Here is an 86,217-nt window from a genome sequence, read left to right on the forward strand (position 1 = left end):
TTGATCAAATCAGTAGTATTGGTACTAATTAATACTATACTTTTTGTAATTCTTGTTTGAAATTAATAATTAGTCTTATTGAATAATATAATATCCATAAAATCAAACCAATGAAGATAATATCCCCCAGCAAAAGAAGCATATTGACAGGGGACGTTAAGTTTAACAAACTAAACAACAGAAAAATAATACTGAACCCTAATTTACTCCAAAATTTTATCATGATTTGTTTTTTGGTCATGAGAAACACCTTCTTAATATAATTTATAGGCGATAAAAGCTAAAATAATGTAAAGACAATCTCAATAAAAGTAGCTAAAGACAGCGGTCCACAAATAGATAAATCAGCATGGGCTAACAACGCATGGGTCAGTAGGGGGACAAATAACAATGAAAAATAAAATTGTTGTTTCTTATAAAAATTACGATCAAAGGCAAGTTTTTTAAACATTGTTCACACCACCAATTAACAATAATTATTCTTTCAATATCTATAGCATAGTGCATTTTGTTGATGAAAGGTGCGAAGTTTTTTTAACGTTAATATTTGACCTTTTAACGTTAAGACTAGTTCTAGTTATTCGTTAATGACTAGAGAGCTGGAACTATAATAGTTTTGCACAATTTAAATATTCATATTTAAAATCATGATTCCGGTGGCTACTAAGTTCATTAACATGTGTAAGCCAATATTGTAACGAAGATCTCGGCAATTTACATAAGTCATAGCTAGTACAATTCCAATACTGGAATATAATAAAAATGCAGCGTCAAGTACTGGTTCATGGGCAAAACCGAACAACACTCCGGATATTACAGCGTAAAGAATAACATTTTTGCCATTTTTAAAATTAGGGAAAAAGTATTTAGCCAAAAAGCCTCGAAAAATTAACTCTTCATATAGTGGCGCAAGAATAACAGTTGATAGGGAAAATAAGGGGATATTAGCCTGAATTAATTTATCTAGTTCCTTTTGATTGGTAGGTTCTGGAATAAAATTAGTTAAATATTGAATTAAAGATATAATAATGACTGCAATAATTAAAACTTTTATTGTAGAAAACCTTGGCAAATTAAATTTTAAGTCTTGCTGGCTACGATATTTATTGATAAGCCACCATAAATATTTGCCCGATAAGAGACAACCAATAATAGCGAAGATAATAGTTGCCCAAATTTTAATTTGATGGGGAAAGTATAAACCAATAAATATTATTGATACAAAGCATTGATAGCCTATAAAATAACCAATCAAGTTTAAAATTTTACGTAGATTACTCATTATGAAATTCCTCCGAAAGTTGGTAAAAAGATGCCTAAAAAATTATTACAAACATGTATTTTCATTGCAATTATTAATGGTTAATGTGGTTTAAGCCGACAATAATTCCAATTAAAAACCCAATACAAAGTGCTACTGTCCAAATTATCCAGACACCGTATTTTTTCAAGTGGTTTTTAGTTGGTTCCATAACTCACGGTCTTCGGGTGTATAAAAATCTGATTTTTTCATGGTTTTACCCTCTTTTTATAATTAGACTTAGACAAACAAAAAATAAGATGCTGGCACTAAGATAAAAAATAACTTCTAAGAAATTAGAGACTGAATCAAGGTGTAAAAATTTCAATGCTAAAATGAGTGCCCAGAATAGTATTGACAAAATTTTGCCACCCCCTTAGCGATCTTGATTTTGATTATAACAAGTATTTTTAGCAAAAGAGCTGTTAAAATTTTAACGTTAATATTTGACTGATAAACGTTAATAAAGATTGAGCTTATCTGATAATTATTTGTTAAATAAAGCCTTGTTGACAATCAATCTGGGGGGGTATAATTACATTAACATTTTTTAATATATATAATTTTGTTGGAGGTGGTTGTATGAAAAAGTGGTTTGCTATTTTTATAATTATGATTAATATTATTGGCTTTGGATATGTAATTTCTCCATCTTATGGTACTAACAAAGTAGGGGATGCATTTTATTTAATAGTAATTGTTATTAATGTAGTATGGGCTTTTTCATCACTGCACTCCCTAAAAAAACAATCCTGATAAAGTCGTTTAGATAATAAAAATCCATTCAGATTGCAACCTGGATGGATTTTTTAAATCTTTTTAAATTTGCTTAATGTTTATCATCTAAACCAATATTATAATCGTCATCTTTCATAGCCGAAACTTTACCCAATAAATAGCCATTACCAACTTGAGAGAAGAAGTCATGGTTATTGGTGCCGGTTGAAAGGCCATTCATGACAATAGGATTGACATTTTCGGCATTACCGTCAGCGAATAAAGGATTCTGGCCTAAATTCATGAGGGCTTTATTGGCATTATAACGTAAGAAGTTATTAACATCGTCAGTCCAGCCAATTTCATCATATAGCTGGGAAGTATACTTTTCCTCATTATCATAAAGACTATATAACAGATCATACATCCAATCTTGTAATTTTTGTTGTTCATCTTTGGTCAGTTCATTAAAGCCTAACTGGAATTTATAGCCAATATAAGTTCCGTGAACGGACTCATCACGAATAATCAGTTTAATAATTTCGGCAACGTTAGTTAACTTATTATTTCCCAGGTAATATAGAGGTGTATAAAAGCCAGAATAGAATAAGAAAGTTTCTAAGAAAACAGAAGCAACTTTCTTTTCTAAAGGTTGGCCATTTTGATAGATTTCATTGATGACTTCGGCTTTATGCTGCAGATATTTATTATGATTGGTCCAATCGAAGATTTCTTCAATTTCTTCGGTGGTATTCAAGGTGCTAAAGATGGAAGAATAGCTTTTGGCATGAACAGATTCCATGAATTGAATGTTATTAAAAACGGCCATTTCTTCTTGAGTACGGGTATCCTGACGCAATTGATCAATTCCATCTTGGGATTGTAAGGTATCTAACAAGGTTAACCCACCAAAAACGTGTCCTACTAGCGTATGTTCAACGTCTGATAATGTCCGCCAATCGTCACGATCATTGGATAAGGGGATACGGGTATCTAACCAAAATTGTTCGGTTAATTTTTCCCAAGTGGCTTTGTCAATTTGATCTTCAATTTCATTCCAATTAATTGCTTTGTAATATGTTTCAACCATTTTGTACTCCTTTATATTGTACAACTCTCACATTCATTGACGCCAATTTCGCCACTATCATCAGTAAAGGTGCGTACATAATATAATGACTTGATACCCTTATAATAGGCATAATTGCGTAGAATCGTCAAATCACGAGTGGTTTGTTTACCTTCCTCGTCGGGAGTTTTCCATTCATATAAGCCTGCTGGAATAGAAGAACGGACAAATAAGGTCAAGCTCATTCCTTGATCGACATGGCGCTGTGCTGCCGCATAGGTATTAATTACTTGGCGCATATCAGTATCATAAGCTGATTTATAATAAGGAATAGTTTCATTGCTTAAATGAGGAGCTGGGTAATAGAGTTTACCATTTTTCTTTTCTTGGCGTTCTTCAACTAGCCAAGTAATTGGTTGCAAGCTGGCACTAGTATCATCAATATAAGAAATTGAGCCTGTCGGAGCGACGGCAAGACGATAAGCATTATATAAGCCATCTTTTTGAACTTTTTCTTGTAATTTTTGCCAATCCTCAGGTCCAGGAATAAAGATATCTTTAAATAATTGTTGAACCTGCGGGTTTTGCGGGCGAAAGTCATGATGCCGATACTGAAAGAAATAACTGCCATCTGCATATTTAGATTTGTCAAAATTGGCAAAAGTTGTCTGACGTTCACGGGCTAATTGATTACTTTCTACCAGAGTCCAATAATTGAGAAGCATGAAGTAAACACTAGTAAATTCCAAAGCTGCCTCACAGCCATATTCAATTTGGTTCATGGCTAAGTAAGTATGCAGCCCCATTGCTCCTAATCCAATAGCATGGCTTAGTTGATTACCTTTTTTAATTGTTGGTACAGCCTCAATGTTAGAGTGGTCCGAAACATAGGTCAAAGCCCGTGTCATTGCCCGTACCGAGCGGCCAAAGTCGGGACTGTGCATGAGATTAGCAATATTGGTGGAACCTAAATTACAGCTTACATCAGTACCCATAGTGACATATTCTTGCCGATCATTGATTTCGGATGGCAGTTGCACTTGCTGAATTTCGGAGCACAGATTACTCATAATGATTTTGCCAGCAATCGGGTTGGCTCGATTAGCGGTGTCAATATTTAGAATATAAGGATAGCCTGACTCTTGTTGCAATTTACTGATTTCTAATTCTAGATCGCGCGCTTTAATCTTATATTTGGTGATTTGAGGATTGGCTACCATTTGTTCGTATTCCTTAGTGATATCCACATAAGAAAATGGCATCTTGTAAATGCGTTCAACATCATAAGGACTGAATAGATACATATCAGCATTATTTTTAACTAATTCATAAAACTTATCGGGAACAATAACTCCCAAGGAAAGAGTTTTGACGCGGATTTTTTCATCGGCATTTTCTTTTTTGGCAGAAAGAAAATCTATAATGTCAGGATGAAAGACATTCAGATATACTGCACCCGCACCTTGGCGCTGGCCTAGTTGATTACTATAACTAAAACTATCTTCTAGTAATTTCATGACGGGTAAAACACCACTGGAAGCGCCTTTAATGCCCTTAATAGGAGAACCAGCTTCTCGTAAATTGGAAAGGGTTAAACCTACACCGCCACCAATTCGAGATAACTGTAAAGCACTGTTGATGGCTCTGCCGATGGAATTCATGTCATCAGTGATTTGGATTAAAAAGCAGGAAACAAATTCTCCGCGCCGTTTTTTACCGGCATTTAAAAATGAGGGTGTCGCCGGCTGATAACGTTGGTGGATCATTTCGTCAGCAAGTTGTTGAGCTAAATCTTGATCGCCGCCTGCGAAGTAAAGTGCATTAAATAAGACCCGTAATTCATAATTTTCTAAATAATAGCTGCCATCACTAGTCTTCATGGCATATTGATTATAGAATTTATAAGCAGCCATAAAGGATTTAAAACGAAAATTTTGCGCTTTTAAATAGTCATAAAGTTTTTGGATAAAGGGAAAAGGATACTGTTCTAAGAAATCGGCTTCTAAATAGTCAGTTTCGATCAAGTGATGTAAGTGGTCTTGCAGATTAGCAGCGATTTTAGTATTTGGCTGTACATTTTCCTTAAAAAAAGCTGCCAAAGCAGCTTGATCACGGTCTAAAGGAATACGTCCATCGACGGGAATATTTAATTCGTTATTTAATTTAAAGTATGTGACTTTGGATATGTCGAGATTGTTTAGACTCAAGTTCTTCCACTACTTTCTGGAAATTTTTAACATCATTGGCAGTACCATTAAATTCAAAATCAAAAATTACTGGTACTTGCAAACCTTGGGCGATATCTTTGGCGGTATGAATATATAGTTCGTTAAAATTACGATTGCCGCCACCAGCTACACCTACTAGGTTATGAGCATTAGATTTGTAACTCAAAAAATCAATCACTGCATCCATCATATCATCATCATAGGCGGGAACTACTAAGACATAAGGAGCGCCCATTTCATAATCAGGATCCGCGTCATTAATTTCATAAGCTTGAAGACCAGTCTTTTCGATAAAACGCCGAGTTTGTCCGGTGATTGAATAAAAAGCAATTTTCATTTTAATGGACCAGCTTCTTTAGTGCATCAGGACGAAAGCCAACAATTGGATTATTGTCAGCTGCCATCACTACAGGCACACTTTGAAATCCTTGCTGCTTGAGATATTGGAGATATTGTGGTTGTGTATTAATGTTATGTTCTTCAAAGTTAACGTCATGTTCATTTAAAAATCTCTTTGTCATTTTGCATTGGATACAGCCATTTTTAGTAAAAACGGTAATTGATTGTTTCATAATTAATGCCCCCTTGTTAAACTGTAGTTAATTATAGCTGGTCAAATTGATAAATACAATATATTGTGCCAAGTAAAAAAGCGAGCACACTATCATGTGGTTGCTGGAACCTTGCGAGGAGCGGGTTTGAGGAATATAAATTTTTATTGGGGAATTTTCGTGGCTAAGCACCCCCTAAATGAGCTATAATTAAAGCACTAGGGAAGTTATTTTAAGATTTGGAGAGTATGGATTAATGCATTTAAATTGGAATATTCTGGGTTTGGCAGTTTGGTTGCTGATTATTGTGGCGATTGTACTAGTTATTATTAATGTTCGAAGCCGGCATTTAAAAATGATTGTAGTTCAAAAAAAACATCGTTCTTTATCAAACAGCTTGTTAGATGTGTTAGAGATAGGAGCAATCTTGTTGGCTATCGGCGGGATGTTTTATTTAACATTCTTTAATAAAGTCAGCATTAAAGATACCAACCGGATTTATCTTTCCTATGAGGTTAAACCCTTGGTAATGCAAACTAAAGCGGCCCAGGGGTTTTATGTGCAGGCTAAACAAGCTCAAAGCAAAAATGTCATTCAATATTATACTTATTGGGTGAACGGAGCTAAGATTAAAGTTCCAGGTAATAATGCCTCAATCTCTGACGGTCATCAGCCCATCAGTTTAAATGCCAAAAATTATCCTTGGCCAAACGCAGAAAAATATGATAAAAAATATCAATATGCTTATGTAATGACTATGGTGGCGCGTTATAAGAATAATGCTATTAATGGTTTATGTTTACATGCTGGCGCAGTGGCCACTGATTATTATTTAATTAGAGTTCCTTCTAGTACCTTTGTAGATATTAGTAAATAACCAGATGAAATAAGTCAGGGGTTAGGATAAAATTTATCCTAACCCCTGTTTTTAATTATTATAATTAAAATTTTATTTAGCTTTTTTTAATGATTGGGCATTAACAACGATTTTATTGTTTAATTCGGCAACATTGTCAGCATCTTTAGGATCATAACTATCAATTGTTAAAAGTGCAGAATTGCTGTATATTTTTTCGACGGTACCAGTAAAGGGATGTTCCATATCTTCTTGGACTTTACCTTGTAGTTTATCGCCGACATTAATTGCAGAAATCTTCATGAATTTAGCCCTCCTTTAAATAAACTTCTATTATAATAGAATATAATTATTAATTTGACAATTACTTAGGAGCTTTTTTATGAAAAAAATTATCGTTTTAACTGGAGCCAGTGGCGTCGGCAAGACGACTGTTAGTCATTATTTACAACAGCATTACGGAATTACTCCGATTATTACGCATACAACACGTCCTAAGCGTCTTGGGGAACAGGATGGGGTAGATTATTATTTTGAAACGCCAGCTAGTTTTGCCAATAACGAGTATTTAGAGCAAGTTAATTATGCACATTATCGTTATGGATCTTCAGTCGTTGGACTTTTACGTGCATGGCAACAGAGCGATTGGGTGAGCATTGTTTTGGATGGGGCAGGGGCATTAAGCTATCAGCAACATTATCCTCAAAATACAGTGATAATCTTTTTGACGGTAGATTCAAAAGAGCTTTATGAACGGCTGCAGCGTCGCAATGACGACAGTCAAGCCTTAAAAAAACGCCTTACTAGCCCAGAATTTCAGCGTGATTTACATCTACCCTCAACTTTAAAAGCCACTGCTCACGTTATTGACAATAGCAATTGGCTACAGACTCAAAAGCAATTAGATCTACTAATTAAACAGCTGAAAACCGCTGAACATCGAACTCAAAAGCGGCGTTGACATATTTGGACAAGTATTTGTAATGCTTTATTTGTTTGTTTGTAACATTTCTGCAATATAAGTAGTGTATTGTTCTCATTGTTGAGTTGTTCAAAAGAGATTGAACAGCATTAAAATTTAAAAATAATTCAATTTAAAACAATCGTTACTACTGATATTGGAGGAAAATATTTTTTATGATTTCTAAAAAACAAATTGCCAGTTTAGTTGCAGCTAGTGTTATCGGTCTTTCATCCGTGGCTGTAGTTGATTATGTAAATGATGTTAATAACAATACACCGATAGTACAAGCCGCAACTGTTGGACAATCTGTAGTGGTTAATTCTAATGGTCAAGAAATTGGTTTACGTGTAAGTCCTTCTGATAATGCCGCTTTAACTGGTCAAAATGTTGCTGATAAAACTAGCTGGGCGGTTGTTGGCACGGCTACTGATGCTCAAGGTCAAGTTTGGTATAATTTAGCTGCTAACGCTTGGATTAAGAGTAGTAATATCTTAGGCGCTAATGATACTAGTGCACAAGCTCAAAAATTGATCGATACCGCTAAGGCTCAATTAGGCAAGCCTTATGCTTGGGGTGCAAAGGGTCCTAGTGCATTTGATTGCTCTGGCTTAATGCATTATGTTTATCAACAAGCTTTAGGTAAAGAAATTGGTGGCTATACAGTTGCTCAAGAAGCTGCTGGCGATAGCGTTGATATTAAAGATTTAAAACCAGGTGATTTAGTATTTTGGGGTTCTCATGGTGCAACTTATCATGTAGCTTTATATGCGGGCAATAACCAATATATCGATGCTCCGCAACCTGGACAAAATGTCAGTGTTCATACTATCTCTAGTTACTTCATGCCATCATTTGGAACACGGGTATTAAAATAATTAAAGATTAATAATTGTAACAGCACTGGATAAGTCAGGTAGCTGTTTTTTTTATTGTTAAATATTAAAATATCATGTAAAAATAATTAATGTTTTCCTTGCTTTTTTTAAAATATGATGTATTATATATTTATTGGGTTAATGATTCGGTTAAAATTTTCTGTTCTTATATGAATGATTATTTTCTAGCTCGACTTTAATGCAAAATTATATTGCGCACGGCGCAGGAGGTTTCATTCATATGGAACAAGGTACAGTTAAATGGTTTAATAGTGACAAAGGTTATGGTTTTATTACTCGCGATAATGGTGACGATCTTTTCGTTCATTTCTCTGCTATTCAAAGTGATGGCTACAAGAGTTTAGACGATGGCCAACATGTTACTTTCGATGTTGAAGAAAGTGATCGTGGACCACAAGCAGTTAATGTTGTTGCTGCTTAATTATTGAGTTATATTTAATGCTTAACATGATTAAGCGAATAGAATTATTCAATTATAATAAACTAACAAATCGAAGCAATTATGCTTCGATTTTTTTGTGGTTTTTTTAATGCACGTGTTTACAGTACTGAGTTTTTTATGCTATTATATCCAAGTTTAATTAAAAAGCTTGGAGATAGTTATGAAAAAATTACAGACTTTACCAATTCAAATTTTTGTTTTAGTGACTACGGGTTTTATTTTAGGTTGTAGTGAATTTGTAATTGTCGGTATTTTAAATGATATTGCACAAAATTTACATACATCAGTGGCTTCAGTAGGCTATTTGGTCACTATTTTCGCTTTAGTCTATGCTGTTAGCACACCGATTATTGCTACCATGATTGGCCAATACAATTTATATTATTCTATGGCTGCTTTGATGATTGTTTTTATTGGGGGTAATGTGTTAAGTGCTGTGGCCGTCAATTTCTCCTGGTTGGCTTTGTCGCGGGTTATCACCGCTTTGGTTTCGGGAGTAATTGTTTCTTTAGCCATGACTTTTGCTAATTATATTAGTAGCGTGGATAAGCGCCCACGAGTCATTGCCGGAATTTATTCTGGTTTTAGTATTGCTTCGGTTTTGGGAGTACCTATTGGGACTTGGATTAGTATACATTGGCGTTGGCAGGCTGCTTTCATGATAATTGCGGTCGTGAGTGTTTTGACTTTGGGGTTAATGTTATTGGCACTGCCTAATAATATTGTGCCTCCGCACAGCAAAATGAAGCAGCAGCTGCAAATTTTCACAGATCGGCGTATTTTAATTGGGATGTTATTGCCGTTATTTAACTTGGCTAGTATCTATCCTTTATACACGTATTTGCGGCCAATCTTATCTGGCCCTTTGAAATTTAGTGCGAACGCAATTACGATTATTTTATTTCTTTATGGAATTACCTCAATTATTAGCAATCAAGTGAGTGGATGGCTGGCTGAGCGGGATGGCTTAACATATATGCCCAAGATTTATGGAGCCTTATTAGTAGTGCTTTTATTATTGCCTGTGCTATTAAAATGGCGCTGGTTGAGTTTAGGTATAATTTTATTAATTGGGATTGCGATGTACCTAGTTAGTTCACCAATTGCAATTTTTTATTTGGATATTGCTAGTCAAGATTATCCGCAGTCCATCTTATTAGCTTCTTCTATTAACTCAATTTTTTCTAATTTTGGTATTGCAGTTGGCTCAGCTACGGGGAGTTTTTTAGTCGGTCATGTTGGATTATTAAGTGTCGGCCCGAGTGGGGCTTTATATGCAGTGATTGCGATTATAATAGTTATTTTGATAAATAACTTTAATAAGGCTACTAGATAATAATATAAAAAAACCACGACATAATTTGCCGTGGTTTTTTATAAATAATTGTATTTCAATGCCGATTTTATAGATTAAATTATTTAATTTCTTTTAAGCCTAAACGCCGGCGGCCGGTATTGAACCAAGGACTAACTGTGAAGGCCAAGATATCGTTGACTACATAGACACTAGAATTAATTGCCATACCTAAGCTAGCGTCCCCTTGTTTAAAGGTGATTGCCCACAAGATTAATTGTGCAATTCCAGAAGTTAGCCACCAGAAGTATTGATTGTTGTACCGCAAGAAGCAGACAATACCACCCGTTAAACTAATAGCAAAGGCCATCCCATCATAAATTGGACGCGGATCATTAGTTAAATGCCCAATCAGATAAGCACTTAGTGCCCACACAATTAAAGTGAAAACAATAGATATTAGCCATTCTTTAGCAGAGAATTTTTTGAGATGATTCTTAGTGTCGTCATTCCAAGTTCTAACACTGATGAGAATAGGAATATCTAAGGTCAAGACATAAGCCAATTGCTCAAACATCGATAAGTAATTCTTAGCTTCAAAGCCGACATAGATAAAACAAGCCGCGCTTAATAATCCCAGCCAGCCATTTACCGCTTTTGTGGCGTTAATGGCTAAGACACATAATACTCCTAAGGTTGTTCCAATAAAGGTGATAATTGCTACAGGTGTAATTGGATTATCAACTAAAGTCATAATCTGACAACCAAGTGAAAACCAGAACAAATAATAATTTTGTTGCGGCCAGCCTTTAAGTTGGTTGAACAACCATTTAAAATAATTCTCCTGTGTACCTTGCAAGATAAGTCCTCCTCATGTTTTTGTTTCTGACAATCTATTCTACTAGAAAATTTATAAAAAAAAAGTCTTTAAAATACTAGATATATGTGTTATGGGAATAATTACCACAATATATAGCAACTAATCCTCATTAACACTGAATGCCTTAAAGTGTAGTATGATAGTTAGATGTAAAAAGTGGAGGTGACAAGTTTGTGCGGTCGTTTTATGTTTGAGCCTCAAGCCAGCCCAGAAATACAGCGAATTTATGATTTGGCTTGCCAAAGTGGTGCCAAACCGGCCACAGGAGAAGTATTTCCAACAGATTTAACTGCCGTAGTTGTGAGTCAACAGCAAAATATTATTGTGACAACTATGCCGTGGGGGTTTCCTGGCTTTCAAACTAATCAGAATATTATTAATGCTCGTGCAGAAACTTTAGAACAAAAGCGTCTTTTTGCACGTCCTTTTCAAACTCAACGTGCTGTATATCCAACTACTGGATTTTTTGAATGGAATCAAGTTAAAGAAAAATATTGGTTTAATTATACGCCAACGCCGCAGCCTTTATATATTGCGGGTTTTTATGATTATTTTTCTCAGAAGAGACACGGAATTATTATTACTACTAAACCCAATGCTGCGGTTGCGCCTATTCATCAGCGTATGCCATTGCTATTATCTAAAAAGCAAATTTCTCCTTGGCTTAAAGATATCAAGTTTGCGCGTCAGTTATTAACACAAGAACAACCGCCACTAACTGCTACTTTAAAATCAAAACAAAATCAGGAGGGTTAATCATGGAAAATTCAACCTTGAATTTATTATTAAAAAGACGCACTATTCGCGCTTTTAAACCACAAACTTTAACAGCGGAACAATTACAAACCTTAATGGAAGTTGCCCGTCAAACCGCAACTTCAACTTTTTTACAGCAGTGTTCCATAATCCATATCACTGATCCGCAAATTCGTGCACAAATTCGCGCCGTCAGCAATCAAGCTTATGTGGGCGCTAATGGAGATTTATTCGTTTTTGTAATCGATTTGTACCGCAATCAGCAGATTCGTCAGCAAAAAGGTGTTGGTGATGGACGTTTACATGCTACGGATGTTTTTTTGCAGGCCATGGAAGATACAGTTTTGGCTGCGCAAAATGTTACCACTGCGGCTGAAAGTATGGGCTTAGGGTGTGTTTTCTTAGGTAGTATCCAAAATGATGTCCAAAAATTGATTGACGTGCTGCAGCTGCCGCAATTAACTTTCCCATTATTAGGTCTTCAAGTCGGCATTCCTGATCAACAGCCGCAATTAAAACCACGTTTGCCACTACAATTTAGAACTTTTGAAAATCATTATGATTACCATTATCAATTAGCTGATTTAGCTGATTATGATGAAGTAATTCATCAATACTATGATTTAAGAGATACTAATCAGCGCGTAGATACTTTCACTCACCAAATTACCACCAAGTTAAATACTAGTCTGGCTAAGCGAGATCAAATCCTGAATATTTTGCATCAGCAGGGATTATGTCTAGAATAATCTTAGTTTAAGCCGAATTGAAAATTTAAGTAAGTAACGGTACAATCAGGGTAATGATAAATGAGGAGGAAGAAGATCAATGCATTGGTTATGGGTTTTGATTGTTGGTGCTCTTATTGGGGCAATTGCCGGTGCCTTAACTAAAAGAGGTATGGGCTGGGTTGGAAATATTGTTTCGGGCTTGGTAGGTTCAACAATTGGACAAGCCCTTTTAGGTCATTGGGGACCACATCTAGCAGGGATGGCCTTAATTCCTTCAATTATCGGAGCTGTGATTGTTATTATGGTAGCGGGTTATTTTGCTCAACGGGCACAATAATAAGCTTGGTAAGCATAAAAATTAGTTTTCCACACTACCAATTCTGTAATTAGAGACTGAGCCTAAAACTTAGTCTCTTATTTTTAATTGTCCAAACAGATACGCAAAACGGTGTCTGATAATGAAGGAGAAAAATTATGGCAAAAAGAAAAGCAAGTAACAAAACAAGTAGTTCTTATTGGGTGTGGTTAATATTATTGGTAGCTTTATCCTTACTTGGTGGCGGAAAAATTGGAGGAGTAAACCGGCTGCTGCATAATCCTTCCCAAATATCTCCTAGTTCTTTATTACAAAATAATCAAGTTAAGCTTAATAGCAGCGATAATCAAGAGTTAATCAAACTACAGTTTGACCCGCATAAATATCCCCAAAATTATGCCATTATCAACAATAATCAACCAGAATTTTCCTCAGCAGCTAAAAAACGCCTGCAGATTATGCGTTCTGGCAATAATTTACAGGTGTATCTAAAGCAAAGCGAAGATCAACAAGATACTTTATATAATAATTTAGATTCATTAGGACGTACGCAAGCGGTAACTAGCTTTGTGCGTTATCGTGATGTTTTGAAGCATTCCGGCCGGGTCATGAAGCGGCCGCCATTTCCAGCAACTACGAGAATTTCTGGTGAATATGTTGATGGTACTTATGATGCCGATCAACAGCAATGGTATGGTCATCAATCTAATAATCGCATTGTAAACTTAAATAATTATCGGGGTTATTTGTATAATAAGAGTCACTTACTAGCGTGGTCACTAGGCGGTACGATGATGACTAATAATGTTGTCTTGGGCACAAGAGCACAAAATGTTGGGACTAATAGTCAAAGTAACCCCGGCGGAATGGCCTATTCCGAGACGCGTGTCCGCAACTTTTTAAAAACTCATCAGCAAGAAGTGATTTTTTATCAAGCAATACCGGTTTATTATGGTAATGAATTAGTGCCGCGGGGCGTTCACGTTTTAGCCCAAGCTGTTCATAATCCTCAAGCTTTACAAATTAATGTGTGGACCTTCAATACGCAAGCTGGAGTGAAGATTAATTATCAAACTGGGCAAGCTGCTCTTAATTAAGTAAATCACGTTGCAGATGATCGCGCAATGCCTGACGAATTGGTTCTAATTTGTCTGCATAATTGGGGGCAAAATTTTGGGGATGTTGGTCGTTGACAAAGCGGCCAGCATTTTTCATTCCCCAAAAATTAGCAGTATCATCGTCAAAGACTTTAAAGGCCTGCATGTATCGATCCCATAGGCTGTCATTTTGACCAAGGCCATCGCCAATATAACCTTGACCGCCTCCTAGATAACCGCAGTTCATAATAGTATAGAGGTATTTTCCTTGTAGCAATCCTTTTGGCCCTTCACTGGTAATCTTATAAGCAAAACCACTCGCAAAGACTTTTTCCATATAGCCTTTCACAATAGCTATTGGAGTGTCATGCCAATTAGGATAAGCAAAAATCAAAATATCAGCTTGCTGAACGTAATTTTGTTCAACAGCTAAGTGTTTAGGAATAGTGCCTAGACCATCTTTGATGTAATAAAACTCTTCTTTTCTTAAAACCGGGTCAAAGCCTATATCGTATAGGTCACGGAGGGTAACAACACAGTTATTTTCTTCAAGATATTTCATAGCCGTGTAAATCAAGTCATAAGTCAAACTATATTTGCGTGGTTCACCGGCTACGATTAAGACTTTAGTTTTATCGCCACTATTATTAAATCCTCGGGGCTTATAACGTTGTTGCAAATTTTTAGGAATAATGGTTGCAGAAGTTGGAATCTTGCGCTGTAAAATTTTGGCTGTTAAAGTGTTCATAATTATCACCTCTAATAATATAGTATAGAGCTTTTATTAACTTACTGATGAAATATTATTGAAAATTGTTTAAATCATCTTTATTCTACCTTAAATTATTTTTTAAACTAGATTGGAAGTTAATTATAAAAATAAATTAAATAAAAAAGGGCTAAAACCAAATTTGGTTTTAGCCCTTTTTTATTTAATCATTAGATGTTAACTTGTGAACATAATTTTTAGCTAACATTATTGTTCAACTATAGTATCATTTAGGCTTCAGCAACTGCTAGAGCTTGTTCACGATAATGGTCAATTTCATCTTCTGTACTATAAACAAAATGTCCCGGAACAATTTCATGTAAAGTGCGTGGTTGAGTACCTGATTGTTCAATAGAAGCATCGTAAGGTATTCGTTGACGCTTGCGTTCTAATTCCGGATCAGGTAAGGGAACGGCTGATAAGAGACTCTTAGTGTAAGGATGTAGAGGATGATTGTATACTTCCTCGGCTGTTCCTAATTCCATTAAGCGTCCTTGATGCATAACGGCAATACGATCACTAATATATTTGACCATTGATAAGTCATGCGCAATAAAAAGATAGGTAAGATTGTTTTTACGCTGAATGTCTTTCATCAGGTTGACAACTTGAGCCTGAATTGAAACATCCAAAGCGGAAATAGGTTCATCAGCAATAATAAATTTAGGATCAACTGCTAATGCCCGGGCTATTCCAATCCGTTGCCGCTGGCCGCCGGAAAACTCATGCGGATAACGGGTAGCATGATCGGGATTCAGTCCCACGATTTGTAATAATTCTTCCACGCGCGCATCACGTTCCTGGTCATTTTGGACAAGGCGATGGACATCTAATCCTTCAGCAATAATATCTTTAACCTTCATACGCGGATCCAAAGAAGCATAGGGATCTTGAAAGATCATCTGCATTTCACGCCGAAATTCCAGCATTTGCTTGCTATGATTTTTAATTTTACTAATATCTTGCCCATTAAAAAGAATTTTACCGCTAGTAGGATTATAAAGGCGGATAATACTGCGGCCGGTGGTGCTTTTGCCAGAGCCGGATTCACCCACTAGTCCAAAGGTTTCACCTTCATAAATATCAAAGCTGATATCATCAACGGCCTTCACTTCGTTAGGTTTGCCCGGGCTAAAATATTGCTTTAGGTGTTGAACTTGAACAATTTTTTTATTTTCTGTCATCTTAATTCAAACTCCCTCCAGCGAGATTTTCAATTTGACCTGCCTTCATTAAACGGTCGTATTCCTCAGAACGTTTCTTAATAGCAGCTGGAGGTTCAACCTTGGGCGCATCTGGGTGCAGCAGCCAAGTAGCTGCATAATGAGTAGGACTAACCTTGAAAAATGGTGGCTGAGCTTCGGTATCAATTTTCATTGCGTAAGGATTACGTGGGGCAAACGCATCTCCCTTAGGTGGATCTAAAAGATCCGGCGGGGTACCAGGAATTGAGGCTAATTTGCCGCTGCCAATGTCTAGGGTAGGCATTGAACTTAAGAGTCCCCATGTGTACGGATGTTGTGGCTTGTAAAAGATGTCATCGACAGTCCCATATTCGATAATTTTACCAGCATACATAACTGCCACACGATCAGCAATTCCTGCCACTACTCCTAAATCATGAGTGATGAAAATAATCGAAGTTTCTAGCTTTTCTTGCAATTCCCGCATTAAATCAATGATTTGGGCTTGCACTGTAACATCTAGGGCAGTTGTAGGTTCGTCAGCAATCAAGATTTCAGGGTAATTAACAATCGCAATGGCAATCACAATCCGTTGGCGTTGGCCTCCAGAAAATTGATGAGGGTAGTCTTTCATCCGCGCAGCGGCGTTAGGAATACCTACTAACTCTAAAACTTCTTGTGCGCGTTTAAGAGCTTTTTCTTTGGAAATTTTACCATGAACTAATAAGGGTTCTGCTACTTGCTTACCAATAGTCATTGTTGGATCCAGTGAAGTCATAGGATCTTGGAAAATCATCGCAATATCATTCCCGCGATGGTCATCCATTTGTTTTTCACTTTCTTTAAGCAGATCTTGACCCTTATACTTAATTTCACCGCTAACGACTTGAGCGTTAGGTGCTAACAGACCCATAATACTACGGGTAGTAACGGATTTGCCGGAGCCGGATTCACCTACAATTGCGAGAGTTTCACCCTTTTTGAGGTTAAAACTAACGTCGCGGATTGCTTGGACGGTGCCCGCATAAGTTTGAAAATTAATTTTGAGATTTTTTACTTCAAGAATTTCATGTGCCATTAGATTAACCTCCTATTCAGATTTTGGATCAAACGCATCACGTAAGCCATCAGCAAACAAGTTAAAGGCAATCATCAAAATACATAATACCAAAGCCGGATACCACATTTGGTAAGGTAAGAAACGAAAGGCCTTTTGACCATCGGAAAGTAAAGTTCCTAAAGAAGCATTTGGAGCTGGAATACCAATACCGATAAAACTTAAGAAAGCTTCAAAAAAGATGGCACTTGGAATAGAAAACATAGTTTGAATAATGATTGTTGACGAGAGGTTAGGAATAAGGTGTTTGCGCGCAATCCGCATGGGTGATTCTCCAATGGTAATAGAAGCAAGAATATATTCTTGTTCTTTCAATTGCAGCGTTTGAGCTCGGATTAGTCGCGCCATGGTGACCCAACTACTAAAGGCAATGGCTAAAATAATAGAAGTTAATCCAGGCTTTAAAACTAGCAATAACAAGATGGCAACAATTAAGTTAGGCACGGAAGAAATGATTTCGATGATTCGTTGCAGAATTAAGTCAACCGTTCCGCCTTTCCAACCTGAAATAATTCCGTACGGTAAACCAATAATTAGGTCAACCAAAGTAGCAATAAAGGCAATGATTAGTGATAAACGAGTACCATAAAGAATTCGGGAAAATAAATCTCTTCCTAAATAATCAGTTCCTAAAACATAGGTGCGATTTTTGGGAACATTATTAGTTTCATAAGGATTAGTAACAATACCAGCGCTATTTTTAATGCGTCCCCGAAATCCAGGAATGTTAGTGTTAGCAATTCTAGGCGGTAAGTTAGCATAATCGGGATTTTGAGCATTGGGATCATGGGGTGATAAAACTGGTGCTGCAAAAGCCACAATCATAATAATTATTAAGACAAAGAAAGAAACTACTGCTACTTTATCTTTTCGTAAACGACGCACGGCATCTTGGAAGAATGTTAATGAAGGCGCGCTAATCTTTTCTTGATTTTCTGATTGATCGCTGGTGATTTTTTTAAAACTATCAGCAGTAATTTTAATATCAGCCATAATTAGTTACCCTCCTTATTTGTGAGCCGAATCCGCGGATCAATAATACTATATAAGATATCAGTAATCAGCAACATAACCATGAACATAACCGAATAGAAAATTGTCAGTCCCATAATTGTAGGGTAGTCATTAGTCATGATGGACTTAACAAATTGTTCCCCAATTCCTGGGATTGAGAAGATGTTTTCTACAACCAGCGATCCTGTCAAGATGTTAGCAGTTAAAGGTCCGATGATTGTAATAACAGGGATTAAAGAGTTACGCAAGGTGTGCTTGACCACTGTTTGCCAGCGTGTATTACCTTTGGCTTTAGATAATTCAATATAGTCACTGTTTAAGACATCAACCATTTCTGTCCGCATAAACCGGGCAATTTGGGCTAAAGGCGATACAGCAAGGGCAATAGAAGGTAAGATACTTGATTGCCAGCCATTCCACAGAGCAATTGGGAAAAGGTGCCATTTAAAGGCTAGATAAAATTGTAACAAAACACCTAAAACAAAACTTGGTACCGAGATACCTAAAATAGAAACGAAAGTTGCTAGACTATCAATCCAAGTATTCTTATTGATGGCAGCAATAGCGCCCAACAAAATACCCAAAATGGAACCAATAATCATAGCCTGAGCACCAATTAGCATAGAAGGCTGTAAGCGCGTCATAATTAATGAGGAAACAGGCTGATTGTTAAATTGGAAGGAAGTTCCAAAATCGCCATGAAGCAGATTTACCATATAAATCAAATATTGCTGCCAGATGGGTTTATTCAAACCATACTGTTGATTCATGATTTTTAATTGTGCGGCCGAAAGTTTATCCTGATTGGTAAAGGGAGTTCCGGGCATCATTTTCATCATGAAAAACGTCACACTGGCAACGATGAACAAGGTCAAAATCATATAAAAAATACGTTTAATTATATATTTGGTCATTGTAGCCACTCCTTTATAAACAAAATAAAAGCGAAGCTCATTATATGTGTAAACTTCGCCTTTATTACTTGCTTTAATTAATCTTTAACACGAAGTGAAACCATGTTATAGCTTCCAGAAGGTCCATAATCTAAATCTTTTACCCGTGAATGTGTCATCCAGGCTTCACCGTTTTGATAAAGTGGAATTACACCTTGTTGTTCATTAGCAATATTTTGCGCTGCAACCATATCTTTCCAACGAGCAGCAGGATTGTTAGCATCTTCAGTCATACTCTTATTAACTAATGAATCATATTCAGGGTTATTCCACTTACCCTTGTTATTGCTTGCATTAGAAGTGAAGAGAGTTAAGAAATTAATTGGGTCTGGAAAATCGGCATTCCATCCAGTAACAACTAAGTCGAAGTCACCATTATCAGAGCGAGAAAGACGACTCTTGAAAGGCACATTATTTAATGTAACTTTCATACCGGGTAATTTTTCTAATTGATTTTGAAGATATTCATTTTGTTGTTTAGCAATATCAGTATCATCCCCTAAGAGGACAAAGTTGAATTTCTTACCTGTGTTACCAGTTTCAGCTAAGCCTTCTTTCCAAAGTTTCTTAGCCTTGGCTAAATCATAGGTTGCATTGGCTTTACCAGTTTTAGCTGTTTCAGAAGTAAAGTCTTTACTCTTATTCTGCGGATCAAAGGACATATTAGAAGGTGTAAAAGAATGAGCAGGAGTGGTTCCATTGCCGAGAACTTTTTTAGTCAATTGCTCACGATTAATTGCAAGAGATAGTGCCTGACGCACTTTTTGATTTTTGAAGATTGTATCTTTTTGTTGGTTCATTTGGATATAAAATGTAGAATTCTGTTTTTGAATTCCATAGCCTTTAGAGCCCTTCATTTGCTTAGAAGTATCACCAGTAATTAAAGCACGATCTAGTTTATTAGCTTGATAGAGATTTAAGGAAGTAGAAGCATCTTTTATAACTTGATATTGAATTTTTTTAACTTTAACGTCCTTAGCATTCCAATAGTCATTATTCTTAATTTCAGTCCAACTATTGTTAGCACTACTCCATTTAACTAATTTATAAGGCCCATTGAAGACTAAAGTCTTAGAATTAGTACCATACTTCTTACCCCATTTATTAACTGTTTTTGGATTTTGTGGGTAAAAAGTTGCAGAAGCCATCAACTGGCTAAAGTACGGCATTGGCTTTTCAAGGGTAACTTGGAATGTGTGCTTATCTAAAGCCTTAACTCCCAAAGAGTCAACTGGTTTTTTGCCGGCAGTGATATCTTTGGCATTGGCAATACCTTCATAGATATAAGCATATTGAGATTTTGTCTTCGGATTAACGGTTCTTTTCCAGGCATAGACAAAGTCTTGTGCTGTAACTGGATCACCATTACTCCACTTAGCATCTTTTCTTAATGGAAAGGTATAAGTTAGCCCATTATTAGTAGGTTGCACGACTTTGGTGGCAAGGGCAGGCTTGATATCTTTACCTTTATAGCGATAAAGGCCTTCCATTGTGTTGGTTAAATTTTGCGTGCCAATGATATCAGTGTTCAGTGATGAATCCATTGTTGCAATAACATCTTTTTCAGAAATTCGCACTGTATCTTTTGGTGCTTGGGCTTTTGATGACGAAGACCCACAACCTACAAGTGCACTAGCACTCAGTAAGACGGTAGCTCCAGCGACTAAGAGCTTATTTAATTTCATTTGAACCTCTCCTCATCTTTAAAAGATTGCTTATAGTTTACAATTTTCAGCATTAAAAGTAAATAGAAAAATTAAAAAAAATTAATGCTCATCCCTAGATTTATTAACTTAATTAATTTGATATGCAGCTAAATATGAATAATCAGTGGGACTAACTAGTAAATGGTAGATGGTTCCGTCGTTGTTGTATGACTGACTTTGGATTGTTAGTTGATTGACGTACTGATTTAATTGTGAATTATTAAAAGGAACCAGTACTTTTATCGTTTGATATTTATCAAATAGCTTTTGACAAATTAATTGAATTAAAGTTTTCAAAGAGCTGGGCTGCAAGGCAGAATAATAGATGTTATTACCAGCTACTTCTACTCCATGATAATTAGGGGTTAAATCAGATTTGTTATAGGCATAAAGCATAGGCTTATTAGTAATACCAATTTCTAATAAAGTTTGCTGTGTAGTCTGCATCATTTGTTGGCGCTGACTATCAGAAGCATCAATAACTTGCACTAATAAATCAGCATTTTTAGCTTCTGCTAAGGTTGATTTAAAAGCTTCAATTAAGTTGTGGGGTAACTTGCTGACAAAACCAACCGTATCGGATAATAAAAAGCTTGGCTGTTGTGGCAGCGTTATTTTACGGATGGAAGTGTCCAACGTGGCAAAGAGTTGATCTTTGACAAAGACTTTTTTGCTGTCATGATCAGTAATTAAATCCAAAATACCATTCAAAGTAGTTGACTTACCGGCATTGGTATAGCCGACCAGTGCCACTTTTGGTAACCGCGAGTTTTGGCGGCGTGTGCTTTGTGTAGTTAAAGTTTTTTCCACGTGTTGGAGTTCTTGCTTTAATTTGGTAATACGTTGACGTATGGTGCGCCGATTTAATTCTAATTGGCTTTCACCAGCACCTCGGTTAGCTAAGCCGCCTTGGCCACGCTGCTGGTCGAGGGGATTACCGGAAGGATGGATTCGTGGCAATTGGTACTGTAATTGGGCGATTGCGACTTGTAGTTGGGCTTGGCGGCTATGCGCTCTTTGAGCAAACACTTGTAAAATTAGTTCGGTACGATCTAAGAAATGCAATTGGGTAGCTTTTTCTAAATTGCGAACTTGAGCGGGAGTTAGTTCATCATTCACAATTATTAAAGTTACATTATGATATTGGGCAAGTTGCTTAATCTCTTGTACTTTTCCGGAGCCAAAATAAGTTTTACCGTTGATTTGATCGATATTTTGCCGGACTTGAGCAGCTACTTCTTGGTTGTTAGCATTGACCAATTGTGCTAATTCATTCATTGAATAGTCAAAATCTTCTTGTAAATGACTGACGCCTGCAATAATAACTTGATTGTTTTCTTCCAAAAGTTTTACTCCTTAAAAATTCTATTTCTATTAGCAATATGCAATTAATTAACAAAAAAAGCAACCATTTACGGTTGCTGTTAATTCTATAATTTTGGATGTTCTCGTTGATATTTGGCAATCATTGGTAATATGGCCCCAATGACTAACATAACTAGCGGTTCAATAATATTTAAAGCTAGAACATGATAAAAAGTGGTTGTACCTGGCTTCTCATCTACTGGCCAAATGCCCAAAGTAGCAAACAAGAAAGTGATGGCAAAACACCAAGCACCAACTGCCACAGCCAACTTATTATTTTTAATGTATACAAAGTCAGTGGGATAATCATCATTGTGTAGTCTAACAAGTATAAATGAGGAGAATAAAAAGCAGGTAGTATATGGTGACACAATACCGTTAAGATTTAACAATTGATTAAAGATAGAATTCATATTGGGAAGAGTGGCACTAGCTACCATAATAAAGGTACAAATAGCAGTGGTAAGCCAATACCCATTAATGGGTAACCCCCGATCGTCTAGTTTAGTTAAACCAGCTGGCAAGTACTTTTTGGCAGTATCAGACAGAAACATCCGAGTTCCTCCATCTAATAAGACTGCAAGTTGAGCCATCATATAAATGGCCTGTGTGATCGCAAAGGCATATAAGAAAAATTGTCCACAGCCAAATTCAGCGCCCATTTTTTGAAAGGCATAATAAGAGCCGTTCATTTTTAAATCATTAGGTAGATGGTGCGCATTAAAGAAAATTCCCAGCGCAAAAGATCCTAGCACGGTTAAAAAGCCCGTCATAATTGCCAACATCCACATTGCCTTAGGAAAATCATGCTTGGCATCTTTCATTTCGGTGACATAAGGTGCAGCAAATTCAGACCCATTCATCGCAAAAATAATTAAGGCAAAGGAGCCTAAATATTTCATATCGACATGCGGTATGAATGACTGTACATTAAAAGGCTGGGTATGTGGAGCTCCGCCTTTTCCTAGATAAACGACGGTCATGACAACATACAAAATTGTCATAATAAACATGGCGCCTCCGCCAACTACACTAAAAATTTGTAAGGCATTCTTTAAGCGGTGTTCTACAAAAATAAATGCAGTAAAGATAACAGCAGTCAGCAGAGCGAACATGGCGTTACTCATTTTATCTGAAAGTGAGTTATTACCATAAATCATCCACCCAAAAGAAATTACCATTGAGTTGGCCACATCGACAATATAAGGTAAACCAGATACCCAATAAGTCCAAGCACAAATATATCCCCATAAGTCACCACTAGTGTGGCGCACCCAAGAGGTCATGCCGCCACCGTCATTACTAAAGACGGAGCCTAAATGCCCTACAATCATTTCGTAAGGCACTACAAAAACAAAGAGCATCAAAATCCAGGTTGTTACAACTGCTAAGCCTTGATTTTGAAAGTTATAAATAATGTCATCAAAGCCAATGACTGTCACAAAATCCATTAAGGCAACTACGGGCCAGCTAATAAATTTTTTGCGATCTGGATTTAGTTCATCCATACGACAATCCTCCCCAAATTTGGAAATAACAAAACGTTAAATATTATACGCCAAGCTGGGTCGTAAAAAAATATCCAAAATAAAAAATTTGCTACAATAAATCATTGTTATGAATATATCCAAAAACAAGTTAATAATGGACATAAGTATGTCCGTATCAGTAAATTGAATTATTGGCCGCAAACTAAATATGCGGTCAATACCGGCCTTGGCGATATCTCTTCTGATCCTAATTATTGGATGAATAAAGGCTATTATCAATATTTCCCTGGTTTGAAAAAGATTACTTTTTAATTAAAATTTTGTAATATGAATTAAGGAGTGTAAAATAAAAAACAATAAAATTAAGGAGTTTGGGTTTTAATGAAAAACAAGACAGTCTTTCTTTTTTTATTGTTTAGTTTGTTAACTTTAACAGGTTGCGGTAAAAGCTTGGCACAACAGTCAGTTTTGGAAAATGCTCGCCAGAGTAATACTATTACTTGGGGCGTTAAGGGAGATGTTAAGCTTTTTGGGTTAATTGATGTGAAAGATGGACAACAAAAGGGTTTTGATGTGGATATGGCGCGCCATTTGACGAAACATATTTTAGGTGCAAAGGGACAAGCAAAGTTTTTGACGGTAACTTCTCAATCGCGGACGCCATTGTTAAAGAATGGTAATGTTGATGCAATGATTGCAACTATGAATATTACACCGGAACGTAAAAAGGTAGTTGATTTTTCTAAATCTTATTTTGACGCGGGACAGTCATTATTAGTCCCTAAGAATTCCAAGATTAAGGATGCTCATCATTTAAATGGTCATACTGTTATTGGGGTTGTAGGAGCCAGTTCTGCTCAAAATATTAAAAAAATATCACCAAAGGCTCGCGTCTTAGAATTGCAAGATTATGCCCAAGCTATGAATGCCTTGAAATCTGGCCAAGGTGAAGCTCTAACAACTGATAATAGTATTTTGTACGGCTTGGCTGTCCAAAACCCCGGTTATCGTGTGCTGTCTGGGACTTTTACGTATGAGCCCTATGGTATAGCGGTAAATAAGAATCAAAAGGATTTTGTACGTGCCCTTAATAAGGCATTACGAGAAATGGAACATAATGGAGAATATAACCAATTAATTAAAAAATGGTTTAAAAATGTTCCTGGATTTAATTATCGGGCTTTATATAGGTATTAAGCGGATTCTGAGGTGTACGTTGTATCTAAAGAGATTAAAGATAATCTCTTTTTTTAATAATTTATAGGCTAAATTTATTAAAAAAATTGCCTAATATTAATATTTAAGTATAAAATGTAAATTAACTAAACCTAAGGGGCGATGAATATGTCAATGATTGAATTCCATGATGTCCAAAAATACTATGGACATTTTCATGCTTTGACAGATATTAATTTGGAAATTGATAAGGGTGAGACTGTAGTTTTGATTGGTCCCTCAGGATCAGGTAAAAGTACTTTAGTAAGAACAGTTAACGGTTTGGAACGTATTCAAAGTGGCCAATTGATTGTGAATAATCACGACTTGTCTTCACCTAAAACAAATTTTGATATTTTGCGGCGGGATGTTGGCATGGTATTTCAACATTTTAATTTATACGCTAATAAATCAGTATTAGAAAATATTATGTTGGCTCCGCGGATTGTTTTAAAAATGTCTGAAGACGCAAATCGTGAGCAAGCCTTGAAACTCTTAGACATGGTAGGATTAAAAGATAAAGCCAATAATATGCCTTCACAAATTTCCGGGGGACAAAAACAGCGGGTAGCCATTGCACGTTCTTTAGCGATGAAACCGCGCCTACTGTTATTCGACGAACCTACTTCAGCGCTAGATCCGGAAATGATTGACGATGTTTTGCAGGTTATTAAGCGAGTTACTTCGGCAAGTGATATGACTTCTTTGATTGTTACTCATGAGATGGGCTTTGCAAAAGAAGTTGCCAATCGAGTTATTTTTATGGATGCAGGCCAAATTGTTGAAGATGATCAAAAAGAAGCCTTCTTTAAACAGCCAAAGACAGAACGTGCTCAACAATTCTTGAGTAAGATTATTACTCATTAGGGGGAATAGTTATGAAAAGAAAGTTGGGACTTTTCTCCTTACTGTTAAGTGTCTTAATTTTGGTTGGATGTACTAAAAGCCTCTCACAACAGTCAGTTTTAGAAAATGCGCACCAGACTAATACAATTACTTGGGGTGTAAAAGGTGATGTGAGTTTATTTGGGTTGATTGATGTTCGTGATGGCCAGCAAAAAGGCTTTGACGTGGATATGGCACGCCATTTGACAAAACATATTTTAGGCCCTAAGGGAAAAGCTACCTTTGTTACAGTTACTTCCCAATCGCGGACACCACTACTTAAAAATGGAAATGTTGATGCTGTAGTGGCCACTATGACTATTACACCAGAAAGACAAAAGGTATTAGATTTTTCAAAATCATATTTTGATGCTGGTCAGTCGCTTTTGGTGCCCAATAATTCTTCGATTAAAGATGCTTATCATTTAAATGGACATACTGTCATTGGAGTAGTTGGTGCGAATTCCGTTCAAAATATTAAAAAGGCTTCTCCAAAAGCGAAAGTGATTGAATTGCAGGATTACGCGCAAGCAATGAATGCCTTAAAATCCGGCCAAGGGGAAGCTTTAACAACTGATAATGGGATTTTGTATGGATTAGCAGTGCAAAATCCTGGCTATAAGGTAGTTGGGGGAACGTTTACCAAAGAGCCTTATGGAATTGCAGTTAATAAAAATCAAAAAGACTTTATTGAAGCTGTTAATAAAGCCATTGATCAGATGCAGCAAAATGGTGAATATAATCAGCTGATTAAAAAATGGTTTGGAAATGTGCCGGGATTTAACTATAAGGAGTTGTATCGCAAATGATTAATATTATTACTCATTATGGGCACCAGTTGTTAATTGGATTAGGCTGGACTGTGTTGTCGAGCGTCTTAGCGTTGTTTTTTAGTTTAATAATTGGTTCCTTATTTGCTATTATGGAAGTACTCCCGAATAAATATGCCCGGGTGCTAGGCCGTGCTTATGTTGAAATTTTTCGGAATATTCCCTTATTAGTTATCACAATGTTCTTTTATTTAGTAATACCACTTTATTTTGTTAAAATTAATGGTTTTACCGCAGGAACTATTGGTTTAACACTTTATACATCAGCATTTATCGCCGAAACAGTTCGTTCGGGTATTCAATCAGTTGATCCCGGACAAATGGAGGGAGCACGCTCAGTAGGAATGACCTACTGGCAATCAATGCGGCAGATTATTTTACCGCAGGCCTTTAAAATTGTTATTCCTCCATTAGGCAATCAATTTATTAATTTAGTAAAAAATTCTTCGGTATTAGCTTTTGTAGCCGGATTTGACTTGATGTACCAAGCTAATTCTATTGCGTCGGCAACTTTTGATACAATTAATAGTTATTTTGCTGTAGGTATTATGTATTTAATTGTGACTTTGCCGTTAAGTTATTACATGCGTTATCTCGAAAAAAAGGTTGCCTAAGGAGGTGTGAATATTGCAAAATTGGATTCAAGCTTATTCTTGGATGAATATACGCTTTTTATTAATGGGCCTAGGAGTGACAGTTTATATTTCAGTCATTTCAGTCATTTTAAGTTTCATATTTGGTTCCATTTTAGGAATCATTCGCTATTCTAAAATTAAATATGTTTCTGCTATTTTTGGTTTTATTATTGACTTGATTCGTAATTTGCCGCTACTGTTGATTATTTTCTTTACGTATTTTGGATTGCCTAATTTTGGGTTTAAGCCCGAAACTATTCCCGCAGCAATTATGGCGATGACAATTTTTGAATCAACAATGATTGCTGAAATTGTTCGCTCTGGATTGAATGCGGTAGATATTGGGCAAACAGAAGGTGCTCGGTCAGTGGGTATGACATTTTTACAATCATTACGTTATATTATTTTGCCGCAAGCATATAAGAAAATGATTCCAGCCTTAATTAGTCAATTTGTATCTTTAATTAAGGACACTTCTTTAGCAACTATTATTGTTGTTCCAGAATTGATGCAGCATGCGCAGGTAATTTATGGACAAAATGCTAATTATATTTTGCCGATGTTTGCAGCTCTAGCCGTTTTATACTTTATTGTCTGCTTCAGTTTATCCTTGCTTGGGAACCATATTGATAAAAAATTAGCCTAATATGATAAAACACCCTATAATTGTTAGTTTAAAATTAACAATTATAGGGTGTTTTTTTTAATTATTTAAAATTAATTAACGATTATTTCTAGAAATCATAAGTTTTTTTAGGTAAAATGATATTGTTCACAAAATTGTTAGGTAGTTTATAATATTTTTGTTAGCGATTGCATAAAATAGAGGAGGATTTTACATTTTGAAACTTATCGGAATTGTGGGTACTAATGCCCATAAATCATATAATAGAATGTTATTACAATACATTAAAAAACATTTTTCCAACCAATTTGATCTCGAAGTGTGTGATATTCGGGATATACCGCTATTTAATGAAAATCATCCTGCGGCAGATCCTAAAAGTGTTACTGCCTTGGCTGAAAAAATTGAAGCGGCAGATGGGGTTATTATCAGTACCCCAGAACATAATCATTCTGTGCCTTCACCTTTAAAAAGTGTGATTGAGTGGCTTTCTTATCGTATTCATCCTTTGACCAATAAATCATTGATGATTGTAGGTGCTTCCTATCATCCACAAGGATCAAGCCGTGCGCAAGTTCATTTACGGCAAATATTAGATTCACCTGGCGTTAATCCGCATGTTTTACCTGGAAATGAGTTCTTATTAGGTAATGCAAAAACTGCTTTTGATGCCGAGGGCAATATTGCCAATGAAAAAACTGTATCTTTTTTGGAACAATGTATTACAGCATTTATTAACTTTGTAAATGCCAACCAATTGATTGATGAGAAGTTATCTTCGTCTAAAGCTACGACTGATTTAGCTAAGACTATTAGTGAAGTAGACGCTTCTAAACTAAGTGAAAAGTCTTCTACTATTAATTGGGATGCAAGTTATGATGTTGTAGTTTTAGGATTTGGGGGGGCAGGCGCTACAGCTGCCCGTTTTGCTGCCGATGAAGGGGCACATGTCTTGCTAGTTGATGCGGCACCTGAAGGATATGAAGGCGGAAACACCCGGGTTTCACACCAATTAATCGCTTCTGGTGATAATTTTGATAATCTTAAGGCCTACTATAAGCAAATGGCCGCTCCTATTGGCATTGATGACGAAGTTTTAAGCACCTTTGTTGAAGGCCTCGTTCAAATGAATGATTATGTTAAAAAATATTTGAATGTTGAACCCTTTAGTATTCGTAAACAATGGTCCCAATCAGATTTAAGCGCCGTTACTGAAGAATATCCTGAATTTGAAGGTGTCCAAAGTGCTGATATGACAACTGTTCACGAAGGTATTGCAGATGCTGCCCTTTGGAAAATTTTACGGCAGAAAGTCATTGATCGAGCTGACAAAATTGATGTTTGGTTTAGTTCACCAGCGCGTCATTTACTTCAAGATCCAGTTACGAAGGCCGTGATTGGCGTGCAAACTGAACATGAGCATGTCGTACGTAATATTCAAGCTCAAAATGGTGTAGTTTTAGCAACTGGTGGTTTTGAAAATAATCAACAAATGATTGAAGATTATTTACAAGAACCTTATTTATCACCAATTGGCACTACTTATAATAAAGGTGCCGGCGTCAAAATGGCTTTAGAAGTGGGAGCAGATTTGTGGCACATGCGCAGTTATGAATCTTTAGGCCAGCTGCATGGTTTATCACCTCAACAGCCACAAGGAGTAAGAAGCCAATACGCTACCAATATTTTTTGGCCGGCTTTATTTACTGGCAGCATTCTTGCAGTTGGTGACGACGCTACGCGCTACTTTAAAGAAGATGAAATTAACCGTCACGGTCATATTTATAATCATGGTTTCTGGCGCGTACCGCTATCCCAAGTTCACCCTGCAGTAATCTTTGATCAAAAGCAATTTGATAAAATTCAAGCCGATAAGGATAATCCAGCTGGATATCCGGATATTTTAAAATTTGCGGTGCAGGCTGATACTATTGCCCAATTAGCTGCCAAAATCAGTACTAATCCAGATAATTTGCAGCAAACTATTAATGATTTTAACCACTTTGCTCAAGCAGGGACAGATTATGCTTATCATCGCTCCCCAGAGACGATGACACCATTTAGTGAACAAGGACCATATTATGCTATTTTAATGCGGCAAAATATGTTAAATACTCAAGGCGGAGCTCGGCGTAATTCGCACTGTCAGGTCTTAAATCCAGAGGGTCAGCCTATTGCCCATTTATATGAAGCTGGTGAATTGGGAGCGCCATTTGCTAACCAATATGCTGGCGGGGGTAATCTTGCAGATTGCTTAATTTCTGGTAAAATTGCGGGCCAAAATGCTGCTCAAGTAAAATCTGATTTGCAGTCTGCGGGAGTGATGCAACAAGCAGCTACTGACACTGTAAAAAATTTGGGCAGTGATTTACAAAAAGAAGAAGCCTACTCTACGACCGATAACCAATATTTAGGAACAAGTAATGCTGGTATGGGTGATGAAATTGTCGTCCGGGTTACGTTAGATGAGCAACAGAATTTAGAGCAAGTTGAGGTTCTAAAGCAAAGTGAAAGTGAAGATGTCAGCAAGGAAGCTTTAAAAACTTTGCCTCAAGAAATGGTTACCAAAAACACCTATGATGTGGATGCAGTATCGGGAGCAACTAGAACCAGCACTGCTCTTAAAGAGGCAGTTAAAGATGCTTTAAGTAAGGCAAAGTAAGGGAGCGAATTGAGATGAAGTTATTTGCGATAGTTGGTACCAACGCGGATTTTTCTTATAACCGGATTCTTTTAAAATATATTCAAAAAAAATTTGCAGAACAAGCTGATATTGAAATTTGTGAATTAACCGATTTACCTGCTTTTTGTGAAGATGATGATTTGAATAATTATCCGCAATTAATAGAGATAGAAAAGAAAATTGCAGCAGCTGATGGTGTAATTATTAGCACACCGGAATATGATCATGCCATCCCAGCGGCTTTAAAGAGTCTTTTAGAATGGATGTCTTACAAAGTGCATCCCTTTGCAGCTAAACCAGTTATGGTAGTGGGAGCTTCATATGGTACACAGGGGGCTTCTAGAGCCCAATTGCAATTACGGCAGATTTTAGTCTGTCCAGAAATTGATGCCTATGTTTTGCCGGGCAATGAATTTCTGTTAGGTAATACTGCTCAAGCTTTTGATAAAGCGGGTAATTTAACTGAAAAAATTGAAGAACAAAAATTAGAAAATTGTTTTCATGATTTTGTTGACTATATTCAACATTTTCACAAATAATTGCAATTCAGATATATATTAGGATTTAACTCTAATTAGAGCTTTACAATTAATTTTGTTTATTAAAATAATAGAAGTAGCTGGAGCAAATATTGTTCCAGCTACTTTTTTGGATACTATAAGTTGTGTTTGATATCATTTATAATCGCTTATCTTGTGTTTTTCCTCTTTATTTATTCTTGCGGGTGCGTTAAGCTTAACATTAGAAAAAAGCTTAAGGTAGGAGGAGAGTTTTGATGACAAGTACTGCTCCACTAATTGATTCGCAAAAATCATTGAAAACTAAACAAGTAATTAAAACAGACGGTGAAAAAGTTCCTTTTCGCAGTTATAAAGTTTCTTTAGTGGTAGATTTTTTAACTAAAGATATAAATTTACGTCAAAGTATTAAAAATGCGATTTTTTCAAAATTGAATAGTACCAATATGACTTTAACAAGTTCAAAAATTAGAGAAATTTTTCGTCAAGTTTTAAAAGAATTGCATCAGACCGATTTATTAGTTGAATATGATACTTATCGCCAACAAGATGAACAGAAATGGCACCAGGCCATTGATCCTAAATATAAACTAAAGCAATTATTTCAGCATAGTGAGACGGTTGTTCACGAAAATGCTAATAAAGACAGCAATGTTTTTAGTACTCGTCGAGATTTAACTGCGGGGATGGTCGGTAAATCCATGGGCTTAACTATGATGCCTCAAACAGTGGCCAAGGCTCATTTACGTGGTGATATTCATTTTCATGATCTGGATTATTCACCGCTGACGGCGATGACAAATTGTTGCTTAATTGATTTTAAAAGTATGCTGTCTCAAGGATTTAAGATTGGAAATGCTGAAGTGGAGCCACCTAAGTCAATTCAAACTGCCACCGCGCAAATGTCGCAAATTATCGCTAATGTAGCTTCTAGTCAGTATGGAGGCTGTTCAGCTGACCGTGCCGATGAACTTCTAGCTCCGTATGCGCAACTTAATTACTCCAAACATTTAGCCGATGCTAAAAAATGGATTGTTCCTGAAAAGCAAGAAGAATTTGCTCGTACCAAAACTAAAAAAGATATTTATGATGCAATGCAGGCTTTGGAATACGAAGTTAATACTCTCTTTTCTTCTAATGGCCAAACACCCTTTACAACGGTTGGCTTTGGATTAGGTACTAGTTGGATTGAACGGGAAATACAAAAGGCAATCTTGCGAGTCCGCATTCAGGGACTAGGAAAGCAGCATCGTACAGCTATTTTTCCCAAGTTAATTTTTACTTTAAAACGAGGCTTAAATTTATATCCCTCCGATCCCAATTATGATATCAAACAATTAGCCGTTGAATGTGCAACCAAGCGGATGTATCCCGATATTTTAATGTATGACAAGATTATTGAGCTAACGGGAAGCTTTAAAGCACCCATGGGCTGTCGCAGTTTTTTGCAGGGTTGGAAAGATGAAAATGGGCACGAAGTCAATAGTGGACGAATGAATCTTGGAGTGGTCACTATTAATCTGCCACGGATTGCTTTAGAATCTCAAGGTAATCAGGAAGTATTTTGGGAAATTTTGGAGGATCGCCTCCAATTAACGAAAAAAGCCCTGCTATTTCGAATTGAACGCTGCAAACAGGCCAAACCACAAAACGCTCCCATTCTTTATCAAAATGGAGCTTTTGGTAAACGCTTAGCCGAAGATGAATCCGTTGATGAGTTATTTAAAAATAGCCGTGCAACAATTTCTTTAGGTTATATTGGCTTGTATGAAGTAGGGACTCGATTCTATGGACCTAACTGGGAGCATAATCAAGCGGCCCATGATTTTACAGTGGCCATTGTGAAGTATTTACATGATCACTGTCTGTCTTGGGAACAAGAATACGGTTATCATTTCAGTGTTTATTCCACGCCAGCTGAATCATTGACTGATACTTTTTGTGAAGATGATATTGCTAAATTTGGTCGTATTAAAGATATTACAGCTAAAGAATATTATACTAATAGCTTTCATTATGATGTGCGTAAGAATCCGACTCCTTTTGAAAAATTAGCCTTTGAAGAAGATTATCCTAAATATGCTTCAGGTGGCTTTATTCATTATTGTGAGTATCCTAATTTGAAGCAAAATCCAGCGGCTTTGGATGCTGTGTGGACATGGGCTTATGATCACGTTGGTTATTTGGGAACAAATGCCTCAATTGATCATTGCTATGAATGCGGCTTTGATGGTGATTTTAAGGCCACAGCGCGCGGATTTGAATGCCCACAATGCAAAAATCGCAATCCAAAGACTTGTGATGTGGTTAAAAGGACTTGCGGTTATTTGGGCAATCCGATGATTCGGCCTATGGTTCACGGGCGTCATCAAGAAATAGCTTCGCGAGTAAAAAATATGCGTTTAGGTGATTTAAATCATGAATAAACCTCACAGAGTCTTACTTCCCAAAAATCCGCAGCCCCAAGAATGGTTGGCCCAAGATCATAGTTTGCAATATATTGCAGATTACAAACCGTTTAATATGGTGGACGGCGAAGGAGTCCGTTGTAGTCTATATGTTTCGGGATGTTTGTTTAATTGTCCGGGATGTTACAATCGGGCTGCGCAAAATTTTCATTATGGGCGACCTTATAGTCAAGAACTAGAAGATCAGATTATTAAAGATTTGTCACAAAGTTATGTTCAAGGTTTGACTTTATTAGGCGGGGAGCCATTTTTAAATACGCAAGTTTGCTTACAGCTTGTACATCGAGTACGCCAAGAATTTGGCCATGCTAAAGATATTTGGTCTTGGAGCGGCTACACTTTTGAAGAATTAATGCAGGAATCTTATGATAAATTAAAATTATTAAGTTATTTAGATATTTTAGTTGATGGTCGATTTTTGGAAGCCCAAAAGGACCTAACGCTTCAGTTTCGCGGCAGTGCAAATCAAAGAATTATCGATGTGCGTAAATCTTTATCCCAAAATAAAGTAGTCATTTGGGATAAGTTGCTGAAGTAGAGCGCAGGAGAAAAAATATTGGCAAGTTTACAAATTCAAAACTTACAAGTAGCAGTCAATGATACTTTAATTTTAAAGGGTGTTAATTTAGAGATTAAAGCCGGAGAAATTCATGCTTTAATGGGACCAAATGGCACTGGAAAATCAACTTTATCAGAAGTAATTATGGGCAATCCACGTTATCAGATTATCGGTGGCAATATTTTGTTTAATGGCCAAGATTTGACTCAAATGACAGTTGATGAGCGGGCCCGCTCGGGATTGTTTTTAGCTATGCAGTATCCCCCGGAAGTTCCCGGGATATCTAACGCTGATTTTATTCATTCTGCTTTAAATGCGCGTGCACAAGAAAAAGCGGTGGCCGTTCTACCATTTTTGCAGGACTTACAACAGCAAATGCAATTTTTAAGTATTCCGGAGGCTTACGCAGAACGAGGACTAAATGCGGATTTTTCGGGCGGCGAAAAAAAGCGCAATGAAATTTTACAAATGTTAATGTTGCAGCCGCAACTTGCTATTTTAGACGAAATCGATTCCGGATTAGATATTGACGCTTTACAAGTTGTGGCTAAGGGTATTAATGCAATGCGCAGTTGCCAGTTTAGTTGTTTAATGGTCACTCATTATCAACGCTTATTGAATTATGTAGTGCCAGATGTTGTGCATATCATGATAGACGGAAAAATTGTGAAAACTGGCGGTTTTCAATTGGCTCAAGAATTAGAACAGACCGGATATGAGCATTTGCTCAAGGAATCAAATCATGAATGAATTACAGACATTAACGCAAAAATTAGTAGCGAACGCCTCTTGGCCGCAATATTTGGGCCTTCATTATCAACCAAAAATTTTTGAATTGCCAGCTTTAACGCAGACTAGTTGGCACTGGCAGGCTAGTAAGGCAACTTTAGCTCAAATTCAGCAGGCCGGAGGCCGCATTCAACGCTTAAATGAGCAGACAAATTGTGACTTATTGATGAATCTGGTGATTAATAACAGTCAGAATCGGTTCTTGGTAGAACACTTTCAACATTCTTTGATGGGATTAGAAATTTTTATACCAGATAATGTGACTATTACAGCACCCTTAAAATTGTTTGTTACTATTGAAGAATCAATTAATAGTACCCTAACATTATTGTTGCATGTGGGACAAAATAGTCAGCTATCTTTACAGATACAATGCAGTTATGGATCCCGGGTGCAACATGTTAGTGTGGTAGTTGCTGGTGAAATTGCTAATAATAGTCATATAAGATTGACCAATGTTTGGCAAAGTCTTCAAACTCTAAATTTGTCTTTTATAGGGAATTTAACCGCTAGTGCCGACAGCCAGTGTGCTTGGACACTTATTCCCCACAATCGTGGGCAAATGTTAGGACAAGCAGATATTGATTTAAAAGCAGCTGGCAGTCAAGCTGAGCTGAACGTTTTGCGTATTGCGGGAAAAGATACTACTGTAAATTTACAGGGGTGTATCAACCATCAGGCACCCCATACCACTAGTCATATTAATATGCGTGGCGTTTTAATGGATAATTCCCAAATTAATTTTACAAGTATCGGTAAAATTGCTCATGGCGCTCATGGCGCTAATGTTACCCAAGAAAGCCGATTGATGACTCTTGGCAAACAAGCTCTGGGCAGTGTTAATCCACTTTTATTAATTGATGAAAATGATGTCCAGGCGGGGCACGCTGCTAGTGTGGGGCGCTATAATGAAGAACAATTATATTACTTATTGAGCCGTGGTCTAACGATGGCGCAAGCACAGCAAATTTTAGTTTTAAATTTTATTAATCCAATTTTTAAGGATATAGATCGATCGCTCCAGCAGGAAGTTTTACAATATTTTATTCAAGCAAGTACTGAGGTCTAAAAAGTGACAAATTATGGTAGTACAGCCTATTTAGATAATGCCGCGACAAGTCCGACGCCACCAGAAGTTATTAAAGCTCTTGAACAATATTATGAACAGCAAAAAGTCAATGTACATCGGGGAATGTATCAGCTAAGTGCCCAAGTAACGCAACAATATGAATCTGTCCGTGTACAAGTCGCTCATTTTATCAAGGCAGCCTCGGAGCAAGAAATTATTTTTACAGCGGGGGCAACCGCTGCTTTAAATTTAGTTGCTTTTGGCTATGGGCTGTCACACTTACAGGCTGGTGATGAAATTCTAGTTAGTGTTCTTGAACATCATTCAAATTTGGTTCCTTGGCAGCAATTAGCCCGTTTAACCGGTGCTAAGTTGCGTTTTATTGGTATTAATGTTGCTGGAAACTTAGACCAAGCCCAATTGTTCAGTTTATTAAATTCGCATACAAAAATTGTAAGTTTAACCTTATTGTCGAATGTTTTAGGTAATTATCTTGAGATCGCCAAAATTGCTCCACGTGTTCATGCTGTGGGGGCTATTTTAGTAGTTGATGCAGCTCAAGCAGTTGCGCATTTGCCAATTGCTGTTCAACAATTACAAGCAGATTTTCTAGCTTTTTCAGGTCATAAAATGTTTGGCCCCACAGGCGTTGGGGTGCTTTATGGCCGAGCAGCATTATTACGGCAAATGCAGCCTACTAGTTTTGGCGGTGAAATGATTGAACAAGTAAATTATCAAGGAGCGACTTTTTTGCCGGCACCGCAAAAATTTGAGGCGGGAACACCTAATATTGCAGGAGTTTTAGGCTTGGGAGCGGCAATTAGTTATTTAGAGCAAATTGGGTTTGCCAAAATTAAACAACAAGAGCAGCTATTGATGCAGCAATTGCTAACAGGCTTGCTAGAAATTGGTGGTATTCAGGTTTATGGATCTCAAAGGCCTGAGGATCATATTGGTGTTGTCAGTTTTAATCTGGATACCATTCATGCCCATGATGTTGCGACAATTCTTGATACTTTTGGAGTAGCAGTTCGAGCGGGTCATCAATGTGCTCAGCCCTTAATGCGGACTTTAGGTGTGGAAAGTGTAGTGCGCGCTAGTCTTGCTTTTACGAATCAAAAACAAGACATTCAACGTTTATTACAAGCGATTCTGGCAGTAAAGGAGATTTTATCATGATAGATGTACGCCAGTTATATCAACGAATTATTTTAGAGCATGCGCATCACCCCCATCATTTTGGTATACTTGATGACTATAATTACCAGCAAGTTTTACATAATCCTGATTGTGGCGATACGATTGTTGTATTTGCACAGATTAATGATCAGATCTTGCAGCAAGTGAGTTTTAAAGGGGAAGGCTGTATCATCAGTCAGGCATCTGCCAGTATGATGACTGATATTGTGATTGCGCAAGATTTAGCTGCTATTCACCAGTCTATTAGTGATTTTCAACAATTAATTATGGGGAAATTGTCAGCTTCCAAGAAATTAGGGGATGCTATAGTTTTTAGTAACTTGCAGCAATTTCCGACGCGTGTCCGCTGTGCTGCTTTAGCTTGGCATGCACTGCAGGCAATTATTGAGGAGGCCCAACATGGAAAAGTCTGAAATACCCGCAGTTAGAAATAATAATGAACGTGGCACTAGTGATAATTTTCAGCCACTTTTTTCGACAGGTGTTGGTATTAATGAAGCGACCATTAAACAAATCTCTCAAGCTAAACATGAACCTGCGTGGATGCTGGGATTGCGTCTGAAAGCTTATCAAATTTATTTGCAAAAGCCTTTGCCTAGTTATGGACCAAATTTATCTAATATTGATTTGGATCATATTAAATATTTTCAAAGAGCTACTGACCATGTGGCACGTAAATGGGATGAAGTGCCAGCCACTATTAAGCAAACCTTTGAACGGCTTGGAGTTCCTGAGGCTGAGCGGCAATATTTGGCCGGTTCTGCTGCACAATATGAATCTGAAGCTGTTTATCGTAATTTAAAACATGATTTAGAAGCACAAGGCATTATTTTTATGGACACGGATACTGCTCTCCAAAATCATTCAGAGCTAGTACGGCAATACTTTGGTAAGTTGGTTTCAGCTGATGATAATAAATTTGCTGCCTTAAATACGGCAGTTTGGTCAGGTGGGACTTTTTTATATGTGCCCAAAAATGTGCATGCTGATGTCCCAATTCAAAGTTATTTTCGTATTAATGCTGGGCGGACGGGGCAATTTGAGCGCACCTTAATTATTGTTGATGAAGGTGGCAGTGTTAACTATGTAGAAGGCTGTACGGCGCCTAATTATTCTGAGGATAGTTTGCATGCAGCGGTGGTTGAAGTTTTTGTTAAAAAGGGGGGCTATTGCCGCTATACAACTATTCAAAATTGGTCAACTAACGTTTATAGTCTAGAAACTAAACGGGCTCAAGCCCAAGCTCATAGTACAATGGAATGGGTTGATGGTAATTTAGGCTCAAAGGTTACTATGAAATATCCTAGTATTTATTTGGCTGGGGAAGGCTCTAGCGGGTCCATGTTGTCCATTGCTGCTGCTGGAGAAAATATGCATCAAGATACTGGAGCCAAGATGATTCATCTAGCACCGCAAACGCGTAGTTCAATTGTTTCCAAATCTATTTGTCATGACGGGGGTCGTGCTGATTATCGCGGTTTAATTAAATATGCTTCCACAGCTGCCCAAGCTCAAGCGCATGTTGAGTGTGATACCATTTTAATGGATAATAAAAGTTCCAGTGATACTTTCCCAGTAAATGAAATTGCTACTAGTGATGGAACAATTGAACACGAAGCCCGAGTATCGAAAGTTTCAGAAGAGCAGTTGTATTATCTGCAAAGTCGTGGAATTGATGAAGCAACCGCTACTCAATTAATTGTTATGGGATTTTTGGAGCCTTTTACTAAGCAATTACCAATGGAATATGCGGTTGAATTAAATCGCCTTATTCAATTTCAAATGGAAGGTAGTATTGGTTAGCAATAGATATTTAATAGTAGAAAATGGAAAAGTATATTAAATTTGGAACTTACTTTTACATTAAATAATAAGATTGAGATATAACGATTTTTAATTATTGTAATACTTTTTGTTATATGCTGAATTTGAAAGTGAGATAAAAATCATGTATCAGGATCTTCAAGGCAAAGTTGCTGTGATTACTGGAAGTTCACGAGGAATTGGTCGCTCAATTGCAGAACGTCTTGCTAAAGAAGGTATGCAAGTAGTTGTTAATTATCATTCCAATAGTGAAGAAGCCCAAGAAGTGATTAATTATATTCAAGACCAGGGAGGTCAAGCTATTGCCCAACAGGGCGATGTTTCGCTAGAAGATGACGTCCAATCCCTGTTACGGACAGCTTTGCATGAATTTGGGCGTTTAGACTTGTGGGTTAATAATGCTGGCGTTGAAAATTATCAACCTACTGAAAGAATGTCATTAAATGAATGGCAAAAAGTCATTGATATTAATCTTAATGGACTCTTTTTGGGTTCAATGGCTGCCATTCGGCACTTTCTCAAAAATAATCAGTATGGCAATGTCATTAATATTTCTTCAGTACATGAACGGATTCCCTGGCCTGGATTTACAAATTATGCCGTTTCTAAAAGTGGTGCAAAGATGTTTACCAAAACAATTGCCTTAGAATATTCTAAAAGAAAGATTAGGGTTAATGCCATTGCCCCTGGTGCAATTGATACCCCGATTAATGCGGAAAAGTTAGCGGATGCTACTAGTCAACAAGAGACTATTGATTTAATTCCAATGGCTCGTATCGGCAAAACACAGGAAGTAGCGGCCGCTGCTGCATGGCTCGCATCCCAAGAATCTAGCTATGTCACAGGAGAAACGATTTTTGTTGATGGGGGAATGACTTTATATCCTTCATTTGCTGAAGGTAAGGGATAATAACGAGCATTTTTAATTAAGTAAATTTGAATTTTATTATTTATATGAGAACTGAGGCGATATTTAGCGTCTTGATTCTTTTTTATTCAAAGGGAATATAGGCATTTTTAAACCAAATAAAAAGCATAGTTTATCTGGATGTTACAACCAATTAGCGGCTATTATAATGAAAAAATAGACTTTGAACTTATAGTAAATAAATTATAAGCGTAAGTGATATATAATTCTAAATTTCCACTGTTGATGAATCTTGATAAGATTGAATAATACATATAAATATTAAACACTTATTTCACAATCTAAAATGGTATAACTAAATATACTTAATCCAATAATGGTATTTACAAATTGGGCTTTTGTGCAGATTAATTGACTTTTAGACAGTGATAAGTTAATTTTAAATAAGTAAACGATTACAATATAAGGGCATTAAAATGGAGGTATAAAAGTGATTAAAAAATATATTTTGGCAATTGATGAAGGAACAACTAGTACCCGAGCCATCATCTTTGATAAAAAGGGTAATAAAATTACTGATGCGCAACGTGAATTTACCCAATATTTTCCTCATCCTGGCTGGGTTGAACATGACGCTAATGAAATTTGGAATGCTGTTTTATCAACAATTGCGAACTGCTTCATTGAATCCGGAATTAAACCAGAGCAGATTGCTAGTATTGGGATCACTAACCAAAGAGAGACGACAGTGATTTGGGATAAGAAAACTGGCTTACCAATTTATCATGCTATTGTCTGGCAATCTCGACAAACAGAAGCTCTTGCCGAGGAACTCAAAAAAGCGGGCTTAGCTAAAGAAATTCACCAAAAAACTGGTCTACTTATTGATCCCTATTTTTCGGCAACTAAGATTAGGTGGATTTTAGATCACGTACAAGGTTCACAAGAACGAGCCGAAAAAGGAGAATTATTATTTGGAACAATTAATACTTGGTTACTTTGGAAATTAACTGGTGGCGAAGTATTTGCAACTGATTATACGAATGCAAGCCGAACGATGCTCTTTAACATTCATAATTTGCAATGGGATGATGATATTCTTAAAAAACTAAACATCCCTAAAAAGTTACTACCAGAAGTCAAACCTAATTCCGAGATTTATGGATATACTAAGCAATACCATTTCTATGGTAGTTCCGTGCCGATTTCGGGGATGGCCGGCGACCAGCAGGCAGCACTCTTTGGTCAAATGGCATTTGAACCGGGCATGGTGAAAAATACCTACGGTACTGGAGCCTTTGTGGTTATGAATATCGGTAGTGAAGCCAAACTTTCCGAAAATAATTTATTAACTACTATTGCATATGGAATAAATAATAAAATAAGTTATGCACTAGAGGGTAGTATTTATGTTGCTGGATCTGCTTTACAATGGTTGCGTGACTCTCTAAAGATGCTTAATTCCGCTCCTGATTCTTATCAAGCGGCTATGGATTCTGATAATGATGATGAAGTTTATGTAGTGCCTGCTTTTACTGGATTAGGCGCACCATATTGGGATGCTGATGCTCGAGGAGCGGTTTTTGGATTGACGCGCGGAACTACACGAAATGACTTTATTAAGGCAACATTACAATCTATTGCTTATCAATCACGGGATGTTATCGATACTATGCGGGCTGATACTGGTGTTGACATTCCCTTACTTAAGGTTGATGGCGGAGCTGCTAATAATGATTATTTATTACAATTTCAAGCTGACATTATTAACACGCCTGTACAAAAAGCCCATGATTTAGAAACAACTGCCTTAGGAGCTGCGTTTTTAGCGGGTTTAGCTGTAGGATATTGGAAAGATCTTGATGAAATTAAGCAAGACTACACTGCTGGTAAAACATTTAAGCCACAAATGACTGCAAGTCGTCGAAATAAATTATACGCAGGCTGGCAAAAGGCTGTTGCTGCTACTCGATCATATAAACCTTAAGGGTGACAATAAAAATTAAGAACTCTTAAAAAATCTTAATCATTAATTACAAATCATATACTCGCTACCTGAAATTAGTTAAAGCAATATATCCAGTTTTTTTAATGTACTAAACTGGATTAAGAATTCTTGATATTTCAGTTATTATTGTTCAATTACCTGATTCTAAAAAAATATAAATATCTGATAAACGTCCTCTCTAAAAAGTCCGAGAAAAATTTATGGCGATATACTCAAATGAATTTCCCAAAAATGTCCCAACAAGTATTTTATCAAGCATAGATTTCAATGTTTTTACTTGAAATTATTAAAAATAAGTACGATTATCAAGCAATTTCAACTGATTATTTAAAAAGTTAGGATGGTCAATGAATGAATAGCTCAATAACAATGCAATTACTAGGAGAATTTTTGGGAACAACAATTTTAATTTTATTAGGTGATGGTGTAGTAGCCGGTGTTAATTTAAAAAAATCTAAATCTAACAATGCTGGTTGGCTAGCCATTACCTTAGGATGGGGCTTGGCGGTTACTTTTGGTGTATATTTCGTTGCTTGGATGAGTCCCGGACATTTAAATCCAGCAGTCTCATTAGCTATGGCAATTGCCGGCAAACTCTCGTGGAATTTAGTAGTTCCATATATGATCGCTCAAATATTAGGTGGGATTTTAGGAGCAATATTAGTATGGCTGAGCTATTATCCTCATTGGCAGGAAACCGAAGATTCTACTACTATTTTGAGTATTTTCAGTACTACTCCTGCTATAAGAAGCTATAGCGCTAATTTCTTTGTTGAATTAGTGGGCACTTTTGTTTTAGTTTATGGATTATTAGCTTTTACTAAGGGTAACTTTGTTAGTGGCCTTAATCCAATTGTTGCGGGTCTTTTAATTACTGTTATTGGGATTTCTTTAGGTGGACCCACCGGTTATGCCATTAATCCTGCACGTGATTTGGGGCCGCGAATTGCCCACCAAATATTGCCGATTGCTAATAAGGGAGGATCTGATTGGGCATATAGCTGGGTTCCTGTTTTAGGACCGTTAGGTGGTGGTGTTTTAGCAGCTTGGTTATTTAATATCTTGAGATAATAAATAATTGCTTATTAATATTCGAAATTTAGTATTTAAAAGAAGAATGCTACTTTACTATTAAGTCGAACTACAGGCGTGTGAACCTCATTAACAATTAATATTAATTAAGGAGTTAGGATTTATTCTCGTCCCAACTCCTTGTTATTTGATCGATTTATTGCTAGTAAATAATACAGTAAGATTTCTTTTAATATTAGATCTATAAAATACCTAATGAAAAATTATATTACAAAGATAACCAATAATGGACACTCACTTAGTTGCCATACATTAATAGATGTTGTCTTGCACATGTATTTTGTTTTTAGAATTATTTCTAACTTGACTTAGAGTATACTTTAAGGATTATTCTGAATTTACATTAAAAGTGGAGGTAATGATGATGGAAAAACAAACTGCTGGACAAGAACGTTTAGGTGATTTTGCACCACAATTTGCACATTTTAACGATGATATTTTATTTGGTGAAGTCTGGAACCGAGAAGACAAGCTTTCTGCACATGATCGATCGATGATTACAATTGCTGCCTTAATCGCCACCGGTAATACAGAGCAGCTGGAAGCACATTTACATTTAGGCAAAAAAAACGGTATTACTAAAGATGAAATTGTTGAAGAGATTACTCAATTAGGTTTTTATACTGGATGGCCCCATGCTTGGTCAGCATTTAATCGGGCTAAGGAAATTTGGAAAGATTAATAATAATTTTATTGTACCGATATACTTTTATGTAGAAAAATAAAGACAGTTAATTTCTATTTTCTAAAGAAAATTAACTGTCTTTTTTGAATACAAACTTATTAATGTCCTTTTGTTATTAAAGTATAAGTTAGAATGATTTGAGACTTTTTATTCAATTATTTCATACTGATCATCCAATAAGGAAACTGCCATGCGAGGCAGTTTTTGAAGGATGATTTTTTTATTTTTAGTGACAAAAATTGCTCCATATATATCTGGACGGTCTTGAGCCCAATTTGTTAAAGGACCATCAGCGAAAAAGAGGCGTTCAGTTTCAATTTCGCCATCAATTGATTTTTGGGAAAAAATAGTCACACTCGCAAGCTCATTATCGTGAGGATAACCAGTACGCGGATCCAAAATATGATGATAAGAATGGTTTTGAACCTCAAAATGACGCTCATAAATACCACTAGTTACTGCTGAACAGGCTCCCCAATGCACTGCTGCAATTGCCTGTCCACGTTGCGCTTGCGGATCTTGAATACCAATCGACCACTGACCATTAGCATGTAGAGGAGAAGCACCCATTAATAATAAGTTACCACCTAAATCAATCATTCCCGCAGATTTGCCCAGAGCCAGCCAGTAGTCTTGAATACGATCAGCAATATAGCCCTTCGCGATTGCTCCTAAATCTAGTTCCATACCATTTCGTTTTAAAAATACAGTTGAATTGTAATCATTTAAAATACAATCTGCTGGATTAGTTAGTTGCAGACGTTCTTGGATTTGTTCAGGAGTGGGGACATGAGCATTCGCAAAACCAATTCTCCAGAGTTTAACTAAGGGACCGATTAAAGCATTAAAACCAAAATTTTCTTGGCTAACTAAAATAGCTTTTTTTATTAGATTATAAGTAGCATCACTAACAACAACCGGATAATTTCCGGCTGCATGATTAATTTGCATCACTTCTGATTGCGCTCGATTGACTGTAAATAGATCTTCGTAATATTTTATTAATTCATTAGTTTTATCCAGTTCTTGATGATAAGGATTACCAAAAAGTGTAAGGTTAATTAGAGTTCCTAAGCCATAATAACTTTTTTGAAGTCTACTCATAGTTACGCCTAGTCGATCAATTTGCGAGCATAATCAGTAACAATTGTTTGACCATCTTTACGCATAACCGTAGTCAGACTAGAGTTGGCTGGGCCTTCGTGAACTTTAAAAGAACCATCACCATATTTCATTGCAACTGATTGGATAGTTGTACCATGGCTGACTAATAAGATTTTGTCATTTTCATGAGCAATATTATCGAGATATTCAAAGCCAGTATTCAGACGTTGCCAGTATTCAGCAGCATTTTCTGCATTGTGAAAAGGATCGGCTTCTTTCATGTAATCCTTAACCTTGTCCAAACCAACTTTTTCTGCTGCCTCTTGAAAGCTTTTTAGTCCATGGGGCTTTAAGGTCATATACCAAGCTTCAGTGGAAAACATTCCTTCGAAATATCCATAAAATTCTTCCCTGAAGTTAAGTAATTTGGTAGGATGCAATTTGTTTTTATTAATATTCGCATCAGTAATGATTTGACAAGTATCAATTGCCCGACGCGCATCTGAAGAAAAAGCTGCTGCAAACGGAACATCTTTGAGCTTTTGGGCTGCCTGGCGTGCTACTGCTTCACCTTCAGGAGTTAGCGGGCTATCAGACCATCCTTGCATCTTGTTATAGCGATTAAACCATGTTTGACCATGACGTAGCATGTAGATTGTATATGTCATCATTTCAGCCTCCAAAAATATTTTTAAGTAATATTATTCTATTTATAATTTTACCAAATATTTACTGATATAAACGCTCATAAATAAAAGTTATCACTTTCACAAAATTTGACTATAAGCATTTGTGAATAATATATTTAAGTTAGCAATTAGATGGTAACGATTACAAAATTGCCAATAAAATAATGGAGGAACTAATTATGACTCAATATCGTGTAGAAGAAGATACTTTAGGACCAGTGAAAATTCCAGAAACTGCTTTGTGGGGTGCGCAAACAGAACGCAGCCGTAATAACTTTCAAACTGGTGGTAAAATGCCGTTAGAGATTATTAAAGTTTTATTGCAAATTAAAAAAGCTGCTGCTATTGCGAACAAAGATGAACAAGCAATTGCTGCTGAAAAAGCAGATCTGATTGTAGCAGCAATTGATAAGTTATTAGCTTTAGATGATGAGCAATTACAAAAAGATTTTCCATTAGTAATTTATCAAACAGGATCCGGAACTCAAACTAATATGAATGTGAACGAAGTAGTGGCACATATGGCATTCCAGATCAATCCTGATTTAGAAATCTTGCCTAATGATGATGTTAATCATGGACAAAGTTCCAATGATATTTTTCCTACAGCTATGAATATTACAGCAGCAATTGAAGTACAAAAGTTAGAAAAAGCTGCGCAGCATTTAATTACTGAATTACAAAAGAAACAAAAACAATATTGGCGTGTAGTTAAGATTGGCCGGACACATTTACAAGATGCTACGCCTTTAACCTTTGGCCAAGAGGTTAGTGGCTGGGTAAGCATGGTAGAGCATGATTTAAATTATTTGCAACAGTTAGCTCCTACTTTAAATGAATTAGCTATGGGAGGAACAGCCGTAGGTACTGGATTGAACGCTGCACCTCATTTTGCTGATTTGATTGCTGATAAGATGAGCCAATTATATGGTATTGAATTTACGGCTAAAACCAATAAATTTTATGGTTTAGCAGCACATTCCGGCTTAAATGTTGTTCATGGAGCGATGAAGACTTTAGCAGCAGACTTAATGAAAATTGCTAATGATGTTCGTTTCTTAGGCAGTGGCCCTCGTGCTGGTTATAATGAATTAAATATTCCAGCTAATGAACCCGGATCCTCAATTATGCCAGGTAAGGTTAACCCTACTCAAGCTGAAGCTATTACTATGGCAGCTGTGCGTGTTATGGGTAATGATGTGGTTGTCGATTTAGCTTCTAGTCAAGGTAACTTTGAAATGAATGTTTATAAACCAGTGCTAATCAGTGCTTTCTTGGAATCAGCACAATTGTTAAGCGGCACCATGATGGGATTTGCTGATAAAATGATTGCTGGTCTGACGGTTAATGAAGAGCGGATGCAAGAATTAGTGGATAAATCTTTAATGACTGTGACTGCTTTATCACCACATATTGGCTACCATGACAGCGCCAAAATTGCCCAACAAGCAGAAAAAGAAGGATCAACACTTAAAGAAGCTGCAGTTAAATCAGGCAAAGTTACAGCAGAACAGTTTGATGAATGGGTAGTCCCAATTGAAATGACAAATATTGACCAAAATTAAGAGGTAGAATATGACAGACAAATTTATTTTTCAACCAACACCCTCCGATCAGTTACAAGCACATTATGATGTGATTATTATTGGTTCTGGTGGAACAGGTTTAACCAGTGCTCTTCAAGCCCACGAATTAGGCTTAAAGCCAGTAATTTTAGAAAAGATGGCTAAGATTGGTGGCAATACCACGAAAGCTTCTTCTGGAATGAATGCTGCAGAAACTATGGTGCAATTAAGTCATCACATTGTTGATAGTTACGAGGATTTTTATGACGATGTCTATCAAGGCGGCGGGCAGCGTAATAATCCTGAATTACTTCATTATTTTACTGAGCATAGCGCTTTAGCAATTGATTGGCTAGCCGCTCATGATATTCATTTAGATGATTTAACGATTACAGGTGGAATGAAAGTTATGCGGACTCATCGTCCCGCTTCTATGGCACCTATTGGGGGTTTTTTAGTAACAGAATTGTTAAAACAAGTTGCCCAAGCCCAGCTTCCTTTATTTACTCAAGCCCATGTAACGCAATTACTACAAGAAAATGGCAAGATGAGCGGTGTTCAAGTAAAAATTGGTGAGCAAGAATGTCAGGTGTTGGCGCCGGCAATTATTTTAGCAACGGGTGGATTTGGCGCTGGTAAAGAGTTAATTCAAAAGTATCGTCCTGACTTGGCAGAATTAAAAACCACCAATCAGCCAGGAGCTCTTGGTGATGGCATTCAATTAGCTCAGGCTATCGGAGCAAAAGTGGTTGATATGGATCAAATTCAAGTTCATCCAACCGTCCAGCAAGATGGAGAACGCCCATACTTAATTGGTGAAGCAGTTCGTGGTGAAGGTGCTATTTTAGTTAATAAACAAGGTCAGCGTTTTGTCAATGAATTAGATACCCGCAAGAATGTTACTGCCGCTATTAATGCTCTCCAAGAAAATGGAGCAACTTTAATTTTTGACCAGGGGATTCGGCAGCGAGTAAAGGCTATTGAATTTTATGATCAAATTGGCTTAGTCAAAACCGGTCAAAGTTTAAAAGATTTAGCAGAGCAAAACGGATTTGACGCAGAAGTTTTCCAGCAAACTATTAAGACTTGGAATCAATCTGTACAAGATCATCAAGATTCTCAATTTAGCCGCCAAACGGGTATGGAGCGGTCTATACAGTCTGCACCATATTATTCAATTCATATTGCCCCTGCAGTGCACTATACTATGGGAGGCATTGCAATTAATGCCCAAACGCAAGTATTAAATCAACAACAAAAAGTGATAGCTGGTTTGTTTGCCGCTGGTGAAGTAGCAGGCGGTTTACATGGTAATAATCGTATTGGTGGCAATTCAATTGCCGAAACTATTATTTTTGGACGTCAGGCTGGACAACAAGCCTTTAAATATATACAAAAAGGAGCTTACTAAATGAATTTAACGAAACGCAAGGTACTATTAGTGGGAGATGGCGCAGTTGGTTCATCTTTTGCTTTTTCTTTGCTACAAAACTGCTCTGTAGAGGAACTTGTAATTACAGATTTAAAAAAAGAGCATGTTCTTGGTGACGTTGCTGATTTAGAAGATATTGTTCCTTTTGGGACTAATACCAAAATTAAAGCTGGTGACTATGCGGATGCCCATGATGCAACAATTGTTGTAATTACTGCAGGAGTTCCCCGTAAACCTGGTGAGAGTCGGTTAGACTTGGTTCAAAAAAATTATCGAATTTTGAAATCAATTGTTGATCCTGTGGTAGCTAGTGGTTTTCAAGGTTATTTTGTAGTTTCTAGCAATCCAGTAGATATTTTGACAACTTTGACTCAAAAGATTTCAGGATTTCCTAAACATAAAGTCATTGGTACTGGAACTTCGTTGGATACAGCGCGGTTACGGGTTTTATTAGCACAAAAACTTAATGTTGCTCCTAGTGCAGTTAATAGCTATGTCTTAGGTGAACATGGCGATAGTTCCTTTGTTAATTTTGCAGAAACAACAGTTTCAGCAAAACCATTATCAGAATTATTGGAATTAAGTGCAGACGAACAAACGGATATTGAAAAACAAGTGCGTGCTAAAGGTGGCTACATTATTAATAATAAAGGGGCAACTTTTTATGGCGTAGCTCGCTGCTTAGTGGAGATTTGTCAAGCAATTTTAGATAATAAAAATTTGGTTTTGCCAATTTCAGCACCAGTAAATGGGGAATATGGTTTACATGATTTGTACTTAGGCTTGCCAGCTGTAATTAACAATAGCGGCATTAGTCAGGTAATTGAGACACCTTTAACGGTTGATGAAGTATCCAAAATGCAATCTTCAGCTGCACAACTGCAAGCAATTTTAGAACAGTTGTAAATAGAAAAAGGAGAAACTCCATGAAACTGAACAAAGTAAAGTATTCAAAATTTATTTGGCCGGTGTTAATCGGTTTGATTATTTGGGTTGCAACTCCCTGGCGGCCAGCCGGGTTAACAGCTGCAGCTTGGCATATTTTAGCAATTTTTGTGGCGACAATTATTGGTTGTATCACGCAGCCACTACCGATTGCCGGCGTTGCTATTATTGGAATCACCTTATCAGTATTATTGAAGATAGTGCCTATGGATGTGGCAATGTCTAGTTTTGGTAATGGTACTGTGTGGATGATTGCTATGGCCTATTTTATGTCACGTGGTTTTATTAATACGGGATTAGGCCGGCGAGTTGCCTTACATTTTGTGAGATTATTTGGTAAAAAAACCTTAGGTTTGGCGTATTCCTTAATTGGGGTTGATCTTTTAACTTCCCCTGCTACACCAAGTAATACAGCACGGGCCGGCGGGATCGTTTATCCAATTATTCAGTCATTAGCAGAAACCTATGGTTCCAAGGTAGGCGATGGAACAGAACGTAAGATCGGATCTTTTCTAGTATTTGCAGAGTACCATGGTGATTTAATTACTAGTGGTATGTTTATGACAGCGATGGCACCTAACTTGGTTGCAGTTGCTTTAGCTAAAAGCCTACATGTTAATATGTCATGGATGGGCTGGTTTATGGCAGCATTATTGCCAGGTTTAATTAGTTTAATTGTGGTCCCTTGGCTAATTTATAAAATGTATCCTCCAGAAATTAAGGATACTCCTAATGCTAAAGAATGGGCTGAAACCGAATTAGCTAAATTAGGTAAAATTACTTTCCCAGAAAAAATCATGGCTACAGTCTTTATTATGGCTTTGATCTTGTGGATGCTTTCAAGCTTTATTAATTTAGAAGCTTCTTTGGTTGCCTTTATGGCCGTATCTATATTGTTGATTTGTGGTGTTTTATCAGTTAATGATATTTTACATGAAACTGGTGCTTGGAATACATTGGTTTGGTTCTCAATTTTGATTTTCATGGCTAACGAGTTAAATAAACTAGGCTTTATTCCTTGGTTGTCAAAATCCATTTCTAGTTCTTTACATGGAGTCGGTTGGGGATTAGTCTTAGCTATTTTAGTAGTGTTTTATTTTTACAGTCATTACTTATTTGCAAGTGGAACAGCACATGTTTCCGCTATGTACGGAGCTTTATTGGGGGTAGCAATTTCTGCTGGTGCTCCACCAACTTTAGCAGCCATGCTCTTAGGATTTACAGGGGCAATTTTTTCATCAACTACTCACTATGCTAATGGACCGGCATCGGTTTTATTTGGAACAGGTTATGTAGATCAATCTAGTTGGTGGAAATACAACTTTATTTTAGGATTTTTCTATCTCTTTGTCTGGGGAGTACTCGGTGTATTGTGGATGAAATTAATCGGTATTTGGTAAAAAGAATTCATTTTGAAGAATTGATAATTTAAATTACAATTATATGTTACCTAGTTAGAATCAACTAATTTTAATAGAGCATGAAGGGATAATTATGGAATTTGTGACGACTGATCAGGTTCATCTTCATTATCAAGATGAAGGTCAAGGATTGCCGGCAGTTTTATTGGCAGGTTTAGGTAGTTATAGCGTAGTGTGGGAGGAGACTAAGCAATTTTTGTTAGAACGCAACTACCGCGTGATTACGTTGGATGCGCGCAATCAAGGTTTATCTGAGCATACGGCTAAAGGTCGGCGAATTAGTCGTCATGCAGCCGATGTTGCCGAGTTGTTGCAAAGATTAGATTTGCAGCAAGTATTAGCCATTGGAAACTCACTAGGGGCAGCTACATGGTTTAGTTATTTAAGTATTTTTGGTTCTAGTCGCCTTTTAGGTGTAGTGGATATTGATCAAAGTCCTAAAATGGTTACAACTGCAAGGTGGCCTTATGGTTTTAAAGAACTAACAAAAAGCAATTTTTGGGATTATTTAAAACAACCCTTTGGTCGCGCTACTTACCAAAATTTGCCTAATAATATTTATCAAATGAATAAAGCGTTGCAGGCAAAAGCACCCTATGATTCAGAACTTAATTATCCCTTGCTGTTAGATCATGCAGCTCAAGATTGGCGTGATGTGATTTGTACGATAAAGATCCCCTTATTGATAGTTGCAGGACAACAATCGCCCTTTTTTGATTATCATTTTGCTTTAAAAACAGCGCAATTGGCCTCTCAAGGGCAAGCAGCAGTTATTGAACAAGCTGGACATTTACCAATGGCTGAGCAAGCACTTAGCTTTAATCGACAACTGCAAAATTTTATCCAGAATATTAGCTAAGCCTGATTTTCTAATAATACTCTTTGAGCAACTGATTCAGTAGTAATAACTTCTGTTAGTAATTTACCTCTTAAGGCACCTAATAATGCTGCACTCTTGAATTTACTTTTAACAATACCAATACGTGTGGGAATTTTTAAAATAGTTTCTAAAGAAGCCCCAAAGAGTTTATCTTGTTGGAAATTGAGAATATTACCTTGGCTATCAAATGGACGTCCATATAAAAATCCGACTATTTGATGAGGATCAACTTGAGATAATATTTGGGATCGTTGCTGTTGCCAGATTTTAACTGAATTTAAAGAAGCTAAGGTACCAATTCCTGTAAATAATAGCTCTGCTTGCTGCATTTGTTGAAAAACTTCAGCAAGAGCTGGTTCCAAAACTAATTGTTGGCGTACTTGATCGTTAATGATATATAAGGGTGCTGGTAGGGTCTTATAATGGGCGCCGAATTTGGCCGCTGCTCTTTGGACGATAGGAGTTGCTCCCGCTGGAGAGTCATTTTTCATGTTAGCACCCATTAAAGGTACAAAGAGTAAGTCTTCCTGGGTTTGGATTTGAAAATGATTAATAATGTTTAAAACGGTTTGTCCCCAAGTGACGGCAACAATTTTACTATGATTAATTTTTTGTTGGATATTTTGGGCTGCAAAGGCAATTACGTTGTCACTATTGTCATTAAATGAATCAGCATCTTTAATAACAGCAATATTCGATAAATTAAAGAGCTTTTTAAATTGAGCTTCTAACTCAAGATTACGTTGGAGGGGATCTTCAATGAGAATCTTAACAATACCGCTGTTAACGGCTTCGTCCAGATATTTAGTAATTAAATATCTGCTCAAGTGATATTTGGTAGATATTTCGGCAATGGAAGTTTGTGACAAGTAATAGTCACGGGCAATATCAGCTAATTGTTGGCGATGAGTTAAATTATTCATAAATTTTCTTCCTTTTTATCAGTAAAAATGAATTTTACAATTTAATAGTGTTTTTTAATTTTTAAAAAAATATGATTAAAATTGATAAATTTAAAAATTGAGCGTACACTGAAGTTGGGCTAGTTGGTATTGAATGCATAAAGAAGGTTGAATGATGAGCGAATTAGAAGAGATATTAAAATTGCATGCACTTCATACGGGTGTTTTAGATATTAAGTCTGATTTAGATGTTACTAATCGTCAAGAATTAGCGCAAGCTTATACACCAGGTGTTTCTATGCTATCAAAACAAATAGAAGCACACCCCGAACTAAAAGATAAGTATACCATGAGTGGTAAGTTAGTAGCGTTAATTACCGATGGTACAGCAGTCTTGGGCCTAGGTAATATTGGTCCTGCTGCGGGTTTGCCGGTTATTGAGGGAAAGGCTTTATTATATAAGGATTTAGCAGATATTAATGCAATACCAATAGCCTTAAATCAAGTAGATATTGCTCAAGCAGTGGCCACTATCAAAAACATTTCCTTGTCCTTTGCCGGAATACATTTAGAAGATATTGCAGCTCCTCGTTGTTTTGAAATTGAAGAACAGCTTAGCAATTCATTAGAAATACCAGTTTATCATGATGATCAAGAGGGTACTGCAATTGTAGTATTAGCGGGCTTGATTAATGCAGCTAAAGTTGTGCATAAGAATCTGCAAGATCTACACATAGTTATTAATGGAGTAGGGGCCTCCGGTTTTGCAACAGCACGCTTATTATATCAAATAGGAATAAAACATTTGGTTTTAGTAGACAAGCAGGGTGTTATTACCGCTGACGATACCCATTATAATGAATATCAACGTAATTTAGCGAGAAAGTTACAGACGCCAGTAGCTTTAAAGAATCAGCCGCTAGCTGCTGTTATTGCACACCAGGATGTTTTTATTGGACTTTCTGATAAGAATGTTTTGCAAGCGCAAGATGTGCAAAAAATGAATTCTCAACCAATTATTTTTGCTTTAGCTAATCCAATACCTGAAATTGATCCGCAAATTGCTCAGCAAGCTGGTGCTGCTGTGATAGCCACTGGATCAAGTAAGTACCCCAATCAAGTTAATAATATTTTAGCTTTTCCAGGTTTGTTTAAAGGTCTTCTAGACAGTTCTATAACTAAAGTTGATGCAGGCTTACAAAAAGTTGTTGCTCAAGCTTTAGCCCAAATTGTTACTCAACCAACAACGCAAAAAATAATTCCAGATGTTTTTGACAAACAAGTAGTAGCAACAGTTAGTCAAGCTGTTCAAGATTACTCGCAGCAGCAGAAATGAGGGGAAAATGACAGTTATTGAGCTGAATTTAAGCTTACCTGAAGTAAAAAATCAGTGGCAAAACTTTTTGCAGAAATTAGGGATTAATAATTTTTCAACTGCAGAAATCCAGCAATTAGATCTAACTTTGGGATTATATGAAGATGAGCAATTGGTAGCGACGGCTTCCGCGGCCCACAATGTAATCAAATATGTTGGTGTTTGTCAACAGGACAGTACACCAGGAGCACGCTTTAATCAGATTATCAGTGAGCTAACTAGTCGATTATATCAACAAGGAATTTTTCATTTATTTGTTTTTACCAAGCCTCAATACTCTCTTAGCTTTCAACATGTGGGATTTAAACAATTGGCTGATTCTTCACAAGCGGTGTTTTTAGAAACGGGAACGCCTGATATTCAAGATTATTTAGCACAATTGCCGCAAGTTAGCCAGTCTCACCCACAAAAGATTGCTGCCATTGTTATGAATGCTAATCCATTTACTTTGGGCCATCGATATCTTGTCAAAAGAGCCTTGCAGCAAAGTGATTATGTGTATGTTTTTGTTGTAAACACGGATGCTTCTTTATTTAAAACTTCTGAAAGAATACAATTGGTCAAGGCAGGATTAAAGGATCTACCACATGCCTTAGTTGTAAATGGCGGTGATTATATGGTAAGTTATGCTACATTTCCGGCATACTTTCTTCAATCAGGCCAAGACGTAGTTAGATATCAGACAACATTAGATGCACATATTTTCCGCGATTTAATTGCGCCTGCTTGCCAGATTAGTACGCGATTTTTAGGTAGTGAACCACTATCACCGACGACAGCAATCTATAATCAAGTTCTTCAACAGGAACTACCGCCAAAAGTGCAAGTACAAGTAATTGAGCGCAAGCAAAGCGACTCCCAAAAGGTTATTAGCGCTTCTACGGTTCGTCAAGCTTTAGCGCATAACCAATTAGCTACTATTAAAGATTTAGTTCCAGCAACTACTTATCAGTTTATGCAAGAACATAAAGCGCTATTAGAAACTAGAATTAAGGAAGGAATGAGAATTAATGGAAATTAAAGAGACCGCAGTAGCGGGAACTTTGGAATCTTCTGATATTCAAATTATGATTACTAAGGCTGATCAGGGCATTAGCATTGAATTAGAATCAGATGTCGCTAAACAATTTGGACAGCAAATTAAGAAAGTTATTACCGATACTTTAAAACAGTTAGATATTGATGCAGCACATGTTAAAGCAGTAGATAAAGGAGCTTTGGATTGTGTAATTAAAGCTCGTACAATTGCTGCTGCTCAAAGAGCTACCAAAACTGTTGATACTCCAGCATGGGAGGTTTTGTAATTATGGCAGAAACAAAAGAACGTCTACGCCGGACAATGATGTTTGTACCTGGTAATAATCCAGCAATGGTTAAAGATGCTGGTATTTATGGTGCTGATTCGATTATGTTTGACTTAGAAGATGCAGTTTCAATGAACGAAAAGGATGCTGCGCGAGATTTAGTTTATGAAGCATTACAGACTCAAGATTATGGAAATGCTGAATTAGTTGTACGGATTAATGGTGCCGATACCCCTTATTACCATAACGATATTTTAGCGATGGTAAAAGCTGGAATTGAAGTTATTCGTTTGCCGAAAACCGAAACGGCGGCAATGATTGAACAATTAGAAGCCGATGTATTAGCAGCAGAAAAACGCTTTGGCCGTCCTGAAGGCTCGACTCATCTGATGGCAGCCATCGAAAGTGCTAAAGGAGTTTTAAATTCGCCTGAAATTGCGGCTGCTTCTCAACGAATGATTGGAATAGCTTTATCTGCTGAGGATTATACTACAGATATGAAGACACACCGATATCCTGATGGCGCTGAGTTACAATTTGCCCGCAATATGGTGTTGCATGCTGCCCGTGCTGCTGGAATTGCAGCTTTTGATACAGTTTTTAGTAATATGAATGATCCAGAAGGCTTTTATCGGGAAACCGAATATATTCATCAGTTAGGCTTTGATGGTAAATCTTTAGTTAATCCACGGCAAATACCAATGGTTAATAAAGTATATCAGCCAACTCAAGCTGAAATCGAAAATGCTCAAAATGTAATGAAGGCAATTGAAGAAGCAAAAATTAAAGGCTCTGGCGTTATTTCCATGAATGGACAAATGGTTGATCGCCCAGTAGTTATGCGAGCTCAAAGGGTAATGATGCTTGCCCAAGCAGCACACCTTGTTGATGAGGAGGGAAACTAAATTGAAAAATAGTGTCAATCGGCAATTACCAGAGGAAATAATGCAGCAATTAGGTTATCAAGCTTTTCAGTCAACTGAAATTGGAAGCCCTGATATTCAACGTGTAGCCCCTAAAGTTCATGTATCTACCGGTAATGATAAGTTATGTACATCTTTAGAAGAAGTAGTCAAAAAAACAGTTCAAGATGGAATGACTATCTCTTTTCACCATCATTTTCGTAATGGTGACTTTGTTTTTAACCAAGTTATGCGAATCATTATTGATGCTGGCATTAAAAATCTAACTTTAGCACCATCATCTTTGACAGGTGTTATGAACGATTTAGTGATTGAAGCTATTAAGGCTGGGACAGTAACTAATATTACTAGCTCTGGTATGCGGGGATCTTTAGGTGATTTTGTTTCTCATGGTGGATTGAAAAACCCAGTAATTTTCCGTTCTCATGGAGATCGGGCTCGGGCAATTGAACATGGTGACATTAAAATTGATGTAGCCTTTTTAGGTGTTCCTAATGCTGATCGTTTAGGTAATGCTAATGGAATGCAGGGTAAAGCAGTTTTTGGATCTTTAGGTTATGCATTAATGGATGCCCAATATGCAGACAAGGTAGTATTATTAACTGATAATTTAGTTTCTTACCCTAATACTCCAGCATCTATCAAACAGACTCAAGTTGATTATGTGGTCCAAGTAGATCAAGTTGGTGATCCAGAAAAAATTGGTTCAGGTGCAACACGTTTTACCAAAGATCCTAAAGAATTAAAAATTGCATCTTTAGTTAATGAGGTCATTGTTAATTCACCATACTTTAAAGAAGGTTTTTCTTTTCAAACTGGTTCAGGTGGAGCAGCTTTAGCAGTAACTCGCTATTTACGCCAAGCGATGTTAGATCATAAAATAAAAGCTTCCTTTACTTTAGGCGGTATTACTAAGCCTATGATTGATTTATTAGATGAAGGTTTAGTTGATAAGGTCATGGATGTTCAGGACTTTGATAAAGGTGCTGCTGAATCCATGCAAAAGAATGCCCATCAACAAGAAATTGATGCGTCTTGGTATGCCGATCCTGATAATAAAGGTGCAATGGTTGATCAATTGGATGTGGCTATTTTAAGTGCCTTAGAAATTGATACCAAATTTAATGTTAATGTTATGTCTGGCTCTGATGGCGTAATTCGTGGGGCTGTAGGTGGCCATCAAGATGCAGCAACAGCCAAAATGACAATTATTTGTGCACCTTTAGTTCGGGGCCGTATTGCTACAGTTGTACCAGATGTTACTACTGTAGTTACCCCAGGAGACTCGATTGATGTTTTGGTAACAGAGTATGGGATTGCAATTAACCCTAAGCGTGAAGACTTACAACAGGCCTTTAGTAAAGTTCGGTCTTTACCGGTTTATACAATTGAGGAATTACAGCAATTGGCTGCTAAAAAAGTTGGTCAGGCAGCACCATTAGAGTTTACTGATCAAACTGTGGCTTTAGTTGAATATCGTGATGGTACTATTATTGACCAAATTAAAGCTGTTAAAGACTAAATAATAGATTACATCTACGATAGACGGCACGATATTTTTATTGATAATATAGCAATAACGGAAAGTTCATCATAAATTAAAAGTAACTTGTGTTTAATTGATGAAGGTTACAGGCGCGGGTGGAACATTATCTGGTTCCACTCTTTTTTGAACGAAAGGATTAATTGATATGGCAACCAGCATTTTTACAAGCGGTGAAATTCAGGAAATTACTGATGTTTTGGCTAGCCGGGATCGTCGAGTCTTGATACAACGTCAAATTTTGCATACTTACCCTGAGGCAGTTTTACTAGATGTAAAATTAAATATTCCCGGTCCAATTAAGAATAATATCTTTTTACATCAGTTATTTAAAACTGGAGAACAACGCTTAATATCAAGGTTGCCTTCTTCAACTAGGGTAATACAAGAAGATAATCTTCCCAGTGGTAATGAAGCTTTTTTGATCTGTAATCAATTAGTAAGGCAGTTAAAAAAATCAGCAGTAGCTTTTGAAGAAAATGATGCATTAGGTCGGTTATTTGATATTGATGTTTTAACCTTAAATCAACAACGAGCCTATTCCCGTCAAGATTTAAATTTGCCACCGCGCAAATGTTTTGTTTGTGCTCGTCCTGCTAAAGAGTGCGCCCGCAGTCGCCGACATGATCTTCCAGAATTGCAAAGGGTAATTAGTCAAATTTATCAAAATGAGTTTGCAGGCTTAGAGGTTAAAAATCATGAGTAAAATGAGTTTATCTCAGTTAGCCTTGCAGTCTTTATTATATGAGGTTAGTGTCCAGCCCAAGCCGGGGTTAGTTGATCCTGTGTCTAGTGGTCCACATTTTGATATGAATGTTTTTACTTTTATCAAGAGTGCTTTGAGCTTACAAGATTATTTTCAACAATGTGAAAGCTTAGGATATAAGTTTGATCAAAAGGATTTGACACAGTTATTCCAACAAGTACGCTTTGTAGGAATAAAAGCTGAACAGCAGATGTTGGAGGCAACTGGAGGAGTTAATACCCATAAGGGGGCTGTTTTTTCTTTAGGAATTGCAGTAAGTGCTAAAGCATATGAGCAAAAGCATCAACATCAAGATTTTAGTGCTATCGTTCAACAAATGTTGCAGAATCTTTTAAAAGATGATTTTCAAGTATCAAAGTTACAACAACAAGCACACTTAACTGCCGGCCAGCGGTTATATCTACAATATGGCTTAACAGGTATTCGTGGTGAAGCACAGCAAGGATTTCCAACGGTGACAAAATGGGCTTTGCCTTTCTTAAAAAAAAGCACCGGTACCATCAATCAGCGTTTATTAGATACCTTAATGGTTATTTTGTTGCATTCACAAGACACGAATTTGATTAAACGGGCACAGACTCCGCAAGTAATAATGTGGGCACAAACGCAAGCCCGTCAATTTTTAAATCTTGGCGGTGCTAAAAATCCAGCAGGTTGGCAATTCTTACAAGAATTAAATCATATTTTTTTGGAGAAAAATTTAAGTTTAGGTGGCAGTGCTGATTTATTAATTTTAACGATTTTTTTGGCTTTGTTGGAACAGGTTTTGTGAAAGGCAGGACCCAAATGAATACACGTGACTTAGATTATTTTAAAATATTAGTTGAAAAAAAGAGCTTCACAGAAGCTGCAATAGCTTGTGAAGTGTCGCAACCGACAATTACGGCAGCCATTAAGCGTTTAGAGCGGGAGTTTTCTGTAAAATTAATTGAGCGTGATCGAGTTCACCAACGCTTAGGGGTCACCCGTGCGGGCAAGATTCTTTATCAAAGTGCTACTGCAATTAATCTAAAATTAGCTAATACTCAAAAGGAATTGGCGGCAACTAAACAAGCAGTCATTCGCTTTGGATTGCCGCCGATTATTGGCACTGCTTATTTGCCACAATTAGCAGAAAAATTACAACAAAAAAATTTATTGTCGTTATTGAATATTGTGGAAACTGGTTCAAATGCCTTATTAAAGTTAATGCGCTCAGGTGATATTGATTTAGCACTTTTAGCTTCAGCGATACCTTTAGATTATGCGGATTTACAAGCGCAGGTTATTGGCCGGCGCCCCTTTTGCATTGCGGTGAGTCCGCATAATCATCTAGCAAAATATGATCGAATTTCATTTAAAGATTTAGCTGATGAGGAATTTATTGGAGTTACAGCTCAATATGTACATCCACGAGTATTTCAAAATTTCTGTCATTATGCAGCTATTAAACCGCAAATTGTTTATGCAGCTCCTGATATTAGTTGGGTCAAAGGATTAGTTCAAGCCAATCTGGGGATTGCCTTATTAGCCGATGATGCAATTTTACCGACTGATTGTCTGCATAAGATTTATTTAACAGATGATTATCCGGAACGTTTCAATATTTCTATCGTTCAGCGCCAAGAGTATGTTTTATCAGCGTCAGAATCACAGTTAGTCCAAGAACTATTACAAATGAATATCTAAATTACAATTTAAGAATGGAAGTTAGAAGCCAGAAGCTTAGAGGTTTGGGGACTGGTTAGAAGTAAATTTCTGTTTTGTAACTTTTATCCAAGTTTATTTTTAAAATTATATAATTGGAAGCAAAAAAGCACTCTGCAAAAATTAAAAATATTGCGGAATGCTTTTTTATTTACAAGTGAGATTTTTTATAGGTCTTGCTTTGTCTTTGAAAGGTAGAAGCAACTAATCGTTAAAGTTACCAGTTTCAACGTCCTGAATAAATTTTTTCAAATGTGCAAAATAAACCGGTGCATTATCAATCATATGATGATGACCGCCATTAGGAGTGGTCTCTAGGCGAGCATGAGGAATTTCCTGCTGCATAATTCTTGCAGTAGCTAAGGGCATTGTTTCATGTTCACCAAAAGTTAAGAGAGTTGGGACGGTAATTTCGTGCAAGTGCTTACGAAAATGCCAATCTTTAAGTTTGCCGGTAATCACAAATTCGTTATCACCTTGAAAAACATTATAGACATCTGTGGCCATGGTTGAAACCAAATGACGAATAGCTTCTGGCTGTTTACGATCAACATATTCAGCATTAAGAATATCTACATAACTTTGATAAGTTGGGTCATCCAGTTTGTTTTCTTGCTCAATTTTTTCCATATAAGCTACTTTTTTAGCACCTAGAGTATTTAAGCGGCATTGATTGACACTGCGGACATATTCATCGATTTCATCAACCATACTGGAAATAATGGCACCTTTAAGATGTTGGCCATATTTGGCAGCATACATTTGAACTAATAAACCGCCCCACGATTGACCAATTAAATAAAAATTGTCTAAACCCAGTTTTTGCCGGACTTCTTCTACTTCATTTAAAAAGTAATCATAAGTTAAATATTTTTCGGCAATTTGGGGATCACTATAATCAGGTTGATCCGAATAAAAAGATCCTAATTGATCATACATAGAAACTTGGACGCCTAAGTCTGCTAGCTCTTGACCAAAGTTTTCCCAATATTCATGGGTACCACCGGGACCGCCATGCAAACATAATAACTTAATATCGCCATGACCCACAGTTCGGGTCCATAAATGATAACCATTATCGAGCGTGATGATTGTTGTACCTTGTTTCATAACTTCACTCTTTTCTTTCAAGATATCTTTATCATACCAAAAATGAGAATAATTTAATAGTAAAGTCTCTAACTGATGGCTAATAGTTAAAAAACAGCATATTTCTTCTATCGATACCTAACATATAATTAAATAATTGTCTTTTTTGGTGGTATCAGGAAAATGTACTTGGCAAAAGTTTACTTCAGTGTTATAGTGTTATAGTACAGAGATAAGAGAGGAGAAATGTCATGAAGTTTAAAGACAATGTTCCGATCTATTTGCAAATTAAAGATATTATTAATCGGCAAATTATTGCTGGAAAATATTCACTAGGAGCAAAAATTCCTTCGGTCCGCGACTTATCTGTGCAATTAGGGGTTAATATTAACACTATTCAAAAAGCGATTAATGAATTGGTACAAGAAAGTGTAGTAGTAACTAAACGCGGATTAGGAAATTTTGTTACTGAAGATGTGCAGATAGTTGATGAACTCAAGGACGATTTAATTAAGCAAACAATTGCGGATATGTATGAGGCCTTAACTGCTATGGGGCTTGATCAAGGAGAAATTTTTTATTATATAAAAATGTATTTAGCAGAAAGGATGAAAGATGATGACCAATCTAGTACAAATCAATAATTTAACTTATCGGAAAAATAATAAGACCATTTTACAAGATGTAAATTTAACACTTTCTGCAGGTCATTTTGTCGGTTTAGCGGGCGCAAATGGCGCTGGGAAAACTACTTTAATGCGTTTGATTGCAGGTGTGGCCAAAAATTATCAAGGCCAAATTATGGTTGGCGGCTCCAGTGATGAAGTGGCTAAGAAAGCAATTGTCAGTTATTCGGACGAATTATTAGGTTTTAACCGCCAAACAACAATTCAAGATGTAGTTTATTTTTATCAAACAGTATATCCAGACTTTTCCAGCGAACGTTATCAAAATTTGTCTCAATTTCTGAAATTGAAAAATACTGACCGGTTATCCGTTCTATCAAAGGGAACTAAAGAACGTTTGACAATTGCTTTAACATTGGCGCGTCAAGCTTCACTTTATCTACTCGATGAACCTTTTAGCGGCATTGATGTCATGAGCCGTAAGCAAATTATTCAAGGCATGCTTAATTGGGTTTCAGAAACTGCAACGGTAGTTATTAGTAGTCATCATTTGGAAGAAATTGCTAATATTTTAGATGAGTTGGTCATTATTAAGCAGCAAACTATCTTAGAGCATCGTTCGACTGATGATATCTTAGAACAAGAACATCTCTCTATTGAAGATTACTTTGAAAGTCTTTATCAAGGAGATGAAAATTATGACTAAATTCACTAATGTGATTAAAGTCAGCATACAGAGCCGGTTGCGTATGACGACACGTTTATTAATGATTAACTTAATAGTAGTTGCTGTATCCTTTGTGTTTACACTTTTTGTTAGCACAGTAAGGCCTTACTGGTCACTGAGCTTGTTTTTGAATTTGTTATTTTGGATAATAATTTTTGCTATTGCTATTATGGTACAAATGATTATTTCTTCAAGAAATAACTTACGTAGTAATCGTTTTCGACTGATACCAATCACTGAAACTAAACTGTATGTAGCAGATAGTCTGAGCTCATTGATTAGTTTTATTTATGCCAATATTATTCAGGTGATAATTTTATTTGTATCTTTAAAATTATTATGGCTGACGCTTCCTAATGACGATATAGGTGCAGGATTCCGAGCAGGATTTATTCATGGCAATAGTCATTCTGGTGGTGTTGGAGGCAATTTAGCAAGTCTTTTATCACCAATATTAATTATTATGTTAGTGCATTTAGTCGATTTTTTTAGTACCTTTATTTTGAATTATATTCCTGGTGGTGCTCAAAAATTCGTTAAAATTATAGTTTATCTTGTTGTCATTTCTATTGCTGTTTATCTTATTTTTAATGTAATCAAAATTTTATATTCATTATTTACCGGCAATTTAGTTCATCAAGCTACCTCAATTTGGCTGGCTAATGGTGTAATTGCTGCTCTAGTTATAGTAGTAGGAGCGATTAATATTTATTTATTACGTCGTGTAGAAACTATTCGCTAATAATCAATGGTGGAGGTTAAAATGACTAAATTTTCACGAGTTTTAAAAGTTACTTTACAAAAACAACTGGCAATGTTGACGCGTACCATATTGATTTACTTATTAGTGGTGGCAGTTTCCTTTATCTTTTCCTTATTTATTTCCACTTCGGGTAAATATTGGTCAACTGGCTTAATGGGTAATGTTTTTGCCTGGACTCCAATTTTTATAATAGTTTATCTGGTGCGTTTGATTTTGCTATCGAAAAATCAAATGAAGAGTAATAGTTTTCGCTTAATTCCAATATCTACCAATAAGCTATATCTAGCAAATATTTTAGGAGTTTTTATTAGTTTGCTGTATGTTCAAATTATTCATAGTATTTTTATTATTTTAAGTGTTGTATTAGGTTTCTTTACAATTCCTCATGCACAAATTTCTGGCTTTTATTGGCGGCAAGTATTTACCCCACAAACTATTAATGCCAGTCTCGGCGGTTTGTTGCTGGGTATGTTATCGCCAATCCTAATAGTTATTTTAGTTCATTTAATTGACTTTTTTAGTACGGTGATTTTAAAGTACATTCCCGGTGGCGCTCAAAGAATTGTTAGGGTGATTGTCTATATTATAGTTATCGCCTTAGTAATTTATATTTTGTCTAATATTTCTGGATTAGGGATATCAATTGTTAATGGCAGTTTCTTAGAAAGAGCGGGAGCTGTTTGGTTAGTCGATGGTGAATTCATAATTTTTGTTATCTTGGCAATTTTGATTAATTTAGGATTGTTACGCAGTGTAGAAACTATTCGTTGAATTTAATTTATATGTTATTCTACCTTAAAAACTAAAGCTAGGACTTGTAGATTGAATTGTATTGGATAAGTCTTTTAAAATACAAAAATAAAATTATTTAAAAACATGGAGTTAAGGCAATAGTGCTGTTTTAACTCCATGATTTGGTTTGTCAGGTAATTCTAAGTAGCAGCTCTTTACTATTAATTGAACCTAAAGTATGCTACAATATTTCGTTAATATTGGAAGAGGGCCAGGAGTGAGGGTCATGGCAAAGACAAAAAAATACGACGAGCAACAATTAGAGCAGCAGCATTTACAAGATATTATTCAACAAATTAAGCAAGCTAAAAATAAACTGACGCATAGTATTAGTCATGCGAAAGCTGATATTGATGATATTAATCGCACCTTTAACGATGATGTACACATTAGTTTGGGGGATGACTCGGTTTCTATTGCGGCAGCACTTTCAATTCACCAACAGCAGCAAATGCTTGCCGAACGCAATAATGCTTGGCAGCGATCGCAACAACAATTGGGAATTTTGGAAAAATTAGAAAAAAATCCATATTTTGCCCGGATTGATTTTCGTGAATTACCCAGTGGTAAACCCGAGACTATTTATATTGGATTGGCCTCTTTTACAGATCAGCAGAATCATTTTTTGATTTATGATTGGCGGGCACCCATTTCTTCAATTTATTATGATGGGAAATTAGGCAAAGTTACCTATCAAACTCCTGATGGTGAGCAGGCGGTAGAAGTTTCCTTAAAGCGTCAATTTATTTTGGAAAATGGGCGGATAGTTTCCATGTTTGATACCCAAGAAACTATCGGCGACCAAATGCTACTAACAGCTTTAAATCAAAATGCTTCAACAAAGATGCAAGGAATTGTTACTACTATTCAACAAGAACAAAACCAAATTATTCGTGATACTAAATCCGATTTGTTATTTGTTCAGGGAGCCGCTGGTTCTGGTAAAACTTCTGCAATTTTACAACGTATAGCTTATTTGTTGTATCGCTATCGAAAGAAATTAACTTCTGGACAAGTTGTGATGTTTTCGCCGAATATGCTTTTTAATGATTATGTCAGCCAAGTTTTACCGGAGATGGGCGAACAGAATATGGTGCAGATGACCTATCTACAATACGTTGCACGGCGCCTACCACAAGTACAAGTACAAAATCTCTATCAACAGTTTGAGCAAAGTCAAAAGAAAGTAGTTTCTAATGCCAATCAATTAGTAGATGATTTGGACTTTTTTAAGTTTGAAACTCAATATGCGCAACACTTAGGCCAAGGCGGGGTGCATTTTCGCAATCTTTATTTCCATAAAAAGGTTCTGATTGCGCGGGAAAAAATTGCTGAGATTTATTATGGTTTTGGCCCGCAATATAATCTTTTAAATCGTATTGATGCCACTAATAATGCCTTGATAAAAATTGTCCAGCGCAAGATTAGTACAGAAATGCGTAAAAAATGGGTACAAAATCAAATTCAAGATCTCAGTCAAGAAGAGTTACGGCAATTGTATGATTTCCCTGATCAAGAGTTCAAGAATAGCAATGAAGAAATGAAGTTTTTGGCCCGCAAGATTGTTACCCAAGCCTTGCGGCCAGTAGTTAAACAGATTCGTCACCATGGTTTTATTAACTTTGCAGCAACTTATTATGAATTTTTAAAACAAGTGCCGCAACTATTGTCCTTGGAACAATATCATATCAGCAATACAGAATGGCAAAATTATCTAGCAGAGTATGCCCGTGATTGGGAAAACAAAAAAATCTCTTTAAAAAATATTTCGCCTTATTTATATTTATATGATTTAATCACAGGGCACCACGGTGATTTAACAATGAAATTTGTATTTATTGATGAAATTCAAGATTATACACCATTTCAATTAGCATACTTGCAATACAATTTTCCTCGGGCTCGTTATACAATGTTAGGAGATTTAAACCAAGCTATTTTTACCCAAGATAATGCCCATAGTATTCTCCAGGAAGTAAGCCATTTATTTGATCCGGAAAAAACTCGAGTTGTGCAGTTAACCCATTCTTATCGTTCAACCAAGCAAATTACCAACTTTACTAAGCATTTATTGACAGCTGGTGAAAAAATTGTTCCCTTTGAACGTTCCGGTAAGCTGCCGAATATTATAGTTAGTTCTGCTTCTGCTGCGATGTTGACTGCTGTTCAAACCCAATTGCAAAAAAATCACCATGAACATTACGTGACTGCAATTATTACGAAAGATTTAACGCAGGCTCAGCAATTAACGCAACAACTACAAGCACAAAATGTTAAGATTACTTTAATTAAATCGGAGAATCAGCGTCTCGCTGCTGGAGATTTGGTCATACCAGCTTATTTAGCTAAGGGATTGGAATTTGACGCTGTTATTATGTGGAATGCGACGGCTGGTGAATTTTCCAGTAATGATCACCAGTTGATATATACAATTACTTCCCGGGCCATGCACCAGTTAACAATTATCGCACAGCAAAAGTTAGATCCGATTATTGCTGCAATTCCCCCAGAGTTAGCCCGTTGGGAATAATTAGTTAGTGTTAAATTTAAAAATTTGGGTGATAGCTTTCTTAATAAATTGACTTCAATTCTATTAGAGAAAGAAGCACATTTAAGAATATCGCAGAGGACTGTGGCAAATATTTTGTCGCGGTCCTATTTTTATACTAATTATTACTGTTTTTAAGCAAAATGATTGCTTCATCGTACTAGTTTTTATTAAAATTATTATTTGTGTTTTAATTATGGAAGAAAGAATGTGTTTTGTGTGCGGAAAAAAGATTTTTACTGGCTAGCGGCTGGAATATTATTGATTGCAGCTAATTTACGTTTGCCGATTACTATGATGCCACCAATATTGCCTTGGTTAAAATCTGAATTAGGGCTTGCTACGAGTATGGGGGGACTTTTAACTACAATTCCTTTATTAATTTTTTCAATTTTGTCACCCTTAATAGCTAATTGGGGTGTTAAAAAGGGTAATGCACAGGTATTGTTAATTACACTAACTATTTTGGCTTTAGGATCTTATTTGCGAGTTATTCCCAATCAATGGATTTTAATTGGGGCTACTATCCTGGTAGGAATTGGTATTTCTGGAGGCAATGTTTTATTGCCTGCAGTTATTCAAGAATATTTTCCTCATAAAACTGTTATTTTAACTAGTTTGTATACTTTCATGATGGGTTTTGTTGCTTCTATAGGTACCGGTGTAGCAGCACCTTTGACAAAGGCAGCTAATTTAGGAACTAGCATTGCGGTAATTTCAGGATTTAGTCTTTTGGCCTTAGGAGTTTGGTTTTTAGTTGTTCACAAACTTCCACAAACGGCTCAAAAACAGGCTGGTCTAAAAAAGGGGCATACTTTTGCTTTGCTGCATTATCGGTTGACTTGGATGATTACTTTTTTCTTTGGTGCGCAATCTTTATTATATTATTCGATGCTGACTTGGCTGCCTGTTTATTGGTCTGATACCGGATTTTCTACTACCACTAGCGGTTTATTAGCTACTATTTTTCAACTGTCAGGAATGCCTTTATCCTTATTAACACCGATAATTGCTCGTAAAAAATCGGGTATGTATTTTATTAGTTGTTTAATGGGTGGCGGCTTTGGTTTGGGTGCCATTTTGTTGTTAATGTTTCAGCATAACTTTGTTTTAAATTTATTTATTGCAGTTTTATTAGGAGTGGCAGCCGGTGCGTCTTTTAGTATGTGTGTGGTCTTTTTTCAAAGGAAGACCAGTTCAATTGTAGAAACTGCCCAGATATCTGGTCTGGCTCAGTCTTTTGGCTACTTGTTAGCGGCCTGTGGACCAGTACTTAGCGGCTTAATTAATAGTTGGACTAATGCTTGGTGGCCGGTTTTAGTGATTTATTTGATAATTGCTTTGTTAATGGGATTTGATGGTATTTTAATTACTAACCATCAACCATTGAAAACTAATGAGTCAACTTTATAGAACTGATAAGTTACGCTCACCAGGATTTTTTTTAAAGTATTCTTTGTATTTTTTATAGAAGAAGCTTTTATTAGTAATGCCGACTGTTTCCATAATCGAATTGATTGGTAGCGTAGTCGAGGTCAGTAACTCATTAGCGCGAATAATTCTTTGTTGAGTTCTTAAATTAGTGAAATTTTGTCCAGTCATTTTGGTAATTAAATTACTCAAATAATTTTTATTATATCCATATTTAAGGGCTAATTGTGATAAAGTAATGGTTTGATAATTTTGAGTAATATCTTCTAAAATGTTGAACATCAACTTTTGTTTATCATTGGATAAGTTTTTAGTGGGCATCGGATGGTGTCTAATAATCTTAATCAATAAAATATTCAGATAAGATTCTACTACGGAATTAGAATAGCTTTTTTTAAAGAAATATTCTTCAATCATTTGCTCCATTGTAGTTTTAATATCGGAATTATCATCTTTATTAAAAAGAATGTAATTTTGACTCAAGGGCTGTCCTAAAGAAATATCAGCCAAAAATTTATAAGAAAGACTATTACTTTTGTGAATGTCATGCAGTAATTTGAAAGTAATATTTTTATTAGTGAATAAGACATTAATTAAGATATCGTTTTCATTTAAAGCAGAAATGGAATGCTGTGCGCCGACGTTCATTAAGAGAATATCCCCTGCATTGAGTTGAATTGGTTTACCATCAACTATTTGCTGGCAAGATCCAGAAAACATATAATTAATTTCAAGAAACCTTTGTCCATGTAACGGATAAGGAGCAAAACGGTTATGTTTACTGATATAGACGGCCTGTTTTCCTAAAAAATAATCTTTTTTTAAAATTGGAATCTTTTGTTGCTCATCCCAAGCTGCAGCAGGCATATCATTAATAAATTCGTGAGTTTGCAGTTGTTTCTTTTCAATGGCATTTTTGTGATTTAATAAAGCGACTATTTTAGAATTCAAACTCTTTTCTCCCTTATATTTTTAACAAAAGCCCCTCTTGCTTACTTAATAAACAAGAGGGGTTTGATAGTTTATGGAACTATTTTCCGGGCTGATAATCCTTATCAATGATTAGGACTGGTTTAATAGTTTTTCCGGAAACTGAATCAGCATTAGCTTGATTAATATCTTCAAAGTTATAGAACTTTTCGGTTTTATCAAAATCAAACATGCCTAACTTGTAGAATTCAAGTAAGCGTGGAATGTCCACTTGCGGTATCGAATCTCCCATGTTCACTCCAACAATCTTTTTATCATCGACACATAAATCATTCCATGTAGAAATTTGAATAAGTTGTGGTGTTACAGCAATGGCAGCGCAGGTTCCGCCTTGAGCTAGAGCTGCAACAGCATTGGTAATTACCCCAGCTACACCAGTAGTATCGACTGTCCAGTCTACACCATAGCCATTAGTAAGTTCTTTGATTTTGGCAACTGCATCTTCTTCTTTGCTGTTAATGGCATGTGTTGCGCCTAATTCTTTAGCTAATTCCAATCTTTCAGGAACAATATCAACAGCAATAACTTTGGTACATCCAGAAATCCGCCCAGCCATCATTGCTGCTAAACCAACGGCTCCGGTGCCAAAGACAGCAATTGTGTCTCCTGGTTTGGGTTGCAAGGTATTAAAGACAGTACCGGAACCAGTGACATAGCCACAACCCAGAGGTCCCACTTTACGTAGGTCAATTTCCGGATCAATTTTCACGGCATTGCGCTGATCCACAACAGTTGTGGTAGTAAAAGAAGATTGGTTGAACATATCTGAGATATGTTGCCCATTTTCTTGGAAGTGGTCTTCACCATCTGCTCGAACCCCTGACAAGTTGTAATCACCATAGTGGCGACATTGAGTAGGAATACCCTTTAAACAATTGTCACAAGTTCCATCAGAATAGAATGACAAAATGACATGATCACCAACTTGAAAGTTTGTTACTTGACTGCCGACTTTTTCTACGATACCAGCGCCTTCGTGCCCCAGAATAACAGGATATCCTAGATCTGCATCACCTTTACGAATTGCTTCATCTGAATGGCAAATGCCGCTAGCTACCATATGAATTTGCAGGTCAGTTGGACCAACTTCATGTAAGTCAATATCATCCTTAATAGTAAACTGGGCACCAACTTTTTCAACAACAGCTGCTTTAATCTTCATACATAACATCTCCTAATATTGTAATCGATTTCTACTATTTATTGTGATACTTATCACGCAATAAATCAATCTTCTTAGTTAAAAATATGTATTTTTGTTACTCAAGTCCTGAAAACTTGTCATTGTAAGCGCTATTAAAAATATGGTTCAATTATCATGTTTTAAGAAATCGATTTCTTTTTAAATTCTAATAAAGGATGTGTCGTTTATGGATAAAGAGTCACATGCTTCAACTTGGGCTGTGTCATTAACAAATTTTCTAGATTCAGGCTCTATTGTTGCAGGTGCGTCGGGCTTGACTCTGTGGCAAAGGCACTTTAATTTAAGTGGTTTCCAAGTAGGCTTATTAGGTGCTTTGAGTGCTAATGCTTTTGGGTCAGCTATTGGAGCTATAATTGGTGGGCATTTGTCTGATAAGTATGGTCGAAAAATGATCTATACATATGACATGCTCTTATATATGTTAGGAACAGTTGTGGTGGTACTTGCTGGCAATTTTCCAATGCTGCTATTAGGATTTTTAATTACTGGGATGGCCGTAGGTGCTGGTGTTCCTGCATCTTGGACTTACATTGGCGAAACATCGAACGACAAAAATCGTGCGCATGATATTGGTATTTCTCAATTTTCATGGTCAATGGGTCCGGTTATAATTTTTGTAGCAGGAACTTTACTAGCACCAATGGGATTAGCAGGAAGTAGAATATTATTCGCTATTTTAACAGTAATTGCTTTTATTGCTTGGCTATTACAAAGAAATTTACCAGAATCACAAGATTGGGTAGAACAAAAGCAAAAAGAAAAACTAAGCAATTCTAAACCACATCCATATAAAGATTTGTTTTCTAGTAGAGTATCAGTTAAAAGTTTGTTGTTTTTATGTGGAGTTTATGTTTTTTGGAATTTAGTTGCTGGCGCAATGGGTTTCTTTATGCCTTTTGTTTACCAAACTGTTGGTGGTTTATCTAGTTTACAAGCTAATATGCTTCAAGCGGTTTTATGGGGATGTACAGCATTATCGGGATACTTCGGTTTTGCGATGTTAGGCGATAAAGTTAATCAAAAAATGTTCTTCTTTATTGGTGCAGTAATGGCTGTTATTTCCTGGGTAATACTGACATATATTGGCTTTGGTTGGGCAGCATTGTGGTCTTTTGTTATTATTTGGGGATTGTCTGCAGGTATTGGAGCTCAGGCATGGTATGCATTGTGGGCTGTAGAATTATTCCCCACAAAATATCGTGCTGGCACTCAAGGAATTATGTTTTTTATAGTACGTGGAACAGCAGGTGTTTGGTCTATCATTTTTCCAATTATTTTAAGTAGTTTAGGATTTAAAGTTGCAGGCACTGTAATGATTATTCTGCTAATTATCTCATTATTGATTGGCACGATTTGGACACCGCAAACCCGTGGGAAATCATTAGAGCAAATTATTTCAGAAAGATATGATTCTGAAAATTAGTGGTTTAAATCAATAAAAGGGGGCGTATGAGTGACTAACACTTATGTTGCAGTAGATATTGGTGCATCCAGTGGCCGATTAATGTTAGGTCAATTACGTAATGGCAAATTACATTTACAAGAAATGCACCGATTTAAAAATGGTTTTGTCAAAGAAGCGGGACATGATCGTTGGCAGATTGACAAGCTTATTCACGAAATTTTTATAGGCCTAGAAAAGATTAAGCAGGCTGGCTTTTCCCAGATAACTTTAGGTATTGACACTTGGGCAGTTGATTATGTTTTGGTAGGAAATAATGGACAGAAATTACAGAATCCAATTTCTTATCGTGATGATCGTACGCAAAATTCGATTGCCAAATTAACTTCCGATTTGCCTAAAGACTATATCTACAAAAAAACAGGAATTCAGTTCTTAGATTTTAATACGTTATATCAATTATTCGAAGAAGACAAAGAATTGTTAGCTCAAACAAGCAAAATAATGATGATTCCTGATTATATTGGCTATGTTTTAACCGGGCAAGCAGTGACGGAAGTGACTAACGCTTCGACTACTCAAATGTTGAGCCTAAGAGAAGGTTTGTTTGATCATGATTTACTTAAAAAAGTAAATGTACGTTCGGAACAATTTCCTAAATTAGTAGATGCAGGGACAGTTTTAGGTCCCTTAAAAGCAAACTGGTATCAACAGTATGATTTACCTCAAACTACAGTGATTACTGTAGCCACCCATGATACAGCTTCTGCTGTAATAGGAACACCAGGAATTGGACAGCATTGGGCATACTTAAGTTCTGGAACATGGTCACTACTTGGTTGTGAATTAAATGTTCCAGAAAATGGGGAGCAGGCTTATCAAGAAAATTATACTAACGAATGGGGAGCTTATGGTACCTATCGTTTTCTGAAAAATATTATGGGCTTATGGATTATTCAAAATGTTCAAAAAGAATTACCACAAGCATATAGTTTTGCAGAATTAGCAGCCCTAGCTGAAAAGCAATTGCCATTCCAACAATTTATTGATGTCAATAATCCTCGTTTTAAAAATCCGCGCGGTGGGATGATTAAAGAACTTCAAAACTATTGTTCACAAACTAACCAAAAAGTTCCTCAAACTCCCGGAGAAATTGCCATGGCTGTTTATAGCAATTTGTCACTGTATTATGCTCATGAGTTAGCAATTTTAGGTGATATTGTTGGACATCGCTGGGACTCATTAAATATTGTCGGTGGTGGCGCTAATGTTAAACTTATGAATCAATTGACTGCTTCATTAGCCCAGGTTGAAGTTTATGCTGGGCCAAGCGAAGCCACAGCTATTGGCAATTTAGTGGTGCAAATGATTACGCAAAAAGATTTAGCTAATGTGCAAGCAGCTCGGCAGTTAATAAGTAAATCGTTTGTAATTAAACGATTTTTACCCCAAACAGATGTTGAAACTCATCAATTAAGCAATTATCAAAAATTTTTACAGGAGGTACAAGTATGACCGTACGTATGGCACAATTGATGCATGTTTATTCTGATCAATATGAGGAATATGAGCGTCGACATAATAATTTATTTCCTGAAATGAAACAAGCATTAAAAGATGCTGGGGCCCATAACTATTCAATCTATTTGGATAAAAATACCGGTAATTTATTTGCATATTTAGAAGTTGATGATGTGGAAAAATATAATCAAATAGCTAATATGCCTGCATGTAAAAAATGGTGGGCTTATATGGAGCCTTTAATGGATACTAATCCTGATAAAAGTCCAGTAGCACTAGATTTACATGAAGTATTTCATTTAGATTAAGGAGAGATCACAATGACAAAAGAAAAAAATTTTGAAACTGCTTATCAAATTGCTAAAGAACGTTATGCCGAATTAGGTGTTGATACTGATGCTGCATTAAAGGCTTTAAAAAATGTTAAATTATCAATTCATTGCTGGCAAGGTGATGATATTCATGGCTTTTTAAACCCTGAGCAAGAATTAACTGGCGGAATTGGTGTTAGTGGTAATTATCCTGGAATTGCGCGGACGCCGGATGAACTGACTAGTGATTTACATGAAGCTTTATCTCTAATTCCTGGTAGCCATAAGGTACAATTGCATACGCTTTATGCGGTTACAGATAAGAAAAAAGATTTTAACGAAATTGGCCCAGAAGACTTCCAATATTGGGTAGATTGGGCAAAGCAAGAGCATATCGGCCTTGATATGAATCCAACTTTCTTCTCACATCCTATGGTCAAAGAGAACTTCACTTTGGCCAGTCCCGAAAAATCAGTACGTGATTTTTGGATTGAAGTCGGTAAAAAATCCCGGGAGATTGCTAATTACTTTGGGCAAGAATTAGGTCAGCAATCTGTCAATAACTTTTGGATTCCCGATGGTTTTAAAGATAACCCAATTGACAAAGCTACACCGCGATTACGCTTGATCGATTCCTTAGATGAAATTTTTGCTGAAAAGTATGACGAAAAAAATACTATCGAAGCTGTTGAAGGTAAACTATTTGGTACTGGTATTGAATCTTATACTGTAGGTTCGCATTTATTCTACAACAATTATGCAATTAGTCGTGGCAAATTATGGACTATTGACGCTGGACACTGGCATCCTACAGAAGACGTTTCTGATAAGTTTTCTGCTTTCTTACCGTTTGGTAAAGGACTGATGTTGCACGTTTCTCGCCCTGTGCGTTGGGATAGTGATCATGTAGTTATCTTTGATGATGCTTTAGTGCGGATTACACGTTCTTTAGTGCGTGATAATGAATTAGATAAGACTAATATTGGACTAGACTTCTTTGATGCAACTATTAATCGTGTTAGTGCCTGGGTTGTAGGCGCACGTGCAACACAAAAAGCCTTATTGCAAGCAATGTTAGCCCCAATTGCTGATTTGAAGAAAGCTGAATTAAATTATGATTATACAACTCGGCTAGCAGTTTCTGAAGAATTAAAATCATATCCATTTGGCGCTGTTTGGGATAAATTCTGTCTTGAAAATAATGTTCCAGTGGGTACTGATTGGCTCAATAATATTCATCAATATGAGCAAGATGTACAATTTAAGCGCAATTAAGGGAGTTTAAAATGAGTAAATTTATTGATTCCAAATATGTTAAAAAAATTTGTGAAATTACCTATGCTTCTTATGATCATGGCTGGGATGAGCGTAATGGCGGTAATGTTTCTTTACGTTTGACTGTTGAAGATTTAAAAGATTTTTCAGATATTGCAACTGTAAAACGTGTTTTGAACTTGGGCTTTGATGCACAAAAGTTAGCCGGTCAATATTTCTTAGTTACCGGAACTGGACGTTATTTTAGAAATGTAATTAAACAGCCGCTTCTGGACTTAGGATTAATTAGAATTGCAGAAGATGGACAAAAAGGTGAATTAATGTGGGGCTTTGAAGATGGGGGACAACCAACTTCGGAATTTCCTAGCCACTTAATGTCGCATATTGCTCGTTTACAATATGATACACAACAACGAGTGGTAATGCATTGCCATCCTACAAATATAATTGCTATGTCCTTTACTCAGGATTTAGATGAGCGTCACTGGTCACGCTTATTATGGAAGATGCAAGCCGAATCATTAGTTGTCTTTCCTGAAGGTGTGGGCATTATTCCTTATATGACTCCAGGAACTAATGAAATTGGTGCTGCTACCGCAGCCAAGATGCAAGATTTTCGCGTGGTAATTTGGCCACACCATGGAATTTTTGGAGTAGGATCTGATTTGGATGAGGCTTTTGGTTTAATTGAAACTGTAGAAAAAGCCGCCACTATTTATTCACAAATTGGAGCTCAAGGCGGACAAATTAAACAAGAAATCACCGATGAGCAATTGCAACAATTGGCTCAAGCTTTTGGTGTGACAGCTAATCCTAAGTTTTTAGCAGGTAATTAATATAACTACGTCTTATAAAATAATATTTCAATGACAATATTAAAGGACTATTTTGCTTTTTAAATAATTCTATTTAGACGCATTCCATTATTAGGAGTCATTTACTTATAATACCAGCTGGTTTTAATTAACCAGCTGGTATTTATTTTATTATGCTAATAAAGCATTATTTTTTAATTATCTAAATTTAAATTTAAGAATGTTTACTTAATTTTTAGTGCAAACAGATTGACTTGAAAATAATTATGAGTTATTATCTTCGCTATATAGAAAACCGTAAATGGGATAACCCCTTTTAATATTTAATGATATTTTGAAGTGTTATATGATGTAATCGGTTACTAATGTTAAGGCAATTATATATTTGAAAAGGAGGTACAAATGTTATGACATTGAATGATTTAAAAAATATGCTTCATGTTAGTTCTACTAAAACAATTGAAGTAAAATATCAACACCAACAAGAAACTAAAAGATTTATAAAAAATTATTTTCAAAAACGACAAATTAAGGCTAATTGTGTCGGCATGGCAGTTATTCGTGAACATAATCGACCAGTATATGTTAATACCTTTGAGTTGAAGCTGCCTAATTCTTTAACGTGCACACGTATTATTGAAGATATTTCGTTAAATCGTAATATAATGCGGATTCGCAGAATTCATGCCTAACCCATGAAATAATTATTAAACCTATAAAGAACAAATTTAAATAGCACCCATAATCGTTAGACAATACTAGCCGATTGTGAGGTGCTATTTTGTATAAATCTCAGATTAATATTGAGTTAAAAGTGTTTAACATATTTTATAATTACGTACTTAAAAAGTAGTAGGAATGACTGTTAAAGGCTGGATTGAAGAGTCTTTGTTTAAAATTTGTAGCAAGCGCTTACCAGCAATTTGTCCCATGGAAAAGGGATTTTGCTGGATCATTTTTGCACTTGGCCAAATGGCGGATACTAATAAAGTATCTGCAAAGCCTGAAATTTGGATATTTTTATTTTGCAAAATTCCTAAACTAATTAAAGCAGGTAAAAATTCTAAAAGCCAGCGTTCTTTTAAAGAAAATAGTACAGTTTTTTGATGCTGCTTTTGCAAAAAACTAATAATCTGATGTTGCACTTGTTCATGTTCAATATGTCTTTCATCTATTTCAATTAAGGCAGCTTGAGGATAAATGCTTTTAATCCCTTGAAGACGTTCCTGTCGTGTAGAAGCAATCGCTACTGATGCAGATAAAATTAAAATCTGTTGATAGTGCTCACTTTTAAAATACTGAGCTGCTTTTTGACTGCTGGTAAAATTGTTAATGATAACTTGAGGCCAGGGGGAGTAATCTAATTGGCGATCAAGCGTAACAATGGGCATTTGTCGCCGAACTTCAGCTTGAATTGTAGGTACATCACTGCTTAATGGCTGTAAAATTAGCCCATCATAAGTTCCTAAACCGACAGCATTAATAAGTTTGTTTTCTGTATTTTGATCAGAATTAGTGTCCAACATTACTGGAATATAATCTGCAGCTTCTAAAACTGAACAAGCTCCTTTAAAAATAGCTGTAGAAAATGAATCAGCAGCATTGGCTACTACAACAGCAATAGTTTTGCTGCGATTAGTAATTAATTGTTGGGCAGCAGCATTAGGAACATAGTTTAATTTTTCTATAGCGGCAGCCACTTTTTGAGCAGTGGTAGGCGCCATGCGGTTTAACTGACCGTGCAGATAACGCGAGACTGTGGCAGTAGATACTTGCGCCAATTGAGCCACATCTTTAATATTAACAGATTTATGCATTTTAATATCTCCTAATGTAACAGTTTACCTATTAATAATCAATTATACCAAATAAATTAGTAAATACTAATTGAAAAAAAATAGGTAAAGGTTTACCATAAAGGCATAAATAACTAGGAGGATAAATTGATGCAAAAAAGCACAACCATTCAAGCTATTGCTAATTCAGGAGTAGTAGCAGTAGTTCGAGGTGATTCTCGTAATCAGGCTTATCAGACCGCACAAGCTTGTATTAAAGGTGGCGTTAAAGCTATTGAAATGACTTTTACAGCTCCAGCAGCTGATAAAAATATTGCAGCTTTAACACAAGAATATATTTCTGATCCAGAGGTTGTTATTGGTGCTGGAACAGTTTTAGATCCAATTACTGCCCGGATTGCCATTTTGGCTGGTGCAAGATTTATTGTCAGCCCCTCATTTGACCAAGACACATCCTTATTATGTAATGAATACCAAATTCCTTACATACCAGGATGCATGACTATTACTGAAGTCCAAACGGCAATGCGCTACGGAGCCGAAATTATCAAAGCTTTTCCAGGGAATGTCTTAGGTGTTAAATTCGTGAAGGATATCAAAGCACCATTACCGCAAGTCAATATTATGCCTACAGGTGGTGTTAACCTAGATAACATGCAGGAATGGTTTGCAGCTGGAGTTGTAGCTGTAGGTGCCGGTGGCAATTTAACTGGTGCAGCTGCTGACAATGATTTTGCAGCTGTTACTAAACAAGCTCAAGCTTATCATCAAGAATTATTACGTATTCGATCAGAAAGGGCGTAAATTATGCAAAAAGTTGTAACCTTTGGGGAAATGATGCTGCGCTTAAAGCCCCAAGAAAATGAGCGAATTATTCAAGCAAATCAATTTTCTGCTTTGTATGGTGGTTCTGAAGCTAATGTAGCTGTTTCGCTATCCTTATTTGGTGATCAAGCACAATTTGTTTCTAAGGTTCCTAATCATGCAGTAGGCCAGGCAGCTTTAGGAACATTGCAGCGTTATGGAGTTGATGCTTCGCAAGTGTTACAGGGTGGTCCACGTTTAGGCATCTACTTCTTTGAAAAAGGAGCTAGTGTCCGTAATACTAGTGTTGTTTATGATCGGGCTGGCAGTTCATTTGCTGTTTCGCAAGCAGCTGAGTATGATTGGCCTACAATTCTAGCAGGAGCAAAGTATTTTTATTTCTCCGGAATTACCCCCGCAATTTCTGCTGAAATGACTCAAGCTGTGCTCTTAGCATGTCAATATTGTTCACAGCATGATATTAAAGTGGTTTGTGATTTGAATTATCGCGGCAAAATGTGGAGTACCAAAGCTGCGCAAGCTACTATGAACCAATTAATGCCCTATGTTGATATTTGTTTGGCCAATGATGAAGATTTTGAAGCGGCTTTAGGTATTAAAGCTTTTGACGGGAATATGAGCCGAGGAATTGAACAGAAGACAGATTTTATTGCAGGAATGAAAGCTATCATAGCCAAATACCCTCATGTGCAAACTGTTGCTAGTGTTTTGCGCAATATTCAATCTGTCGAAGATTCCCAATGGATGGGATTAATGGTTGATCATGGAAAAGTTTTTGATACACCAGTCTATCAAATGCATGTTTGGGAAGGCGTTGCTGCTGGAGATGCATTTGGAGCGGGTTTGCTGCATGGAATTTTGCACAACTATGACTTACAAGAACGAATAGACTTTGCGATTGCTGCTAGCGTTTTGAAGCTAACTATAAGTGGCGATTTAAATTTAGTTACTGAATCTGAAGTGCGTGCTTTAATGAATAAACAAAATGGGATGCGTGTAATGCGTTAAAATAATGTAGATGACTTAAGTATTTTTTAAGGTATGATAATCTTAGATAGAATGTAAAAGTAGCAAGATAAATAATTAGTCTTGCTACTTTTTTGATCACTTTAAAAGCGCGACACTATACTATTTAATAGAAAATATAGTATAAATATGATAGTGTTGATAATTGAGGTGAAGAAAATGACTATTTTGGATCAACTAGAAAGTAAAATTAGGCTTCATTATCGTTTAGGCCAGCATTTTAGTGCTACCAATATTATTCAATTGACTTCATTATCACGTAGTACGGTCTCAAGCTATCTTAATCAATTATATAAAAAAGGAATTTTAAATAAAGCTAATACTAGGCCAACGCAGTTTTGGCTACCTACTAAAGAAAGGGCATTTGAAGATGTTATAGGAGTTAATGAAAGTCTAGCGCCTATTGTTGAACAATGTAAAGCAGCAGTCAATTATCCACCTGATGGTTTGCCAGTTATTATTAGAGGTAATAGTGGTGTTGGTAAAAGTATGTTAGCAAAAAAAATTTATCAATATGCATTATTACAAGGAATAATTAAGCAGGATGCGCCCTTTGTTACACTAAATTGTGCTGATTATGCTAATAATCCAGAACTATTGTCGTCGGTTCTTTTTGGTTATGTTAAAGGAGCTTTCACGGGTGCTACTAATGATAAAACTGGATTATTAGATGCAGCAAATGGTGGATATTTATTCTTAGATGAAGTACATAATTTATCTCAAGAAAATCAGGAAAAACTTTTTTTATTGATTGATCAAAAAAGATTTCATCGTCTCGGAGAAGATAATAAATGGCACCAAGCTTCAATTAGACTTATTTTAGCCACTACCGAAGATACAAAGTCAGCATTATTAGCAACCTTTCGGCGCCGAATTCCTTTAGAAGTTAATTTGCCAGATTTTCGACAACGAACTTATCATGAAAAATTGCAATTGATTTGGCATTTTTTTCAAACAGAGGCACAACAAGTGAATAGTCCCTTAGCTATTTCAACATCTTTAATAATTGAATTACTTCATGAAGAGTATGAAGGTAATATTGGTGCTTTGCAAAATAAAATTAAAGTACTCTGTGCGCAAGCGTACAGTCAGCAACAATCAACGGATGTTATATATGTACCTAAAGTTGGTTTAGAACATTATGAAATAATTTCAACACAAAAAGTTGTTCATTTTCCAACTCTTAGTAATAATAAAATTGATGAATTATTACAACAAAACTTTGCCACCTTAACTATTACTGATGTTAGCAGACATTTAAGACGTTTTTTAGCATCAATTAAACCATACTGTCCTTTGGATGATATAGGATATAAAATTATTGAGCATAATTTAGAAATAGGATCAGATAAATTAACACTTTTTGGGATTCACTTAAGCTCACAACATTTTTCAGAATTATCTTTATTAATCAATCTTTTAAATGACTATCATTTAAAAGCTCCGTTTAACATTCATTCAAAATCAGCTTTTAAGTATTTGCAAATTGCTCAAAAGATATTGTCTATAGCACATCAAAATGAAAGTAATATATTATTACTTTTAATGATTATTGCCTATTTAAAGATCAACTTACCAATTAAAAGCCATCGAAATGCTTTAATAATTATGCATGGTAAGAATTCAGCCACAAGTTTAGCTAATGAAGTTAATCAGCTTATTGGGGATTATGCTTTAACACCATTTAATATGCCAATTAAAGTAGATACTAAAGAAATTATAAATAAAGTTAATTCTTACGTTGTAAATACAGATACCAAGGATGGTTTGATTTTGCTAGTTGATATGGGATCCTTAGAAAAAATGTATACAGAAATTAAGGATAACGTACGAGGGGATCTTTTGATATTGAATAATGTCTCAACGGCCTTAGCTTTAGAGATAGGTTTTGCATTGAAGCAAAATCAACCTATGAAGTACTTTATACAAAAGGATTATTCTCCATTTGAGGTTCATAGTCAATATTTTGAAGGAATTGCACAAACACAGAATATTATTATTTCTTGTATGTCTGGACAAGGTGTTGCAGAAAAAATTAAAGAAATCCTAAGTAAATTTGATTCTAAAAGTGCGGTTGAAATTTTAACTTTAGACTATGATGAATTGCAAAAGATTAAACAAAACCAAAGTCGGTCCACATTTAAAGATACTCTATGTATTATTGCTACCTCAAATATCGAAATTGCAGGGGTAGAATGTGTCAATATTGAACGTGTTGTTAATGGTACTCAAAGTCTAACTTGCTTAAGTAATCTATATAGTGCTCAACAATTACAACAATTTACTGATGAACTTATCAAATTATTCACCATTGAGGGTGCAAGCTCAAGGTTGCAATTTTTAAATCCTGACAAAGTTATTAATGAAATTTCAAAGATTATTAAATCTTTAGAACAACAATATCATGTAGTATTTAAGAATTTTATTCGAGTTAACCTTTATCTGCATTTATCATTAATGATTGAAAGATTATTAACAAATACTCTTCCTATGGAAGCTGTAACAACTGAGAGTAGAGAATTTAAAGAATTTGTTGAAAGTATGGAGATAATTTTTCAGCCAATAAAAGATAAATATAATATAAAAATTCCTTTACGTGAATATGAATATGTTTATCAAATTATTGAAAGCCAGATTAATAGTTAGTGTTGCGAAAAACAATTAGTGTTGATGAATATTTCAACACTAATTGTTTTTTAATTGCCATTTTAAGGGCTTGTGAGAAGAATAAGTTGGCATACTTTTTGCTATTAGAAATATAGATAGCAATTAGCTAATAAGGAGGTGTTTCAAATAATTGCTATCAGAAAAATTGGTTACGGTGAGGTAATATGAGACAAATTATTTTGGTGTCACACGGAAACATGGCAGAGGGAATGGTCAATACTATTGAGATGATTAGTGGAAAACATGATAATTTACAAGCATTCTCTATGTCTGCCAAACAAACACCAGATTATATATATTCATCTGTAAAAAGTATAGTTGATAAGTTTAGTGATAAAGATGAAATATATATCTTTAGTGATATTGCTGGCGGCAGTGTTAATACAGAAGCTATGAAATTTATTAAATATAATAATGTTCATTTAATTAGCGGAATGAATTTACCAATAGTAATTGATTGTTTATTATCAGATGGTAAAAATATAAAACAACTTTTAAAAGCTGGCAAAGATTCGCTAGATGAAATAAAAGCAAAGAAATATACGGAAGATAATATCTGGGAGGAATAATTATGATTAGTCTAGTTAGAATAGATGATCGCTTAATACATGGTCAAATTGCTGTTGTTTGGACAAAATATTTGGGAGTTTCTCGAATTATAGTTGCAAATGATAGTGTAGCAAAAAATGATTCACAGAAGATGGCCTTATCTTTGGCTGTTCCTAATGGTGTGAAGGCTTTCTTTAGATCTATAGAAGATACAGCAAAAATTTTAAATGATCCTCGCTCAGAAAAAATGAAAATATTAGTTATTGTAGATTCTCCTCAAGATGCTTTGCGTTTGTGTGACCAGTTGCCTGATAAGATTACTACTATTAATCTGGGAAATTATGGTCGAATGAATAATATGAGCGGTGGAAAAAAAGAACAACTTGCTGACAATATTTTTGTAACAGATGATGACAAGAAGTGTTTAGATTTGTTACATACTAAGGTAAAAGATATCTATATTCAAGCTGTCCCTACTGATAATAAAAAATTTTTATAAATTAAAGGGGTGAGATAATATGCTGTATCAAGCATTAGTAGTCGGACTTGTAATGGCGTTGGGAGTTTATAGTGATAAAGGTTTAGGCGATCCAATGTTGCGCCGCCCATTAGTAATGGGTCCGATAGTTGGACTATTATTAGGTAATTTAGAAAAGGGAGTAATAGTTGGAGCTGCCATTGAGGTGGTATTTTTAGGAACCACACAAATTGGAGGTGCTTTACCTTCAGATTCTATGACAGGGTCTATTTTTGGAACTGCATTTGCCATAATAACTAATCAAAGTACACAGATTGCATTAACTCTTGCAATACCAATCAGTATTTTAGCAGTTTTTTTGAATCAATTAACGTTGTTTGCTGTAGGTCTTTTAGAAGAAAAATTCAAACAATTGATTAATAAAGAAAATTATCATGCTTTTGTGTTACTGCACTACTCTATGATAGCTTTTCAATGTATTGTTTATTTTTTAGTAGGAATGGTGGGTATATTGGCAGGTACTCATGCCATTCAACATATTTTAAATATAATTCCAGCCGTGTTAATGAACGGACTTAATTTGGCGGGTAAACTTTTACCAGCCTTAGGAATTGCATTATTATTAAATATGCTTTGGGATTCCAAATTATCGGTATTTGTTTTATTTGGTTTTGTATTAAGTGCCTATTTAAAATTACCTTTAATTGCTATTGCATGTCTCGGATTAGTTATATCAGTAACAATAGCTCTTCAAGAGAATAAATTTAGTACTGAAATAAAAAAGGTTGGAAATAATACTTCTAATAACGGGGATGATTTCTTTGACTGAAAAGATTAGTAAAGATAGTATTAAAAAACTAAATCGCAAAAATTTTTGGCGTTCATTAACTTTGTCTGGATCATGGAATTATTTAAATGCTCAAGGAAATGCTATAGGTTATATGATGTTGCCAGGATTAAAGCAAATATATAAGGGTGATCGAAAGAAATTAAACCAAGCTATGAAACGTAGTATAGCTTATTGTAATATTAATTCTGTATTTTCTCCTCTTCTTACAGGAATAGCTACCAGTATGGAAGAAGAAAATGCTAATGATCCGAATTTTGATGAAAATTCTATTAATGCAGTTAAAGCCAGTTTGATGGGTCCTTTAGCTGGAATAGGTGATTCTTTATGGTGGGGGACCTTTAGAATAATTACTGCAGGTATTGGTATAAGTTTAGCTGAAAAAGGAAATGTTTTAGGACCTATTTTGTTTTTAATTTTATTTAATTTAACGTATATGGTTCCTAGATATTTTGGCTTTAGTTTTGGTTATAAAGCAGGGGCTCAATTTATACAAAAAGCATATAAAAATGGATTGATCAATATTATTACTAAAGCTGCTACTATTCTTGGATTAACGATGGTTGGGGGTATGATTTATACAACTGTTACTTTTTCAACTAAAATAAGCTTTACTGTTTCTCATAAATCTTATGCTATTCAAACTATCCTTGATCAAATTTTTAAGGGCATATTACCTCTTATGGCTACACTGTTATGTCTATTTTTAATTAGAAAGAAAGTTAGTGCTAATAAAATAATTATAGGAATAATTATTTTAGCTATACCTCTAGCTGCTTTAGGTTTTGCATAATTAATGAGAGGAATGACTTATGAAATACAATAATCCGATAATTAAAGGCTTCTATCCTGATCCAAGTATTTGCAAATTCAATGGTAAATATTATTTGGTTACTTCTTCATTTGAATATTTTCCTGGTATTCCAATTTTTGAAAGTACAGACCTTGTTAATTGGGAACAAATAGGACATTGTCTAACAAGAAAATCACAATTAGATTTAACTAATAGTCCTACTTCTAGTGGCATTTTTGCTCCTACGATTAGAACTGATGGAAAATTTTTATATGTAATAGCTACAAATAGAACTATTAAAAAGAATTTTATAGTTAAAACTGATGATCCATATTTAAATAAATGGTCTGATCCAATATTTATTAGTAATTGGGATGGAATTGATCCTTCTTTATTTTTTGATAATGATGGAAAAGTATATATACAAGGAAATGCATATAAATCTGATGAACAATTAGGAATATATGAAGCTCAAATTGATATTAGTAATGGGAAATTATTAACGCCTAGAAAATTAATTTGTAAAGGAAGTGGGGGGAAAGCCCCAGAAGCTCCACATATTTTTAAGAAAGATAATTTTTACTATTTGTCTATTGCTGAGGGGGGGACAGAATATGGACATATGGTAACTATTTTTCGGAGTAAAAGTATCTTTGGTCCATATGAGCCATGTTCAGATAATCCAATTTTGACCAATCGTAGTACTTCTAACAAAATTCAATGCGTTGGACATGCTGACATATTTGAGGATTATGAGCATAATTGGTGGGCTGTGTGTTTGGGGATTAGAGTTTCTGGTCATCATGCTTATTATCATCATTTAGGACGGGAAACCTTTTTAGCTCCCATAAAATGGAATTTTGATGGATGGCCAAAAGTGAATATAGATGGACATTTAAATGTAGAAATGTCAGGTCCACTTCGAAATATGCAACAGCAAAATAATGATTTAATATGTGATTTTTCTAAGCTTGAAAGCATTCCAAAAAGATTTGTTTATTTAAGAAATCCAGATAATACATCTTATAAGTTAATTAAAAACAAGGGGTTAATGCTATACGGGGCTAATAGCTCTTTAAATGAAGTTAAGCCCATTACTTTATTGGGCTTGCGTCAAAGCGATTTCAAAGTCAAATATAAAGTTAAAATTTATTTTAATAAAAATTCAACTAATCTCAGATTTGGATTAAGTGCCTTTATGTCAAAAGAATATCATTATGATTTATTAGTTGATCTTTTCCTAAATGAAATTTCTTTAATTGCTAGAATTGGAAATATAAATTGTAAAATTTCTTACCTATCTTTGAGTTCAAATAATTTTATTGAATTAGAGATTGATGCTGATAGTGATTATTATTATTTTTACTTTTATAAAAATGATAAAAAAATTTTTATGGATAAATTAGAATGCAAATTTTTGGCATCGGAAGTATCTGCTACTTTTACCGGAACAATGTTATCGGTATTTAGTCTAAGTAATGAAAATGCTAAAATAACAGTTAAAGAAATAAATTATTTAGAGGAAAAGTAATATTACTATTTATGCCTGTAATATATTT

The 86,217-nt window shown here is 35.9% G+C and carries 85 protein-coding genes; 62 read left to right on the plus strand and 23 right to left on the minus strand.

Annotated features, from left to right (window positions below; genetic code table 11):
• Positions 1-280: 280 nt before the first annotated feature.
• Together EQ827_RS01845 and EQ827_RS01850 are read right to left on the minus strand one after the other, a co-directional pair.
• Positions 281-451, minus strand: a complete 171-nt coding sequence (locus tag EQ827_RS01845) for a hypothetical protein (protein ID WP_181189277.1) — start codon at positions 449-451, stop codon at positions 281-283.
• Positions 452-625: 174 nt separating this feature from the next.
• Positions 626-1,282 (minus strand): CPBP family intramembrane glutamic endopeptidase, encoded by a 657-nt coding sequence (locus EQ827_RS01850; RefSeq protein ID WP_181189278.1) that lies wholly within the window; start codon positions 1,280-1,282, stop codon positions 626-628.
• 600 nt (positions 1,283-1,882) lie between these two features.
• Between EQ827_RS01850 and EQ827_RS01855 the strand changes: the two genes are divergently transcribed.
• Positions 1,883-2,056: a hypothetical protein gene (locus EQ827_RS01855; protein WP_181189279.1), complete on the plus strand. Its 174-nt coding sequence runs from the start codon at positions 1,883-1,885 to the stop codon at positions 2,054-2,056.
• A 73-nt stretch (positions 2,057-2,129) separates the two neighbouring features.
• Here EQ827_RS01855 and nrdF read toward each other — a convergent pair whose 3' ends face one another.
• From nrdF to nrdH, 4 genes are read right to left on the minus strand one after another with little or no spacing between them, the layout of a single operon-like run.
• Complete coding sequence (gene nrdF, locus EQ827_RS01860) at positions 2,130-3,107, minus strand: class 1b ribonucleoside-diphosphate reductase subunit beta (protein WP_181189280.1); 978 nt, start codon at positions 3,105-3,107, stop codon at positions 2,130-2,132.
• Positions 3,108-3,118: 11 nt separating this feature from the next.
• Positions 3,119-5,293, minus strand: a complete 2,175-nt coding sequence (gene nrdE, locus EQ827_RS01865) for a class 1b ribonucleoside-diphosphate reductase subunit alpha (RefSeq protein WP_181189281.1) — start codon at positions 5,291-5,293, stop codon at positions 3,119-3,121.
• Entirely contained in the window at positions 5,250-5,651 is a 402-nt protein-coding gene (nrdI, locus tag EQ827_RS01870; protein ID WP_181189282.1) for a class Ib ribonucleoside-diphosphate reductase assembly flavoprotein NrdI, read from the minus strand. The genes nrdE and nrdI overlap by 44 nt, the downstream gene beginning before the upstream one ends.
• Position 5,652: 1 nt before the next feature.
• Positions 5,653-5,886 (minus strand): glutaredoxin-like protein NrdH, encoded by a 234-nt coding sequence (gene nrdH / locus EQ827_RS01875; protein WP_181189283.1) that lies wholly within the window; start codon positions 5,884-5,886, stop codon positions 5,653-5,655.
• Positions 5,887-6,121: 235 nt separating this feature from the next.
• Between nrdH and EQ827_RS01880 the strand changes: the two genes are divergently transcribed.
• Entirely contained in the window at positions 6,122-6,742 is a 621-nt protein-coding gene (locus EQ827_RS01880; RefSeq protein ID WP_181189284.1) for an LVIS_2131 family protein, read from the plus strand.
• A gap of 72 nt (positions 6,743-6,814) precedes the next feature.
• On the opposite strand, the gene EQ827_RS01885 is transcribed toward EQ827_RS01880, so the two are convergent.
• Entirely contained in the window at positions 6,815-7,024 is a 210-nt protein-coding gene (locus tag EQ827_RS01885; protein ID WP_181189285.1) for a DUF2187 domain-containing protein, read from the minus strand.
• Between the two features lie 79 nt (positions 7,025-7,103).
• Here EQ827_RS01885 and EQ827_RS01890 point away from each other — a divergent pair, with 79 nt between their 5' ends.
• The 4 genes from EQ827_RS01890 to EQ827_RS01905 all read left to right on the plus strand — a co-directional run bounded on the left by EQ827_RS01890 (position 7,104) and on the right by EQ827_RS01905 (position 10,359).
• Positions 7,104-7,682 carry a guanylate kinase gene (locus EQ827_RS01890; protein WP_181189286.1) on the plus strand — a complete coding sequence of 193 codons (579 nt, stop codon included), beginning with the start codon at positions 7,104-7,106 and terminating at the stop codon, positions 7,680-7,682.
• Between the two features lie 176 nt (positions 7,683-7,858).
• Complete coding sequence (locus EQ827_RS01895; RefSeq protein ID WP_181189287.1) at positions 7,859-8,560, plus strand: C40 family peptidase; 702 nt, start codon at positions 7,859-7,861, stop codon at positions 8,558-8,560.
• Between the two features lie 241 nt (positions 8,561-8,801).
• Positions 8,802-9,002 (plus strand): cold-shock protein, encoded by a 201-nt coding sequence (locus tag EQ827_RS01900; RefSeq protein ID WP_181189288.1) that lies wholly within the window; start codon positions 8,802-8,804, stop codon positions 9,000-9,002.
• Between the two features lie 181 nt (positions 9,003-9,183).
• Positions 9,184-10,359, plus strand: a complete 1,176-nt coding sequence (locus EQ827_RS01905) for an MFS transporter (RefSeq protein ID WP_181189289.1) — start codon at positions 9,184-9,186, stop codon at positions 10,357-10,359.
• Positions 10,360-10,438: 79 nt separating this feature from the next.
• Here EQ827_RS01905 and pnuC read toward each other — a convergent pair whose 3' ends face one another.
• A complete protein-coding gene (gene pnuC, locus EQ827_RS01910) occupies positions 10,439-11,176 on the minus strand; it encodes a nicotinamide riboside transporter PnuC (RefSeq protein ID WP_219912612.1) in 738 nt (245 codons plus the stop codon).
• Positions 11,177-11,368: 192 nt separating this feature from the next.
• Between pnuC and EQ827_RS01915 the strand changes: the two genes are divergently transcribed.
• The 4 genes from EQ827_RS01915 (at position 11,369) to EQ827_RS01930 (ending at position 14,097) form a co-directional block, all read left to right on the plus strand.
• On the plus strand, positions 11,369-11,953 hold the full coding sequence (locus tag EQ827_RS01915) for an SOS response-associated peptidase (RefSeq protein ID WP_258231773.1): 585 nt from the start codon (positions 11,369-11,371) through the stop codon (positions 11,951-11,953).
• A gap of 2 nt (positions 11,954-11,955) precedes the next feature.
• Positions 11,956-12,702 carry an NADPH-dependent oxidoreductase gene (locus tag EQ827_RS01920; RefSeq protein ID WP_181189290.1) on the plus strand — a complete coding sequence of 249 codons (747 nt, stop codon included), beginning with the start codon at positions 11,956-11,958 and terminating at the stop codon, positions 12,700-12,702.
• A 79-nt stretch (positions 12,703-12,781) separates the two neighbouring features.
• Complete coding sequence (locus EQ827_RS01925) at positions 12,782-13,021, plus strand: GlsB/YeaQ/YmgE family stress response membrane protein (RefSeq protein WP_181189291.1); 240 nt, start codon at positions 12,782-12,784, stop codon at positions 13,019-13,021.
• 137 nt (positions 13,022-13,158) lie between these two features.
• Positions 13,159-14,097, plus strand: coding sequence for a DNA/RNA non-specific endonuclease (locus EQ827_RS01930; protein WP_181189292.1), 939 nt, complete (start codon positions 13,159-13,161; stop codon positions 14,095-14,097).
• Here the strand turns inward: EQ827_RS01930 and EQ827_RS01935 are convergent.
• The 8 genes from EQ827_RS01935 to EQ827_RS01970 form a co-directional block, all read right to left on the minus strand.
• Entirely contained in the window at positions 14,090-14,845 is a 756-nt protein-coding gene (locus EQ827_RS01935; RefSeq protein WP_181189293.1) for an NAD(P)H-dependent oxidoreductase, read from the minus strand. The two genes, EQ827_RS01930 and EQ827_RS01935, sit on opposite strands and share 8 nt — an antisense overlap.
• Positions 14,846-15,096: 251 nt before the next feature.
• Positions 15,097-16,050 carry an ABC transporter ATP-binding protein gene (locus EQ827_RS01940; RefSeq protein WP_181189294.1) on the minus strand — a complete coding sequence of 318 codons (954 nt, stop codon included), beginning with the start codon at positions 16,048-16,050 and terminating at the stop codon, positions 15,097-15,099.
• A 1-nt stretch (position 16,051) separates the two neighbouring features.
• Positions 16,052-17,128: an ABC transporter ATP-binding protein gene (locus tag EQ827_RS01945; RefSeq protein WP_181189295.1), complete on the minus strand. Its 1,077-nt coding sequence runs from the start codon at positions 17,126-17,128 to the stop codon at positions 16,052-16,054.
• A 12-nt stretch (positions 17,129-17,140) separates the two neighbouring features.
• The gene (locus EQ827_RS01950; RefSeq protein WP_181189296.1) at positions 17,141-18,160 is read right to left on the minus strand and encodes an ABC transporter permease; all 1,020 of its coding nucleotides are present in this window, start codon (positions 18,158-18,160) and stop codon (positions 17,141-17,143) included.
• Positions 18,161-18,162: 2 nt separating this feature from the next.
• On the minus strand, positions 18,163-19,095 hold the full coding sequence (gene opp3b, locus EQ827_RS01955) for an oligopeptide ABC transporter permease (protein WP_181189297.1): 933 nt from the start codon (positions 19,093-19,095) through the stop codon (positions 18,163-18,165).
• A 77-nt stretch (positions 19,096-19,172) separates the two neighbouring features.
• The gene (locus EQ827_RS01960; protein WP_181189298.1) at positions 19,173-20,819 is read right to left on the minus strand and encodes a peptide ABC transporter substrate-binding protein; all 1,647 of its coding nucleotides are present in this window, start codon (positions 20,817-20,819) and stop codon (positions 19,173-19,175) included.
• A gap of 108 nt (positions 20,820-20,927) precedes the next feature.
• Positions 20,928-22,184, minus strand: coding sequence for a GTPase HflX (gene hflX, locus EQ827_RS01965; RefSeq protein WP_181189299.1), 1,257 nt, complete (start codon positions 22,182-22,184; stop codon positions 20,928-20,930).
• 86 nt (positions 22,185-22,270) lie between these two features.
• The gene (locus EQ827_RS01970; RefSeq protein WP_181189300.1) at positions 22,271-23,713 is read right to left on the minus strand and encodes an APC family permease; all 1,443 of its coding nucleotides are present in this window, start codon (positions 23,711-23,713) and stop codon (positions 22,271-22,273) included.
• Between the two features lie 96 nt (positions 23,714-23,809).
• Between EQ827_RS01970 and EQ827_RS09225 the strand changes: the two genes are divergently transcribed.
• From EQ827_RS09225 to EQ827_RS02060, 19 genes are all read left to right on the plus strand, one after another.
• On the plus strand, positions 23,810-24,007 hold the full coding sequence (locus tag EQ827_RS09225) for a DUF6056 family protein (RefSeq protein WP_373563503.1): 198 nt from the start codon (positions 23,810-23,812) through the stop codon (positions 24,005-24,007).
• A 69-nt stretch (positions 24,008-24,076) separates the two neighbouring features.
• Positions 24,077-24,892, plus strand: coding sequence for a transporter substrate-binding domain-containing protein (locus EQ827_RS01975; RefSeq protein WP_181189301.1), 816 nt, complete (start codon positions 24,077-24,079; stop codon positions 24,890-24,892).
• Positions 24,893-25,039: 147 nt separating this feature from the next.
• Positions 25,040-25,777: an amino acid ABC transporter ATP-binding protein gene (locus EQ827_RS01980; RefSeq protein ID WP_309109322.1), complete on the plus strand. Its 738-nt coding sequence runs from the start codon at positions 25,040-25,042 to the stop codon at positions 25,775-25,777.
• 11 nt (positions 25,778-25,788) lie between these two features.
• Positions 25,789-26,604, plus strand: a complete 816-nt coding sequence (locus tag EQ827_RS01985; protein WP_181189302.1) for a glutamate ABC transporter substrate-binding protein — start codon at positions 25,789-25,791, stop codon at positions 26,602-26,604.
• Entirely contained in the window at positions 26,601-27,239 is a 639-nt protein-coding gene (locus EQ827_RS01990; protein WP_181189303.1) for an amino acid ABC transporter permease, read from the plus strand. The genes EQ827_RS01985 and EQ827_RS01990 overlap by 4 nt, the downstream gene beginning before the upstream one ends.
• A gap of 13 nt (positions 27,240-27,252) precedes the next feature.
• On the plus strand, positions 27,253-27,906 hold the full coding sequence (locus EQ827_RS01995; protein ID WP_181189304.1) for an amino acid ABC transporter permease: 654 nt from the start codon (positions 27,253-27,255) through the stop codon (positions 27,904-27,906).
• 196 nt (positions 27,907-28,102) lie between these two features.
• Positions 28,103-30,547, plus strand: coding sequence for an NAD(P)H-dependent oxidoreductase (locus EQ827_RS02000; RefSeq protein ID WP_181189305.1), 2,445 nt, complete (start codon positions 28,103-28,105; stop codon positions 30,545-30,547).
• Positions 30,548-30,561: 14 nt separating this feature from the next.
• On the plus strand, positions 30,562-31,107 hold the full coding sequence (locus EQ827_RS02005; RefSeq protein ID WP_181189306.1) for an NADPH-dependent FMN reductase: 546 nt from the start codon (positions 30,562-30,564) through the stop codon (positions 31,105-31,107).
• Between the two features lie 236 nt (positions 31,108-31,343).
• Positions 31,344-33,512, plus strand: coding sequence for an anaerobic ribonucleoside-triphosphate reductase (gene nrdD / locus EQ827_RS02010; RefSeq protein WP_181189307.1), 2,169 nt, complete (start codon positions 31,344-31,346; stop codon positions 33,510-33,512).
• Complete coding sequence (nrdG, locus tag EQ827_RS02015) at positions 33,505-34,092, plus strand: anaerobic ribonucleoside-triphosphate reductase activating protein (protein WP_181189308.1); 588 nt, start codon at positions 33,505-33,507, stop codon at positions 34,090-34,092. The genes nrdD and nrdG overlap by 8 nt, the downstream gene beginning before the upstream one ends.
• An 18-nt stretch (positions 34,093-34,110) precedes the next feature.
• Entirely contained in the window at positions 34,111-34,863 is a 753-nt protein-coding gene (gene sufC / locus EQ827_RS02020; protein ID WP_181189309.1) for a Fe-S cluster assembly ATPase SufC, read from the plus strand.
• On the plus strand, positions 34,856-35,971 hold the full coding sequence (locus tag EQ827_RS02025) for a SufD family Fe-S cluster assembly protein (RefSeq protein WP_181189310.1): 1,116 nt from the start codon (positions 34,856-34,858) through the stop codon (positions 35,969-35,971). Before sufC ends, EQ827_RS02025 begins: the two co-directional genes overlap by 8 nt.
• Positions 35,972-35,974: 3 nt before the next feature.
• Positions 35,975-37,150 (plus strand): aminotransferase class V-fold PLP-dependent enzyme, encoded by a 1,176-nt coding sequence (locus EQ827_RS02030; protein WP_181189311.1) that lies wholly within the window; start codon positions 35,975-35,977, stop codon positions 37,148-37,150.
• Positions 37,147-37,584, plus strand: a complete 438-nt coding sequence (sufU, locus tag EQ827_RS02035) for a Fe-S cluster assembly sulfur transfer protein SufU (protein WP_181189312.1) — start codon at positions 37,147-37,149, stop codon at positions 37,582-37,584. The genes EQ827_RS02030 and sufU overlap by 4 nt, the downstream gene beginning before the upstream one ends.
• Complete coding sequence (gene sufB, locus EQ827_RS02040; protein WP_181189313.1) at positions 37,571-38,974, plus strand: Fe-S cluster assembly protein SufB; 1,404 nt, start codon at positions 37,571-37,573, stop codon at positions 38,972-38,974. The genes sufU and sufB overlap by 14 nt, the downstream gene beginning before the upstream one ends.
• 145 nt (positions 38,975-39,119) lie before the next feature.
• Positions 39,120-39,905 carry a glucose 1-dehydrogenase gene (locus EQ827_RS02045; protein ID WP_181189314.1) on the plus strand — a complete coding sequence of 262 codons (786 nt, stop codon included), beginning with the start codon at positions 39,120-39,122 and terminating at the stop codon, positions 39,903-39,905.
• Between the two features lie 448 nt (positions 39,906-40,353).
• Positions 40,354-41,850 carry a glycerol kinase GlpK gene (glpK, locus tag EQ827_RS02050; RefSeq protein ID WP_181189315.1) on the plus strand — a complete coding sequence of 499 codons (1,497 nt, stop codon included), beginning with the start codon at positions 40,354-40,356 and terminating at the stop codon, positions 41,848-41,850.
• Between the two features lie 372 nt (positions 41,851-42,222).
• Positions 42,223-42,942: an MIP/aquaporin family protein gene (locus EQ827_RS02055; RefSeq protein WP_181189316.1), complete on the plus strand. Its 720-nt coding sequence runs from the start codon at positions 42,223-42,225 to the stop codon at positions 42,940-42,942.
• 382 nt (positions 42,943-43,324) lie between these two features.
• The gene (locus EQ827_RS02060) at positions 43,325-43,645 is read left to right on the plus strand and encodes a carboxymuconolactone decarboxylase family protein (RefSeq protein WP_181189317.1); all 321 of its coding nucleotides are present in this window, start codon (positions 43,325-43,327) and stop codon (positions 43,643-43,645) included.
• A 150-nt stretch (positions 43,646-43,795) separates the two neighbouring features.
• Here the strand turns inward: EQ827_RS02060 and EQ827_RS02065 are convergent, their stop codons facing one another.
• Both EQ827_RS02065 and EQ827_RS02070 read right to left on the minus strand, forming a co-directional pair.
• Positions 43,796-44,752 (minus strand): FAD:protein FMN transferase, encoded by a 957-nt coding sequence (locus tag EQ827_RS02065; protein ID WP_181189318.1) that lies wholly within the window; start codon positions 44,750-44,752, stop codon positions 43,796-43,798.
• A gap of 8 nt (positions 44,753-44,760) precedes the next feature.
• The gene (locus EQ827_RS02070; protein WP_181189319.1) at positions 44,761-45,423 is read right to left on the minus strand and encodes a histidine phosphatase family protein; all 663 of its coding nucleotides are present in this window, start codon (positions 45,421-45,423) and stop codon (positions 44,761-44,763) included.
• Between the two features lie 197 nt (positions 45,424-45,620).
• On the opposite strand from EQ827_RS02070, the gene EQ827_RS02075 reads away from it, so the two are divergent.
• The 5 genes from EQ827_RS02075 to EQ827_RS02095 all read left to right on the plus strand — a co-directional run bounded on the left by EQ827_RS02075 (position 45,621) and on the right by EQ827_RS02095 (position 51,663).
• Complete coding sequence (locus EQ827_RS02075; RefSeq protein WP_181189320.1) at positions 45,621-47,006, plus strand: class II fumarate hydratase; 1,386 nt, start codon at positions 45,621-45,623, stop codon at positions 47,004-47,006.
• Positions 47,007-47,016: 10 nt separating this feature from the next.
• Complete coding sequence (locus EQ827_RS02080; RefSeq protein WP_181189321.1) at positions 47,017-48,417, plus strand: flavocytochrome c; 1,401 nt, start codon at positions 47,017-47,019, stop codon at positions 48,415-48,417.
• Complete coding sequence (locus EQ827_RS02085) at positions 48,418-49,344, plus strand: L-lactate dehydrogenase (protein ID WP_181189322.1); 927 nt, start codon at positions 48,418-48,420, stop codon at positions 49,342-49,344.
• Positions 49,345-49,364: 20 nt separating this feature from the next.
• Positions 49,365-50,783, plus strand: a complete 1,419-nt coding sequence (locus EQ827_RS02090) for an anion permease (RefSeq protein WP_181189323.1) — start codon at positions 49,365-49,367, stop codon at positions 50,781-50,783.
• A 94-nt stretch (positions 50,784-50,877) separates the two neighbouring features.
• On the plus strand, positions 50,878-51,663 hold the full coding sequence (locus tag EQ827_RS02095) for an alpha/beta fold hydrolase (RefSeq protein WP_181189324.1): 786 nt from the start codon (positions 50,878-50,880) through the stop codon (positions 51,661-51,663).
• Here EQ827_RS02095 and EQ827_RS02100 read toward each other — a convergent pair.
• Positions 51,660-52,607, minus strand: coding sequence for a sugar-binding transcriptional regulator (locus EQ827_RS02100; RefSeq protein ID WP_181189325.1), 948 nt, complete (start codon positions 52,605-52,607; stop codon positions 51,660-51,662). The two genes, EQ827_RS02095 and EQ827_RS02100, sit on opposite strands and share 4 nt — an antisense overlap.
• A 154-nt stretch (positions 52,608-52,761) precedes the next feature.
• On the opposite strand from EQ827_RS02100, the gene EQ827_RS02105 reads away from it, so the two are divergent.
• The 8 genes from EQ827_RS02105 (at position 52,762) to EQ827_RS02140 (ending at position 60,165) form a co-directional block, all read left to right on the plus strand.
• A complete protein-coding gene (locus EQ827_RS02105; protein WP_181189326.1) occupies positions 52,762-53,922 on the plus strand; it encodes an NAD(P)-dependent malic enzyme in 1,161 nt (386 codons plus the stop codon).
• A 7-nt stretch (positions 53,923-53,929) separates the two neighbouring features.
• On the plus strand, positions 53,930-54,982 hold the full coding sequence (gene citC / locus EQ827_RS02110) for a [citrate (pro-3S)-lyase] ligase (protein WP_181189327.1): 1,053 nt from the start codon (positions 53,930-53,932) through the stop codon (positions 54,980-54,982).
• Positions 54,972-55,265 carry a citrate lyase acyl carrier protein gene (gene citD / locus EQ827_RS02115; protein WP_181189328.1) on the plus strand — a complete coding sequence of 98 codons (294 nt, stop codon included), beginning with the start codon at positions 54,972-54,974 and terminating at the stop codon, positions 55,263-55,265. The genes citC and citD overlap by 11 nt, the downstream gene beginning before the upstream one ends.
• Positions 55,266-55,267: 2 nt before the next feature.
• Positions 55,268-56,170, plus strand: coding sequence for a citrate (pro-3S)-lyase subunit beta (gene citE / locus EQ827_RS02120; protein ID WP_181189329.1), 903 nt, complete (start codon positions 55,268-55,270; stop codon positions 56,168-56,170).
• A gap of 1 nt (position 56,171) precedes the next feature.
• A complete protein-coding gene (gene citF / locus EQ827_RS02125; RefSeq protein ID WP_181189330.1) occupies positions 56,172-57,710 on the plus strand; it encodes a citrate lyase subunit alpha in 1,539 nt (512 codons plus the stop codon).
• Positions 57,711-57,879: 169 nt separating this feature from the next.
• Positions 57,880-58,437, plus strand: a complete 558-nt coding sequence (gene citX, locus EQ827_RS02130) for a citrate lyase holo-[acyl-carrier protein] synthase (RefSeq protein WP_181189331.1) — start codon at positions 57,880-57,882, stop codon at positions 58,435-58,437.
• Positions 58,430-59,269, plus strand: a complete 840-nt coding sequence (gene citG / locus EQ827_RS02135) for a triphosphoribosyl-dephospho-CoA synthase CitG (protein ID WP_181189332.1) — start codon at positions 58,430-58,432, stop codon at positions 59,267-59,269. Before citX ends, citG begins: the two co-directional genes overlap by 8 nt.
• A 14-nt stretch (positions 59,270-59,283) precedes the next feature.
• Positions 59,284-60,165, plus strand: a complete 882-nt coding sequence (locus EQ827_RS02140; RefSeq protein WP_181189333.1) for a LysR family transcriptional regulator — start codon at positions 59,284-59,286, stop codon at positions 60,163-60,165.
• A gap of 222 nt (positions 60,166-60,387) precedes the next feature.
• On the opposite strand, the gene EQ827_RS02145 is transcribed toward EQ827_RS02140, so the two are convergent.
• Positions 60,388-61,293 carry a proline-specific peptidase family protein gene (locus EQ827_RS02145; RefSeq protein WP_181189334.1) on the minus strand — a complete coding sequence of 302 codons (906 nt, stop codon included), beginning with the start codon at positions 61,291-61,293 and terminating at the stop codon, positions 60,388-60,390.
• 230 nt (positions 61,294-61,523) lie between these two features.
• On the opposite strand from EQ827_RS02145, the gene EQ827_RS02150 reads away from it, so the two are divergent.
• The 6 genes from EQ827_RS02150 (at position 61,524) to EQ827_RS02175 (ending at position 68,141) form a co-directional block, all read left to right on the plus strand.
• Positions 61,524-61,916 (plus strand): GntR family transcriptional regulator, encoded by a 393-nt coding sequence (locus EQ827_RS02150; RefSeq protein WP_181189335.1) that lies wholly within the window; start codon positions 61,524-61,526, stop codon positions 61,914-61,916.
• Positions 61,891-62,604, plus strand: coding sequence for an ATP-binding cassette domain-containing protein (locus EQ827_RS02155; RefSeq protein WP_181189336.1), 714 nt, complete (start codon positions 61,891-61,893; stop codon positions 62,602-62,604). Before EQ827_RS02150 ends, EQ827_RS02155 begins: the two co-directional genes overlap by 26 nt.
• Positions 62,597-63,367, plus strand: a complete 771-nt coding sequence (locus EQ827_RS02160; RefSeq protein WP_181189337.1) for a hypothetical protein — start codon at positions 62,597-62,599, stop codon at positions 63,365-63,367. Before EQ827_RS02155 ends, EQ827_RS02160 begins: the two co-directional genes overlap by 8 nt.
• A gap of 21 nt (positions 63,368-63,388) precedes the next feature.
• Complete coding sequence (locus tag EQ827_RS02165) at positions 63,389-64,159, plus strand: hypothetical protein (protein WP_181189338.1); 771 nt, start codon at positions 63,389-63,391, stop codon at positions 64,157-64,159.
• Positions 64,160-64,406: 247 nt separating this feature from the next.
• On the plus strand, positions 64,407-66,710 hold the full coding sequence (gene helD, locus EQ827_RS02170; RefSeq protein ID WP_181189339.1) for an RNA polymerase recycling motor HelD: 2,304 nt from the start codon (positions 64,407-64,409) through the stop codon (positions 66,708-66,710).
• Between the two features lie 237 nt (positions 66,711-66,947).
• Positions 66,948-68,141 carry an MFS transporter gene (locus EQ827_RS02175; protein WP_309109323.1) on the plus strand — a complete coding sequence of 398 codons (1,194 nt, stop codon included), beginning with the start codon at positions 66,948-66,950 and terminating at the stop codon, positions 68,139-68,141.
• On the opposite strand, the gene EQ827_RS02180 is transcribed toward EQ827_RS02175, so the two are convergent.
• Both EQ827_RS02180 and EQ827_RS02185 read right to left on the minus strand, forming a co-directional pair.
• Entirely contained in the window at positions 68,136-69,110 is a 975-nt protein-coding gene (locus EQ827_RS02180; protein ID WP_181189340.1) for an AraC family transcriptional regulator, read from the minus strand. The two genes, EQ827_RS02175 and EQ827_RS02180, sit on opposite strands and share 6 nt — an antisense overlap.
• 79 nt (positions 69,111-69,189) lie before the next feature.
• Entirely contained in the window at positions 69,190-70,311 is a 1,122-nt protein-coding gene (locus tag EQ827_RS02185) for an NAD(P)-dependent alcohol dehydrogenase (RefSeq protein WP_181189341.1), read from the minus strand.
• 208 nt (positions 70,312-70,519) lie between these two features.
• Here EQ827_RS02185 and EQ827_RS02190 point away from each other — a divergent pair, with 208 nt between their 5' ends.
• The 6 genes from EQ827_RS02190 (at position 70,520) to EQ827_RS02215 (ending at position 76,369) form a co-directional block, all read left to right on the plus strand.
• Positions 70,520-71,776 (plus strand): MFS transporter, encoded by a 1,257-nt coding sequence (locus EQ827_RS02190; protein WP_181189342.1) that lies wholly within the window; start codon positions 70,520-70,522, stop codon positions 71,774-71,776.
• A gap of 30 nt (positions 71,777-71,806) precedes the next feature.
• Entirely contained in the window at positions 71,807-73,270 is a 1,464-nt protein-coding gene (gene rhaB / locus EQ827_RS02195; RefSeq protein ID WP_181189343.1) for a rhamnulokinase, read from the plus strand.
• Entirely contained in the window at positions 73,267-73,584 is a 318-nt protein-coding gene (rhaM, locus tag EQ827_RS02200; RefSeq protein ID WP_181189344.1) for an L-rhamnose mutarotase, read from the plus strand. The genes rhaB and rhaM overlap by 4 nt, the downstream gene beginning before the upstream one ends.
• Positions 73,585-73,596: 12 nt before the next feature.
• Positions 73,597-74,862 (plus strand): L-rhamnose isomerase, encoded by a 1,266-nt coding sequence (locus EQ827_RS02205; protein WP_181189345.1) that lies wholly within the window; start codon positions 73,597-73,599, stop codon positions 74,860-74,862.
• Between the two features lie 11 nt (positions 74,863-74,873).
• Positions 74,874-75,698: a rhamnulose-1-phosphate aldolase gene (rhaD, locus tag EQ827_RS02210; RefSeq protein ID WP_181189346.1), complete on the plus strand. Its 825-nt coding sequence runs from the start codon at positions 74,874-74,876 to the stop codon at positions 75,696-75,698.
• Between the two features lie 386 nt (positions 75,699-76,084).
• Positions 76,085-76,369, plus strand: coding sequence for a hypothetical protein (locus tag EQ827_RS02215; protein ID WP_181189347.1), 285 nt, complete (start codon positions 76,085-76,087; stop codon positions 76,367-76,369).
• A 150-nt stretch (positions 76,370-76,519) separates the two neighbouring features.
• On the opposite strand, the gene EQ827_RS02220 is transcribed toward EQ827_RS02215, so the two are convergent.
• Positions 76,520-77,494: a LacI family DNA-binding transcriptional regulator gene (locus EQ827_RS02220; RefSeq protein ID WP_181189348.1), complete on the minus strand. Its 975-nt coding sequence runs from the start codon at positions 77,492-77,494 to the stop codon at positions 76,520-76,522.
• Between the two features lie 129 nt (positions 77,495-77,623).
• On the opposite strand from EQ827_RS02220, the gene EQ827_RS02225 reads away from it, so the two are divergent.
• The 8 genes from EQ827_RS02225 (at position 77,624) to EQ827_RS02260 (ending at position 86,189) form a co-directional block, all read left to right on the plus strand.
• The gene (locus EQ827_RS02225; RefSeq protein WP_181189349.1) at positions 77,624-78,277 is read left to right on the plus strand and encodes a bifunctional 2-keto-4-hydroxyglutarate aldolase/2-keto-3-deoxy-6-phosphogluconate aldolase; all 654 of its coding nucleotides are present in this window, start codon (positions 77,624-77,626) and stop codon (positions 78,275-78,277) included.
• Between the two features lie 3 nt (positions 78,278-78,280).
• Positions 78,281-79,306, plus strand: coding sequence for a sugar kinase (locus tag EQ827_RS02230; protein ID WP_181189350.1), 1,026 nt, complete (start codon positions 78,281-78,283; stop codon positions 79,304-79,306).
• Between the two features lie 177 nt (positions 79,307-79,483).
• Complete coding sequence (locus EQ827_RS02235) at positions 79,484-81,970, plus strand: sigma 54-interacting transcriptional regulator (RefSeq protein ID WP_181189351.1); 2,487 nt, start codon at positions 79,484-79,486, stop codon at positions 81,968-81,970.
• Positions 81,971-82,155: 185 nt separating this feature from the next.
• A complete protein-coding gene (locus EQ827_RS02240) occupies positions 82,156-82,560 on the plus strand; it encodes a PTS sugar transporter subunit IIA (RefSeq protein ID WP_181189352.1) in 405 nt (134 codons plus the stop codon).
• A gap of 2 nt (positions 82,561-82,562) precedes the next feature.
• Entirely contained in the window at positions 82,563-83,039 is a 477-nt protein-coding gene (locus EQ827_RS02245) for a PTS sugar transporter subunit IIB (protein ID WP_181189353.1), read from the plus strand.
• Between the two features lie 19 nt (positions 83,040-83,058).
• Positions 83,059-83,847, plus strand: a complete 789-nt coding sequence (locus tag EQ827_RS02250) for a PTS mannose/fructose/sorbose/N-acetylgalactosamine transporter subunit IIC (protein ID WP_181189354.1) — start codon at positions 83,059-83,061, stop codon at positions 83,845-83,847.
• A complete protein-coding gene (locus tag EQ827_RS02255; protein WP_258231774.1) occupies positions 83,840-84,658 on the plus strand; it encodes a PTS system mannose/fructose/sorbose family transporter subunit IID in 819 nt (272 codons plus the stop codon). Before EQ827_RS02250 ends, EQ827_RS02255 begins: the two co-directional genes overlap by 8 nt.
• A 19-nt stretch (positions 84,659-84,677) precedes the next feature.
• Complete coding sequence (locus EQ827_RS02260) at positions 84,678-86,189, plus strand: glycoside hydrolase family 43 protein (RefSeq protein WP_181189356.1); 1,512 nt, start codon at positions 84,678-84,680, stop codon at positions 86,187-86,189.
• The last annotated feature ends 28 nt before the right edge of the window (positions 86,190-86,217 follow it).

Source organism: Bombilactobacillus bombi, assembly GCF_013607485.1.
In the GTDB taxonomy this organism is placed as follows: Bacteria; Bacillota; Bacilli; order Lactobacillales; family Lactobacillaceae; genus Bombilactobacillus; species Bombilactobacillus bombi_A.

Bases quoted from the DNA above. Each gene is read 5' to 3' on its own strand.
- EQ827_RS01950 (WP_181189296.1), bottom strand. From the start codon at position 18,160: ATGGCTGATATTAAAATTACTGCTGATAGTTTTAAAAAAATCACCAGC.
- nrdD (WP_181189307.1), top strand. From the start codon at position 31,344: ATGACAAGTACTGCTCCACTAATTGATTCGCAAAAATCATTGAAAACT.
- EQ827_RS02250 (WP_181189354.1), top strand. From the start codon at position 83,059: ATGCTGTATCAAGCATTAGTAGTCGGACTTGTAATGGCGTTGGGAGTT.
- EQ827_RS01980 (WP_309109322.1), top strand. From the start codon at position 25,040: ATGTCAATGATTGAATTCCATGATGTCCAAAAATACTATGGACATTTT.
- EQ827_RS01970 (WP_181189300.1), bottom strand. From the start codon at position 23,713: ATGGATGAACTAAATCCAGATCGCAAAAAATTTATTAGCTGGCCCGTA.
- EQ827_RS01885 (WP_181189285.1), bottom strand. From the start codon at position 7,024: ATGAAGATTTCTGCAATTAATGTCGGCGATAAACTACAAGGTAAAGTC.
- EQ827_RS01900 (WP_181189288.1), top strand. From the start codon at position 8,802: ATGGAACAAGGTACAGTTAAATGGTTTAATAGTGACAAAGGTTATGGT.
- EQ827_RS02090 (WP_181189323.1), top strand. From the start codon at position 49,365: ATGAAACTGAACAAAGTAAAGTATTCAAAATTTATTTGGCCGGTGTTA.
- EQ827_RS02245 (WP_181189353.1), top strand. From the start codon at position 82,563: ATGATTAGTCTAGTTAGAATAGATGATCGCTTAATACATGGTCAAATT.
- EQ827_RS01985 (WP_181189302.1), top strand. From the start codon at position 25,789: ATGAAAAGAAAGTTGGGACTTTTCTCCTTACTGTTAAGTGTCTTAATT.
- EQ827_RS02005 (WP_181189306.1), top strand. From the start codon at position 30,562: ATGAAGTTATTTGCGATAGTTGGTACCAACGCGGATTTTTCTTATAAC.
- rhaM (WP_181189344.1), top strand. From the start codon at position 73,267: ATGACCGTACGTATGGCACAATTGATGCATGTTTATTCTGATCAATAT.
- EQ827_RS02230 (WP_181189350.1), top strand. From the start codon at position 78,281: ATGCAAAAAGTTGTAACCTTTGGGGAAATGATGCTGCGCTTAAAGCCC.
- EQ827_RS01990 (WP_181189303.1), top strand. From the start codon at position 26,601: ATGATTAATATTATTACTCATTATGGGCACCAGTTGTTAATTGGATTA.
- EQ827_RS02220 (WP_181189348.1), bottom strand. From the start codon at position 77,494: ATGCATAAATCTGTTAATATTAAAGATGTGGCTCAATTGGCGCAAGTA.
- EQ827_RS02055 (WP_181189316.1), top strand. From the start codon at position 42,223: ATGAATAGCTCAATAACAATGCAATTACTAGGAGAATTTTTGGGAACA.
- EQ827_RS01975 (WP_181189301.1), top strand. From the start codon at position 24,077: ATGAAAAACAAGACAGTCTTTCTTTTTTTATTGTTTAGTTTGTTAACT.
- nrdF (WP_181189280.1), bottom strand. From the start codon at position 3,107: ATGGTTGAAACATATTACAAAGCAATTAATTGGAATGAAATTGAAGAT.
- citX (WP_181189331.1), top strand. From the start codon at position 57,880: ATGGCAACCAGCATTTTTACAAGCGGTGAAATTCAGGAAATTACTGAT.
- EQ827_RS01905 (WP_181189289.1), top strand. From the start codon at position 9,184: ATGAAAAAATTACAGACTTTACCAATTCAAATTTTTGTTTTAGTGACT.
- EQ827_RS02160 (WP_181189337.1), top strand. From the start codon at position 62,597: ATGACTAAATTCACTAATGTGATTAAAGTCAGCATACAGAGCCGGTTG.
- EQ827_RS01925 (WP_181189291.1), top strand. From the start codon at position 12,782: ATGCATTGGTTATGGGTTTTGATTGTTGGTGCTCTTATTGGGGCAATT.
- EQ827_RS01890 (WP_181189286.1), top strand. From the start codon at position 7,104: ATGAAAAAAATTATCGTTTTAACTGGAGCCAGTGGCGTCGGCAAGACG.
- EQ827_RS02080 (WP_181189321.1), top strand. From the start codon at position 47,017: ATGACAGACAAATTTATTTTTCAACCAACACCCTCCGATCAGTTACAA.
- opp3b (WP_181189297.1), bottom strand. From the start codon at position 19,095: ATGACCAAATATATAATTAAACGTATTTTTTATATGATTTTGACCTTG.
- citG (WP_181189332.1), top strand. From the start codon at position 58,430: ATGAGTAAAATGAGTTTATCTCAGTTAGCCTTGCAGTCTTTATTATAT.
- EQ827_RS02215 (WP_181189347.1), top strand. From the start codon at position 76,085: ATGACATTGAATGATTTAAAAAATATGCTTCATGTTAGTTCTACTAAA.
- EQ827_RS02065 (WP_181189318.1), bottom strand. From the start codon at position 44,752: ATGAGTAGACTTCAAAAAAGTTATTATGGCTTAGGAACTCTAATTAAC.
- EQ827_RS01945 (WP_181189295.1), bottom strand. From the start codon at position 17,128: ATGGCACATGAAATTCTTGAAGTAAAAAATCTCAAAATTAATTTTCAA.
- EQ827_RS01920 (WP_181189290.1), top strand. From the start codon at position 11,956: ATGGAAAATTCAACCTTGAATTTATTATTAAAAAGACGCACTATTCGC.
- EQ827_RS02140 (WP_181189333.1), top strand. From the start codon at position 59,284: ATGAATACACGTGACTTAGATTATTTTAAAATATTAGTTGAAAAAAAG.
- EQ827_RS02085 (WP_181189322.1), top strand. From the start codon at position 48,418: ATGAATTTAACGAAACGCAAGGTACTATTAGTGGGAGATGGCGCAGTT.
- EQ827_RS02240 (WP_181189352.1), top strand. From the start codon at position 82,156: ATGAGACAAATTATTTTGGTGTCACACGGAAACATGGCAGAGGGAATG.
- EQ827_RS02150 (WP_181189335.1), top strand. From the start codon at position 61,524: ATGAAGTTTAAAGACAATGTTCCGATCTATTTGCAAATTAAAGATATT.
- EQ827_RS02190 (WP_181189342.1), top strand. From the start codon at position 70,520: ATGGATAAAGAGTCACATGCTTCAACTTGGGCTGTGTCATTAACAAAT.
- nrdG (WP_181189308.1), top strand. From the start codon at position 33,505: ATGAATAAACCTCACAGAGTCTTACTTCCCAAAAATCCGCAGCCCCAA.
- EQ827_RS01930 (WP_181189292.1), top strand. From the start codon at position 13,159: ATGGCAAAAAGAAAAGCAAGTAACAAAACAAGTAGTTCTTATTGGGTG.
- citD (WP_181189328.1), top strand. From the start codon at position 54,972: ATGGAAATTAAAGAGACCGCAGTAGCGGGAACTTTGGAATCTTCTGAT.
- EQ827_RS01895 (WP_181189287.1), top strand. From the start codon at position 7,859: ATGATTTCTAAAAAACAAATTGCCAGTTTAGTTGCAGCTAGTGTTATC.
- citC (WP_181189327.1), top strand. From the start codon at position 53,930: ATGACAGTTATTGAGCTGAATTTAAGCTTACCTGAAGTAAAAAATCAG.
- EQ827_RS01880 (WP_181189284.1), top strand. From the start codon at position 6,122: ATGCATTTAAATTGGAATATTCTGGGTTTGGCAGTTTGGTTGCTGATT.
- citE (WP_181189329.1), top strand. From the start codon at position 55,268: ATGGCAGAAACAAAAGAACGTCTACGCCGGACAATGATGTTTGTACCT.
- nrdI (WP_181189282.1), bottom strand. From the start codon at position 5,651: ATGAAAATTGCTTTTTATTCAATCACCGGACAAACTCGGCGTTTTATC.
- EQ827_RS01960 (WP_181189298.1), bottom strand. From the start codon at position 20,819: ATGAAATTAAATAAGCTCTTAGTCGCTGGAGCTACCGTCTTACTGAGT.
- EQ827_RS02260 (WP_181189356.1), top strand. From the start codon at position 84,678: ATGAAATACAATAATCCGATAATTAAAGGCTTCTATCCTGATCCAAGT.
- EQ827_RS02075 (WP_181189320.1), top strand. From the start codon at position 45,621: ATGACTCAATATCGTGTAGAAGAAGATACTTTAGGACCAGTGAAAATT.
- EQ827_RS01940 (WP_181189294.1), bottom strand. From the start codon at position 16,050: ATGACAGAAAATAAAAAAATTGTTCAAGTTCAACACCTAAAGCAATAT.
- EQ827_RS02095 (WP_181189324.1), top strand. From the start codon at position 50,878: ATGGAATTTGTGACGACTGATCAGGTTCATCTTCATTATCAAGATGAA.
- sufB (WP_181189313.1), top strand. From the start codon at position 37,571: ATGGAAAAGTCTGAAATACCCGCAGTTAGAAATAATAATGAACGTGGC.
- rhaD (WP_181189346.1), top strand. From the start codon at position 74,874: ATGAGTAAATTTATTGATTCCAAATATGTTAAAAAAATTTGTGAAATT.
- sufU (WP_181189312.1), top strand. From the start codon at position 37,147: ATGATAGATGTACGCCAGTTATATCAACGAATTATTTTAGAGCATGCG.
- EQ827_RS02070 (WP_181189319.1), bottom strand. From the start codon at position 45,423: ATGATGACATATACAATCTACATGCTACGTCATGGTCAAACATGGTTT.
- EQ827_RS02145 (WP_181189334.1), bottom strand. From the start codon at position 61,293: ATGAAACAAGGTACAACAATCATCACGCTCGATAATGGTTATCATTTA.
- EQ827_RS01855 (WP_181189279.1), top strand. From the start codon at position 1,883: ATGAAAAAGTGGTTTGCTATTTTTATAATTATGATTAATATTATTGGC.
- EQ827_RS02225 (WP_181189349.1), top strand. From the start codon at position 77,624: ATGCAAAAAAGCACAACCATTCAAGCTATTGCTAATTCAGGAGTAGTA.
- EQ827_RS01845 (WP_181189277.1), bottom strand. From the start codon at position 451: ATGTTTAAAAAACTTGCCTTTGATCGTAATTTTTATAAGAAACAACAA.
- EQ827_RS02025 (WP_181189310.1), top strand. From the start codon at position 34,856: ATGAATGAATTACAGACATTAACGCAAAAATTAGTAGCGAACGCCTCT.
- EQ827_RS02185 (WP_181189341.1), bottom strand. From the start codon at position 70,311: ATGAAGATTAAAGCAGCTGTTGTTGAAAAAGTTGGTGCCCAGTTTACT.
- EQ827_RS02155 (WP_181189336.1), top strand. From the start codon at position 61,891: ATGACCAATCTAGTACAAATCAATAATTTAACTTATCGGAAAAATAAT.
- EQ827_RS02105 (WP_181189326.1), top strand. From the start codon at position 52,762: ATGAGCGAATTAGAAGAGATATTAAAATTGCATGCACTTCATACGGGT.
- EQ827_RS02100 (WP_181189325.1), bottom strand. From the start codon at position 52,607: ATGAATAATTTAACTCATCGCCAACAATTAGCTGATATTGCCCGTGAC.
- EQ827_RS02235 (WP_181189351.1), top strand. From the start codon at position 79,484: ATGACTATTTTGGATCAACTAGAAAGTAAAATTAGGCTTCATTATCGT.
- helD (WP_181189339.1), top strand. From the start codon at position 64,407: ATGGCAAAGACAAAAAAATACGACGAGCAACAATTAGAGCAGCAGCAT.
- EQ827_RS01935 (WP_181189293.1), bottom strand. From the start codon at position 14,845: ATGAACACTTTAACAGCCAAAATTTTACAGCGCAAGATTCCAACTTCT.
- nrdH (WP_181189283.1), bottom strand. From the start codon at position 5,886: ATGAAACAATCAATTACCGTTTTTACTAAAAATGGCTGTATCCAATGC.
- EQ827_RS01850 (WP_181189278.1), bottom strand. From the start codon at position 1,282: ATGAGTAATCTACGTAAAATTTTAAACTTGATTGGTTATTTTATAGGC.
- EQ827_RS02165 (WP_181189338.1), top strand. From the start codon at position 63,389: ATGACTAAATTTTCACGAGTTTTAAAAGTTACTTTACAAAAACAACTG.
- EQ827_RS02060 (WP_181189317.1), top strand. From the start codon at position 43,325: ATGATGGAAAAACAAACTGCTGGACAAGAACGTTTAGGTGATTTTGCA.
- EQ827_RS02205 (WP_181189345.1), top strand. From the start codon at position 73,597: ATGACAAAAGAAAAAAATTTTGAAACTGCTTATCAAATTGCTAAAGAA.
- EQ827_RS02045 (WP_181189314.1), top strand. From the start codon at position 39,120: ATGTATCAGGATCTTCAAGGCAAAGTTGCTGTGATTACTGGAAGTTCA.